Raw genomic sequence first — 113,683 nt, 5'->3', positions numbered from 1 at the left:
ACCAAAATTGGTTATGCGGTGTTTGCCGTGCTGTGGGCAATCTTCTGTGCGGCAACCGCGATGGCGGGCAGCTGGGGCGGCTTTGCGCTGGCACGCGGCGCGGTGGGTGCCGCCGAAGCAGCAATGATTCCCGCAGGCCTGAAAGCCAGTAGCGAATGGTTCCCCGCCAAAGAGCGTTCGGTGGCGGTGGGCTATTTCAACGTGGGCTCGTCAATTGGCGCAATGCTGGCGCCGCCGCTGGTGGTGTGGGCGATCATGGCGCACAGCTGGCAAATGGCGTTCATTATTACTGGCGTGCTGAGCATGGTGTGGGCCATCTGCTGGCTGGTGTTTTATAAGCATCCTAAACAACAAACCAAGCTGAGCGATGAGGAGCGTCACTACATCATTGCCGGCCAGGAGTTGCAGCATCAAACCGGTAATAATAAGAAGATGTCGGCACGCCAGATCCTGCGCAATCGCCAGTTCTGGGGCATTGCGCTGCCGCGTTTTCTCGCCGAACCCGCGTGGGGAACGTTTAACGCGTGGATTCCGTTATTTATGTTTAAGGTGTACGGCTTCAATTTGAAAGAGATCGCCATGTTTGCCTGGATGCCGATGTTGTTCGCCGATCTCGGCTGCATCGTCGGGGGTTACTTGCCGCCGCTGTTTCAGCGCTGGTTTGGCGTCAATCTCATCGTCTCACGCAAACTGGTGGTGACCATGGGCGCGGTGTTAATGATTGCGCCAGGCACCATCGGGTTGTTCACCAGCCCGTATGTGGCGATTGGGTTGTTGTGCGTCGGTGGTTTTGCCCATCAGGCGCTTTCAGGCGCGCTGATCACCCTCTCTTCAGATGTATTTGGCCGGAACGAAGTGGCTACCGCCAACGGCTTAACCGGCATGGCGGCCTGGACGGCGAGCACCCTGTTTGCGTTGGTGGTGGGTGCGCTGGCCGATACGCTGGGCTTCAGCCCGCTGTTCGCGGCGCTGGCGGTGTTTGATCTGCTAGGCGCGGTGGTTATCTGGACGGTGCTGAAAAACCAGCCGGTTTCTGAACTCGACGATCAGCCTGCGGTGCAGTCCGCTGCAGTGCGCACCTAACCTCCTCGGGCTGGCATCGGCCAGCCCATTTCCTCCGTGCGGCTGAAGTGGTATAACAACTCAACTTTCTCCCACAGCGGACCGCGCAATGGACCTGACCGAATCACGACGCCTTTATCAACAGCTCGCCAGCGAACTCAAACGCCGCATTGAAGCTGCCGACTACCGTGTCGGCGACAAACTGCCTGCCGAGCGTCTGATTGCGGAAGAGATGCAGGTGAGCCGTACCGTGGTGCGTGAAGCGATCATCATGCTCGAAGTGGAAGGTTACGTGGAGGTGCGGAAAGGTTCCGGCATTCACGTCATCAGCAGCCAGCAGCAGAACCGCGTGGTAACGTCCAGCCAGCTGGAGTTCGCTAATTTTGGCCCCTTCGAGTTATTGCAGGCGCGCCAGCTAATTGAAAGCAACGTGGCTGAGTTTGCCGCCACGCAGGTGACACGCCAGGATATCGTGGCACTGATGGCAATTCAGGAGAAAGCACGTCAGGAAGATCATTCGCGCGATTCGGCGTGGGATATGGAGTTTCACGTGCGCATTGCGCAATCGACGCAGAACAGCGCCTTAGCAGCGATTGTCGAGAAGATGTGGCTGCACCGTCTGCACAATCCTTACTGGTTAAAGCTGCACGAACATATTGATGCCAAAAATATCACCAGCTGGTGTGACGATCACGACCAGATCCTCAAAGCCCTGATCCGCAAAGATCCCGCCGCCAGTAAGCTGGCAATGTGGCAACATCTGGAAAATACTAAGCAGATGCTGTTTAACGCCACCACCGACGATTTTGAATTTAACGTTGATCGTTACATGTTTGCTGAAAATCCGGTCATCCTGCCTGAAGGTAGCGAAAACTCACGCTGATCCTGCTTATTTTTCAGGCGTTTTGTTGCTGAAAAAGTCAGTTAGTCTGCAATAGTGTCAGCTCATGTAAAGCTCCTTTGGACCACCTGCGTCTAAAGGTAAAACTCCTGTGCGGCGGGCACTTTCCCCTGTCTGGATAACGTTATTTTTGTTACAGTTATCGCCCTTTTATTACCCTTTGCGACAGGGCTTTAAAAAGTCGCTGATTTAACAATCAATTCTGGAAGGATCCGGAAACTCCTGCTCAGGCTGCTTATCTAAAATGTATAACCAACGCCAGTCTGCGCCTAAGCCCCTCACGGGCACGTTTAACAATGATGTTCAGGAATGATTGATGGATATTTTGCAAGCATTGCTGCATGCCTTATGGCAGCAGGATTACGAAATGCTCTCCGACCCGACGTTGGTTTGGGCCATTTATGGCGTGTTGTTCATGATTCTGTTTCTGGAAAATGGACTGCTGCCCGCCGCCTTTCTACCGGGCGATAGTTTACTGATTCTGGTCGGCGTTTTGATTGCTAAAGGCACCATGGGTTTCCCGCTAACGCTGCTGATTCTGACCACCGGCGCCAGCCTCGGCTGCTGGGTGAGCTACATTCAGGGTCGCTGGCTCGGTAATACGCCTACCGTGCAAAAATGGCTTGCGCACTTGCCCGCGCAATATCATCAACGCGCCCACCGATTGTTCCATCGCCATGGCTTGTCTGCACTGCTGGTGGGTCGCTTTATTGCCTTCGTTCGCACCTTGCTCCCTACCATCGCCGGGCTTTCTGGCCTGAGTAATGCACGCTTCCAGTTCTTCAACTGGGTAAGTGGCTTCCTGTGGGTGCTGATCCTTACCGTGCTGGGCTTCGCGCTGGGTAAAACACCGATTTTCCGTCGTTACGAAGATGAGCTGATGTTGTGCCTGATGCTGCTGCCGCTGGTGCTGCTGGTGATTGGCCTGGTCGGTTCTTTAGTGGTGATTTGGCGTAAACGTCAGTCAGCGCGTAGCGGGAATTCACAGTCATGATCACATTCCGTGGATTCCCAAGGCATTTCCTGCCTTGGGCGCTGGGTGGCGCGTTGGCGCTGCTGGCGATCTGTTTCGTTCCGACCTTGATGCAGCATGAAACCGTGGTGCAGATCCGCGTCGCCAACAGCGGCACCAATCTGCCCGATGGTTTTTATCTTTATCAGCAACTTTCTGCGCAGGGCGTGCGTATCAAAAGTATTACGCCCTCCGGCGATGCGCTGGTGATTCATTTTGAGAATGAAGAACAGAGCCTGGCGGCGCAAAAAGTGTTGAAGCGCCTGTTGCCACAAGGCTTTGTCGTCGCCGCTGGCCCGCAGGCTTCGCAGCAATATCCTGACGCCAGTCGCCCAATTTTTAGCTAAATTTCACCGCCTGACGTTAAGCCAGGCGGTGAGCTAATCCTCGCTATCCCCGCGTCTTCTTTGAATTTTTTCGTCTGCTGTCTATCCTTAGAGATAGCGTAAGCCTAAGACATGCTGGGAAGCTTCTCCTGTCTGCTCTCGGGCAGGTCATCAACAATGGAAGGTCACAACCTGATGAAACATCAATTACTGCTAGGTGCTATTCTTTTTTCACTCTCGGGTTCGCTGCTGGCGGCTGAATCGCTCTGCCAACAGAAAGAGCAGGATATTCAACGCGAGATCGATATGGCAAAACAGCACGACAACCAGCGCCGCGTTACCGGGCTGGAGCGCGCGTTGACCGAAGTCCGCGCAGGCTGCACCGATGAGAAGCTGAAATCTGCACATAGCGAACGCATCGCTGAGCAGAAGCACAAAATCGCCGAACGTGAGCGTGAGCTGAAAGAAGAGCGTCAGGATGGCGACAAGGACAAAATTGAGAAGCGCGAACGTAAGCTGCTCGATGCGCAGCACGAACTGAAAAAGCTTGAAGCTGAACCTTATTAATCGGACTTAACTCAATGCTGTAAAAGGAGATTTCCATGGCTAAAGAAACAACATCTGAACATCTGCGCGCTGAATTGAAAAATCTGGCTGATACCCTGGAAGAAGTGCTGAGCAGCTCAGCAGATAAATCCAAAGGTGAGCTGGATAAACTGCGTCATAAAGCGCGCGGCGCTATTGAAAGCTCCCGTGAACGTCTCGGCGATTCCGGCGAACGTATTGCACAAACCACGCGTGAAGCAGCGGAAAAAGCGGACGAATACGTGCGCGACAATCCGTGGCACGGCGTGGGTATCGGTGCAGCGGTAGGTATTCTCATCGGCATTTTAATCTCACGGCGTTAATGATGAGTGATAGTCAGCAAAGCCACGGCCCCGGCAAAGGGGTCTTTAACATCGGTCAACGGGTCGTTACCACGCTGGTTAGCATGGTCGAGACGCGCGTCAGACTGGCAATTGTGGAACTGGAGGAGGAAAAGGCCAACCTGATTCAGATGCTGATGATGGTGGGCCTTACTATGCTGTTTACCGCTTTCGGTCTCATGAGCCTGATGGTGTTGATCATCTGGGCGGTGGACGCACAATATCGCTTGATGGCGATTGCCATCACTACGGCGGTGCTATTTGCTCTGGCGCTCATCTTCGGTTTGTGGACGTTATACAAATCGCGTCAGTCAACGTTGTTGCGCCATACGCGTAAAGAGCTGGATACCGATCGCAAACTGCTGGAGGAGCATCGCTCATGAGCCGCCGCGAACGTGAAGCACGCATTCACGAACTGCTCAATCAGGTGCAGCAGCAGCGGCTTGACCTCAGCGCCGACAGCCGCGACTGGCTGACCAGCACCGCGCAGTACGATCGCGGCTGGTTAACCATCATTGGCATGCGTCGTTATCTGGCGATTGGCAGCAGTGCATTGGCCATTTGGTCGATTCGCAGCCCCAATCGTCTGCTGCGCTGGGCCAAGCGCGGTTTCGGCGTCTGGAGCACCTGGCGCATGATCAAATCGACTTTAAATACCCGCTAGCTTCTCTCTTTAAAACCGGATCGAATTGATTCGGTTTTACTCTCCTCAAATTTACTGAACAACATTGACAGTTTATCTCGCTTACAACTCTTTCAACCTGCGATTATCATCTCCCTCCATCAGCCCAGTGAACTGAAACAACCGGTTCAAGGGGATTCAAAACCCGCAGGCCAACAACCTGCAACAAAAACCTTGTTGGAGTAGATGATGAAAAAATTCGAAGACTCAGGCCTGCTGGTAGCACGCGTACTAATGACCACTCTGTTTATCACCGCAGGCTGGGGCAAAATCACCGGTTACGCCGGTACCGCACAATACATGCAGGCGATGGGCGTCCCAGGCTTCCTGCTGCCGCTGGTTATTCTGCTGGAGTTCGGTGGCGGCCTGGCGATTCTGTTCGGTTTCCTGACGCGCTTTACCGCCCTGTTCACCGCTGGCTTTACTCTGCTGACCGCGTTCCTGTTCCACAGCAACTTCGCGGAAGGTGTTAACCAGCTGATGTTCATGAAAAACCTCTCCATCGCCGGTGGCTTCCTGGTGTTGGGTCTGGTAGGTCCAGGCGCTTACAGCATTGACCGACTGATTCGTCAGCGCGTTCAGCCAGCGACCGCACGCTAAGCAGCACAAGCGTTAGAGAACACATATACTGAATTGCAGGGGCGGGGATTTTCCTCGCCCCTTTTTATTATGGAGGGCTTATGGGACAGCTGATTGACGGTGTCTGGCATGATACCTGGTACGATACGAAGTCAACCGGTGGCCGCTTCAAGCGCACAGAAGCCGTCTGGCGTAACTGGGTTACCGCCGATGGCAGCGCCGGTCCAACCGGCAAAGCGGGCTTCGCCGCTGAGCGTGGTCGCTATCATCTTTACGTCTCGCTTGCCTGTCCGTGGGCGCATCGCACGCTGTTAATGCTTAAACTCAAGGGATTGGAGGAGATGATTTCAGTTTCGGTGGTGCATCCGCTGATGCTGGAGAACGGCTGGACCTTTGACGCCAGCTTCCCTGACGCCACCGGCGATGCGTTGTATCAAAAAGAGTTTCTCTATCAAATCTATCTGCACGCCGATGCGCACTATTCCGGCCGTGTGACCGTGCCAGTGCTGTGGGATAAAACCCAGCAAACCATCGTTAGTAATGAATCCGCCGATATCATGCGCATGCTCAACAGCGCTTTTGATGCGCAAGGTGCCCGCGCGGGTGACTATTATCCGACGGAGCTGCGCGACAAAATTGATGAAGTGAACAGCTGGGTTTACGACACTGTTAACAATGGCGTGTATAAAAGCGGTTTTGCCACTTCGCAGGCGGCGTACGATGAATCGGTAACGGCGCTGTTCCATTCGTTAGCGCGTCTCGAACAGATTCTTGGCCAACACCGCTATCTCACTGGCAACCAACTTACCGAAGCCGATTTGCGCTTGTGGACCACACTGGTGCGCTTCGACCCGGTCTACGTAACCCACTTTAAGTGCGATCGTCACCGCATCAGTGATTACCGTAATCTGAGCGGCTTCCTGCGCGACATCTATCAGATGCCAGGCATCGCTGACACGGTTAATTTGCCGCACATTCGCCATCACTACTACTGCAGCCACAAAACCATCAACCCAAGCGGCGTGATCTCGCTGGGTCCAGCCTTTGACTGGGATGAGCCACACGGCCGGGGTTGATGTTCTTACCCTCTCCCAACGTGGAGAGGGAACTTTAGGCAAACTTAATCAGCACCATACCGATCAACAACAATCCCACGCCCAGCCAGCCAACCCGACTCAGACGCTGGCCAAACAGAATCCAGCCTGCCGCCACGGTGGCGACCAATCCCAGCCCGCCCCATAACGCGTAGGCGACCGTCAAATCGATGCCTTTCACCGCCTGCGCCAGCGCACTGAACGCCGCCAGCACCGCCACCAGCGATAACACGCCAAACAGTGGACGGCGGAAACCGTTGGAGTATTTCAGGAAGATATTGGCGACGATCTCCAGGCCAATGGCCAGCGCCAGCCATGCGATATGTATCCAGTTAAACGTTGCCATGGCGCAGCTCCTTGCGGCTCAGCGTGCCGGATTTGATCAGGACAATGCCGAGGATCAGCGTCAGCAGGCCGGCTACTTTGATGGCGGATAAGGCTTCATCGAACAACAGCACGCTAAACAGCGTAATAAACAGAATGCCAATGCCTTCCCACATGGCATACGCCACGCCAAGGGCAATACGTTTAATGGCGAAGGATAAACAAATATAAGAAAGTGCGATCATCACCAGCATAAAAATATAACCGGCGTTGCCACCGTTTACGCTGGCCCATTTCATTGAGACGGTGCCAATAATTTCCGCGGCGATCGCCAGCGCTAATAAAATCCAATACAGCATGATTTCTCTCCTGAACGAGAAATAAACGCCACCCACGCGAAAATAGGCGTGTTAGCAAAGTTAAATTAAAAAGTCAGAATAGGAGAGAACGGAACTAAAGCGCGAAGCGCCAGTGCTGATCGCAGATTGAGCAGTTTGATTCAGAGAGAGAGGAGGAGAGTGAAGCCTTATTTGACGCAAACATTTTGTCCATAAAATTACAACTTATCCACGTTGTTGCTTCTCGTCAGTGTGGATTAAATTTGTCCTCAGTAGTTAAACACGCGCTTATTCTGGCATAGCGGCAGTAATGTTTTCAGGGATTTTCATTTCTTTACGTGGAGGCGTTTAATTAATGTTATTAGACTGATGCCCTCACCCTAGCCCTCTCCCACAGGAGAGGGAACTGTTTATTGCGGTTTGAAAGATCGCTCGATCGGTCTCTTCTCCAGCCTGCGGGAGAAGGTTAGGCTGAGGACCAGCACGCACAAGCCCCAGAAAACACAAAACCCGCCGAAGCGGGTTTTGTGTTTAAAAAAGTCGAAACTGACCGATAAGCCGGGTTCTGTCGTGGACAGTCATTCATCTAGGCCAGCAATCGCTCACTGGCTCAAGCAGCCTACCCGGGTTCAGTACGGGCCGTACCTTGTGAACCCCTATTTGGCCTTGCTCCGGGTGGAGTTTACCGTGCCACGAACTGTTGCCAGCCGCGCGGTGCGCTCTTACCGCACCCTTTCACCCTTACCTGATCCCATTACTGGGCCATCGGCGGTTTGCTCTCTGTTGCACTGGTCGTAGGCTTGCGCCCCCCAGGCGTTACCTGGCACCCTGCCCTATGGAGCCCGGACTTTCCTCCCCTTTGCCCGTCTCCCCCCGAAAGAGGACGACGACAAAGCGGCGACTGTCTGGTCAGCTTCGGCGCGGGATAATAGGCGATTTGCCAGCGTTTGTCACGCCTCTTGCTGCTCCAGCGCGTACTTATAAAGCGCGTTCTTCTTCACCCCATGAATTTCCGCCGTCAGCGCAGCGGCTTTCTTCAGTGGCAGCTCTTTTTGCAGCAGCGCCAGCGTGCGCAACGCCTCCGCTGGCAGCGCTTCTTCATCCGCTTTATGGCCTTCAACAATCAGCACCATCTCGCCTTTACGACGATTTTCATCTTCCTGCACCCACGCCAGCAACTCGCCGACCGGTGCGCCCTGAATAGATTCCCACGTTTTGGTGATCTCACGCGCCAGCACCACGTAGCGCTCGCCGCCCCACACGCTGACCATATCCCGCAGGCTATCGATCAGGCGATGGGTCGATTCGTAGAAAATCAGCGTACGCGGCTCTTCACCCAGCGCGCGCAGCACATCGCAACGTCCTTTGCTTTTGGCCGGTAGAAACCCTTCGTAACAGAAACGATCGGACGGTAACCCCGCCGCGCTTAATGCTGTAATCGCCGCGCAGGCACCTGGCAACGGCACCACGCGCACACCAGCCTCACGGCAGCGACGTACTAAATGGTAGCCGGGATCGTTGATTAACGGCGTGCCGGCATCGGAGACCAGCGCGATGCTCTGGCCCTCTTGCAGCTTAGCTAACAGCACCTCAGCTTTCTGCTGTTCGTTGTGGTCGTGAAGTGCGAAGAGTCGCGCATTGATGGCGAAATGTTGTAGCAACAGCCCGGTATGACGTGTATCTTCCGCTGCGACTAGATCGACGCTTGAGAGCACCGTCAACGCTCGTTGAGTGATATCACCCAGGTTACCGATCGGGGTAGGAACGATATAGAGCGTGCTGGCAGAAATCTCTGCCCGATCGAGTTGTTTCATTGTTTCATCCGAATTGCCGATTTAATATTGAGCATCTTGAAAAAAACATCACTGGATACAGTATGCTTCCTTCAAAAGTCGTACGTCATAAAGCAGGACGCTTAGTACCTGTTCTTCTCGCTGGGCTGATTTTAGCCGCCTGTAGTGGTCAGGGACCGCAACAAACCTCTAACGTCAATATTCAGGGTCCTGCGACTGGCCGGTCTGACTATTATCTGCAGCAGGTGCAGCAAAGCAGCGATGATAGCAAGACCGACTGGCAATTACTTGCCATCCGTGCCCTGTTGAAGGAAGGAAAGTATCCGCAGGCGGCGAATCAGCTCAATCAATTGCCGCAGCAGTTAAGCGATGTGCAACAGCAAGAACTGCTGCTGCTGCGCGCGCAGATGCAGATTGGGCAGCAGGATTACACCGGTGCGCAACAGCTGCTGGGCCAGGTGAAAAGCGGCGGCCTGTCGCAGGACCAGCAGGTGCGTTACTACGCGCTGCAAATCGCGGCGGCACAGAATCGTCCTTCACTCTCGCTGCTGCGTGCCTATATTGCGCAGGAGCCGCTGCTGAAAGGTGCCGATCACCAAAGCAATATCGATGCAACCTGGCAAGCGCTGACGCAGATGACCCAGGATCAGATCAACAGCCTGGTGATCAATGCTGATGAAAATACCCTGCAGGGCTGGCTCGATCTGCTGAATACCTGGCGCGCAAACAGCCAGGACCCACAAATGTTGAAAGCGGCGATTCAGGACTGGCAGACGCGTTATCCGCAGAACCCAGGCGCGAAGACACTGCCAACCCAGCTCAGCCAGGTGCAGAACTTCACCAAAGCGTCGACCAATACCATCGCCTTGCTGCTGCCGCTTAACGGCCAGGCGCAGGTGTTTGCCAATGCGATTCAGAAAGGCTTCACCGATGCGCGCAATGGCGTGCTCAATGCACCGGCACCGCAAGCCGCTCCTGAGGCTAATACAGCCGATGCCAGCGCACAGCCGGCAGCGGACGCCAATAGCGTGGTCAGCCCCGCCGTTGCAGGTAACACACCGCCGCAAACCGAGCAGTCACAGCCAGCCGCACAACCCTCCGCCGCACAGGGCAACAGCAATGCGCAGGTGAAAGTGTATGACACCAGTAGCCAGCCGATTGCGCAGGTGATGCAGCAGGCGCAGCAAGATGGCGCCACGCTGGTGGTCGGCCCGCTTCTAAAAAATGACGTTGAAACCGTTGCCAATAGCAACACGCCGCTTAACGTGTTGGCCCTGAACGAGCCAGAACAGATCCAGAACCATCCGAATATTTGTTACTTTGCGCTTTCTCCTGAAGACGAAGCACGCGATGCCGCGCACCATATCTACGAGCAAGGCAAACGCCAGCCATTATTACTGGTGCCGCGCAGCAGTTATGGCGACCGTATCAGCAAAGCGTTCGCGCAAGAGTGGCAAACGCTGGGTGGCTCAACCGTACTGCAACAGCGTTTTGGCGGCGTCGGCGAACTCAAGCAAGGGATCAACAGCGGTGCGGGTATCGCGTTAAGCGGCACGCCGCTCAACGTTGAGCCTGCACAATCGCAGAGCGTGGCGATTGCTGGCCTGACGATTCCTGCACCGCAAACCAGCGCACCGGCGCCAACGGCCGATGCCAGCAGCGGTAGCGTGGATGCGGTGTACATCGTCGCCAGCCAGGATGAGCTGCAGCTGATCAAGCCGATGATTGCGATGCGCACCAGCAGCCGCAACAACACCGCACTCTACGCCAGCTCACGCAGTGCGCAGGCGGGTGCAGGCCCGGACTTCCGTCTGGAGATGGATGGCCTGCAGTTCAGCGATATTCCGCTGCTGTCCGGTAGCAATCCGGGCTTAATGCAGCAGGCGGCGAAGTCGTTCAACAACGATTATTCGCTGGTTCGCCTCTACGCGATGGGCATTGATGCCTGGACGCTGGCGAATAACTTTAACCAGATGCGTCAGGTGCCTGGCTTTGCCATTGATGGCAACACCGGCAAGCTGAACGCCGACACGGATTGCGTGATCAACAGGAAGTTGGCATGGAACCAGTATCGTCAGGGACAGATCGTTCCGGTGCAGTAAACCGCCAGCGCATTGGCGCTGAGCAGGAACAACTGGCGCGTCGCTATCTGGAGCGCGCCGGGCTGCAGTGGTTTGCCAGCAATGTACGCTGTCGCAGCGGGGAAATTGACCTGATTATGCGCGACGCCGATTGCTGGGTATTTGTTGAAGTGCGCTATCGACGCGATGCGCGCTACGGCGGTGCCGCCGCCAGCGTAACGCGCCAGAAACAACAAAAGCTGCTGCGTGCCGCCGCGCTCTGGTTGCTGGCGCGTGGCGGCAGTTTTGATACGGTGAATTGCCGTTTTGACATCATTGCCATTACCGGGCGTGAGCTGGAGTGGCTGCCCGATGCCTTTAATGCCGATGGATAGAACCAGGTGGTCTTGTGCAGGACAGAATTAAAGCGTGTTTTACCGAAAGTATTCAGACCCAAATCGCCGCAGCCGAAGCGCTGCCCGATGCGATTTCCCGCGCCGCGATGACGCTGGTGCAGTCGCTGCTGAACGGTAACAAAATCCTTAGCTGCGGTAACGGTGCGTCGTCGGCGAATGCCCAGCATTTTGCCGCCAGCATGATTAACCGTTTCGAGACAGAGCGCCCTAGCCTGCCTGCGCTGGCGCTAAGCGCTGATAATGTGATGCTGACGGCGATTGGTAACGATCGTCTGCACGATGAAATCTACGCCAAGCAGGTTCGAGCGCTTGGTCAGGCTGGTGATGTGCTGCTGGCCATTTCCACCCGTGGCAACACCCGCGATATCGTCAAAGCGGTTGAAGCTGCGGTTACCCGCGATATGACCATCGTTGCGTTAACCGGCCACGACGGCGGTGAGCTGGCGGGCCTGCTCGGTCCGCATGATGTGGAAATTCGCATTCCATCACATCGCAGTGCGCGCATTCAGGAAATGCATATGCTGACGCTGAACTGCCTGTGCGATTTGATTGATAACACTTTATTCCCACACCAGGAATGACTGAAGGAGCTCAAATGAAAGCATTGAACGCTGTCGCCATTCTCTTAACCGCCATGTTGCTGCAAGGTTGTGTTGCCGTGGTTGCCGGCGGCGCTGCCGTCGCCACCAAAACCGCCACTGACCCGCGCACCGTGGGCACGCAGGTCGATGACGGTACGCTGGAGCTGCGCGTCTCGAACGCACTGGCAAAAGATGAACAGATCAAAAACCAGGCGCGCGTGGTTGTCACCGCTTATCAGGGCAAAGTACTGCTAACCGGCCAGTCGCCAACCCCGGATCTGGCAAGCCGTGCCAAACAGATCGCCATGGGCGTTGATGGGGCCACCGAGGTGTATAACGAAATCCGTAATGGACAGAAAGTCAGCCTCGGCACCTCGTCATCGGATACCTGGATCACCACCAAAATCCGCTCGCAGTTGCTGGGCAGCGATCAGGTGAAATCCTCCAACGTGAAAGTGACCACCGAAAACGGTGAAGTGTTCCTGTTGGGACTGGTTACTGCAGAAGAAGCGAAGGCGGCGGCCGATGTTGCCAGCCGGGTGAGCGGCGTGAAGCACGTGACTACGGCCTTCACCATTCTCAAATAAGCGTTACAGCAAAGCATCAGGGCGACTTCGGTCGCCCTTTTTTGTGCGTGAGGGTTAGGCGGGAAGGTCAATCACCAGCGCGCGCAGCGGCGTTCTGGCCTGCAGGCTAATCTGGTTCTCATCGCTGAGAAACGCGCCGTCGCCGCAGCCTAGCGGCTGCTGGTTGGCGCTGCTGGCCTGCACATCCAGCGAACCATGGATCGATTGCAGATAAGCGCGCGGTCCGTGCAATTTCACCGTGTGCTGCTCACCCGGCGCTAGCGTCACCTGATGCACCCAAACCTGCTGGCGCAGCTGCAGGCTGCCCTGCGCGCCATCGGGCGAGGCGATCAGTACGCTGGTTTGTTGCGGCAGGTCGAGCTTCTGCAACAGCGGGTTTTCACGTTCCGGACAGGCCGCCAGCCACAGTTGCATGCGGGTTAACGGGCGATCTTTGCTGATGTTAATTTCACTGTAATTCACGCCCTGACGCGCAGAGAGCAGCATCGCCTCGCCTTCACGCGCCACCAGATGATTGCCTTCGCTGTCGCGATACTCGGCTTCACCCTGCAACACCAGATTCAGCACATCGACCTGCGGATAACTGCGCGGCTGGAATGCGGCGCCCGGTGCCAGAATTTCCTGGTTGAGTACGCGCAGCGACGCGTAGCCCATTAATTTTGGATCGAAATAGTGGCCAAATGAGAAGCTGTAGCGCGCCTGCAACCAACCGAAATCGGCCTGGCCACATGCGGACGCGCAGCGGGTTGTCATCATGATAATCCTCCGACGCGCTGCGGTGAGAACCGACCGCAGGCTTGATAGGATTATGGTAAAAGTCTGGACGCCGGATTGTAAGCCAGTTAATCTGCCTGGCATGTTCAAATTTACTGACAGAGAATCGGCATGGCAAAAGACCGCGCGTTAACCCTTGAAGCTTTACGTGTGATGGATGCTATTGACCGTCGTGGCAGCTTTGCCGCTGCGGCCGATGAACTGGGTCGCGTCCCTTCCGCGCTGAGTTACACCATGCAGAAGCTGGAAGAAGAGCTGGATGTGGTGCTGTTTGACCGTTCCGGCCACCGCACCAAGTTCACCAACGTGGGCCGCATGCTGCTGGAACGGGGCCGCGTGCTGCTGGAAGCCGCCGACAAGCTCACCACCGATGCCGAAGCGCTGGCACGCGGTTGGGAAACGCATCTCACCATTGTTGCCGAGGCGCTGGTGCCTTCCGAGCGTTTATTCCCGCTGGTTGAGAAGCTGTCAGAAAAAGCCAATACGCAAATTTCTCTCATCACGGAAGTATTAGCCGGTGCCTGGGAAAGGCTGGAACAGGGCCGCGCCGATATCGTGATTGCCCCGGATATGCACTTCCGCGCCTCAACCGAAATCAACACCCGCAAGCTGTACAGCACGATGAGCGTCTACGTTGCCAGCCCGGATCATCCAATTCATCAGGAAGCTGAGCCGCTGTCAGAAGTGACGCGCGTGAAGTATCGCGGCATCGCGGTGGCGGACACCGCGCGCGAGCGCCCAGTGCTGACGGTGCAGTTGCTGGATAAGCAGCAGCGTCTGACGGTAAGCAGCATGGATGATAAACGCCGCGCGCTGCTGGCCGGTTTGGGTGTGGCGACCATGCCGTATCCGATGGTGGAGCAGGATATCGCCGAAGGTCGTTTACGCGTGGTGAGCGCCGAGTATACGCGCGAAGTGGACATTATTATGGCGTGGCGCCGCGACAGCATGGGCGAAGCCAAAGCCTGGTGTTTGCGTGAGATTCCGAGGTTACTGGCGAAACGCGGGTAGATTGTGCACGCAGTCCCCCTCCTCGGTCCTCCCCCATAAATGGGGGAGGAAGATGCTGCCACATGTTAGTGATGAAGCTGCATGGGGAGGAAGATGCTGCCACATGTTAGTGATGAAGCTGCATCTCCTTCCCCCGCTTGCGGGGGAAGGCCGGGATGGGGGACAGCACGCACAACCCTTACATCCGACTCAAACAATCGATCGCCACCGCTTTGAAACTGACAAAATCCGCGCAATCACGCAGCCGCGTCATCGCCCTTTCGCGCAGGAAGGTGACGAACAGATCGTAAATCGCCATCGCCTCTTCGTATTCACTCTTGCTGATCGCCAGCAGGAAAATCACCGATGCTGTCTCCTCGCCCCAGCTTACGCCATGGGGCGCAAGCACCGTGTAGACCACGGTTTTCTGCGCCAGCAGTCCGAGTGAATGCGGCAGCGCGATGCCTTCGCCGAGCAGGGTGCTGACAATCGCTTCGCGCTCCTCAACCGACGGATAGAAATCCGCATCGACAAAACCTTCGCTCTCCAACTGATCGCATAGCAGGCGAAACAACTCTGACTGCGCCATCGGCTTATCCAGCACCATAAAGTGCTGCGCGTCGAAGTACTTCTCCAGCATGTACGGGCGCGTGCGATCCACTAGCACCAGCTTGCCGAGCTGCTCCAGCTGGAACTCGGTTGGGAATGGCGACATCACCGCAATGGGCTTGTTCTTCTCGCTGAGCCGCGCGGTGGAGATCACGAAGTCTTCATCGATATGCTCGCGCAGTTCATAGTCGCGCTGTGACAGCCGCGCCGTCACCACCAATTGCGGGTATTTGCGCAGCAGCAGCGCCTCAATCATGCGCAGCGTGGAGTTGCCGCTGTCGCACACCAGCAGCACCTGTGGATGGCGCTGATAGCCGACGTCGTAATGCCTCTCCAGCCCAACACCAATGTGCAGCACCAGAAAACCGATCTCGTTCTCACTGATAGTGTAAGGGGTGTATTTACCCCAGCTGGTCACCGCCGCCAGCGTCACATCGTAGGCCATTGGATAGTGCTGTTTGATGTTGCTCAACAGCGGATTGGGGATATGGATTTGGTAGCGCACCCGCGTGATCATGGTTTTGATATGGGTGAGCAGATCGGCGCGCAGCTGCTCATCATGCTGCAGCCGATAGTTGTAATGGGTGTTGATGTAATTTAGCAGGTAATCGACCAGCGCATCGGCGTCGTCAGCGTTAATGGTGCTCGGTGCCAGCGCCTGAATCTGGCGGGCGGCGATGTTGACCCGCAGCCAGTTCTCTTCCGCCTGTGAAATCGGTTTGCCGACCAGCGGACGCATCAGGTTAATCAGATCGTGCGCCGCCTCGCGCACTTCCTCGCCCACATCTTCCGCACCCGGATCGTTGAGCGGGAAACCTTCGCTGATGCGTCGTACCGCCACCGCGCAGTAGATTTGCAGATAGCGGTCGCCTTCATCGCTGAGGCGAATGGCGTGCTGGGCGAAGCACTGTTGCAGCAAAGGTTGGAGCTGCGCCAGAATGCCGCTGTGCAGCGCTTCCACCGTCAGCAGCGGGCTGTCCGGCGTCTCCTGATCGATCTGCCACAGCAGGTCGGTTAAGCAGGTGCGGATCGCCGCCTCGCTGCCAAACAGCTTCATGCCGTAATGCGGTTTGGTTTCGATATTAAGGTGATAGCGGCCCAACCATTCGCGCACTTCTGCCATATCGCTTTGCAGCGTGGCGCGGCTGACAAACCACTCTTCGGACAGATCTTCCAGCTTGATCGAATACGCCGCAGTCAGAAAGCGCGTCAGCAGATAGCGCACGCGCTCCTGCGAGGTACGCGGCACGCGCAGTGGCGTCGCGCTCTCTTGCTGTAAGCGGCCAAAGCGCGCCGCATCGTCAATTTTGAGTTGATATCCCGCGCCGCGCGCCAGCACAAACTGCGCGCCATGCTGTTCCAGCAGCGCGTTCAGCGCGGTGATATCGGTGCGCACCGTGCGCGTTGAAACGGAAAAGCGACGTGCCAGCTCATCCTGCGGCAGCGTTTCATTTTGCAGCGCAGCGAAAAGCTGAGTCAGACGCTGATTGGGAAATCTCACGGAGCCTCACCTGTTACTCATTTGTTACAGCAGTTTCTTGCACGTTGCCAGAAGCTGACGCACATCGTCAATGCGCGTGTCGCCGCTTGCGCTATCGATAATCGAACTGTAAACGTGCGGGATCACTTTGCTGACGCCCGCATCGAGCGCAATACGCACAATCTCTTCGAAGTTGTTGAGATCGATGCCGCCGGTGGGTTCCAGCCAGAAGTCGTGACGCGCGCAGGCTTCCGCCACCGCGCGATACTCATTCACCGCTTTCAGGCCGCCCATCGGGAAGTATTTCACCGAGCTGCCGCCCATGTCCTGCAACATGGCGATGGCGCTGTCGATCGGTACAATCGCGTCGGCGTTCTTCGAGCTGCGCGGTCCGGTGGAGATTTTCACCAGGCCCGGCGTGCCGGTCGGTGAAATCAAACCGTTTACCACGGTTTGATTCTGGCCGAGCAGCGCACGGCTGGTCGCCACGCCGGTGAAGACCTGATTGACGTGCTGCGGTTGCAGCACCGCCGAGATCTCACTCACCATCGCTGACTGGTTGGGATCGCCCGCGCCCAAACCCACGGATAACGCATTGTCGATCAGCGCCGCATACTCGCGCATATCGGCAATGGCTTCTTCGTTGCTGGCGTAGTTTTTTGACAGCACGCCCACCAGCACATGACCTTCAGCCGCCTGCCAGATCGCTTTTGCGTTCTGCTTCGAACCGGCCAGCACGTTAAGGCACAGGCGATCCTGATAGAAATTCGGGTTCAGACTCATGCGCGTTTTCCTCCGCTGATCAACGCCTGAATAGCGCTAAAGATGATGTGCAGCTGATCGGCGCTAACGCTGCGCACATCGGCTTCGATAATGCCTTCGTTGGCTTTGTAGCCACGGAAATAGATGGCGATGTCGCCGGTTTTCAGCGCCTGCACCAGTTCGCCAGTCGGCCAGCCGGTGACCGCTTCATCAAACTTGATCTCAGCACGCGCAATATCGCGTCCGGCGGCATCCCACACCACGCGGGCGGTGACGCCGTTCAGCGTGTTGAGGTTGTCGATAAACGGCGTCATGTTGGCCACCATCTCGGCGCCGGTGGTTTTTGGCTGCACCAGATAGTTTTCAATCGCCTGCGTCAGCCCGAGAATGCCCTCTTTGCCGACTTTCATCGCGCGACCAATGCCATTGCTCTGGCGTTTCACCCACTCAACGTATGGCGTACGACCAATCACTAAGCCGCTGGTCGGCCCTTCAATCGCCTTAGCGCCGCTGTAAATCACCAGATCCGCGCCCATTTGGTAGTAGCACTGCAAATCTTCTTCCGCTGCCGCATCAACGATCAGTGGAATGCCGTGCTTGCGCGCCACTACCGCTGCCTGCTCCACGCTAAGATGGCTTTTCTGCACGCAGTGGTGCGATTTGATGTACATCAGCGCCGCCGTGGTCGGCGTGATTGCCGCCGCCAACTGCTCTGGCGAACATTCATTGCTGTAACCGGCTTCGATCAAACGCCCGCCGCCCAGCGCCACCATCGTGCCAACCGGCGCGCCGAAGTTCACGTTGTGCCCTTTTGGCACCACGATATCGTGCGGCACGCTGAGCGGTGCGGCGTGCAGGTTCTCCAGCAGCCAGTCGTTATCTTTAACAATCACCGCCGCCACGCTCTGCGCAATGCCCGCGGAGGCGCACGACACCACCACCGCGCCCTCCACATCCAGCAGTTTGGCGATGTAAGCGCCGGTCTTGTTGACCAGATCTTTCATCTCGAAATAGTGATTCAGACCGTAGCTGACGGTATCCACCACATCCGCAGACGGCGTGGAGACGCCGAGAATGGTCATGCGGCCCGAGGCGTTGATGACCTGTTTCAGGTCATATTTTTCATAGATCGAAGACATGATTCGCTTTCCCTTCATCAGTCAGATGCCAGTGACCGGCGATAACCACGGCCAGCGGCAGAATATGTTGTTCACCAAATACCCGTTCGCCTTCAGCATCAACGAACGGGCAGGCTTCCTCTTTGACGGTAAAAATGGTCAGGTCGGCGTCATAACCGGCGGTCAAGCGCCCTTTGCCCGCCAGACGCAGGCCAGCAGCGGCATTAACGGTGACGCACTCGACGATTTGCGGCAGCGTCATGCCAATTCTGAAGAATTTCGACATTACGTGCGCCAGGCTATGCACCGGGCCGTTGATGCGGTTACGACAGTAAATGTCGGAGCTGATGGTGTCGGGCAGAATGCCCTGCGCAATCGCCTGACGCGCCACCTCAAAACTGAAGCTGGCGCCGCCGTGGCCGATATCCAGCTTCACGCCGCGCGCGATGGCATTTTTCACCGCCGCTTTCAGTTCGCCCTGCGGTGACAAGATACGGTTCGGCTTGCCGTTAAAGCAGTGGGTAATGATGTCGCCGGAGGTCAGCAGATCGGCGATCTCTTCCAGCACTGGCGGATTGTTGCCAATGTGCACCATCAGCGGCAAGTTTCCGGCTGCCTGCTGAATCGCCTTGGCCCGCACCAGCGGCTGAATGCCGTTCTCGCCCACCACGCTGCTGCTCATGCGCGCTTTCAGGCCAACGATAAAGTCGGGACGGCGTTTCACCGCCTGCACCACCGCATCGCCATCAATCTGCGCCATATCGGCCAGCTCGTTTTGCGTCACAATGCCGGTGCGTGAAATGTTGATCAGCGCGCGTACTTCGGTGGTAGCCGAACGCGTGAGCTGATAAAAGTCGTCGATGTCGTCAGCGCCGGTGCTGCCGGCATCCACCACCGTGGTGACGCCTTGCGCCATGCCAATGGTGTCGGCGTCGTCGTGATAAATCGGGGATTGGGGATAACAGTGCACGTGGCTATCAATCCAGCCAGCGCTGATATAGTAACGTCCGGCAAGATCGCGCTCCTGCTGTGCCGGACCACTCACCTCGCCGACGGCGGCAATTTTGCCGTGCTGGATAGCAATATCCACCAGCTGTTCGTCGCACAGACGTGCGCGGCGCAGAATCAGATCAAACATGCTTACTCCTCACATACAAACGCTCATTTCGTAGCGGCGTGATTTATCGCGCAATAAATGGCGCCGCTACGGATATGTGCAGCCATATGGCCGCACATCGGTATCAGAGTGAGATTGGGAACATCGCACCCAACACCATCGCGCCCAAAATCGCGCCGCCGGTAATAGGCTTATTCCACAGGTAGAACAGCAGCGCGCCCACCAGCGAACCGAGACCAATGGGAATCGACGCCGCCATGGCAGAAAGGATAATCAGCGGCCCGAGGAAACGGCCCGATGCGTTACCCGCGCCCATCATCACGTCTGCGCCGTAGGTTGAGTCGCTCTGGTTGATGGTGAACTTACGCGCCAGGATGATCAGATAACCTATCGCTAAGCCCACCACCAAACCCGTAGCCAGCGATGCGGCAAAGTTGGCGACCGGGAACACAATGCCGGCACCGAGCAGCAGCGCAGGCACGCCGAGGCCGACGCCGGTCTGGATCGCGCCGCCAATATCGAGAATCCCCACCAGCGAACCTTCGATAATGCGTGCAAACAGGAAGCTGGCACCAAACGCCGCCACCGCGCCATACACGCCGGTTTCCATACCGGAGCGCAGCATCGAGACAAACGCCACTTCGTTAAAAGCACCAATGCCGTACAGGTAATACATGTGCGTACCGGCAAATACGCCGGAGGAGAGCAGGCCAACAAAAATCGGGAAAGACCAGTCGGCGTACCAGAACCCTTTGTTTTCGTTCTCGTTCATGCTGATGGCTCCTTATTTGCCGCTGACGCTGTTGTGGATCATATCCAGCCAGCCCGGAATACCCAGCTGGAAGGATTGCAGCAGTTTCAGATCGAAACCGCGGAAGAAGCCGCTCAAGGCAAACAGCAGCACGATGGCAAACATCATCACCTTGGTGACTTTGTTCCAGCCGCTCTCTTCCACACCCTTACCGATCAGGATGCCCAGCACCAAACCCGGTACGGCGTTACCCATGATCAGCTGCGCCAGACCGCCAAAAATGGTGGCCCAGAAGCCGGATTTTTTACCGGCATCAATCGCTGCCAGCCAGAAGATCACTGGCATCACGGTATTCACCAGCAGGTTAGCCGCCGGCACCAGCACTTTTACTGCGGTAACCTGCAGCGCCGCCGGAACCGCAGACGCCGTGCTGTTAAGGAAGGCCACCACAATCATGCCGATGATGCCGCAGGCAATCGCCATGCGTTTCGGGTTGTGCAGCGTTTCCGCCACGTTGCGGTTTTTCACCATCAGTGCCGCCGCGCCCCAGTTCGGCAAAATGCGGTGATCGACGTCCTGCGTGAATGAACCCGCTGCCACGGATGATGCCCAGGCGTTAAAGAAGAAGCCGAGACCAAAGGAGAAGTGCGATGCCGGATCGCCTTCACAGGAATTGAGTTCTCCCAAGGTACGGAACGCGCCCATACCTTGTGTGGTCGGTGCGTGGAACATGCGCGCTGCGCCCGCTCCCACCCCGACGCCAACCAATCCGCCAATGATTAACGACTTAAACAAAATGATTAAAAACATGTCGTCGTACCCTTGTTGTCGTTTTTATTAAGTCGCTATGAAATCCACCTTGTCGGTGTCGATCACAGTGACGCTAACGGTAATATCCAGCTCAACGCTGTAATTCCGTCGCTCACGCGCGAGGAAGAAGAACAAGAATTTTTCCTTGCGCACGCTCTCCTGCGCGCGCAGCACCCGCACATCTATGGGTTCAATGCGCAACAGAATCTTTTGGCTGGTGCGCAGCACTTGCTGCTGCACCTTGCTGAGCGCATCGGCAAAGGCTTTTGCTTTACTGTCGCCTTTGCCCTGCACCGTTACCTGCGTCTCGTATTGCTGTTTCATACTTAGCTGCCGTGTTTTTTAGTCCAGGCCTGCACCAGACGCTCACCCAGCTCTTCTTTATCCATAAAGCCGAAGCCCAGCACGGTGGCACCTTCATTGATGGCGGTAACGCCTTCGTCAATCGAACGCATCCCGTGTTTGGCTTTGTAGCCATATTTGTTCTGCGCGGTAATCGCACCGGCACCGCCGCTGCCGCAGAAGGAGATACCGAAGTCGGCGTTTTCCGCTTTCATCACGTCGCCCAGCTTCATGTCGGCTGCCACGCCTGGCACCACCACCGCACGACCACCGGCTTTCTCGATGCCCGCTGCTACTTTCTGACCTTTACCCAGACGATCGCCAATCACTACAGTTACCATGTTCAATTCCTCGCAATTTATGCTTCGTTCGATTTCGCCACTTCGATATGGACGGACAACAACCAGGCTTCCTCTTTGGGCAGATTGCCAAACAGATCCACCACCTGCTGCGCCAGCGCCATGGTTTCCGGCGAGATATCTTCAAACAGCTCAGCTTCTACTTCCGGTAGCGCTTCACCCGTTAAAGAGCGCGATGCCATCGCCCGGACATGCGAAGCCAGCATCTGCTGCTGCACGGCGTTGGCTTCGATATGATGTGCGGCGTAGATCGCTGCAATTTGGCTTAACACCTTATCCGCTAGCGCCTGGATCGCTTCCGGCGTGCTCTGTTTCAGCGGGACAGCTTCACTCCTCACCTTGTTACTCCTGTTTACAGCGGACAATTACAGATATTTCTCGTTGATAAGAAAGTACGCTTTCCCCTTGAGGCTGTTGAGTCGCAACTTTTCCACCTCAAAGTGGAAATCCCGCGGGCGAGTGTGCGCCAGATCTCAGGACGCACGAAGTGTGCGAAAGCGGTCACAAAATGCGAGAAGTGATGGATTTAGGCGGATTAAAACGGAGAGAAAGCAAAGAGGAATAAGGCCAGCCGCTGGGCTGGCCGGGTTATCAGCGGAATTTCTTATGGTTGGCGTTGCGAATATCTTCCAGTTTCTTCGCTTCGGCCTTGGCTTCGTCCAGCTTGTTGGCTTGCGCCAGCTGATCGACCACATCGATCTGGGCAATCAGCGAATCCAGACCGGCGTGATAATCCTTGATCTGCGCGCTATCGGCCGCCTGACCTTCCAGTTTTTCCGGCGTGGATTGCTTAGCATCCGTTGCCGCCTGGCGCATCTTACCCAACGCGGTATGCATCTCCTGCGCGTCAGAGGTTTTCTTCACCACGCTCAGACCATCCTTGAGCGTATCCATATCTTTTTCTAAATCGGCTGCAAACACGCTAGCCGAGGAGAACAACAGCGATAACGACAACACTGCAATCACATGCTTATTACGCATTGGTATGTCCTTTTATTATTGTCGGGCCAAAAAAAAGCAGCCTTGCGGGCTGCTTTCAGAAAGCGATGACTCTTATTGTCCGGCGATTTTCATCTCCGGCAGCAGCACCGAACCGCATTGTATATTGCTGCGGGTTTCAATGTCGTTACCGACGGTTACCATATTGAGCCACATCTCCTTGAGGTTACCAGCGATTGTGATCTCGCTCACAGGATATTGAATCTCACCGTTTTCCACCCAGAATCCGGATGCGCCGCGTGAATAGTCGCCGGTCATGCCGTTGATGCTGGAGCCCATCATCTCGGTTACCACTAAACCGGTGCCCATCTGCTTCAGCAGGTCGTCAAAGCTGTGGCCCTGACCGGCAATACGCCAGTTGTGGATGCCGCCTGCGTGGCCGGTGCTCTGCAAGCCGAGCTTGCGCGCCGAGTAGCTGGTCAACAGCCAGTTCTGCAGCACGCCATCTTTAATGATGTCACGCGATTGGGTGCGCACGCCTTCGCTGTCGAACGGCGTGGATGCCAGGCCTTTCAGCAGGTGCGGATGCTCTTCAATGGTCAGCCACTCGGGCAGAATCTGCTTACCGAGCGAATCAAGCAGGAAGGTCGATTTGCGGTACACGCTGCTGCCGCTGATCATGCCCACCAGATGACCAAACAAACCGGTCGCCACTTCTGGCGCGAAGATCACCGGCGCTTTCATGGTCGAAAGCTTGCGCGGTGCCAGACGCGACAGCGTGCGGCGGGCGCACTCGGCGCCAACCCATTCCGGGCTTTTCAGATCGTCAAAAGCGCGGCCAATGGTATACGCGTAATCGCGCTCCATATTGCCGTCCTGCTCGGCAATCACACAGCTGGAGAGCGAATGGCGGCTGGAGCAGTAGCTCTGCAACATGCCATGGCTGTTACCAAAGACTTTGATACCAACGTGGCTGTTGAAGCTGCCGCCTTCGGTGTTGGTGATGCGCTTGTCGGCCTGCAACGACGCTTGTTCCGCCTGAGCGGCCAGTTCGATAGCGCGATCGGCATCGATCTCCCACGGATGGTAGAGATCGAGATCCGGCGCGTCAAACGCCAGCAGATCGGGATCGGCCGGTGCGCCAAATGGATCCACCGAGGTGTAGCGCGCAATGTCGATCGCCGCCTGCACGGTGCGTTTGATCGCGTCCGGGCTGAGATCGGTGGAGGAAGCGCTGCCTTTACGGTTTTGATGGTAGACGGTGATGCCGAGCGCACCATCGCTGTTGAATTCGACGTTTTCCACTTCGCCATAGCGGGTACTGACGCCGATGCCGGTGGTTTTCGTGACCGCCACTTCAGCGCCATCGGTGCTGGCTTTTGCCAGTTCCAACGCCTGCGCGACAGCCTGTTCCAACACTTTACGTTGTTCTGCAACCTGAGTAGATACGTTCATCGACCTGCCGTCTAATCTTAAGTATGAATTGTTTGAGTCTATCAGACTCAGAGAACAATTTCGCAGTCGCCCGATAAACTGGTAGGATTAGCCTCTTTTTTTTGGGAGCCAAGAGATGACCAAGCAGCCCGAAGACTGGCTCGACGATGTGCCGGATAATAATGACGAAGAAGATGAAGAGATTATCTGGGTCAGCAAAAGCGAAATTAAACGCGATGCCGAAGAGCTAAAACGCCTGGGTGCCGAGCTGGTTGAGCTGGGGAAAAATTCCCTCGACAAGATCCCACTCGACGAACAACTGCGCGACGCGATTGAACTGGCGCAGCGCATCAAGAAAGAAGGCCGTCGCCGTCAGCTGCAGCTGATCGGTAAGATGTTGCGTTCACGCGATGAAGATCCGATTCGCCAGGCACTGGATAAGCTGAAGAACCGCCACAACCAGCAGGTTGCGCTGTTCCATAAGCTGGAGATTTTGCGCGATCGTTTGATCGAGCAAGGTGATGACGCGGTCGCTGAAGTGTTTAACCTCTATCCGCACGCCGATCGTCAGCAACTGCGCAGCATGATCCGTAACGCGCAGAAAGAGAAAGCCGCGAATAAGCCGCCAAAATCTGCCCGCCTGATTTTCCAGTATCTACGTGAGTTGGCAGAAGCGTAAGTTTTCTGCGGTTTTCCCCTCATCCCAACCTTCTCCCGCAAGCGGGAGAAGGGGCTGACCGAGCTCCACCTAAATATTCCCTCGCCCGCTTGCGGGAGAGGGCCAGGGTGAGGGGAAAACCCGCACCATCACCGCCCTAACCGCTCCAGCAGTTTCTGGTGAATACCACCAAATCCGCCGTTACTCATCACCAGGATCGAATCGCCTGGCTGGGCTTTCTTCGCCACCATTTCCACCAACGTATCGATATCCGCGCTCCACTGCGCTGGTTGAATGCACGCCTCAGCGACATCGGAAACCTGCCACGGAATATGGTGCGGCTGGAACAGGAACACTTCGTCTGCGCGGCCCAGCGATGGCGCTAACTCGTTCTTGCTCACCCCCATCTTCATGGTATTTGAGCGCGGCTCCAGCACCGCCAGAATGCGTGCGGTGCCGCCCACTTTGCTGCGCAGCGCCGCCAGCGTGGCGAGAATCGCGGTAGGATGGTGAGCGAAATCGTCGTACACCTTGATGGCATTCACTTCACCACGCAGTTCGAGACGACGACGCGCATTGATGAAGCTGCTCAGTGCTTCACCGGCATCCCCCGGTTTCACCCCAACATGACGCGCCGCTGCAATCGCCATCAGGCCATTGTGCATGTTGTGCTCGCCCACCAGCGCCCAGTTCACTTCGCCGACTTTCTCGCCGTCGAGCCAGATCTCCCAATGTGAAGAGTCGGGCGTCAACTTTTTCGCCTGCCAGTGACCGTTATCGCCCACCGTTTCCTGCTCGCTCCAGCAGCCCATCGCCATCACTTGCTTGATGTTGTTGTCGTGCTCCGGCAGCAGGATCTTGCCCTGGCCCGGCACGATACGGATCAAATGATGGAACTGCTTCTGGATGGCGCGCAGATCGTCAAAGATATCCGCGTGATCGAATTCGAGGTTGTTGAGGATCAGCGTGCGCGGGCAGTAATGCACAAACTTGGAACGCTTGTCGAAGAACGCGCTGTCGTACTCATCCGCTTCGATGACGAAGAATGGACTTTTTCCTAATTTTGCCGAAACCTCGAAGTTTCCTGGCACACCACCGATGATAAAGCCCGGTTCCAGGCCGCAGGCCTCGAGAATCCACGCTGCCATGCCGGCTGTGGTGGTTTTGCCGTGGGTTCCCGCCACCGCCAGCACCCAACGATCGCGCAGGACGAAATCGTGCAGCCATTGCGGGCCGGAGAGGTAAGGAATGTTGCGTTCCAGTACCGCTTCGACACAAGGATTGCCGCGCGTCATCGCGTTACCAATGATCACCAGATCCGGTTGCGGATCGAGCTGGCTGGCATCGTAACCTTCAGTCAATTCAATGCCTTGCTGTTCCAGCAACGTGCTCATCGGCGGATAGACATTGGCGTCTGAGCCGGTCACTTCGTGTCCCAGCGAGCGCGCCAGCATCGCCAGTCCGCCCATGAAAGTGCCACAAATCCCGAGGATGTGAATACGCATAAAGAGATCCATTACTCAAAAGTTCGGCGCACAGTGTAACGCCGAGTTGAGAGGGAAGAAACGGATTAGGACTATGGTTTTTAAAGTTCAATCGGCTAAACTGCGCTCATACGTTGGTAGCTTGTTACAGCTGCTGCCACTCCATCGTAGATGCAGGGAATGTGTTATGAAAACGTTAGGCGAATTCATCGTCGAGAAGCAACACGACTTTCCACACGCCACAGGTGAACTGACGGCGCTGATTTCTTCCATTAAGCTTGGCGCTAAAATTATCCACCGCGACATCAACAAAGCGGGTCTGGTGGATATTCTGGGTGCCAGCGGCGTGGAAAACGTGCAGGGTGAGCAGCAGATGAAGCTTGATCTGTTTGCCAACGAAAAGCTGAAAGCCGCCCTGAAAGCACGCGGCGTGGTGGCCGGTATCGCGTCGGAAGAAGAAGACGAGTTCGTCATCTTTGAAGGCTCTGAGAATGGCAAATACGTTGTATTAATGGATCCGCTGGACGGTTCTTCAAACATCGACGTTAACGTTTCCGTCGGCACCATTTTCTCTATCTACCATCGCATCAGCGAGCCGGGCACGCCAATCACCGAAGCCGACTTCATGCAGCCGGGCAACAAGCAGGTTGCCGCGGGTTACGTGGTTTACGGTTCTTCGACCATGATGGTTTACACCACCGGCGTGGGCGTGCATGCGTTTACTTACGATCCGTCGCTCGGCGTATTCTGCCTGAGCCACGAGCGCATGACCTTCCCGGAGAAGGGTTACACCTACTCGATCAACGAAGGTAACTACATTCGCTTCCCGCAGGGTGTGAAGAAATACCTGAAGTTCTGTCAGGAAGAAGATATCGCCACCAAGCGCCCGTATACCTCGCGCTACATTGGTTCACTGGTGGCCGATTTCCACCGTAACCTGCTGAAAGGCGGCATCTATCTCTATCCAAGCACCGCCAGCCACCCGAAAGGCAAGCTGCGTCTGCTGTACGAATGCAACCCAATGGCCTTCCTGGCGGAGCAAGCGGGCGGTAAAGCCAGCGATGGTGCCAATCGCATTCTCGACATCCAGCCAGAAACGCTGCATCAGCGCTGCCCGTTCTTCTGCGGCAACGACGCAATGGTAGGCGACGTTGAACGCTTTATCCGTGAATATCCGGACGACCATTCAGCCTAAGTTTTTTCCCGCTGTGCAAAGCCCGCCTCCGTGCGGGCTTTTTGTTGCTGCCTACGAAAGCAGAGACGCGACTACACGGAATTGCGCCATCGAATCCTGCAACTGCTGCGACTGCGCTTCCAGCGATTGGGTGGCAGCGCTAGCTTCTTCGACTAACGCGGCGTTCTGCTGCGCGGCTTCATCCATCTGCGTCACCGCCTGATTTACCTGCTCGATACCGCGACTCTGCTCTTCCGAAGCAATGGAGATCTCTTTCATCAGCGTAGTCACGCGCATCACTTCGCTTGAAATCTCATCCATGGTTTCGCCAGCGCGCGTGGCCATATCGCTGCCCTCTTGCACCCGCGTCTGCGATTCTGCGATGAGCTCGCGGATCTCTTTGGCGGCGGTGGCGCTGCGACCAGCCAGCGTGCGCACTTCATTAGCGACCACGGCAAAACCGCGCCCTTGTTCACCGGCACGCGCGGCTTCAACCGCAGCGTTCAGTGCCAGGATGTTGGTCTGGAAGGCAATGCCATCAATCACGCTGAGGATGTCGCCAATGCGATTGGCGCTTTGGGTGATCTCCTGCATCTTCTCCATCACGTAGCCGACCACTTCGGCACCGCGATCGGCACTGTGGGAGACATTGCTGGCGAGCTGATTGGCCTCTTTGGCGTTGCTGGCATTGAGACGCACGGTGGCGGTGAGCTGTTCCATGCTGGCTGCGGTTTGCTCCAGCGAAGCGGCGGACTCTTCGGTACGCTGCGAGAGATGCACGGTGCCCGCCGCTAACTCGCGGCTTCCCACGTCAATCTGCAAGCTGGCTTCGCGCACCTGACTGACCGAACTGCTGAGCGCCAGCTGCATATTCGCCAGCGCCTGATTGAGACGGCCTAATTCACTCTTTCCGGCTGCGGGCAGCGGCTGGGATAAATCGCCGGCCGCAATTTGCTCCAGATGCAGAATCGCGCCATCGAGTGGACGCAGCAGCAGACGACGCAGCAGTTGCCAGGCAATGACGATCAGCAGTAGCGTCAACGCCATCGCCACGCCAATCATGATTTTCATCTGCCACTCATTGTGTGCAGCTTGCGCCAGACGTGTAGCTGAGACTTCATCAGCATAAACGGCAAAATCATGCACGGCTTTCGCGTAGTTGCTTGCCAGCGTTGAGAGGTTGCCTTCCAAAACCTGGTAATATTCGTCGGTATACTGCTTTTGCAACGCATCCATCATCGGCACGATGGCGCCCTTATGATAGGCAGCGAACGAAGTAGCTACGGCATCGGCCAGGATTTTACCCTGAGCCGTTACCGTTCCGGCATCAATAAAGGCTTTCAGATGACGCTGGGAACTGGTGACATCCTCCTCAGCTTGTTTGGTGACGCTGGCGCCGTCCTCCAGTAATCCGATTTCGATTTTGCGCACGGCCAATGCGGCGCTGCCACGCGCGCGCATGAGATCGGCGTTGCTTTGGTACAAACTGTTCAGTTCGATTCCCTGAATGCGGTTAATAGCATCCAGTGATTGATTGCCTGCGTTGATGGCAGAGATGCCCATCGCGCTGACTGCCAGCAGCAGCAGCGTCATAAAAGCCAAAAGCGTGAGTAATGCAGTACGAATTAATAGCTGTTTGAACATGATTATCCCCGTTTGCAAGAAAAGGCAGAAATCCGCTGGCCCTAAAACGGAAAGATTATCGGCAGTTGATCGCGGAAACTTTATCCATTGTTGATGGTCAACTGGCTGACGATCATCCAGACTTCACTTTTACTGAACTCTGCCCCCGCAAAATCTAAGGAATGAAACGATGAAAAAATGGCTCCCGATGGCGTGTTTGTTGGTCAGTGGTTTTGCGGCAGCGCAACAAAACCCTATCGATCAGCAGCTCGATCAGTGTCTGAATAAGGAATCCAGCACCGCCGGCATGTCTCAATGCTACGGCACCGCTAATAAAGCCTGGGATAAAGAGATGAACGCGCAGTACACCCAAGCAATGAAAAAATTAACCGGCGCGCCTAAAGACAAATTGCGCAGCGCCCAGCGCGCGTGGCTGACCTATCGCGACAGCTGGCTGGACGCCAGCCGCAGCTATTTTGTTAGCAGCCAGGGCACGATGGCCGCGCTGTCAGTTGGTGCGCAGGGCGTCAGTTTGGTGCGTAATCAGGCGCTGATGTTGCAATCAATTAACAAAGGCAGTTGCGCCAACCCCGACGATTGTTGATTAATGTAAGCGTTTAATACGCATAGCGCTGGCATCGGCCAGCGCGCCCATTGATCTGCAGGGAGAAACCATGGCTGCTTATGCCTCCACCATCATTCTTGTTTGCCTCGCCGTCCTCAGCTATTTCGTTCATAACAGCGCCGTTACCATCTCGATTCTGATCCTGCTGGCGATCAAGCTCACCCCGCTGTCGCAATTCTTTCCCTATGTGGAAAAACAGGGCATTCAGATTGGCATCATCATCCTCACCGTTGCGGTGATGGCGCCGCTGGCCAGCGGTACGCTGCCGGCTTCTTCGCTGTTGAAATCGTTCGCCAACTGGCAATCAATTATCGCGATTGTGGTGGGGGTTTTCGTTGCCTGGCTGGGCGGACGCGGCGTGAACTTTATGAGCGTGCAGCCGTCGGTGATTGGTGGGCTGTTGATTGGTACGGTGATTGGCGTGGCCTTCTTCCGTGGTGTGCCGGTTGGACCACTGATTGCGGCGGGGATCGTCTCGCTGTTTGTCACGGCGAAGTAGCGGGTTGGAGCATTCCGAAACGCCAAAAAGGGGGCATACTTTCAGAGTCAGTTGGCTATAATAGCCGTCACTCAACATATGACTAATGAAGGAAAGCCAGATGAGTTTGAACCAGGTGCCTGCAGGTAAAGAGTTGCCAGAAGATATCTACGTTGTCATTGAGATCCCGGCTAACGCCGATCCGATCAAATATGAAGTCGACAAAGAGTCTGGCGCCCTGTTTGTAGACCGTTTCATGTCTACCGCCATGTTCTATCCGTGCAACTACGGCTACATCAACCACACCCTGTCTCTGGATGGTGACCCGGTTGACGTGCTGGTGCCAACCCCTTATCCGCTGGTACCGGGCTCAGTGATCCGCTGCCGTCCCGTCGGCGTGCTGAAAATGACCGACGAGTCTGGCGAAGATGCCAAACTGGTTGCGGTGCCGCACACCAAGCTGAGCAAAGAGTACGATCACATCAAAGATGTGAACGACCTGCCAGAACTGCTGAAAGCGCAGATCACCCACTTCTTCGAGCACTACAAAGATCTGGAAAAAGGCAAATGGGTGAAGGTTGATGGCTGGGACAACGCAGAAGCGGCCAAAGCTGAAATCATCGCCTCTTACGAGCGCGCGCAGAAGAAGTAAGATTCTTTTCTGCCACGCATAAAAAAACACCGTCCAATGGACGGTGTTTTTATTTATGCCTCTGTTTCGCCATCTCGCCTTAACCAGTCACCGCTCGCGATATGCGTGCGACCCGCGACTGAACGCTGATAGACATACAGCCAGGCACTGCCGTAAGGCGTCTGAATAAGCTGGCGTTTGTATTCGCCATTTTTGGTGCGCAAGGCATCCAGTTCGCCGAGCGTGCTGGCGTCAATGCGATACACCTCGCAATAAACGCTGCCTTCTCCTTCCACCACGCCCGGATAGTGACCCAGATTGTAGAGATCAAACCCCACAATCTGATGGTCGCCGAGCCACTGCGCATTCGTCATCCAATGACTGTTTCCCTGTTTGCGCCGTAAACTGCCATAGACAATTATTCGCATTGCTAAAACTCAAACTGATAGAGCAGATCCAGTGCCTGATCGAGACCCGACACGGCTTCTAAATAGAGTTTGGGCATCAGGCGATAACGCAAGGTTAAGGTCGCCAGTGAATCAAATATGCCAACACCGTATTTTACTTGTAGACCCGGCAACACGTAACCACTCACCTGCACCTGCTGGCTATCGCCTACGCCAGCGGTATCAACCGCGAGATTACTGACACCGAAGGTCTCGCCGATTTTACCCACAACCTGACCACTTTGCGCAACCCCCAATCCCACCAGCGCGGAAGTTAATGCGTTGCTGTCGCCATCGCTGTTGAGTCCCTGACCACGTAACAGGTAAGAAAGCGCTTCCTGCTGTGACATCGCCGGATCGGAGAACACTTCCACTTTCGGCTCATCCGCCAGCCCGGTTACCCGTAATCCGGCGGTGACATCATCTTCAGTGGCCTCAGGATTACGGATCGCCTCGAGATTGACGTAAGGCTGGTCCGGCGGTCCGGCGAATTGCAGCTCACCTTTACGCACCAGCAGATCCTGACCATAAGCGTGGAAGCGGCCGGATGGGATGTTGATCTGGCCATTCAAGCCGAGGCCGTTTTTATCCTGCACCAGTTTGAGATCGCCATTCAGCCTGGCTTTTAGGCCAAACGCCGAGAGCCGCACATCATTACCGACGTGGATCACCAGATTGCTGTTGATCGGGATTGCCGCTGTTTTCGGCTGAATCGGCTTGAGATTTTGATCCAGCATCACTTCATCAGAGGAGACGCCGGTGGCGCTTTCCGGCACTTCCTGCACGGTAATGCGCGCCCACGGAATATCCACTTTGCCGTCAAGGCTGAACGCGGCCGGCGTGGCTTCAAACACCAGATCCGGCGAGACATCCATGCGCACCATTGGCGGCACGGTAACGCGGATGCGGCTACCTTGCGCCGCCACGCGCGCGCGCCAGTTATCCAGCTGGCTCCAGTCGGCGTTACCGCTCAGGTTAAGATTGCCCTGCGCCGTCTGAATCATGCCGTTGAGCGTTGAGCTCATGCCGTTGAACACCATGTTAAGGTTGGCGGCGGTGAGATCGACCGGCATAAAGCTGCCGTCGACATCCACATCGCTCAGCCCCAACTGACCAAACACCTGCGGCTGCTGCAGCGTGCCGCCAAGGCGCAGGTTGCTGTTCAGGTTGCCTTTGATCTTCTCGCCCTGCATCAGCGCCGGATTCAGCATCGCCAGCGAAATATTGCTGATGCCGATGTTGCCCGACAGCTGACGCCGATTCTCAGGATCGGCGATCTGCACATTGCCGCTCAGCTGGCCGTTGTTGACGATATGGATCAGCCAGTCAAGCTGTGCGCGACCGTTACGCAGCGCCGCATTCAGGTTCAGCGTGTCGAAGGCGATAGGCAAACTGTTGCCCTGCACGTCTTGCTCCACTTTCACGCCGCTGCCTTTCAGCGCTAAGGTGCCGGTTGGCAGCGCGCCGTCGGCGGTCCAGTTAACGCGCGCATCACCACTGAACACACCGTTCAGTTTGGTGGCATCGGTGAGGAACGGTTTGATCATCGCCAAATCGAAGCGATTGAGCACCACATGCGCATGTCCGCTGGCACCGGCTTCAATCGGTTCCGGTACGCACAGCTGCGCGTTCGGGTTCTGCCAGCAGTGCGGCCCAATGGTGGCGGTCTGCTTGCTGTTGAGGTAATCAATCGCCATCGCCCGCGTCAGTCGCCATTCGCCTACCGGCGTGTCGAAACGCGTGTTGTTGAGATTGCCCTGCCAGCGCTCGGTTGTGCGATCAAAGCTGCCGTTAAGCGCCAGCTGACCGGAAACCGGTTCGCCCTGTACCTCGAGCTTCAGCTGATGCTGCTTTTCGTTGCCGTCGGCGTTCAGCGTTAACAGGTTCACTTTCAGCGCGTCCTGCTGCAGCTGTTCCACGCGCAGTTGCAGCTTACCGGCGATCTGATCGCTGGATTTCACATCGCCCTGCAACGCCACGCGACGGATCTGCAGCTGCTGCCAGCGCAAACCAGTAGCCGTGAGATCGGCCAGCAGCTGCGGCGCTTGTAAGGTGCCGCGTGCTTTGATGGTGCCTTTGGCGACGCCGCCCAGGCCCGGCAGCGCGTTATCCAGCTTTGGCGCATCAATGCTGGCGTCGAGATTGAGCGTGTCGCCCAGCTCGCCCTTCACGTCCAGATGGTTGCGACCCAGCGCAATGTTAAGGCCGGGCACTTTCCACTGGTTATAGCTGTTGCCAGTCAACGTACCTTTGGCGCTCACCGCGTTCTGCTTAACATTTCCTTTCAGCTCCAGCTGCGGCACGCTGAGCTGCCAGGTTCCGCCGTACAAGCTGCCGCGCGTGGCAATTTTGCCCTCCAGCTTCGCTGGCCAATCCGGATACTGTTTGGCGGTGTTGATGCCGGACAGCGTCAATTCGCTGTGCCAGCTAATGGCTTTGCTCCAGTCCACCAGCGCCGTCAGATCGATATTGCCCTGCAGCGCCGCCACGCGCAGCTTATCAAGATTGAACTGCTGCTCGTTGCCTTTGCCGTCCAGCGCAATGCTGGCAGGCGGCACGCCTTCGCCTTTCACCGCAGTGCGCAGCGACATCACGTAATCGGTGGCTTTGCCTTTGAACTGATAATCGAGATTATCCGCCTGATACTGCACCGCGCCGGTGAGCGGCCAGCGCAGCTGCGGGCTGGTGAGTTTTAGCGCCAGCGGCAAACCAGCGACCGCAGGCTGCGTGGTCGCATCCAGCTGCGCACGCACCGGACCGGAAAGATTGAGCCCGAGCTTCAGCTCGTCACGCATCGCGCCTGCAAGGTTCATTTTGATCTTCTCGCCCTTGATTGGGTCGAGATTGAGCGTGCCGTTCAGCGCAAAATTCACCGGCCAGTTATCGGCCAACGTTGCTTCACCGCTGGCGTTCACCTGCCCTTGCGGCGAATCGACATCAAAGGTTTCCAACTGGAGATGACGATCGGCGGTTTTGGCTTTTAACAGCAGACGCGTGATTGAGATGTCGGTATCGCCGGTGATGCGCAGCTGTTCGCCCAACAGTTCCTGCACGGTGATATCCAGCGGCAGCTGGAAGTCCGGCATCTCTGGTAATAGCGGCTTAGCGAACATCACCTGCAGCGTTTCGCCCAGCGGCTGTTCATCCGGCTGCGGCTGCTGCACTTTTGGCTGCACCACCTGCTCATCCACCACTTTGGCCGCTTTCGGCAGCGCGATCAGCAGGCTTTGGATATGGGTTGGCGTCAGCGTCAGTGCGCGATCCTGCCACTGCAGGCCGCTGGTGAAGTCGAGCAGGGAAATTGCGGTGTCATCCACTTTAACGTTGATGTTATGCAGGCCGACTTTGCTGAGCGTGATGGGATACGGCGTGCTGAGATTGGTGCCGCCGCTCTCCTCTTCCGGCGGCGGTGCGCTGGCCGGTGCCATTTTTTTGCTATCGACCGCCACGCTGACATCCTGCAGCGCGATGTCATTGACACACACTGACGAATGCAGCAGGCAGTTGAGATTCAGCGCCAGATGGAAACGTCCGGCATCCACGCTGACGCCCGGCATCTCATACTTCACGCCGCTTAGCGTTAGATCGCGCCAGCCACCTTCCACCTGTTTGATCGACAAACCTGGCACCCAGCGATCGGCGCCTTTCAGCAGCAGATGCAAACCCGGCGTGGTGCCCACCAGAAACGCGATGCTGCCCAACAGCAGCACCAGAAAAATACCGATGCCAATCAGGACCTTTTTCCACAGCTTCATAGTTCAGGCCCCAATCCTACATAAAATTGCAATCCATGCTCCTTGTCGTCGCCAATCGGCCGCGCGATATCAAACTTGATCGGCCCGACCGGAGAAGACCAGCGCACGCCGAAGCCGGCACCGGTTTTCAGGTTGCTCTGCTTGATGTCGTTGACCGCTTCGCCGGAATCGACGAACACCGCGCCCCACCATTTGCCGGTCACGTTGTATTGATATTCAAGCGAGCCGGTGGCCATTTTCGAGGCGCCGGTCAGCTTGCCGTTATCATCACGTGGCGATACGTCTTTGTATTTGTAACCACGAATACTGCGATCGCCACCGGCGAAGAAGCGCAGATCCGGCGGCACTTTGTCGAAGTCGTTGGTTTCGATCCAGCCCACATTGCCGCGCGCCACAAAGCGATGCTTATCGGCGAGCGTGCGAATCCAGACGTTTTGCGCCTGCATGATGACGAAATCAACGTCCGAACCCCATGTGGTATCCGACACGTCGACCGAGTAGCGCTGCGAATCGCCCCACGTTGGCATCAGACCGCCGCGCGAACGGGTGCGGTTCAGGCTGACGCCCGGATAGAGCAGCATAGTGGTGTTGGTCACGCTGGCCTGGGTAAAGTGATCGAGGCTCCAGCGCAGGTTGATTGCCTTCTGCCAGCCGCTGCTGCTGTCCCAGTTTCGCGACATCGCCAGCGTGGTGGTATCGGCTTTGGTGTCGTTGAGATCGGTACGCTTCACGCCGCCGGAGAAGGTGTAATACTGCTCCAGCGGACTTTTCAGCAGCGGGACTTTGTAGCTGAGATCGAGCTGTTGCTCCGGCGCAGAAACGTAGGCGCTGGCGGCCAGGCTGTGGCCGCTGCTGTTAATCCACGGTTTTTTCCACGTGCCTTTAATGCGCGGCCCGACATCGGTGGAGTAACCGACGCCGGTTTCAATGGTGTTTTCCACGCGTGGCGATACCACCGCATTCAGCGGCAGCACTTTGCTTTGACGACCTTTATCAAACTCAGGCGCGACCACCACTGAGTTGAACCAGCCGGTCGCCGACAAGCGGCGGTTAAGTTCGGCCAGATCGCGCGAGCTGTAGTAATCGCCCTTTTTGAACGGCACCAGATTTTGCAGATAGGCTTCGTCGATTTGCGAGCCCTGGAAACCGACATCACCGAAACGGTAGCGCGGGCCGCTATCGTAATTGATGTCCCAGAAGGCTTCGCGCCGTTCAACCGAAACGCCAAGCTGGCTTTGCTTAAAGTCACCGTCGAAGTAACCATTACGCAATGCCAGGCTGGAGAAGCCGTTTTTAAATTTGTCATAGGCGCCGTGATTCAGCTGTGTACCGACTTTCGGCGTGCCCTGTTTGACCCAGGCTTGGTAATCCTTGTCGGTGCGGGCTTCACCTTCGATCACAATGGTGCTGCCGCCGATCTTGACCGGTTCGCCGGGCTTAACGTGTGCGATCAATACCGGACGACCACCTTGCGGCGGTGCCGGGCGCGATTCAAAATCGATCTCCGGTTCGTAATAACCCAGCGCCCGCAGGCCTTCTTTGATCGCTTCCGCAACGCGCGCGCGGAAACGGCCGTCGTTCGACACCTCGTCACTGCCGATGGTGGACAAGCGTGCCCTGACGTTCTTCTGCAAATCCCCGCTAAGACCGTCCAGCTGCAAGCGCACTTTGGCTGCCTCAACGGCAGGTGCAGCAAGCAACAGGCTGGCCAAACAATAAATATGAAATCGTGGCACACGTACTCCTGTTAATAATGCCGGCCCCTATTCCGCAGGGGCGTTTATTCTCTGGAAGGGTATCACCAGCGCGCGTTTACCCATCAGCATAGCCGCTCTTTTCCCCCCACTGGCGCAAATTCAGCGACTAAGCCAAATTGTGACCTATTGTGGGTAAATGTGCTAAACGATACAACAACCAAGGCGATTCTTAAGCTCGCGAATGACGCTCACTCAGATTAATCCGACCCCCTGATGCGCGCCTATAGCGGCATGATAAGCGCTGCTGCTATAATCAGCGACCAGCAGGCCTCGCCTGCACCCTTTCTGCCCCGACGTTAACCTTATCTTGTCGAAATGGCGCAGACATTTTTGGCACGGATAGCCTGTTTGACTGGCAAGTACCGGACGTACGCCCATTCCCGCGCTGCCCAGGCCAAAAATGACAAGTGATTAACCCAACGGACCTTTTATGCTCGATAGCTTGCTTGTCATTCTTTTACTGATCGTCATCAGTTCATTTTTCTCCCTTTCGGAGATCTCGCTGGCCGCCGCCCGTAAGATCAAACTGAAGCTGCTGGCTGACGAAGGCAATATCAATGCCCAGCGCGTGCTGAAGATGCAGGAACAACCTGGCATGTTCTTCACCGTAGTGCAGATTGGCCTGAATGCCGTGGCGATCCTCGGCGGTATCGTCGGCGATGCGGCGTTTTCGCCCGCCTTTAATAGCTTATTCAGCCGCATCATGGCACCCGAATTGGCTGAACAGCTCAGTTTTATCTGCTCCTTCACCATCGTGACCAGCCTGTTCATTCTGTTTGCTGACCTGACGCCAAAACGCGTCGGCATGATTGCACCGGAAGCCGTAGCGCTGCGCATTATCAACCCGATGCGCTTCTGCCTGGTGGTGCTGCGTCCGCTGGTGTGGCTGTTCAACGGCCTGGCGAACGTCTTCTTCCGTCTGTTCAAACTGCCGATGGTGCGTAAAGACGACATCACCTCCGACGATATCTATGCGGTGGTGGAAGCCGGTGCGCTGGCGGGTGTGCTGCGTAAGCAGGAACATGAGCTGATTGAGAACGTGTTTGAGCTGGAATCGCGTACCGTGCCGTCATCAATGACCTCGCGCGAGAACGTGGTGTGGTTCGATTTGCACGAAGATGAAACCACGCTGAAAACCAAAATCGCCCAGCATCCGCACTCGAAATTCATCGTCTGCGATGGCGATATCGACCACATCGTCGGCTATGTCGATTCCAAAGAGCTGCTGCTGCGTGTACTCGGCAATCAAAGCCTGACGCTGAACAGCGGCGTACAGATTCGTTCAGCGCTGATTGTGCCGGATACGCTGACGCTTTCTGAAGCGTTGGAAAGCTTCAAAACCGCTGGTGAAGACTTCGCGGTGATCATGAACGAATACGCACTGGTGGTGGGCATCATTACGCTGAATGATGTGATGACCACGTTGATGGGCGATTTGGTGGGTCAAGGTCAGGAAGAGCAGATTGTCGCGCGCGATGAGAACTCATGGCTGGTCGAAGGCGGCACGCCAATTGATGACGTGATGCGCGTGCTGGATATCGATGATTTCCCGCAGTCTGGCAATTATGAAACCATCGGCGGCTTCATGATGTACATGCTGCGCAAGATTCCGAAGCGTACCGACTTTGTGAAGTTTTCCGGCTACAAGTTTGAAGTGGTGGATATTGATAGCTACCGTATCGACCAACTGCTGGTTACGCGTATTGATGAACGCCCGCCGGTGCTGAATGTGAACAAAAATACGGTGGATGAATCTGAGTCGTCGCAGGATCGCGATTGATGGCGACAAGCCAACAACCGCACTAAAAACTGAGGGCGCCATCGGCGCCCTTTCTTATGCTTGCTTAGTTGTACTCGGCTTGCAGCCGCAGCACCTGGCGATTGATTTCTGACATCACGCTGAGATGCTGTTTATCTTTGACACGCGGCAACATCACTTTGCCCTTATCAAACTCGAACGCGCCCACGTCCTTGATGTACAACCTTCCTCTAAATAGCGTTTTGACATATTTCGCAATTTGCAGCGGATTATAGCGCTGGAAGATCTTCATGCTGTTTAACTCCTAAAATGTTTAATACGCTCCGTCGTCACCAAATTTGGTACGAACCCGTGAAGCGCAAATGAGGCATAACTATAGAGCATCCTTTCTTAGCCGTGTTCCGAAAAGGTGAATTATTTACTGAATTGACACATCATTACAGAATACTCTGTTATCAGCCTCACTAAACCCAGTATAAACCTTCACTCATTATGGAATTGTGGCATAGGTTGCAAACCTGTTAACTCATTGCGACAGACGCATCATCCACGCCTAATATTGCAGGAACATGAACAACTGGTCGGATCACCAAGGAGAGTAATAAATGCGTTTGAGACACACTGTGATAGCACTGGCACTCTTGCTGCCGGGCCTGGCTGCGGCACATGCCTTCAAACTGGGTGAACGCGTGCCAGCCGTTGGCGTTAACGACAAAGGAGAGCTGGTTTATCAACAAGATGAAGATAAGTTTAGCTACAAATCCTGGAATAGCGCGCAGCTAAGCGGAAAAGTTCGCGTTATCCTGCATATTGCCGGGCGCTCTTCTGCTAAAGAGCAGAATGCGGCGTTAATTGAAGCCATCAAAGCTGCGCATCTGCCGCACGATCGTTATCAAACCACCACTATCGTCAATACCGACGATGCGATTCCGGGCACCGGCATGTTCGTGCGCAGCAGCCTTGAGAGCAACAAGCAGCAGTTTCCATGGTCGCAGTTTATCGTCGATAGCAACGGCAGCGCGCGTCAGGCCTGGCAGTTGGAGAAAGGCGGATCCGCGATTGTGGTGCTGGATAACACCGCACATGTGCGCTACGTCAAAGATGGTCCGCTGACGCAGGACGAAGTGCAGCAGGCGATGAAGTTAATTCATGAGTTGTTGCAGAAGTAAGTGGTGGTCGCCGTCAATGGCGACCCGATAAAATCTTTAAAACAGCGAAACGCGGAAACCGGGATTGAGGAACGATTCGCGTGGGGTGTAATCGAGGGTTTTGCCCTGCCAATCGTGGACATGCGCACCGGCGGCAATCGCCACCGCATGGCCTGCGCCGGTATCCCAGATGTTAGTGGGCCCGAAGCGCGGATAGAGTTGCGCGCTGCCTTCAGCTACCAGACAGAACTTCAGCGATGAACCAATCGCGGTGGTTTGATGCTCGCCGAGCTGGTGCAAATACTCCTGCAACTCGGTATCGCTCTCAAAATGCGAACGGCTAACCACCACTAACGGTGGACGCGCTTCACGCGCATGAATCTGCGTCTGCTGGCCGTTCTCTTCCTTCCAGGCTTTACCTTCAGCCGCCGAGTACATCACGCCTAGCACGGGCGCATACACCACGCCCAATACCGGTTTGCCATTTTCGATCAGCGCAATGTTGACCGTAAACTCGCCGTTGCGCTTGATGAACTCTTTGGTACCATCCAGCGGATCGACCAGCCAGTATTTCTGCCAGTGCTGACGCACGTCCCAGCTCGGGGGATCCTCTTCAGATAGCACCGGCACCCCCGGCGAAAGCGCCGTCAGACCTTGCACAATCACGCGATGCGCCGCGAGATCGGCCGCGGTGACCGGAGAATCATCCGACTTACGGGTCACGTCAACCGGCTCTGCGCCGTTATATACCTGCATAATGGCATCGCCCGCATCACGCGCCAGCTGACAAATTTTATCTAACATTCTTTACCTCTTTTCCGCTGATTCTGCTGTCAGACACCAACTGCCAATCTGTCCTTATTTTAGCAGTTGTCATTCAACAGCCTGCGACTGTGCTGTCTGCTACAGCAATCTATTTGAATATCAATACCATAGTTCATCGTCGGCGGCTATGGCGGGATGCTGAATGCGCTTTTAGCGCGGCCCGGCGGGAGATATTGGATGAAAGTCCGAGCTTCATCACAAATTGAAATGATAATTCGTCATGGTTTTACATTATTTTGAGAGGCCCATTGGACCGAACAAGGAGCAAGCGATGTTCAAAGCGAGCATGTCGTTATTGGCACTCTGTATAACTGCCGCCACGGTACAGGCTGCTACGGTGGATCTGCGCATTCTGGAAACCACCGATCTGCACAGCAATATGATGGATTTCGATTATTACAAAGATACGCCGACGGAGAAATTTGGCCTGGTACGCACCGCCACCTTAATTCAGCAGGCCCGCGCGCAAGCGAAGAACAGCGTGCTGGTCGATAACGGCGATATCATTCAGGGCAGTCCGCTGGGCGATTACATGGCGGCGAGAGGGCTAAAACCGGGCGAAGTTCATCCGGTATATAAGGTGATGAATACGCTGGATTACGCGGTCGGAAATCTCGGTAATCATGAGTTCAATTACGGTTTACCTTATCTGCAAAAAGCGCTGGCCGGCGCGCGTTTCCCTTACGTCAACGCCAACATTATCGATGAAAAGAGCGGAAAACCGCTGTTTACGCCCTACTTAATCAAGGAAACCACCGTTACAGACCGTGACGGTAAGCCGCATACGCTGAAAATTGGTTACATCGGCTTCGTTCCCCCGCAGATTATGGTTTGGGATCGCAACAATCTGCAGGGAAAAGTGCGGGTTGATGACATCACTGAAACAGCGAAGCGCTATGTGCCGGAAATGCGCGCAAAAGGTGCTGAAATAATCATCGCTATTCCGCACTCCGGTTTGAGCAGTGAACCCTATCATGCCATGGCCGAAAATTCGGTCTATTACCTCAGCCAGGTTGCTGGCATCAACGCCATCATGTTCGGTCACGCTCACGCGGTGTTCCCGAGCAAAGAGTTTGCGGCAATTAAAGGCGCTGATATCGCCCAGGGCACACTTAACGGTATTCCGGCGGTGATGCCCGGTATGTGGGGCGATCATCTGGGTGTGGTCGATCTGGTGCTGAATAACGAGGGCGGCAAATGGCAGGTTGCGCAGGGCAAAGCCGAGGCACGTCCAATTTATGACAGCGCGGCGAAAAAATCGCTGGCTGCCGAAGATGCCGATCTGGTGAAAGTGCTGGAGCAGGATCACCGCGCCACGCGCGATTTTGTTGCCAAACCGATCGGTAAATCCGCCGACGTGATGTACAGCTACTTGTCGCTGGTGCAGGACGATCCCACGGTGCAGATCGTTAACAACGCGCAGCGCGCTTACGTCGAGCACTTTATTCAGGGCGATCCTGATCTTGGCCGCTTGCCGGTGCTCTCCGCCGCCGCGCCGTTTAAAGCTGGCGGCCGCAAAAACGATCCCGCCAGCTATGTCGAAGTAGAGAAGGGTAACCTCACTTTCCGTAACGCCGCCGATCTCTATCTCTATCCCAATACGCTGGTGGTGATGAAAGTCAGCGGTGCACAGGTGAAAGAGTGGCTGGAGTGTTCAGCCGCGCAGTTTAATCAAATCGATCCGCACAGCAGCAAACCGCAAGCGCTGATTAACTGGGATTTCCGTACCTATAACTTCGATGTGATCGATGGCGTGCAGTATCAAATCGATGTCACGCAGCCGGCGCGCTATGACGCAGAGTGCTCGCTGATTAACAAGGGGGCTTCGCGCATTAAGGATCTCAGCTGGCAAGGCAAACCTATTGATCCTCAGGCCAGTTTCCTGGTCGCCACCAATAACTATCGCGCTTATGGCGGCAAGTTTGCCGGCACCGGCGATAAGTATGTCGCCTTCGCGTCGCCGGATGAGAATCGCTCGGTGGTTGCCGCTTATATCAGCAGCGAAACCAAAGCGCATGGCGAAGTGAAACCGCAGGCCGATCACAACTGGCGTTTAGCGCCGATTAACAGCAGCACGCCGCTGGATATCCGTTTTGAGACCGCGCCTGGCGCGAAAGCAACGAAGTTTATCGAGCAGCACGCCGATTACCCGATGAAAGCGGTGGGCAGCGATGAGATAGGTTTTGCGTTGTGGCAGGTGGATTTGCAGAAGAAATAGTTGTTATAAGCGGGTTGCCAGATGCGTAGCTGGCACCCTGCTCTGATGTAATACCGCCAAAATAATAATGCCTTTCTGGCCTGGCTGGTAATAAACCATGTGGCTAACATAGGGAAAGCTGAGCACACCTTCTGCAACATCCAGCGCTCTGCTTTTTCCCAATGCCGGCATTTCTGCCAGCGTGCCTAACGTCTCCTGCAAACGCCTTAAATAGATTTTTGATTGCGCATCACCCCAGTTCTGCATAGTGAACCGGCGAATATCGACAAGATCCTGTCGCGCTTCATCCGTAAGCTGATAATTAGCCATTTAATCCAGCAGTTGGTCGAAAAAGGTTTCACCATCGGTCAGTTGTCCGTTGGCAATATCATTTCTGGCTCGGGCAATTTTTTCCTGCAAAAATTGCTGCTTCATGGCCTCTATCGCCTGATACTCCTCAGCGGAGATGACCACTGCTACCGGCTTTCCGTTACGGCTAATCTGGACCGGCTCACGCTGCGCTTTCAGCAGCATATCGCCAAATTGGGTTTTGGCTTCGTTGGCGGAAAGTGAATACATACCGCACCTTTCGTGTGAATCGTTCGATTCGCACATTATATGCGCTGATTAATTTAAAACCAGCTTGTTCTACAGATATAAAAAAACCGGCACGATCGTGTGCCGGTTTTGAGAATCAACTTGGCGACTTACAGAATTTCCAGCAGTTCAACTTCGAAGATCAGGGTGCTGAATGGCGGGATGGAGGCGCCAGCACCGCGCTCGCCGTAAGCGAGGTTGTGTGGAATCGCCAGTTCCCACTTGGAACCGACTGGCATCAGCGTCAGCGCTTCGATCCAGCCGGCGATTACGCCGCTAACCGGGAATTCTGCGGGTTCGCCACGCGCGACTGAGCTGTCGAATACCGTGCCATCGATCAGTTTGCCGGTGTAATGCACGCGCACACGATCCTGACGTGAAGGAATTGGACCTTCGCCCTGCGTGATGACGCTGAACTGCAGACCGGTTTCGGTGCTGCTTACGCCTTCGCGTTGTGCGTTCTGCTCAAGGAAAGTCTGACCTTCAGCCGCCATCGCTTCTACACGCTCACGACGCACGCCTTCAGCGCGCTCGTGCACTTCACGCAGTGCGCGATGTACCACGTCAACCGGGACGGCCGGTGAGTTCCCTTCCAGCGCGTCGCGCAGGCCGGCGAGCAGTGCTTCTGGCTGCAGACCCTGCAGTCCAGACTCTTGCAGCTGCTGGCCTACCTGTAAACCGATACCGTAACTTGCTTGTGATTCGACGCTGTCGAATGAAGGGGTCGTCATCTTGATTCCTTAATCCCGGAGAAAAATAGAACCGGCAGCATACCAGCGCGGGCGGCTGGCGTAAAATCTCACGCGCCGCAGATGACATTTCCCGGCGAAACGGAAACAATACAGCGGTCAAATTTTTCAATGCTGCCAGGCACTTCCTGTCAGCATTGCTCATACTATAGCTGTGGCGAGGTTTTCACCCGCCACCGTCGGAACAAGAGAGAATACATGGGCCAGATCGCCCCACGACGTCGCAGGACGCGCGCACCGCGTACTTTATTACCTTGGTTGCAACGTTGGCTGCCACGCATTCCGCGCCAGGCCGCCAGCGAGGAGGATTCACGAATGGCTTCCGATCACCCTTCCCGCGTTCCCGCCGCACTACAGCGCGTCTGGCATTTGCTGGATGATGTGCGCTGGATGGATCCGCTACCCGCTTTGCATCGTCGCGGCATCGTCATTGCCCTGCTGGTGGTGCTGCTGGCGTTTCTCTGGCCGAGCAGCACGCCGCAATATCCGGTTGAGCGTCCGGCGGACACTGGCGCTAAAGAAGTGCCGATGCAGGCGGAGATTTACGATAATAATCAACAGCAGAACACGCCGGCGAAAACTGATTCGCAGGGCGAGTGGCGCACCTATAATGTGGCATCAGGCCAGACGCTGGCGCAGCTGTTCCGCGACAATAATTTACCGGTGAATGATGTGTTTGCCATGGCGCGAGTCGAAGGTGATGGGCAGCCGCTGAGTGCGTTACAAAATGGTCAGCAGGTGAAGATTCGTCAGAACGCGCAAGGCGTAGTAACCGGTTTAACGGTGGATGGCAGTAACGGTCCGGTGCTGTTTACGCGCCAGCCGGATGGCAGCTTTATCCGCGCTCAGTAAAACGCAGAAACAAAAACGCCGGCACATGGCCGGCGTTTTCGCATTACCGAGTATACTCGTCATAATCCAAGTTACAGATGCGTTGGCTACGCTCATTCACCCCTGTCACTTACCGAAGTAAGCTCAGGGGATTCATTCCCTTGCCGCCTTCCTGCACCTTGAATTATTTAGAGTAACAATTACTCAGCAACTACATTCACAACCAGTTTAGCGAAGACTTCGCTATGGATCTGGAAGTCAACTTCGTGCTCACCGGTGGTGCGCAGTACGCCTTCTGGAAGACGAACTTCGCTTTTAGCCACTTCAACGCCAGCTGCAGTTACTGCATCAGCGATGTCACGGGTACCGATGGAACCGAACAGCTTACCAGCGTCGCCTGATTTAGACGCGATGGTTACGTTGCCCAGTGCGTTGATTTTCTCTGCACGTGCGTTAGCAGCAGCCAGAACGTCAGCCAGTTTGGCTTCCAGTTCAGCGCGACGTGTTTCGAAGAACTCAACGTTTTTCTTGGTAGCAGGAACAGCTTTACCCTGTGGAACCAGGAAGTTACGAGCGTAGCCCGCTTTAACGTTAACCTGATCACCCAGGCTGCCCAGGTTTGCTACTTTATCAAGCAGAATAACTTGCATTACCTTATCCTCTTAAAGTCGTTAATGGACAACTACCGATTACTGATGACGATCAGTGTACGGAAGCAGGGACAGGTAGCGAGCGCGCTTGATGCAACGAGCGAGCTGGCGCTGGTATTTTGCACGAGTACCGGTAATACGGCTCGGGACAATTTTACCGCTTTCGGTAATGTAGTTTTTCAGTGTAGCGATATCTTTGTAATCAATCTCTACAACGCCTTCCGCGGTGAAACGGCAGAACTTGCGACGACGGAAATAACGTGCCATTTGGCTAGTCTCCAGAATCTATCAAATCAATCTGCTCGGCATGTAACACCATTCTGCTCTGACCATTGCGTGCCTGATGGCAGCTAATAAAGCCTTCGAGAGTGAGTTGCGTGCCGACCGTTATATGTTGAGTAATCACCTGATGGGTGCTGCCGCTGATAATCACCGGCATTTGACACCAGGCTTGCCGGTGGAAACCGGCTTCCTCTTGCACAGAACGATGCTCAAGCACGAACTGGCAATGAGGAATCCCTGACGGACTGACTTTTCGAACCGGCGTCTTGCACACAGTGCCAGACAGGCGCAGCCGATTTGCCGTCATGTCGGATTACTCTTCAGAATCCCCAGCATCTGAGTCATCAGCCGATTCGTTAGCAAAGTCTTCGCGGCGATCACGACGCTCGTCTTTAGCTTTAACCATCGGAGATGCTTCAGTTACCGCGTGCTTAACGCGCATAACCATGCTGCGGATAACGGCGTCGTTGAAGCGGAAGTTAGTTTCCAGCTCGTCAATCACTTCCTGCGGCGCTTCTACGTTCATCAGAACATAGTGAGCTTTGTGCAGTTTGTTGATTGGGTAAGCCAGCTGACGGCGGCCCCAGTCTTCCAGACGGTGAATCGTGCCCTGTGCACCGGTGATAGCACCAGTGTAACGCTCGATCATACCTGGAACCTGTTCGCTCTGGTCAGGGTGGACCATAAATACGATTTCGTAATGACGCATCGATAGCTCCTTACGGATTATTCAGCCTCCTGTCAGGGTCAGCTGCGGCCCACGGAAGCAAGGAACGTTATAGGTTGCGAATCATTTAAAAAATGAAACACACCTCTGAATGCAGCTGAAAAAATTGACGCGTAATCATACTGGCGTCCTTGCGGAAACTCAAGCGCACAATTCATCAAATGGCGACTATCGTGCCAGCTGATGCGGCTTTTCGTGCTAAGTGAAATGCATCAGTCAGTTAGAGAAGGTTTTATCAAATTCTCTGAAGAAGGCGTTCAAAGGGACGATCTGGCGGCAAATTGGTTAAGAACTACACTGTTTACAGGCGCAACGAATTCCGCTTTTCGCCGCGTCTGAGAGTGCAATCCCTGGAGTGAGGAGTCGATAATGAAAACGATCATTTTCGCCACTTTACTGGGTCTCTTCCTGTCTACACCCGCTCTTGCCAGCTCCGCTGACTTCGCGCAGCAGATGAGAAGTCACAGCAGCAACGCGGCATCAGGCTATGTCTACGTCAATCGGCTGGATGCGCCTGCAAGCAGTAACCCAGTCAGTGCCAATACCAGCGCCGCCGAACGGTTGTCATCACAACTTTAGTCCGGCAACCTAAACGGGCTGGCGCCAATCACGCCAACCCGCATTTTTTATAAATGATGTTTAAAGAAACTGACCAGCGCCGTCAGGGCCGCAGGCGTGATTTTATGGCCGATGTTCTTTTCAGATAGCGCGGTCATCTGGTGATCGAGTTCTGCCTCGCCTAAGGCTTTCTGCAAACGCGCCGTTTCAGCAAAGGGCACCACTTCATCCGCTTCGCCGTGCCACAACAGTAAAGGTCGATTCGCCAGTTTCTCCAGCTGTTCGCTGGGATCGTAAGGCGCCAGCGGTGCTAAACGCGCGGCAAAAGCCGCTTTCTGCTCTGGCGTGCGCGCCACCAGCGGCGGAAACAGCGTATGACTCAGCTGCATGAAATAGCCGGAACCCATCAAACACGCCACGCTGTGAATCTGCGGATAGCGTGCCATCGCGCCCAGCGCGGTCATGCCGCCCATCGAGGCGCCCGCCACGGCAAAACGCTCATCCGCAATCCAGTCGTTATCGCGCAGCGCCTTTTCCAGCAACGGCACTTCATCGATGTTCTGTTTAAGGATCTCCCAGAAGTGGGTCATCCTCGCGTCGGTATCACCGTTGTAACGTGCGCCGTGCATGTCCGCATCGGGCATAATCACGCGGAAACCGGCCTGCGCCAGCGCCACGGCAAAGTAGCTGTAAACCTCTTTCGATGAGGTAAAACCGTGATAGAACAACACCGTCGGCAAGCGCGCCTGGCGCTGCCCGGCCGGTGATGCATGAATACATTCAATGCCTGCCAGATGCTCCGTTGCCAACTCAATCATACCGCCTCCATTGAGAATGATTATCACTGGACTCAGTGTAAGCGCTGCCTGACAAAATGCGAGCCACTTCACATTAAGTTTGAATAATTTCTGCCCTAAACATTTAGCCCACTTTGCCGTTGATCTTGTACCCCTTCAATAATCTCAAAAGGTACTTTATGAAGCGTCTTTCTCTCAGCGCCATGGGTCTCGGAATCAAGCTGTCTGTATTGACGTCTTTGAGCGTGGCAATTGTGCTATTTACGCTGACCTTGACCCTGAGCCATAACGCGGCACGTCAGCTGGAGCAGCTGGCAACCGATGATATGCAGAATCAGGTGCAAGGCATTAATGAAATGGCCACCATGTTCAACGCCACGCTGTCGGAAGAGGTGGCAAATTACACCAAACTGTTCCAAAGCTTCCTGCCAAAACGTTTTAGTCGTGACGACAGCGAACGTGTGCAGGTAGGTGAATTCAGCACGCCAACGCTGCGAGCGGGATTGAAAACCCTCAACCTCGATCAGATCGCGGTAGATGATTTTCTCGATCGTACTGGTGCGGTATCCACCATCTTCGTGCGTGACGGCGAAGATTACATCCGCATCGCCACCTCGCTGAAAAAAGAGGATGGCAGCCGCGCGGTGGGCACCAAACTGGATCGCAGCAGCGCCGCCTGGCGCAGCGTCAATCAGGGCACGGTCTATCGCGGCCTGGCGACGCTGTTTGGCCATCGTTACATCACGCAGTATCAGCCGGTGCAGGATAGCAGCGGCGCGGTAATCGCTATTCTGTTCGTCGGGGTACAGATCGACGCGCAGTACGCGCTGATGCGTGACAAAGTGCTGGCGCGCCATCTTGGTGACAGCGGCACCTTCTCGGTGTTGAATGGGACGCCGGGCAGCAGCCAGGGCCAATATCTGTTTGATCGTCACGCTGAAGGCAAACTGCCGCGCTGGGATAACGCCACGCAGCAGCAATTGCTTAGCCAGCCGAAGGGATTAGTGGCGGTTGAACTGGATGGCGAAACCAGACTGCTGGCGTGGCAGCAGTTGCCAGGCTGGAACTGGATTATCGCCGGTGAAGTGAGCCGTGCCAGCCTGCTGGCGCCAATCACGCACAGCCGTAACCTGTTTATGGCGATTGGCCTGGCGTTGGTGATCGCGTTTGCCATTGGCTTTATGTGGTACAGCCGCCGCGCCATCACGCGTCCGCTGCAGCAGGTGATCCATCTGGCAGAACAGTACGCCGCTGGTAATCTGCAGGCACATCTCGACTCTTCACGTCGTGATGAGATTGGTCAGCTGGTCAGCGCGATCAACGGCATTGGCGATGGACTGGAGAAAGTCGTTAGTCAGGTACGTTCGGCGGCGCGGGAAATCAGCAGCGGCACCGATACCATCGCCGCCAGCAGCTCCAGCATCAGCGAGCAGATTGGCCGTCAGGCCAGCAGCGTGGAGGAAACCTCGGCCAGCATGGAGCAGTTTGGCGCCACCGTGGCACAAACCGCTGCCAACGTGCGGCAGGCGATGGCGCTGGTCGGTGAAGCGGCTAATACCGTGAATCACGGCGGCAGCACCGTGGCACGTTCGGTGGAAACCATGTCGGAGATTCGCGTGGCGTCGCAGAGCATCGCCGATATCACCCATGTGATTGAGTCGATCGCCTTCCAGACCAACATTCTGGCGCTTAATGCCGCGGTTGAAGCCGCTCGCGCCGGTGAACACGGTAAAGGCTTTGCGGTGGTCGCGGCGGAAGTGCGCGCGCTGGCACAGCGCAGTGCTACGGCAGCCAGAGAGATTGATGGGTTGATTGCCAGCTCCATCGATAAAGTGGCGGCCGGCCATACGTTATCTGAGCAGACGCGCGATGCAATGAGCCATATCGTCAATCACATCGAGCAGGTTAAAACGCTGATGGGTGAGATCAATATTGCCGCGCAGGAACAGGCGGCGGGCATTGGTCAGGTGAACCTGGCGATGAATCACATCAGCCAGGCCACGCATCAAAGCAGCGATATGATTAACCAGTCAGAAACCACCGCCAATCATCTGAGTAAGAAAGGGCATCATCTGACGCAGCTGGTGAGCATTTTTCATCTGAAGGACTAAAAGCCACAGGAAGATGGCTTACACTTGAGCCATCTTCCTGCTTCAGGAGTTGCTATGCGTACTCTCTATTTGGCCTTAACGCTGCTGCTCAGCGGCTGCGCCGCTTTCACCACCACGCCACAAGCTCCGCCGCCGCCCACGCAGCACGCGCAGGAGATTTCACGCGCGCAGAGTATTGGCCTGCCGAAGCTCGGAACTATTACCACCACCACACGCGGCTCTCCTGATGATGCGCAGCGCGCTATTGCCGCGAAAGCCAATGAGGCGGGCGCGGTTTACTATCAAATTTTGATGCTGGATGAGACCACCATCCCCAGCTTCTGGTACGCCACTGCCATTCTGTATGGCGCGCCGTCAACCGGCGCTGCAGCGCAACAGTAAGCGCGTGCAGAGATCGTCGCTTAATGCCCGTGTGCCGCGCAGATCAAGCTGCTGCTGACACCAGCCATCGGCCAGCGGCGGCTCTGCCACTTTCAGCAGAATCGCGGCACTTGCCAGCTGCAGTAACTCGCGCGTGATTTCTCGCGCCTGCCCTTCACGCGGGTTCGCGAGCTGCAAGCGTAATTGCCGCCAGCGGCGATCAAAGTGACGATTACTGCCCTTCACCGCCTCAAACTCATCGTGCAGCATGGTCATCACCTCGGCGTGACGACCGAGCACCCGCATGACATCCAGGCACATCACATTGCCGGCGCCTTCCCAGATACTATTCACTGGCATCTCACGATAAAGACGCGGCAGCTCGCTCTCTTCGCAATAGCCAATGCCGCCCAACACTTCCATCGCTTCTGCCACAAAAGGCATGCCCGCCTGGCAGATCACAAATTTGGCGGCGGGTGTGAACAGACGTGCGTATAAGCGCTCATGTTCGCTGGCCGGTGTTGACCAGGCGCGCGCCAGCCGCAGCAGCAGTGCGGTTTGCCCTTCCAGCTGTAGCGCCTGTTGCGCCAGTACCGCGCGCATCAACGGTTGATCGATAAGGTTCTTGCCCATCACCTGACGCTGCTGCGCATGATGCACGGCAATCGACAGCGCACGGCGCATCTGTCCGTGACTGCCCAGCGCGCAGTCGAAGCGCGTCATGCCGCCCATTTTGAGGATCAGCCGCACCCCTTCGCCCTCTTCACCCATCAGCCAGCCGATAGCATCCTGAAATTCCACTTCAGCGCTGGCGTTGGAGCGATTGCCGAGCTTGTCTTTAAGGCGTTCGATGCGAATAGCGTTGCGCGTGCCGTCCGGCAGCAAGCGTGGCAGGAAGAAGCAACTCAATCCCTGTGACGTTTGCGCCAGAATCAGATGCGCATCGCTTTGCGGGACCGAGAAAAACCATTTATGGCCGGTGATGCGATACGCTTCGCCCGGCCCGCGCACGCCGAGCGGTTCGGCGCGTGTGGTGTTGCTCAACACATCGGTGCCGCCCTGTTTTTCCGTCATGCCCATGCCAATCAACAGACCGCGTTTCTTGTTGCCAGGCAGATGATGCGCATCGTAACGATCGCTGAGCAGCGCTTCGCGCCAGTCAGCGTAGGGTTCAGGCAGATGATTTTGCAGCAGCGGAATGGCGGCGTGCGTCATGGTCACCGGACAGAGCGAGCCGGCTTCCACTTGGGCATGCAGGATAAATCGTGCGGCACGCGCCACCATCGCCTGTGGCTGCACGTCGGGCTGCCAGCTGAGATTGTGTAGCCGGCTGGCGCACAATCCCTGCATCAGCAGATGCCAGGCGGGATGAAAACGCACTTCGTCAAGGCGTTCGCCGCGCGCGTTGTAGCGCAGCAGTTCCGGCGCTTCGACGTTAGCTAAGCGGCCTAACTCAAGGGATTCGGCACTGCCGAGTTGCAGGCCGACGGAAGCCAGCCATTCGCGATCCCAGCTGGCACCTTCGCGTGCAACGGCCTCGCACAGGGCGATATCACGCGTGAACAGGTTGCTGTTGCTGAGTGGATGGGGCTGATTGAATACGGTGTGAGTGGTCCAAATCATATAACGTCCTCCTCATACTCATTTTTCAAGTATGAAGAGGATGTGCAGTTATGCCTGGCCTGGAAAATTTTTTGCGGCGGGGATCACGCCTGACGCTGACGAACGGCTTCGAACAAGCACACGCCGGTGGCAACTGACACGTTGAGTGACGAGACGCTGCCTGCCATTGGGATGCTAATCAGCTCATCGCAATGCTCACGCGTTAAACGACGCATGCCTTCACCTTCTGCGCCCATCACCAGCGCCATTGGGCCGGTCATTTTGCTTTGGTAAACGGTGTGATCGGCTTCGCCTGCGGTGCCAACCACCCAGACGTGGTATTCCTGCAGCAAGCGCAAGGTGCGCGCCAGGTTGGTGACGCGAATCAACGGCACGTTTTCCGCTGCGCCGCTGGCCACCTTCTTCGCGGTGGCATTCAACGGTGCTGCACGGTCTTTTGGCACGATGACCGCATGCACGCCCGCGGCATCCGCGCTGCGCAGGCAAGCACCAAGGTTGTGCGGATCGGTAACGCCATCCAGCACCAGCAGGAACGGCTTCTCGAGGCTCTGCAGCAGATCCGGTAAATCACCTTCCTGATACTGCTTGCCCGGCTTCACGCGCGCCACGATGCCCTGATGCACGCCGCCTTCAACCTGGCTATCGAGCCATTGACGGTTCGCCACCTGCACCGGGATTCCCTGAGCTTCCAGTGCGAGGATCAGCGGCTGCAGGCGACGATCGTCGCGGCCTTTAAGGATAAAGACTTCCTGAAAACGCTGAGGATCACGCTCCAGCAGCGCCTGCACGCTATGAATACCAAAAATTATTTCACTCATTACTTTGCTCAAGGTTGGATTTAGATCGTTGAATTCGGAGATTCAGGTGCGCAGGAACGCGCACCCTACAACGGTTTCGTCAGGTCGCCCTGCAAGGCGACCAAACTATCAGGCTTCGTCAGGCTGCTTCTTCGACGCGCGCTTAGACTTGGTGGCGGCGGCGATTTTACGGGTTTTCTCGGAGACTTTTTTGCCTTTTTTCTCGGTTTTAGCCGGTTTTTCAGCAACCGCAGGCTTTTTCTTTTCGCCGCGGAACGCTGAATCAGGTTCGAAAGTGCCCTTCTTGCCGGCATCACGACGACGCTTGGCTGGCGGTTTGCCACCGCGTTTCTCACGCTCACGTTCGGTTTTGCCTTCGCCGCGCGGTACACGCTTGCTGGAGATCAGCGCGAAGTCGATTTTACGCTCGTCCATATGCACGGCTTCAACCCGCACTTCCACCGCATCGCCCAGACGATAAGTACGGCCGCCGGATTCACCAATCAGACGCTGACCCACCGCATCGAAGCGATAATAGTCGTTATCCAGCGAGGAGACGTGCACCAAACCATCGATAAACAGTTCGTTAAGACGTACGAAGAAACCAAAGCCGGTCACGCTGGAGATCACGCCGTTGAACACGTTGCCAACCTGATCCTGCATGAAGTCACACTTCAGCCAATCGGCAACATCGCGCGTGGCTTCATCAGCACGGCGCTCGGTCAGTGAACAGTGCTGGCCCAGCTGCAGCATCTGCTGCATGTCGTAGTGATAGCCGCCGGTCGGCGTGGTGATGCCATCCACTTCGCCGCGCTCTTTTGCCAGCAGATATTTGATGGCGCGATGCAGCAGCAAATCCGGATAGCGGCGAATCGGCGAGGTGAAGTGCGCGTACGACGCCAGCGCCAGGCCGAAGTGACCCCGGTTTTCAGGATCGTAAACCGCCTGTTTCATCGAACGCAGCAGCATGGTTTGCAGCATTTCTGCGTCTGGCCGATCGGCCACTTGCTTCAGCAAGGCGGCATAATCGGTCGGGTGTGGCTTAGTGCCACCCGGCAGGCTTAAGCCCAGCTCGTTCAATACGGTACGGAAGCTTTTGATGCTGTCTTCGCTTGGACGATCGTGATCGCGGAACAGCGCAGGCTCTTCATTTTTCTCAACAAAACGCGCTGAGGCGATGTTGGCGAGAATCATACACTCTTCAATCAGCTTATGCGCATCATTGCGTGAGGTGCGCTCAACGCGCTCAATGCGACGCTCGGCGTTGAAGATGAACTTGGGTTCATCGGTCTCAAACGAAATGCCGCCACGCTGCTCGCGCGCGGTTTCCAGCACCTGATACATGTTGTGCAACTCGTGCAGATGAGGAACCTGAGCCGCGTATTGTTCACGCAGATCGGCATCACCTTGCAGAATGTTCCACACTTTGTTGTAGGTCAGTCGCGCATGGGAATTCATCACCGCTTCATAGTGTTTGAAACCGGTAAGTTTGCCGCTGGAGGAGATGGTCATCTCACACACCATGCACAAACGATCAACCTGCGGATTCAGCGAGCACAAGCCGTTGGAGAGAATCTCCGGCAGCATCGGGATAACCTGCGACGGGAAATAGACCGAGGTGCCGCGCTGATGCGCTTCATCGTCCAGCGGCGTGCCCGGACGCACGTAATAGCTGACGTCGGCAATGGCCACCCATAAACGCCAGCCGCCGCCGCGCTTCTTCTCGCAGAAAACCGCATCATCAAAGTCACGCGCATCTTCACCATCAATGGTGACCAGCGGCAACTTACGTAAATCAACACGTCCCAGCTTCGCCTCTTCCGGTACTTCTTCTTTCAGCTTAGCGATCTGCTTCTCAACTTCTTCCGGCCATGTGTGCGGGATTTCATGGGTGCGCACCGCCATATCGACCGCAAGGCTGGTGCCCATATCGTCGCCCAGCAGTTCAGTCACTTTGCCGAGCGCTTTGGTGCGACGCGTCGCACGTTGGGTGATTTCAACCACCACCACTGAACCCATACGCGCGTTAAGCGTTTCTTCTTGCGGGATCAGGATGTCGAAACTCAGGCGGCTGTCATCCGGCACCACAAAACCGGTGCCTGCATCGGTAAAGTAGCGGCCGACGATCTGGCTGTTACGTGGCTCAAGCACGCGCACCACGCGCGCTTCACGACGACCTTTACGATCGGCGCTGCCTGGCTGCGCCAGAATCACGTCGCCGTGCAGGCAGAATTTCATCTGCTCAGCAGAGAGATAGAAATCATCTTTCTGACCGTCTACGCGCAGGAAGCCATAGCCATCGCGATGGCCAATCACTTTACCGCGAAGCAGATCAAGACGTTCTGGCAGGGCGTAACATTGACGGCGAGTAAACACCAGCTGGCCATCGCGCTCCATGGCGCGCAGACGACGACGCAGCGCTTCCAGCTGCTCTTCGCTGGTGATATTCAATTCCTGCGCGATGTCATCGCGGCTGGTCGGCTTTTCGCGTTTTTCCAGCAGTGCCAGAATAAATTCGCGGCTTGGAATTGGGTTTTCGTATTTTTCAGCTTCTCTATCCTGATAAGGATCTTTTGACATTACGGTTCCTCCGATGTCATTTAATTTGGATTGCCACCGGCGGTTCGGACAATAAAAGTTGGTACAGCGAATCGTTATCTTTGACCAAATCGGCCAGCGTATACTTGTCCAGTTCCTTGAGGAATAGCTGGACCGCATCGTGCAGTGCTTTACGCAAACGACAGGCTGGCGTGATCACACACTCGTCGCAGTTCACGAGCTGCAATGGCTCCATTCTTCGCACCACATCGCCAATGACGATTTTTTCCGGGTCCATGCCTAAACGAATTCCGCCGTTTTTACCGCGTGTTGCGGCGACAAAGCCAGCCCGGCTAAGTTGATTGATGATTTTAACCATATGGTTACGCGACACCCCGTAGGTATCGGTGACTTCGGTAATGTTGGTCTGCTTACCTTCCGGTAACGTCGCCATGTAAATCAGGGCACGCAGACCATAATCGGTAAAACTTGTTAGCTGCACATATACCTCAGTGAATCATCGAACGTTATGGTTATGCGCCGGTCGGCGTGATGTTTAAATATGATGATAAACCAGAGCGTGGTGGCCGGTGCGTTTTTTTCCGGCAAGTATCGATATTTGCAAGAAAAAATAGAGTGAGTGGAGTCAAAGATTAGAAATACAAAGGCCGGACAGAGTCCGGCCTGAGGAGATTATGCGTCGAACGGGTCGCGCAGAATCATGGTCTCACTGCGGTCTGGGCCGGTAGAAATAATATCAATCGGCACACCGGTCACTTCTTCTACACGTTTGATGTAGTCACGTGCAGCTTGCGGCAGACCTTCCAGCGTCTTGACGCCGAATGTGGTCTCGCTCCAGCCTGGCATGGTTTCGTAAATCGGCTCAATGCCTTCCCAACCTTCAGCTGCCAGCGGCGTGGTGGTCATTTCGCGGCCATCTGGCATGCGATAAGCCACACAGATTTTCACTTCTTTCAGGCCATCCAGCACGTCCAGTTTGGTCATGCAGAAACCTGACAAGGAGTTGATCTGTACGGCACGGCGAACGGCAACCGCATCCAGCCAGCCGGTACGACGACGACGACCGGTGGTCGCGCCGAACTCGTTACCTTGAGCACACAGGAACTCGCCGGTTTCATCGAACAGTTCGGTCGGGAATGGACCGGCACCCACGCGTGTTGAGTAGGCTTTCACGATACCCAGCACGTAATCAACATAGCGTGGACCAATACCTGAACCCGTCGCTACGCCACCTGCGGTGGTGTTTGATGAGGTCACGTATGGATAGGTACCGTGGTCGATATCCAGCAGCGTACCCTGCGCACCTTCAAACATGATCAGGTCGCCACGCTTGCGCGCGCCGTCCAGCAGATCAGACACATCAACCACCATGCTGGTAATGATATCGGCCACCGCCAGCGTATCACTCAGCACTTTTTCGTAGTCAACTGCGTCGGTTTTGTAATAGTTAACCAGCTGGAAGTTGTAGAAATCGACGATCTCTTTCAGCTTCACCGCAAAGGTTTCTTTGTTGAAGAGATCGCTCACGCGCAGACCGCGACGTGCCACTTTATCTTCATAGGCAGGACCGATACCGCGACCGGTGGTGCCGATAGCTTTAGCGCCACGCGCTTTTTCGCGCGCCACATCCATTGCTACGTGGTACTGCAGAATCAATGGGCAAGCTTCAGAGATCAACAGACGTTCACGTACCGGCACACCGCGCTCTTCCAGACCTTTCATCTCTTTCATCAGCGCTTCAGGCGACAGGACAACGCCGTTACCAATGATGCTGGTGACGTTTTCACGCAGGATGCCAGATGGAATTAAGTGGAGGACGGTTTTTTCACCGTTGATGACAAGTGTATGGCCTGCATTATGGCCACCTTGGTAACGCACGACGTAATTCGCGCGCTCTGTCAGAAGGTCTACGATCTTACCTTTACCTTCGTCACCCCATTGGGTGCCCAGTACGACGACGTTCTTACCCATTTTTTCAAAATCACCGATTGCTTAAAAATGGATTCTACCACCTGACTTTTACTCTTTCAGCACTTTTAGCATACGATTGCGCTGTTTTTTGCCTGAGTTTTGCTCAGCTCACAACATGTTGGGGGAACAGCGGCCAACAGACACAATTGAGTCGGGCGGCCTCACATAAATTCAGGCTGATTAACGCGCATGCATGCTGATCATGGCGTAAATCACCACGCCGGCCACCACTAAACCGCCACCAAAACGATGCAAGAGACGATCGGGCAACTGCGTCATCGCCAGAATCATCCGCCGCCACACGCGTGGCATTAACATCGGTCCAAGTCCTTCCAGCACCAAAACCAAAGCCAGCGCCATCCAGATGGTTGAATTCATGATTTTTCCCAAAAAAAAGGCCGACAACATTGTCGGCCTGGACTTTATATCAGTTCTTAACGCGTGGCGTTAGAGGGCGCTTTCATATAGCGGAAGAAATCGCTATCCGGGCTCAGCACCAGCACATCCTGGTTGTCTGAGAAGCTATTCTCATAGGCACGCAGGCTACGGATAAAGGCATAGAAATCCGGATCCTGGCTGAAGGCATCAGCAAACAGTTTTGCCGCTTCACCATCACCTTCACCGCGAGAAATCAGCGCTTCACGCTGTGCTTCTGCCAGCGTACGCGTGACCTGATAATCGGCCTGTGCACGCAGTTTCTCTGCCTCTTCCTGACCTTGTGAACGCTGACTACGCGCTACCGCTTCACGCTCGGCGCGCATACGGTTGTAGATCGCGTCAGAGACTTCAGTCGGCAGGTTGATCTGCTTGATGCGCACGTCGACAACTTCAATACCTAACGCAGCCATGCTGTTCGGGTTTGGTGCCGGCTCACTGCTGTTGGTTTCACGTTCTACACGTGCTGCCGCACTCGCAATCGCATCATCCGCTGCTGGCGTCTGAACGTCATCATCATTGCCAGCGCTGCCGGTGTTCAGGGCATCACGCACGTCGGTGGTTAAACGGCCACGTGAATCAGTCACGATGTCTTTCACATCCAGACGACCCATTTCAGAACGCAGACGGTCACTGAACTTACGTTTCAGCAGCACTTCTGCCTGAGAAACGTCGCCACCACCGGTTGCCAGGTAGTAACGGCTGAAGTCACTGATGCGCCACTTGATGTAAGAATCAACGATCAGGTCTTTCTTCTCTTTGGTAACAAAGCGGTCAGCCTGGTTATCCATGGTCTGAATGCGCGCATCCAGTGATTTCATGGTTTCGATAAACGGAATTTTGAAATGCAGACCCGGTGCGTACACCAGCGGTTTGTTTTCGTCATCACGCAGAACCTTACCAAAGCGCAGCACGATGCCGCGTTGGCCTTCCTGCACCACGAACAGTGACGCGTAAAGCACCACCAGCACTACAATAATTACGGCGATGATTGGCTTACGCATCGATTACTCCCTCCCCTGGCGCTGGGTATCGTTGCGCAGCGCATTGGCGCGACGCTGATCCATGATGCTGTCTGGACTGTAAGATGAAGAATCTCCACGGCTCGCATTACTATCGGACGACGAAGGAGACTTCATTAAATTCGTCATTTTCTGACCGCCCTGGCCAGATGCCTGACCACCGCGCATCAGTTGATCCAATGGCAGGACTGTCAAATTATTACCACGATCGCTGATCAATACCTTGCGGGTATGACTCAGCACACGTTCCATGGTTTCAATATAGAGACGCTCTTTCGTGATTTCTGGTGCAGCTTTATATTCAGGCAGCAAGCGAGCAAAACGCGCCACTTCACCCTGCGCTTCTAACACCGTACGTTCTTTGTAAGCACGACCCTCTTCGAGGATACGTTGCGCCTGACCATTAGCACGCGGCTGAACTTCGTTCGAATAAGCTTCAGCTTCACGAACATACTGTTCACGGTTTTCACGCGCGGCAATCGCATCATCAAACGCGGCTTTTACTTCTTCTGGTGGGCGCGCCGCCTGGAAGTTTACGTCCAGCAGGGTAATACCCATGTTGTACGGACGGATAGTCTCGTCAAGCTCACGCTGAGTTTCGCTACGTACCACGGTACGACCTTCCGTCAGGATGCGGTCCATGGTTGAGCGACCAATCACGCCACGCAAGGCGCTGTCGGTGGCCTGACGCAGGCTGTCGTCGGCACTGGTCACGGCATACAGATAACGCTCAGGATCCGTCACGCGATACTGCACGTTCATCTCAACGCGCACTACGTTCTCATCCGACGTCAACATCACGCCAGACGCAGCCAGTTCACGTACGGCTTCTACGTTTACGGCGCGAACCTGATCGACGAAAGTCGGTTTCCAGTTGAGGCCTGGCTCAACCAGATGGCTAAATTTGCCAAAGCGCGTGACGACGCCACGTTCCGCTTCTTTGATGGTGTAGAAACCGCTAGCCGCCCAGATAACGACTGCCGCTACGGCAACAATGCCAACCACTTTGCCACCGCTACCGCCGCTGCGCTGGCCATTGTCATTCTGTTTGCCACCGCCCAGTCCGCCGAGTTTTTTACTCAACTTTCGGAAGATATCATCCAGATCAGGTGGTCCCTGATCGCGACCTCCTTTATTTCCCCCAGAGTTGCCGCCTTGATTATTGCTGCTTCCCCACGGGTCGCGGTCCTGTCCGTTATTTCCGGGCTGATTCCACGCCATGTTTCTACTCCATTTATTGTATTTACGTTTTTTACCCTTCATCTTTCGGATTGCAGCTTCGTTGGCTGCCTTCGTTCACCCCAGTCACTTACTGATGTAAGCTCCTGGGGATTCACTCAGTTGCCGCCTTGCTGGAATCCGAAATATTCGGGTAAATCCTGCACATACGGCCTGCAACGATAATGACGACAATCTAAAAGATATTGAGTAAAGGCGTTTGGGCAATTTCAAACAATATAACTGGCTAGCGACGGCTCTTGTTTACACAGACGACGCCAATCAACTATCGGCATACGCACGTGCAAACTCACACAGCCATCATCTTCATTCCATTCTTTTTCTATAGCATGCAACTGATAAAAACGACTGCGCAAACGGCCCGCTTCCGGCGGCAGACGTAAATCGTACTGCGCGATTTCACCGGCTAAACGCTCCGAGAGCGCCTGCCACAGCAACGGCAGACCCACGCCGCTCTGTGCAGATAACCACACACGAATCGGCTGGTTCTCTTCGTTGCGATCGATACGCGGCACAAAGTCCTCAAGCATATCGATTTTGTTCATGATCAACAGCGCCGGAATTTCGTCAGCTTCAATCTCTTCCAGAACTTCATTTACTGCATCAATGTTGTCATTCACACGCAAATCGGCGGCGTCAATCACATGCAGCAGCAATGTCGCCTGACGCGTTTCCTGCAGCGTGGCTTTAAACGCCGCGACTAAGTCGTGCGGCAAATGACGGATAAAACCAACGGTGTCTGCTAAAACCACTTCACCCACATCCGCCACATTCAGACGACGCAATGTCGGATCAAGTGTCGCGAACAGTTGATCCGCTACGTACACATCCGCAGAGGTAATCGCGTTGAACAGAGTGGATTTACCGGCGTTGGTGTAACCCACCAGCGAAACGGTTGGCACGTCAGCTTTGGCACGCGCTTGTCTGCCCTGATCGCGCTGTTTTTCGACGCGTTCAAGACGGGAGAGAATCTGACTGATACGGCCACGCAGCAAGCGTCGGTCCGTTTCCAGCTGAGTTTCACCCGGACCACGTAAACCGATACCGCCTTTCTGGCGTTCAAGGTGTGTCCATCCGCGAACCAAACGGGTTGCTAAATGGCGTAGTTGTGCCAGCTCGACCTGCAATTTACCCTCATGGGTGCGGGCGCGCTGGGCGAATATATCGAGAATTAAGCCGGTGCGATCGATTACGCGACATGCGCACAGCCGTTCAAGATTACGTTCCTGAGCAGGAGTTAAGGCATGATCGAATAAAACGACCGATGCTCCACTCGCTTTTACCGCATCGGCAATTTCAACTGCCTTTCCTTCACCGACAAAATATTTGGGATGTGGCGCTTTACGGCTGCCCGTAATGACTTGCAGCGCTTCAACGCCCGCAGAAGAGACAAGAGTTTCAAACTCCTGCAAATCTTCCAGCTCTTTGTCTTGGGAGAACCAGATGTGTACCAGTACGGCCTGCTCACCGGCATCATAACGGTCAAACAAGCTATAACCTCGCTAAAATAAAATAACCAGGACAGGAAAACGTGCTCGTTCTCCAGCCCTGGCTTTACGGCAGCGCAAAATTATTCTGCGTTATCGCCGTCTTGTTGTGGCTGCGACTGAGCGCTTTGATTGCTTCCGCTGTGATGATAGTTGCTGCTACCACCGCTGCCGCCCGCGTTATTGCTATGGTGCGACACTGGACGAGAAGGAACCACTGTAGAGATGGCGTGTTTATACACCATCTGGCTGACCGTGTTTTTTAACAGAATGACGAACTGATCAAAGGATTCAATTTGCCCTTGCAGCTTAATACCATTCACCAAATAGATCGAAACCGGTACACGTTCACGACGCAATGCGTTCAAAAACGGGTCTTGTAAAGATTGCCCCTTAGCCATTCTATCTTTTCCTTATATGCTTGTTGTTTGTTGCTTTAAGAACCGTGGTTCAGAAAAACTGCGTAAAAATTTGCGCACGATAACGGACCAATTGTACACAATCATCCCTGCTACGCACTAACTACCTTAAGCACCGCATTACGCGATAACTCTGGCTCATCACTGTTTAACCAGTGTACTTCAGGCCAGCCACGTAACCAGGTCATCTGGCGTTTAGCGAGCTGCCGAGTGGCGCAAATTCCCCGATAAACCATTTCGTCGTAATCGATTTCACCTGACAAATAAGACCACATCTGGCGATAACCAACACAACGAATGGAAGGCATGTCCGTATGCAAATCACCTCGCGCAAACAGTGCACGAGCCTCCGCTTCAAATCCTGACGCTAGCATCTGGTCGTAACGCAACGCAATGCGTTGATGTATTAGTTCACGACTCGCAGGTGCGATAGCAAACTGGTACACGTCGTAGGGTAACGCTTCGCCGGAGGTTTTTGTCAGTTCCGTTAAAGTTTTACCCGAAATAAAAAAAACTTCCAGTGCTCGCGAAAGTCTCTGCGGATCATTCGGATGAATACGACTACCGGCGACCGGATCGATTTCACACAGCTGACGGTGCAAGGCTTCCCACCCTTTCTCCGCCGCCATTTGCTCTATTCGCTGACGCACCTCGGGATCGGCCGAGGGCAACGGCGACAATCCTTCAAGTAATGCCTTGAAGTAGAGCATGGTTCCACCAACAAGCAACGGAATCTTCCCCTTCCGGGTGATATCCGCCATTTCTGCCAACGCATCGCGACGAAATTCTGCGGCGGAATACGCTTCCGCCGGATCGCGAATGTCCAGCAAACGATGGGGCGCCAGTGCTAACTCTTCTGCCGACGGTTTCGCCGTGCCAATATCCATCCCGCGATAGATTAAGGCAGAGTCAACGCTAATAAGTTCCACCGGAAGTTGCTGGCGCAGCGAAATCGCTAATGCCGTCTTACCGGAGGCAGTAGGCCCCATCAAAAAAATTGCCTTTGGCCGGCTAGCCTGGTTTAGTTCACTCATGCTTCAACGCGTTTAGCGCGCTCTCAATCTCAATGGTCTGTAACAGACCTGAAGGCGGCGACTTCAGCAGTTGCGGACAAAGCCTTTCCAGCTCTGCCAGCAGTGCAATCGCCTGCGAGTGATTCCAGTGAGCGTCTTCTGCATCATCTCGACGCGCCAGCCATGGGGCCAACGTGGATGCAGAAACCTCTTGCTGCCGGGCCAGGTAGCCTAACAGTTCTGGAATCAAGATTTGTAAATTTTGTGTTCGTAACGGTAAAGGCACCGCGCGCAACGTCACGTGTTGCCCTTCTCGTTGTAAATCAATGCCCATCTGGCTCAGTAGCGCGGCATGATCGGCGATGGCGGCCAGCTCGGGCGCAGCAATTTTCAGGCGCACCGGGATCAGGAGCGGCTGCGGTTTTAAACCCTCTTCCCCTGGTTCAAGCTGGGCCTGTTTTAGCCAGCGCGCCGCCACGGCCAGCGATAACAATTGCAATGCGCTACCACGTTCCAGCAGCGCATAACGATCCTTCAAAACGCTTAACACGCGGCCAAAACTTTGCGCATGAGCGGCCAGCGGCGCTTCACGCTTTTCCGGCAAACGCACCGGAGCCGCGGCAGGAACTGGCGCCGCGCGCGGCGTTTCTACCATCGGCGTTTTCATCAACTGCTTATAGGCATTACCTTCACGCGCACTGTAAACCGGCTCTTTGTTCTGCCAGTTCGCACTCGCGGCCGCAGAAGCGCCGCCGCTGCGTGGCGTGTTGCTGGGTTGTGCAAAGTGGTTCGCGCCTGCCGCCTGACGGTTTTCTGGCTGCCACTTTGGCGCTGGTTCTTCGGCATGGGCGATGGGCAATTCCGGCGCGCGGCTGGCTTGCAGCGCACTCATCACGCCTTGCCAGATAAAATCATGTACCAGACGCGACTGATGAAAACGCACCTCGTGCTTAGCCGGATGGACGTTGACATCCACCTGATGCGGGTCGATCTCCAGATATAGCACGTAAGCTGGCTGCTGATCGTCACCAAGCTGCGTTTGATAAGCCTGACGAATCGCGTGATTGATGAGCTTGTCGCGCATCATGCGTCCGTTGACGTAGCAATATTGCAGATCGGTAACCTGGCGCGAACCGTGAGGATCGGCGACCCAACCGCGCAGCGCTAAATCATCGTGCTGCCACTCAATGCGTAAAGCGTGCTGCATAAACGTGGTGCCGCAAATGGCCCCTAAACGCCGCTCCCGCTGCGCATCTTCACTGACCGCGCGATACTGACGCATTAACTTACCGTTGTGGCTAAGCGAAATAGCGACGTCAAAGCGTGCCAGCGCAATACGACGAATCACCTCATCGATATGGGTAAACTCGGTCTTTTCAGTGCGCATGAATTTGCGGCGAGCGGGCGTGTTATAGAACAGGTCGAGCACTTCCAGCGAGGTACCTACTGGATGCGCAGCCGGTTTCACCGTCACATCCATGTCGCGCCCTTCCGCGTAGGCTTGCCAGGCTTCGCTTTGGTCGGCGGTGCGTGAAGTCAGCGTTAAACGAGAAACGGAACTGATACTAGCGAGCGCTTCGCCACGAAAGCCGAGGCTCATGATCGCCTCAAGGTCATCAAGCGAAGCAATTTTGCTGGTCGCATGCCGCGCCAATGCCATTGCAAGCTCGGCTTTGGCGATACCGCAGCCGTTGTCGCGAATGCGGATGAGCTTCGCGCCACCTTTCTCAATATCGACGTCAATGCGCGTTGCGCCGGCATCAAGGCTGTTTTCCACCAGCTCTTTTACGACCGACGCCGGGCGCTCAACCACTTCGCCTGCGGCAATCTGGTTCGCCAGCTGCGGCGGTAAAATCTGTATTGGCATGGTGGTGATCCTTCTGGCTGGTTGGCTCACGGGGAGCCAACAATCAGGATTGCGGAATTTTTAAGTTTTGCCCCAGCATCACATTGCTCGACTTCATATTATTCGCCTGCATGATGGCTTTTGAGCTCACGCCATAGTGCGCGGCAATCGCCGTGAGGGAATCGCCGCGCACCACTTTATGCCGGGTTGGACGACTCGCCGCCACGCTGACGCTGGATTTCGCGGGCACCTTCAGGCGCTGTCCCACCCAAACCACATCGCGTTTCAGGCTATTCATCTCACGTAACGTCGCCATGCTCACGCCATATTTTGCCGCGATGCCCGACAGCGTTTCGCCACGCGTGACGGTATGACGCTGCGTTGCGCCGGTATATTGCACCGTGCCGGTCGCCGGGTTGCTGGCGACGCTAACCGCTGGTGCGCTGTCCAGCGGCCGGTTTTCCTCCTTTGGGATCGATTGCAGCGGATGCGTAAGGAAATAATTGCGCAGGCCTTTATAAATCGACTGAGCAATCTTCTCCTGATACGCGCTGCTGCCAAGCAGCCGCTCCTCCGCGGCATTACTAATAAAGCCGGTTTCGACCAGTAAAGAGGGAATATCCGGGGAACGTAAAACGCCAAGGCTGGCATGTTCCGGCAGACGCTTATGCAGCGGCGTAATACCGCGCAACTGCTGCAGGACTTTGACGGCGACGTCATAACCTACACGCTGTGAATGACCAAACTGCAAATCCAGCACTGCCTGGCTAAGATAGGGATCGGCCTGGCTGTTCGCCAGCAGATCCCCTGCGCCGCCCAGCAGCTCAGATTGTTTTTCTTTCTGTTCCAGCCAGTTCGCCATTTCGTTATTGGCGCGGCGGTTAGACAGCACCCAAACCGATGCGCCAGTGGCTGAGTGATTTGGCGCGGCGTCGGCGTGAATGGATACCAGCAGGTTCGCGTTCTCTTTACGCGCCACTTCTGAGCGGCCCATTACCGAGATGAAATAGTCGCCGTTACGCGTCAGCACCGGTTTGAACATCGGATCCTGATCCATCAGCGCTTTCAACTTACGCGCAATTGAGATGGTGACATTTTTCTCGTGCAAACCGTGCTGGCCGGATGCGCCGGGATCCTGACCGCCGTGCCCGGCATCAATCGCCACAATTACCACATCGTTGCGACTAACCGAGTTGCCGGGACGCACGGTGGTATTGCTGCTGGTCACCGCTGTCACCTGATTGGCGTTGAACGGATTGCCCTGGCTGCTGCTGCTCGGCTGGCTTTCACGCGCGGTGGTAACAGGCGCAGCAGCGGCCGGGCGCTTCGCTGGCTGCGTCCCACGAATGGTGAACACCACGCGATAATTACTGCCATCGCGCTGCGTGCTGGCGCGCGTCTGCGCGGGCTGCGTCAGTTCGAACACCAAACGCAGGCTTTGCTTATCCTTCGGCTGGCTATGGCGAATGCGCTGCACAATATTTTCGCCGCTAAAATTGAGCGGCAAACCTTTAATCGCGCCGCTTTGACGAATATCCAGCACCACACGATTGGGATTGTGCAGCGGAAAAAAGCCATACACGGGCTGACCGTTAAAGCTCAGCGTGACGGTAGCTTGGCTATCGCCATTTTCGACTTTGATATCCGATAACGTGGCAGACAACGCCGAGGCAGAAAACAGGCACAGCAAGCCCAGTACAATGATTTTCATCCGTGACATCATGCCGGATCCCTGCCTTGCTGGAATTGGGTTAACAGCGCTTCGCCCGTGGCGGAAATCGCGCTTATTTCGGCTTCACGCGCCGCATCCACGTAGCGCAACGTCAGCGCTAAATCGGGCTCAGGCAGCACGCCGGTGCCCCTCTGCGGCCACTCCACCAGACAGAGCGCATCGCCGGTGAAATAGTCGCGGATGCCCATGAACTCCAACTCTTCGGGATCGGCAAGACGATAGAGATCGAAATGGTACAGCGTGCGAGAGCCGAGCTCGTAGGGCTCGACCAGCGTATACGTTGGGCTTTTTACATTGCCTTGATGGCCGAGCGCCTGCAGAAAACCACGGCTAAAGGTGGTCTTACCGGCACCCAAATCGCCATAAAGATAGATCACCAGCGCGCTGTTGCAGACGCGCGCCAATTGCGCACCCAGATTCAGGGTTGCCGCCTCATCGGGCAAAGGGATAACACAGGTCTTCATGCTTTATTGTTGGATCATCTCTGGATTAACAAACTGCCACAGCAGCTCGAACAAATCAGTGGCTAACATGCCGCGAGTACCGCGCTGACGCGCGACGGCATCGGCTGTTGCCCCATGCGCGACACAGCCTGCGCAGGCTGCATCAAGTAATGTCAGTTTCTGGCCGAGCAGAGCGGCAATAATCCCGCTCAGCACATCGCCCATGCCGCCAGACGCCATGCCCGCGTTGCCCACATCGGCAATGGCGATGTCACCCGCCGCGCTGGCAATCACCGTGCCCGCGCCTTTCAGAACCACCACGCCGCCGTAGCGTTTCGCCAAGGCGCGCGCAGCGTGTAAGCGGTCACTCTCAATCTCGCTGGTTTTCACCCCCAGCAAGCGCGCAGCTTCGCCGGGATGCGGCGTAATGATGCGATTCTGACGGTTATCCTGCTTGATTGCCAGCAGGTTAAGCGCATCCGCATCCCAAAGCATCGGCTTTTCACTGGCCGCGATCTTTTTCAGTGCCTTCTGAGCCCAATCGCGCTGGCCGAGCCCCGGCCCAACAGCGATCATATCCGCCCACTCCAGCGCCTGATCCAGCCGTTCATCGCTCAGCGCATCAACCATTAGCTCCGGTCGCGCGGTGAGAATCGGGCCAATATTATCTTCATGTGTCAGCACGCGCACAAGTCCGGCGCCGGTTCGCAGGGCGGCTTCACCGGTCATGCGAATCGCGCCCGCCGTGCCGCTGTCACCGCCGACCACCAATAGCCGCCCCTGATCACCTTTATGTGAAGTAGCGCGACGTGGTTTCAGCCAGCGCGTTAAATCCCCGGCGTCATAGCGTGAAATCGGAGCCTGCTCAGCGGCAAGATATGCCGACAAGCCCAACTCATGGTTGTGCAGAACGCCAACGTAATCGCGCGCCTTGCCGGTCAGTTGGCCGGGTTTCAGCGTAATCATGCTCAACGTGTGATCGGCGATGACCGTTTTGCCCGGCGCCGTGCCATTAGCCGCCAGCAAACCAGAGGGAATATCGATCGCCAGCACCGGTGCGGCATGTGCGTTGATGAGTGTGATCAGGCGATCGTAAGGATCGGCGGGCGCGCGATTCAGGCCGGTGCCGAGCAGCGCATCGACAATCACCTCAACCTGCTCCGGCCAGGGCGCATCCGCCGCGTGAATCACACCGCCCGCCGCCAGCCATGCGTCTTGCGCCTGCTGCGCCTCTTCTGGCAGAGCTTTACTGCCCGCACACGCCAGCAGCGTCACGTTCAATCCTGCTGCCTGCGCCAGTCGCGCCACCACATAACCATCGCCGCCATTGTTGCCGTGCCCGCACAGGATCAACCAATGCTGCGCCTGCGGCCACAGCTGGCGGCCTAATTCATAGCTGGCCTGGCCCGCACGTTGCATCAGCTCAAACAGCGTTAAGCCCAGGCTATCGGCGGCATCGCGTTCCAGTTGCGCCATCGCCTGCGCAGGCCAGACAGAGTGTGTTAAACTGCGCGCGTTTGCTTCAATTGCCTGGTTTCTCATGTCATATCCTCTCGATCTTCAACAGCTCGCTGAACAAATTAAACAGTGGGGACGCGACCTCGGCTTCCAACAGGTCGGTATTTGCGATACCGATCTGAGCGCCGAAGAGCCCAAACTGCAGGCGTGGCTGGATAAGCAATATCATGGCGAGATGGATTGGATGGCGCGCCACGGCATGATGCGTGCGCGGCCGCATGAGCTGCTACCTGGCACGCTGCGCGTGATTAGCGTACGCATGAATTACCTTCCAGCTAAAGCCGCCTTTGCCAGCACCTTAAAAAATCCGCAGCTGGGCTATGTAAGCCGCTATGCGCTGGGCCGCGACTATCACAAAGTATTGCGCAATCGACTGAAAAAGCTCGGAGAAATGATCCAGGCGCACTGTGGCGAACGCAATTTTCGTCCGTTCGTCGATTCCGCACCGATTCTGGAACGCCCGATTGCCGCTAAAGCCGGTTTAGGCTGGACCGGCAAACATTCGCTGATCCTCAACCGTGAAGCGGGTTCGTGGTTCTTCCTTGGCGAACTGCTGATTGATCTGCCGTTACCGGTCGATCAGCCCCAGGAAGAGCAGTGTGGACGCTGTGTCGCCTGTATCACTATCTGCCCCACTTCCGCTATCGTCGAACCTTACGTGGTCGATGCGCGTCGCTGCATCTCCTATCTCACCATCGAGTTGGAAGGCGCAATTCCTGAAGAGTTCCGTCCGCTGATTGGTAATCGAATTTATGGCTGCGATGATTGCCAGCTGATCTGCCCGTGGAATCGTTACGGCCAGTTAACCGATGAAGATGATTTCTCGCCGCGCGCGGTGTTGCATGCGCCGCCGCTCACCGATCTGTTCAAATGGGATGAAGCCAAATTTCTGCGTATCACCGAAGGTTCAGCGATTCGGCGTATTGGGCATTTGCGCTGGTTGCGAAATATTGCGGTGGCATTGGGCAATGCGCCTTGGGCAGAAGAAAATATGGCGGCATTAGCATTGCGCAGCGGCGAACATCCCCTGCTTGATGAGCATATTGAATGGGCGATTGCACAGCAGTTGCAGAAACGCGCGGCGCAAGCGGTAGAAGTGCAGCCAGCGAAGAAACAGCGGCTGGTGCGCGCGGTCGAAAAAGGCCTGCAACGTGATGCGTGATTGAGCAGTCGCACAGGATAAAACGCTTTTCCACATGCTGTGAATAAAATTATCCCACTGAATCGTGACGGAGATCGTAATTTCGTCTTAAGGGCAAGATCACAGTCTGAAATAGTTATAACCATTTACAAATCAATCAATTAAGCGATTATTGTAAATATTCACGTCGTATTTAGCGCGCAGGGGTTTGTCCAGAGCTTGTGGATAACTCTGTTCAAAACAGTTTTAAACAACGGGGAAAACGCCGTCAGAAGCTTGCAGGCGCATTGTGGATAACCTGTAAGATAACTGCATCAGACAACAAGCATTATCGCTGCTAGCGAGGCGTGCAAAATTTCCAGAAAAAAACGGTGTCGCATGCGATCAAAAAAGATCTGCAGCAGTTTTAATTCTGATTGCGCCTAAGGGCAAATAACATTAGTGAATATGAAAATCTGGAGCGGGAAACGAGACTCGAACTCGCGACCCCGACCTTGGCAAGGTCGTGCTCTACCAACTGAGCTATTCCCGCATAATCTTCGTATTTTAGTCTGCTACTGCGTTGGCTGCCTTCACTCACCCAGGTCACTTACTCATGTAAGCTCCCAGGGATTCGTTCAGTTGCCGCCTTGTTGCAAACTAAAATACTCGATTCTGACTCTTCGTATTTTTGTCACAACAATCACGCTAACGACTAAATCCGTGATTTGGATGGTTTACTACAAACTCTGGAGCGGGAAACGAGACTCGAACTCGCGACCCCGACCTTGGCAAGGTCGTGCTCTACCAACTGAGCTATTCCCGCATTAGAGGTTTACTACTCAACGAAAGTTTGGAGCGGGAAACGAGACTCGAACTCGCGACCCCGACCTTGGCAAGGTCGTGCTCTACCAACTGAGCTATTCCCGCATAATCTTCGCCTGTTCATTTACTGCTGCGTTGGCTGCCTTCACTCGCACAGGTCACTTACTGATGTAAGCTCGCTGTGACTCGTTCAGTTGCCGCCTTGCATCAAATAAATATGCTCGATTCTGAACTTCGCCGTTACTGCTTTTACTTTCTCGTTCCGAATTCCGAATCAAATTCTTCACCGGTACGGGGTGCGCATTATACGAGAAATCCTTTCAGTCGCAAGAGTCTAAAAGCAAAATTTTGCGCTTTCCGCGCGTTCGCTGCTTTTATCGACAACCTGATGATTTCCTGCGCACCCGCGGCGGTTAAAGCTGCAGGAAGTGCTCGCGATAGTACGCCAACTCGGCGACGGACTCGCGAATATCATCCAGCGCCTGATGGCTACCGGACTTTTTAAAACCTGGCAAGATATCTGGTTTCCAGCGGCGCGCCAGCTCTTTCAGCGTGCTGACATCAAGATAGCGATAGTGGAAATAGGCTTCCAGTTCAGGCATGTACTTAAACAGGAAGCGACGATCCTGACCAATACTGTTGCCGCAAATCGGCGAGGTGTTCGCTGGCACCCACTGTTTCAGGAACTCGATGGTGGCCAGTTCCGCCGCACGGTCATCGTGCTCGCTGGCTTTGACGCGCGCCACCAATCCGCTATTGGTGTGCGTGCGCACGTTCCATTCATCCATCAACGCCAACTGATCGTCAGATTGATGCACCGCGAACACCGGGCCTTCTGCCAGGATGTTAAGGTTGGCATCGGTCACGATGGTAGCGATCTCAATTATGCGATCGCGTTCCGGATCCAATCCGGTCATTTCGAGGTCGATCCAAATCAGGTTGTTTTCATTTCCAGCTGTCATGCGTTTCCCGCCTGTTGCCAAAGTCGTCATTAAACTCATTTCAGGTGTATCATAGACGTTTTGCCCAGCAGGGCGAAACCTGGCGAAAGCCGTGAGAGGATGCGTGAGTAAAAACAAACTGTCGAAAGGTCAACAACGTCGCGTAAGCGCCAACCATCAGCGTCGTCTGCAGCAACGGAGCGATAAGCCGGAGCCGGATGATAGTCTGTTTGGAGAAGCGGCTGATGGCGTGGTGATCAGCCGTTTCGGCATGCACGCAGACGTGGAAGATAGCGAAGGCGTTGTACATCGCTGTAATATCCGCCGCACCATTCGCTCGCTGGTCACTGGCGATCGCGTTTTATGGCGCGCTGCCATTGGCGGCGGCAAAGGGATCGTCGAAGCGGTACACGAACGTAAGACGGTGCTAACGCGCCCAGACTTCTATGACGGCGTGAAACCGATCGCCGCCAACATCGATCAGATCATTATCGTTTCGGCGATCCTGCCAGAGCTGTCACTCAACATCATCGATCGTTACCTGGTCGCCAGCGAAACCCTTGGCGTGGAACCGCTGCTGGTGCTCAACAAAACCGACCTTTTAGATGCCGAAGGCCGCGCGTTTGTTGATGAGCAGATGGAGATCTATCGCAACATTGGTTATCGCGTCTTGATGGTTTCCAGCCACGCCAAAGATGGCCTGGTTGAACTGGAAAGCGCCTTAACCGGCCGTGTCAGCATCTTTGCCGGCCAATCTGGCGTGGGTAAATCGAGCCTGCTGAATAACCTGCTTGGTCTGGAGGTAGCGGCTGAAATTCTGACCAACGATGTGTCGAACGTTTCTGGATTAGGCCAGCACACCACTACCGCGTCACGCCTTTACCACTTCCCGGCGGGCGGCGATGTGATCGATTCACCGGGCGTGCGTGAGTTTGGTTTATGGCATCTGGAGCCAGAACAAGTGACGCGCGGCTTTGTCGAATTCCGTGAATTCCTTGGCGGTTGCCGTTTCCGCGACTGTAAGCACGATACCGATCCTGGCTGTGCCATTCGCGAAGCGGTAGAAGAGGGCAAGATTGATATCTCCCGCTTCGATAACTACCACCGAATTCTGGAAAGTATGGCGCAGGTAAAGACGCGTAAAAACTTTTCCTCCGACGCAGATTAAGCAGTACAACGGCACATTCGCCAACGCGCTGGGGCGCTGCTACAATCCGCCCCCTTTTTTGTTAACGACACGTAATTAAGCCAGGAGGCAACGGTGTTTGATCGTTTTAAACTCGGCCTGAATCATATTTTGCCTAAAAAAGGGCTCACCGAGCTCGCCGGTTGGGGTGCCAGCCGCCGTGGTGGCTGGCTCACTAAAGCGGTCATCGACCTATTTGTCTGGTACTACAAAGTGGATATGGCGGAAGCCAGCAAGCCACATACCGGCAGCTACCGCACCTTCAATGATTTCTTCGTGCGTCCGTTAAAAGAGGGCGCGCGTCCGATCGATACTGATGCCTCTTTACTGGCGCTGCCCGCCGATGGCGCGATCAGCCAGCTGGGCCGCATTGCCGGCGATCAGATCTTCCAGGCCAAAGGCCACACTTACAGCCTGCAGGCGCTGCTGGCCGGTAACGACGATCTGGCGGATCAGTTTCATGACGGCGAGTTTGTTACCACTTATCTCGCCCCGCGCGATTATCACCGCGTGCATATGCCGTGTAACGGCATCCTGCGCGAAATGATCTATGTGCCGGGCGATCTCTACTCCGTCAACCCGCTGACCGCACGTAACATCCCGAATCTGTTTGCGCGTAACGAGCGCGTGATCTGCGTATTCGATACCGATCATGGCCCGATGGTGCAGATCCTTGTCGGTGCCACCATTGTGGGTAGCATCGAAACCGTGTGGGCGGGCACCATTACGCCACCGCGCGAAGGTGTGATTAAACGCTGGCGCTATCCGTCTGCCGATCATGATGGTGCGGTGGTGCTGCTGAAAGGCCAGGAAATGGGTCGCTTCAAGTTGGGTTCAACGGTGATCAACCTGTTCGCGCCGAATCGCGTGAAGCTGGCAGAAAGCCTTGAAGCCGAAAGCAAAACCCGCCTCGGTCAGCCGCTGGCCATCGCCCTGCCTCAGCCTGGCGACAGCGTCTCACTTAGCAAATAACCCGGAATCTCTCCCGTGCGTGTTTTCCTCTCCTTGCTGCTGAGCCTTGTGCTCAGCAGTTCTGTATTTGCAGCCACCGTTCCGCAATCCAGCCAGCTAAAGCAGGAACTGGATGCGGCTAAATCGGCGAAAACCTCACCCGCGCAAACCGAGCAGGTGCAGGCGCTCGAATCGGCGATCAATTTCCTCAACGAGCGCGATGAGTCGCTGGAGCGCGCGAAGCAGTATCAGCAGGTGATTGATGATTTCCCGCGGCTGGCGCGCGAATTACGTCAGCAGATCGCCACGCTGACGGACAGCAGCAAGGCGGTGCGCAGCAATATGAGCAGCGCCGAGCTGGATCAGGAACTGTTGCAGGTCAGCAGCCAGCTGCTGGAGGAAGGCCGCCAGGCGCAGCAGGAGCAGGATCGCGCGCGCGAGATCAGCGATTCACTGTCGCAGCTGCCGCAGCAGCAAACCGATGCACGCCGGGCGATGACCGAAAGCGATCGTCGCGCGCAGAGCGCTTCGACGGCGACTACGCCGCTGGCGCAGGCGCAGATTTACGCGCGTCAGGCGGAAAACGCCGCCAACAAAGCGCGCGTGGACGAGTTAGAGCTGGCGCAGCTTTCGGCGAATAACCGTCAGGAACTGGCGCGTATGCGCGCCGAAGTGCATCAGCGCAAAGCGACTCAACTGGATAACTATCTGCAGGCGCTGCGCAATCAGCTCAACAATCAGCGCCAGCGCGAAGCTGAACTGGCGCTGGAGCGCACCGAGCAGCTGGCGGAAAACAGTGGCGATCTGCCGAGTTCGATCAGCGATCAGTTCCGCGTTAACCGCGAACTCTCCGCCGACCTTAATCAGCAAGCGCAGCGCATGGATTTAGTCGCTTCGCAGCAGCGTCTGGCCACCAATCAGACCTTGCAGGTGCGTCAGGCGCTGAGCACGCTGCGTGAACAGTCGCAGTGGCTGGGCGCGTCCAATCTGTTGGGCGAAGCCTTGCGTGCGCAGGTCGCACGTCTGCCGGAGATGCCGAAATCTCAGCAGATCGACAGCGAAATGGGCCAGCTGCGCGTGCAGCGTCTGCATTATGAGGATCTGCTGGAGCGCCAGCAGGAACTGCGCAAAGCCAAACAGGATGACGGCACGCCGTTCAGCAGCGATCAGGTACGCATCCTCGAAGCGCAACTCAAAACCCAGCGCGAACTGCTGAACTCACTGATTTCCGGTTGCGATACGCTGATTCTGGAAATCACCAAGCTCAAAGTTTCCAATACGCAGCTGCAGGATGCCTTAGCCGAAGTTAAAGATGCGACGCATCGCTATCTGTTCTGGACCGCTGACGTCAATACCATCGGTCTGAATTTCCCGGTGGAGATGGCGCAGGATCTCAAGCGTCTGTTGTCGCTGGATACCGCCGGCCAGCTCGGCAAAGCGCTGGCGATGATGTTTACCAATCGCGAAACCGTGTTACCGATTATTGGTGCGATTCTGCTGGTTGGCTTCAGCATCAGCTCTCGTCGTCACTACAACGCCTTTATGGAGCGCTCCGCCAGCCGCGTCGGTAAAGTGACGCAGGATCGCTTCAGCCTGACGCTGCGCACGGTATTTTGGTCGATTCTGGTGGCGGTGCCGCTACCGGTATTGTGGGCCGCGCTCGGTTACGGTTTACAGCATGCCTGGCCTTATCCGTTCGCCGTGGCGATTGGCGATGGCATCACCGCCACGCTGCCGCTGCTGTGGGCCTTTATGATCAGCGCCGCGTTTGCGCGTCCCGATGGCTTGTTTGTGGTGCATTTCCGCTGGCCGCAAGCGCGCGTGGCGCGTGCCATGCGCTATTACTCGCTATCGGTAGGGCTGATTGTGCCGCTGATCATGCTGCTGATCGCCTTTGCCAATCTCGACGATCCGCAATTCTCCGGCACGCTGGGACGCGTGTGCTTCATCCTGATTTGTGGCGCGCTAAGTATCGTTACCGTTAGCCTGAAACGCGCCGGTATTCCGCTCTATCTGGATAAAGAGGGCAACGGCGATAACTTCGTAAACCGCATTTTGTGGAACCTGATGATTGCCCTGCCGCTGGTGGCTGCCCTCGCCTCCTGCATCGGTTATCTCGCCACCGCGCAGGCGCTGCTGGCGCGTCTGGAAACCTCGGTGGGCATCTGGTTCTTCCTGCTGGTGGTGTATCACATCATCCGCCGCTGGATGCTGATTCAGCGCCGCCGCATCGCCTTTGACCGTGCACGTCAGCGTCGTGCCGATATGCTGGCCAACCGCGCGCGCAGTGAAGAAGAGAAAGAGCAATCAACGCCAGCGAATGCCGACACCATCGAAATCGATGAGCCAAGCATTGATCTCGATGAGATCAGCGCACAGTCGCTGCGTCTGGTGCGTTCCATCCTGACGCTGATTGCGCTGGTTTCGGTGATTGTGCTGTGGTCAGAAATCCACTCGGCGTTTAGCTTCCTTGATAACATTCCGCTGTGGAATGCCAGCACCACCATTCAGGGCGTGGACAGCGTGCAGGCGATTACGCTGGGTGCGGTGTTGATTGCGATTCTGGTGCTGATCATCACCACGCAGCTGGTGCGTAACATGCCGGCGCTGCTGGAGCTGGCGCTGTTGCAGCATCTCAGTTTGGCGCCGGGCACCGGTTACGCCATTACCACTTTGACCAAGTATGCTTTGATGCTGATTGGCGGCTTGATTGGCTTCTCAATGATGGGCATTGAGTGGTCGAAGCTGCAGTGGCTGGTTGCTGCGTTGGGTCTGGGTTTGGGCTTCGGGATGCAGGAGATTTTCGCTAACTTTATCTCCGGCCTGATTATCCTGTTTGAGAAACCGATCCGTATTGGCGATACCGTGACCATTCGCGACCTGACGGGCAGCATCACGCGCATCAACACGCGTGCCACCACCATCACCGATTGGGACCGCAAAGAGATCATCGTGCCGAACAAGGCTTTCATTACTGAGCAGTTCGTGAACTGGTCGCTGTCGGATTCAGTGACGCGTGTGGTGTTGACGATTCCAGCGCCCGCCAGAGTCAACAGTGATGAAGTGACCAACATTCTTAAGCAGGCAGCCGATCGCTGCACCTACGTGCTCGATATGCCGGCGCCGGATGTGTTCCTGGTCGATCTGCAGCAAGGTATTCAGCTGTTTGAACTGCGCGTGCATGCGGCGGAGATGGGGCATCGCATGCCGCTGCGCCATGAACTGCATCAGCTGATTCTGCGCGGCTTTGAGGAGCACGGCATTGAGATGCCGTTCCCACCATTCCAGGTACGCATGGAGACGTTAGGAAAGCAAAACCCCGCGACTAACGGTGCGCCCGCCAATAAAACCTTCAAATCTGGCGGATTATAAAAACAAAACGCCCGGCAGATGCCGGGCGTTTTTTATTGCCGCTTAGAGTTCATCACTTCACAAACTCTTCGCCCTGCGAGATATCTTTCTTCAGCGTTTCCAGCATGCCGTTTAGCGCCTGCTGTTCAAAGGCACTCAGCGTGCCCAGCGGACGGCGTTCAACGATGCCGTTTTTGCCCAGCAGCAGCGGCTGCGAGAAGAAGCGGGCATATTCGCCATCGCCTTCCACATACGCGCACTCCACCACGTTGGCTTCGCCTTGCAGGGCACGAATCAATGACAGGCCAAAACGGGCCGCTGCCTGTCCCATCGACAGCGTCGCCGATCCGCCACCGGCTTTGGCTTCCACCACTTCGGTGCCCGCGTTCTGAATACGTTTGGTGAGATCCGCCACTTCCTGCTCGCTGAAGCTCACGCCTTCCACCTGCGACAGCAGCGGCAGAATCGTTACGCCGGAATGCCCGCCCACCACCGGCACTTCAATCTCGTTAGGCTGCTTGCCTTTTAACGCCGCGACAAAGGTATTGGCACGGATGATATCGAGGGTGGAAACGCCAAACAGGCGATTCTTGTCATACACGCCGGCTTTTTTTAGCACTTCGGCCGCAATCGCCACCGTCGTATTCACCGGATTGGTGATGACGCCAATCAGCGCTTTTGGCGCGGTACTGGCAACCTGTTCGATCAGGTTACGCACGATACCAGCGTTGACGTTAAACAGGTCGGCGCGATCCATGCCCGGCTTACGTGCCACACCCGCGGAGATCAGCACCACATCAGCACCATGCAGCGCAGGCGTAGCATCTTCACCGCTAAACCCTTCCACGGTGACTGCCGTTGGGATATGACTGAGATCGACCGCCACACCGGGCGTTACCGGGGCGATATCGTAAAGTGAGAGAGCTGAGCCTGCGGGTAATTGCGTTTTGAGCAGCAGTGCGAGCGCCTGGCCAATACCACCAGCGGCACCGAGAACGGCAACTTTCATCCTGAACTCCTTATTAAGGTGGGGCAGAGATATGCCGAAAATCCATCAGGTTACGAGTTTAATCAACTTCTCAGGCGATAGCGACTAAACCTGTCGCGCACTAAACACTACGCCGCAATCGGCTCCCGAGACATCTCCACTTCAGAAGTCGCCTGAATGATTCATTCGCAGCCAGAAGACAATGGACGGCAATGATCATCGATATTGTTGTTACCACTTCAATAATATAACAACTTTGCAACCTTCGCTTTGCGCGTCCACCCGCGATTTTGGTGCAACATCATATTCTGTTATGATGCCCGCCCCGTAAGTCATTACCGCGATTCTCTTACCAGACTTATTGCATAAAAATTCATCTAAATGCATAATAATTTATCTGCCGTGGGCCTGTTGCCCTCTGCAACCCCTTTTTAATTGGTAGCTTATGCGAAACCCATCGAAACAAGACGACTTGATTAAGGCGTTTAAAGCCTTATTGAAGGAAGAGAAATTCAGCTCCCAGGGCGAAATCGTGCAGGCGCTGCAGGAAGACGGCTTCGAGAATATTAATCAGTCCAAAGTTTCTCGCATGCTGACCAAGTTTGGCGCGGTGCGCACGCGCAACGCCAAGATGGAGATGGTTTACTGCCTGCCTGCTGAACTCGGCGTGCCCACCACCACCAGCCCGCTGAAGAATCTGGTGCTGGATATCGATTACAACGATGCGTTAGTGGTGATTCACACCAGTCCGGGCGCGGCGCAGCTGATTGCGCGCCTGCTGGATTCGCTGGGCAAAGCGGAAGGCATTCTCGGCACCATTGCCGGTGATGACACCATCTTTATTACTCCCGCGCGCACCTTCTCGGTAAAACAGCTGTACGACGCGATCCTGGTTTTATTCGAACAAGAGCTATAAAACCCTGCTGCATACCGGCAGTTCCTCTGCCGGTAATCTTGCCCTTTGCGCTTCATTCGTAACCATTCTGTTACAAATCCCTTTGTAAATAATAAGTTATCCATATGCCTGTCGGTTCTTTTCAGCCGCTATCATTGGTACGACCTTTGTGCCCGTTTAACCTTATGCGCTATTTTACGCTGCTTTACACATTGTGCTCAGTGTCTTTCCCTTCTCTATCTGTATCAGCCAGCGAGATCAACCACGATCTTTCGCACTAAAAGATAATTTGATGTAGATCATTGTTTTTACGGTGAAATAACCACCTATGGTTAAGATCCAGGCGTTTTTTATAACTTCAGGTTCTAAAAAAGTGCCATAAGGATAAAGAATTACAACCAAACATTATTAGTTCGGTATTAATTTCATGGGTGATTAGATCTATACTTGTTTTCGTGATGCAAATCACACGAAAGAAAAAGATAAAAACAGACGACGAGGAAAATTATCATGAACGTTAAAACTACTATCGCGACTTTAAGTGTTCTCTCTGCCCTGTCATTTGGTGCTTTTGCAGCAGATTCTATTAATGCCGAACAGGCAGCGAATCTGCAACCTGCGGGCACCATTAGCGTCAGCGGCGTGGGCGGTTCTCCAATGGATATCCGTCAGCAGTTAAACGATAAAGCCGACCAGCAAGGTGCTAAAGCCTATCGCGTGGTTGAGGCGAATACCGGTGACAGCTACCACGCAACCGCTGAGCTGTACAAATAAGTTACTGACTTAAAAAGCAATGTGAACGGCAACCCGTTTGAGACGCTCTTGCCTCTCAGGTTGCCGGCCCCCATTTCAGGAGAGTGAATCATGAAAACCAAATTAGCTATCGCAGTACTGGGCCTGGCTTCTGTTCTTTCTTTTGGCGCGAGTGCCGCCAGCCTTGTTTCAAACCAACAAGCTGAACAGCTGCAATCTCTGAACCAAACCATCAGCGTGAGCGGTGTTGACGGCGACCAAACCAACGTGCGTCAGGAACTGTCACAGAAAGCCGATGCGCAGGGTGCCAGCCATTACCGCATCATCGAAAGCAACCGTGGCGATACTTTCCACGTAACTGCTGAACTGTACAAATAATCACTAATTGAACGTCCGGTGCCTTGATGGCGCCAGGCAATAGATCGACGACCCGCCACCCCTTTTCTGCCGCAGGTTGTTGATTAAACGAGGAGAAAATTATGAAAATCAAAACAACCATCGCAACTGCTACCCTGCTTTCCCTGTTCGCCTTTGGTGCTTCTGCAGCACAACTGGTCACCGAACAACAGGCGCAGAATCTGCAACCTACCGGCAGCACCATTTCAATCAGCGGAACCGGCGGTTCGCCAATGGACTATCGTGCCGAGCTTTCTCAGAAAGCGGATGAGCAAGGTGCCAGCGCTTACAAAGTGATTGAAGCGAAAACCGGCGACAGCTACCACGTGACAGCTGAGCTGTATAAGTAATTCCTCGTCAATTAAGACGAACCCTTTGGCCCCGCTCGCCGGGGCCCTTTTTACTTTATATTGAAGCGGAGCTGGCCTTCCAGCTCCTCTTCTGCTTCATCAAATAGCAGGATTAATGCGCCATACCGGCGTTTCTGCCCTTTCCCCAGATTTACAAATTCAATCTCCAGCGGCAACGGCAGTTGCTCACCGACAATCGCACCCCAAAGATCGTCAAGATCGTTGATGGCGAGATCGGCTAACGCAAAACGATCGCTAAACTGTCGATAAAAATGGGCTTGATCGACAATCTCGTCGAAATCGAAACGCTCGGTTCTCATCATGACGCCCTCTTGGTTGTTGCGGCTAGCTGAGTCCGCCGAGGTGCAACGCTTTAACTTCCAGATACTCTTCCATCCCCAACACCGATCCTTCGCGTCCCAGTCCAGACTCTTTCACGCCGCCAAACGGTGCCAGCTCAGTGGATACCGCGCATTCGTTAATGCCGATCATGCCCGCTTCCAGCGCCGCTGAGACGCGGAACACCCGTTGCAGATTCTGCGTGTAGAAGTAAGCCGCCAGGCCAAATTCGGTATTGTTGGCACGCGCAATCACCTCGGCTTCATCGTCAAAGCGGAAGCAAGCCGCAACCGGGCCAAACGTCTCTTCCTGCGCCAGCTTCATCTCTTCATGCGCTTCGCCAATCACCGTTGGTTGCCAGAAGTTGCCGCCAAGAGGATGACGTTCGCCGCCGACCAGCAATTTGCCGCCTTTACTCAATGCATCTTTGACGTGCTCCTCCACTTTCTCCAGCGCGGACGGCTCAATCAGCGGGCCAACGATCACCCCTTCTTCCACGCCATTTCCGACTTTTAGTTTGCCCACCGCATCGGCCAGTTGATTAACGAAGCGATCGTAGATCGCGTTATGCACATAGAAGCGGTTGACGCTGACGCACACCTGTCCGGCGTTGCGGAATTTGTTGGCAATCGCGCCCTGCACCGCCGCATCAATATCGGCATCATCAAACACGATGTAAGGCGCGTTGCCGCCTAACTCCATCGAGACTTTTTTCATGGTTTCAGCCGCATTACGCATCAGCGTTTTGCCCACCGCGGTGGAACCAGTAAAGGAGATTTTGCGCACCGCCTTGCTGGCCATAATCGCGTCGCTAATGGCATGCGTATCGCCCGCCACCGCATTGAGTACGCCATCAGGCACACCGGCTTTCTGCGCCAGCGCCAGCAACGCGAAGGCGCTCAGCGGTGTGTTGTTAGCGGGTTTGATGATGCCGGTACAGCCTGCGGCCAATGCGGGGCCAAGTTTGCGCGTCAGCATCGCCATCGGGAAATTCCACGGCGTGATCGCCGCGACCACACCAATTGGTTCGCGCGTCGCCAGAATGCGCGAGCCCGGTTTAGCCGGCGGGATGATTTCACCGTTGGCGCGTTTCGCCTGCTCGGCAAACCACTGAATAAAGCTGGCGGCGTATTCCACTTCACCTTCGGCTTCTTTAAGCGGTTTACCCTGCTCGGCCGTCATCAATTGGCCGAGCCAGCTTTTGTTCTCGATGATCAGCTGATACCAGCGATAGAGGATTTCGGCACGCGCCTTGGCGGTTTTATCGCGCCAGGCGGGAAACGCACGCTGCGCGGCGGCAATCGCCTGTTCGGTTTCTTGCTGGCCGGCTTTCGCCACGTTAGCGATAACTTCGCCGGTGGCAGGATTGGTCACCTCAAAGGTGGCGCTGGCGTTATGCCACTGACCATCAGCGAAATAGCCGGTCTTGAAAAATTCGTGTTGTTGCAGGGAAGTGGACATCGGTTTTCTCCTGTCAGTTTGCGTCCTGTCAGGAAAGTATAGATGCCAATATCAGAGGTTTTTGTGTCAGCGTGGGATCTAAAAGGCCGCTGCAGGTTGCAGCGGCCAGTTTCAGATTTGTATTAAGGTGTTCTGATACTTATCCAGCATCAGTGCCAGCCGTTTCACCGGCTCGGTGACGTTATCAGGCGCAGCATAGTGCTGCAGCTTCTCCTGATACACATCCAGCTCCTTCAGCAGCCGCTCGAAGTAATAGCGCCGCTTATCATCGCTGGTCGCGGAGATAATGCGGTCGGCGGTGTAGCGCAGCTGGCGGTGATAGGCCGAGAGATCTGCATTCACCGGCACTTCGGCATTGCGCAGGCGTTGATGGCCGATAATCAGCGTCAGCGCGATCCGGTATTTATCGATATCGCCGGGGAACAGGTTGAGCAGCAAAAACAATTGCTGATACAGCGCCGGCAAGTGGTTTTCACGACGACGCGCCTGATTAGTGGTCAGGGCAGCAACTGCCGCATACATAAAGCGATTCAGCAGTTTACGTCCGGTACGCTCTTTGGATTTATCGCGAATCAGCAGAATCACCATCATCGCTACAAAGCAGCCAATCACCTGGCCCAGCACGTTATCGAGGAATACGTTGAACTCGAACTTCATCGGGTTATCCAGCACCAGCACGTTGATGGTACCAATCAACGCACCCAGCGTACCCAACTGACGACGCTGCACGAAGATGCCGCCGATAAAACCCAGCGCGCCGATGGCGATACACAACAGCAGCGCACTTTGCTGGGTCGCGGGCAGAATAAAGATGAAGTAGAGCGCGCCGAGCGGCACCGCAACCGTCATGCCGTAAAGGAAGTCTTTCGCCATCATCAGCGGATTCGGCATACGCATCGCCAGCGCGGTAATCACCGCCAGCATCACCATGCAGCCGCTGCCTGATGTCCAGCCGGTATACAGCCAGAACAGCGATCCCAGCGCGGTGGCGACGAAGGTACGTATACCGTTGATCATCGCGTGATGGGTTTCCGCAGAGCGCGCCTGAATCACTACCTCACGCTGCAGAATGCTCTCTTCCAGCGTGGTGATGCGGCTATTACTTTTAATGCCGTTAATCAGCAGCAGATATTCAGTGGCCGCGCCGACCCAACTCGCCAGCGTCACCGGCACGGTTTTGCTGCTCACGCCAATCAGGCGACGCATCACCTTCATGCGCTTATGCACATCGTTGACGCTGTTGACCTCTTTTTCGATCAGCAAACGATAGTGCGGTGGAATGTATTCCGGACGCGAGTTTTGAATCAGGAAAGTTTCGGCGGCCTGCGTGATCAGCGTCAGCGATAAGGTGTTGAGCATTTGCAGGCGGCGGCTGGAGTTTTTCCAGCGTGAGGATTCCATCATCAGCTGGCCGCGCATGCCGTTGAGTGCCGTGGTGCGACGCACTAACGCGCTCCAGGCTTTATCCACTTCCTCTTTGTCTTCATGCGCGACGCACAGCTGCAGCAATTTGTAGTGCGCCACCAGCAGCGCGTCCACTTCCTGCTCAATCACTTTCTTGATCGAGCGCGGCGAGAACAGCATGTCGGCGAGGATGGCACACAGAATACCGATGACGATTTCACTGCAGCGCTCAACCGCGTACTGCGGAGCCAGCGTTAAGCCGCCGCTGGCATCCGCCGTCACCACGATGATCAGCGCGGTGTAACCGGCAAGACCCAACGCATAGGAGTTTTCGACTTTGATCAGCGAAGAGAGCCACACGCACATGCCGGCCCACATACAGCACAGCAGCAGCATCACCACCGGCGCGCGCACCGTGGCAATCATGATGGTGAGCGCGGCGATACAGCCAATAAAAGTACCGATGATGCGCAGAATGCCGCGATAGCGCAGCGCGCCAGAATAGGGATCGCCCCCCGCAGCAAAGGCGGTACCACCGGCCACGATGCCGGCGGTCATTACCGCCCAACGCGGCGTTTCCAGATTGAAGTGAAAGCCAATCATCAACGCCGCAACCAGCGCGAAGGTGAGCTTCACCGGGAAACGCAAAAACTCAATCATATCGCCCTCGCTTAACCAAACTCACGCAGGCGATTGAACAACTGTGCCAGCGGCGAGACTTTGGTTTCGCGATCCTGCGCACCGGTGATCACCACCGTCGCCGTGGTCCCCGCCGGGAAGCGGTTGCCCGGTTGCTCGTCGAGACGAATACGCACCGGCACACGCTGCGCCAGACGCACCCACTCCAGATTCGAGTCGATGGTCGCCATGCCTTTGCTGTCGCTGGTGCTGCTGCTGTTGGTTACGCCCGCCGCGATGCTGTCAACGGTGCCACGCAGTACCGCGTTGCTCCCCAACGGGGTAATTTGTGCGCGGAAGCCCGGACGCACGCCATCCAGCTTGGTCTCTTCCATATAGGCCAGCACATAGAAGGAGTGCTGTTGCACCAACGCCACGGCTACCGAGCCGCGCGTGATGAATTCGCCCTGATAGACATTGAGGTTGGTGACCCAGCCGTCAGATGGCGCTTTGATAGTGGTGCGATCGAGGTCAATCACCGCCAGGTCGCGCGTGGCCACAGACTTCGCCAGCTGGTGCTCGCTGGTTTGCAGATCGTTATTGGATTGCTCAATCGCTTCACGCGACATGGCGCTGGTACCCAACTGATTGCGGCGACTGGCTTCACGGCGTTTTTCACTCACTAACGCCTGGTAATACTCGACATCCGCCTGGGCTTCGTCCAGCGCTTTTTGGTAGCGCGGACGATCAACCACAAACAGCGTGTCGCCTTTTTTCACCAGCTGGTTGTCGTGCACCGGCACGTCAGTGATGATGCCGGTGACGTCAGGCGAGATCGCCACCACATCGGCAGAGAATTTGGCATCACGCGTCCACGGTGATTCGGTGTAGAACACCCAGGCGCGGAAGATGATCACGATGGCGATGACAACCAGCAGGAGTGTAATCGCGTATCGCGCGATTTTTCTTATTAGCGCTTTCACTTAAAAAACCTCAGACGAATAAACGGGATACAAGGTAAAACACGCAGCAATACAGCGCAGTGTTAAACAGTGCCGGATGCCAAACCAGATCGTAGATCCCGCTAGGCGTTAGCACGCGTTTCACCAGCCAGAACAGCGCCAGTGAAACCAGTAGTTCAATGAAGATGGGCGGAAAACTCAGCCCGAATACGACAAATACCGGAAGCACACTCATTTCGGATCCTTAGTTCGACCTTGCCGGATTGCACCGATACCTGCCCACGTGCCGTATAGCACGTTGGGTTTACGATCAGGGGATGACGGATAAACTGATGGCAACATTCAGGCCGCGTTGAGCTAATCATAGCGTATCATCGGGCTAACACAGCCGTGTTCAGGTGCAGTGAAGAGACCCAGCGCGCGTATAGTAACGCGCTTGACTATACGTTTTCTACATATTGTGAGCTAAATCACTTTTTAGCCAGAGTAAACAATGGATCGACTTAAAAGCATGTCCATTTTCGCCAAAGTGGTTGAATTGGGTTCATTTACCGCCGCGGCGCGCCAGCTACAGCTTAGCGTTTCGTCTATCAGCCAGATTGTCGCCAAACTGGAAGATGAGTTACAGGTTAAATTGCTTAATCGCAGCACGCGCAGCATTGGCCTGACTGAGGCCGGAAAGATCTATTTTCAGGGCTGTCGCCGCATGCTGGCGGAGGCGTCGCAGGTACACGAGCAGCTGTACGCCTTTAACAACACGCCGATCGGTATTCTACGGATCGGCTGCTCATCGACGATGGCGCAGAATGTGTTATCAGCGATGACCAGCGAAATGTTACGCGAATATCCGGGTTTGGGGGTCAATCTGGTGACGGGCATTCCTGCTCCCGATTTGATTGCCAACGGTTTGGATTTGGTGGTGCGCGTGGGCGCGCTGCAGGATTCGAACTTGTTCTCGCGTCGGCTGGGTGCAATGCCGATGGTGGTGTGCGCGGCGAAGAGCTATCTGGCGCAGCATGGCACGCCGGAAAAACCCAGCGAGATCGATAATTTTTCGTGGCTGGAATATAGCGTGCGGCCGGATAACACTTTTGAACTGGTTGCGCCGGAAGGATTGGTTACCCGCCTTACGCCGCAGGGCCGTTTCGTCACCAACGATTCGCAGACGCTGATACGCTGGCTGAAAGCTGGTTGCGGTATTGCCTATGTGCCGTTGATGTGGGTGATTGATGAGATCAATGCGGGGGAGATCGATATTCTGTTCCCGCAATATCACTCGGAGCCGCGCCCGGTCTATGCGCTCTATACCGAGAAAGACAAGCTGCCGCTGAAAGTGCAGGTGTGCATTGATTATCTGACCGAGTATTTCAGGCAGGTAGCGCAGCAGTATCAGCAGCATCGGAAAGGTTGAGGGCAGATGTTCAGGTCGCCATACATGGCGACCTGACAACGTTAGGCGGTACCACCTACGGTGATTTTATCCAGCTTCAGCGTTGGCTGACCCACGCCAACCGGTACGCTTTGTCCCTCTTTACCGCATACGCCGACGCCTTTATCCAGCGCCAGATCGTTGCCGACCATCGAGATCTGCTGCATCGCTTCGATGCCGGAGCCAATCAGCGTGGCGCCTTTCACGGGCGTCGTCACTTTGCCGTTCTCGATCAGATAAGCTTCTGAGGTGGAGAACACGAACTTGCCGGACGTGATATCAACCTGGCCGCCGCCGAAGTTTGGCGCGTAAATGCCGTACTCCACGCTTTCAATGATATCTTGCGGCGTCGATTTGCCTGCCAGCATGTAAGTGTTGGTCATGCGCGGCATTGGCAGGTGCGCGTAAGATTCACGGCGACCATTGCCAGTTGGATTGACGCCCATCAGGCGCGCATTCAGCTTGTCCTGCATGTAGCCTTTCAGCACGCCATTTTCGATCAGCATGTTGTACTGGCCCGGCACGCCTTCATCATCGACCGCCAGCGAACCGCGCAGACCTTCAATGGTGCCATCGTCAACCACGGTACACAGCTCTGAAGCCACCAGTTGGCCCATTTTGCCGCTGAATACCGATGTCGCACGACGGTTGAAATCACCTTCCAGACCATGTCCAACTGCTTCGTGCAGCAGCACACCCGGCCAACCTGCGCCCAGCACCACCGGCAACATGCCAGCGGGTGCCGCCACGGCGGAGAGATTGACCAGCGCCATGCGCACCGCTTCGCGCGCCCAGGCATCGGCACGCACATCACCGCTCTCATCAGCGAGGAAGAATTCATAACCGGTACGCGCGCCGCCGCCGCTTGAGCCACGTTCGCGTTTACCCTGATCTTCCACCTGCACGCTGATGGAAAGACGCACCAGCGGACGAATATCTGCGGCCAGCGTGCCGTCAGTTGCGGCGACCAGCACCTGTTCGTAGACGCCACTCAGGCTGGCATTCACTTCCTGCACACGTGGATCCGAGGCACGCGCCACTTTATCAACACGGTGCAGCAGGGCAATTTTGTCTTCGCGCGTCAGGCTATCCAGCGGATTAACGGGCGCATACAACGAACGGTTCAGCACCGCCGATAAGGTATGCGCTTTACCGTTGCCTTGTTCACGCACGATGCTGCGCGCCGCTTCAGACGACTGACGCAGTGCATTCAGGGAAATCTGGTCAGCGTAGGCGAAACCGGTTTTCTCGCCGCTCACGGCGCGGACGCCCACGCCCTGATCGATATGGTAGGAACCATCTTTAATAATTTTGTCTTCCAGCACCCAGGATTCGTGGAAACTGGACTGGAAATAGAGATCGGCATAATCCAGACGACGTTCTGAAAGCTGCCCTAACAGGGAATAAAGGTCCTGCTGATTAATGCTGTTCGCAGTTAGCAACTGCTCACTTACCAGATTCAGAGTCATCGTTTCTCACTCATTATGTGCTCGGATAGTCATAGCCTGCGGCAATTACCCGACGGCGTCAAATTCACTTCTTCTCGTCTTCGCGCGGTTTGCGCAGTACTTCATTGATTTCCGGCTTATCCAGCGGTCCGCTGATGTGGTAACGCAACAGTGAAATCTTATTCCACAGCGGTCCCAGCACTTTGCTGGCGGCGAAGACCGCAGCACCGACCACCGGATTGATGACGAATGCAGTGGCGACGCCAACCGACGCGGAGATTTCCGGGGCGACCACCGCTTCCATGTCGATCTGACGCTTCACCAAATCGATGTTGCCCTTCATGGCGATATCCGCTTCCAGGCCATCCACCAGCAGGTTATCGGTACGCATCACACCGTTTTCAATCCACGCGGTGCCGTTGATCGAATCGAAATAGAAACCGTCACTAAAGGTGTCGCTGAAATCGAAGCGCATCTTGCGTAGCAAGGCATCAAAGCTAAACAGGCGCAGTAACTGCCCGGCGCGACCGGTATTCACATCGGCGATCTGACCTTTGTCAAAGTGGGTTTTCAGCGTACCGCTTAGCGTCTCTTCCGATGGCTGCCACGGCGCAGAACGCCAGTGCAGATCGTAATCGAGTTTAAACGGTGCATCGCGCAGCGGCGTATTCATGCCAAACCAGTTAGCCGCGTCATTGATGTTGTCGCCGCTCAGGCTGCCCTTCAGCGAAGTGCGCTGATCGCCGGGTTTATTCACCCATTCACCCGCCACATTTAATTTTGAGCTGCCAGAATCAATCGAGGCGTTAGTAAGTGCTAACGTATCGCCTTGCGGCTGTAGCTTCGCCTGCATGTGGCCAAACTTCTGCCCGCGAATCCAGCACTCATCACAGTTGAGCTGCAACGCTGGCCAGCTGCTGAAGTTGATGTTGCTGCTGTTGCCGCCAAACGGCGATGATTTTCCATCGCTTTTCTCAGCCCATTCAGGATTGTAGTAAAGATAGCTCAGGTTGATCTGCCATGGAGAGCGCTGCGCCGTCTGCAAACTGCCACGTGCTTCACGGCTCTCCAGCTGCAAGTGGGTGTTGCCGGCTGGCCCCTGCGTAACAGTAGCGTTAACGTCTTGCCATTGCTGACCACCAAGCGTCAGCGCCGGTGTGCGCAGAATAAAGTCGCCCAGCAGCGCCGCGCCGCCCACTTCCGGCTCGCCCTGAGCGTTACGCGCACTGCCCGCGCCAGCCATCATCCCCATCCAGGCTTCGCCATCCAGCGGCGGGAGATTCAGCTCCATGCCGCGCTTTTCCGGCAGCTTCGGTGTGCTTTTCGCATCATTCAGCCAGATCCCGCGATCAACGCGCAGCTGCGGCTCCAGAATCCAGCGGCTATTGAAACGATGGCGCTCGCGCACGCTGCCGCTCAAGGTAAAGCCTTTCAGATCGCCATCCGCGTTGATGGTAATCGGCATCGCTTCACCGGCCGCTTTATCCAGCGGTGCTGGTAAGTGACTGCTTACTGCTTTGCCCTCGCCTTGCAGTGCCACTTTGTAGGTTGCGCCACCTTTATGCGGCAGCGTGATATCCACGTTGCCCTGCCACGGTAAAGAGCCGTCTAACTGACGCGTGATGGCATCAGGCAGCACCTTGATATTACCTGGCTGCCAATCGCCCAGCAGTTTGACGTTCACGCCAAAATCGTTGGGATTCTCTTTCGTGCTGAAACTCACGCCGGTTGGCTGCCCGAACCAGTTGGCCTGCAGCTCTTCACTCTCCAGATTGCCGTTGTTGTAACGGAAGCGACCGGTGAGATTGTTTAGCGTGGTATTTAACGGCTTGATATGCAGACTGTTGTTGTTCAGCACCACATTGCCGCTGGCGTGCACCTGCTCGCCATCCAATGGAATATCGAGATTCAGCGTGCCGCGCACATTGCCGCCAATCTGTAGCTCCTGCAGCGCCGCGCCGAGCGTCGGTTTCAGCGGTGTTTGCTCGAAATAGTCAGCGATTTTTTTGCCTTCGCCGCTGATATCGCCATCGATGATCAACTTCTCTTTCAGGTAATCCGGGATCACCGCGCTGACATTGCGCGCATCAACCTCGCCGAGCCTGGTTTTATCGGCTTTCATCCACAAACCGTTGTTGAGGAAGTCGAGATTGATGTCGAGGTTTTCCAGCGCAGGCCAGCCGGGCTGGAACTGGAAGGTGGCATTGCGCAGCGGAACCCAAACTTCAAACATGCCGTCATTGTGTTTGAACGGGAACAGCGAGGGATCGCCAGCAAACAGCAGCGTGGCGTTATCCACCTGCCCGCCTTTAATCGCGTCACTGAGATAGTGAGTAAGATCGTGGCCCATCAGCTGCTGCGGGAAATAACGCCATGCATCGCCAGCATCGGTAACGCGAATTCCGGCGAGGATATCGAGGCGCGGCGCGCTACCCAAATTTTGCTGGTAGCGGAAATCGCCGCGTGCCCATAGCGAACGGGCCTGCACATCCAGCTGATGTCCATCCAGCGTTAAGCCGTTAGCATCGCGCAGCCAGTTGAGCTGGCCAGTGATCTGTTTAATCTGCAGCGGAGCCTGGAACATATCGCCGTACGGTACTTCCGCCTGGCCCATCACCACATCCAGCAAGCCGTTGTTTAAGCTGCCGCTGGCGCTCCCGCTGAGATTGCTGATACCCGGCAGTAATTCCCACTGTTGCCAGGCGAGATCGCGCCATTTCACCTGCAAACGCGTTTGCTCAGGCTGCTGCAGCGGGATATCCAGCGCCAGCGCATCAATGTGGCCGCGCGGCTGTAGCGCACGCCAGTTATCCAGCAAGGTTGGGGAAAGCGGTGCAAACAGCGGAACGACGGGCGCCAGACGTTCTAAATCCAGCTGCGTGGCACGCACGCGCATCTCCGGCGCACTGTTGGCGCCGAGCATCTGCTTATCTTCCGGCTTCCACAGCAGGGAAAAATGTCCTGGCGCCCATGCGATGCCATCCGTTCTCAAGCGAGTTTGCGGTACCGAAAGGCTCCAGCCATTCTGGTAGCGCGACAAGTGCGCGGTTAAGCCATCAACCTCTAATTGATGATCGCCCTGCTCGCCGCGCCAGCGCGCGCCACCTTTGCTCAACAGCAAATCACCGGCGTAGAGATCGCCATCGCGCAAATTCGCCCACGCGGCCAGACTGAAGCGCGCGCTCTCAAGGCTGGTGTTATCACGCAGCCACGGACCAATCCACGGTCGCACATCAACATCATCGGCCTGCATCCAGATGCGGCCATCGCTGAGTAAACCGTTGCTGTCGTTGAGATTAAGTCGCACCTGCACCACGCCATGCTGGCCGGTAAAACTGGAGAGGCTCACTTCGCCCTCGGCGCGGTGACGGGTATTTTCGTTCAGCCAGGTAAGGCGCGGAATCGCCAGTTCAGCATGCTGGCCGGACGGCGTCAGAAAACGGATGCTGCTGTCGCGTAGATCGAAGTGATCGAACTGACGCAAAAACAGATCGTTGATTTGCGCCGGTTTGAAGCTGTTCTTCTGTTCGTCACTGGTGAACAGCGGATGATTGGTTTCGAGATGCAGCTGCCAGAAGGTGAGATCGCGGAATTGCCAGCGCCAGTGCAGCAGCGATTGCCACACATTGAGCGCCAGATTGACGCGGCCGATGGTCAGTTGCCCATCTTCCTGCATCGCGACGTTGAGATTGCGCATCTGCAGCGTCGGGCCAAAATTCTCCCATTTGCCCTGCAGTTCGCTGGCCGTCACCGTGACGCCGCTGACGCGTGAGATCGTCTGCAGAATATCGCTGCGATAACTGTTGAGGTGCGGCATCACGAGGCGCAACCCGCTGACCAGCAGCGCCACAATTACGATGATTGCGGCGAGCAGCAGTAACAAAATCCTCGGCAACCGCCTCACACACCTCTCCTTGCTGTCCGTTGGCTTGCGGAACTCAACCTCAAAATCACATCATGACGACATCAAACTGCTCTTGGGTATAGAGCGGTTCAACATGAACTTTGACCTGTTTACCGACGAAGATCTCCACTTCCGCCAGCGCGTGTGACTCTTCGCCCTTCAGCGCGTCGCCCACCGCCGGGGAAACGTACACCAGGAAACGGTCGGAATCGTAGGCGTGATGCACGCGCACAATTTCACGCATGATCTCATAGCAGACGGTTTCCACCGTTTTCAAGGTGCCGCGCCCTTTACACACCGGGCAATCGGCGCACAGCACATGTTCAATACTTTCACGCGTGCGTTTACGCGTCATCTCCACCAAACCGAGCGCCGAGAAACCATTGATGCCGGTTTTCACCCGATCTTTGCTCAGCGCGCTCTCCAGCGAATGCAGCACGCGGCGGCGATGCTCGTCGTTACTCATGTCGATGAAATCGATAATGATGATGCCGCCGAGGTTGCGCAGTCGCAGCTGACGCGCGATCGCTTGCGTCGCTTCAATGTTGGTGTTGAAGATGGTCTCGTCGAGATTGCGGTGTCCGACAAACGCGCCGGTGTTGATATCCACCGTGGTCATGGCTTCGGTTTGATCGATAATCAGATAGCCGCCGGATTTTAGCTCGACCTTACGCTCCAGCGAACGCTGGATTTCGTTCTCAACGTCGAACAGATCAAAAATCGGCTGTTTGCCGCTGTAAAGCTCCAGCTTGCTGGCCATTTCCGGAATATATTCGCTGGTAAATTCCACCAGCAAATCGCAGGTCAAACGTGAGTCCACGCGAATGCGATCCAGCGCGGCACCGGCGAAATCTCGCAGTACGCGCTGCGCTAACGCCAGCTCACCGTAGAGCAGGCAGCGCGTCTGATTACGCTTTTTACGCTCGCTGACTTTGGTCCACAAACGTTTCAGGAAAGCGGCATCCTGCGACAACTCTTCCGAACCAATGCCTTCCGCAGCGGTACGAATAATAAAGCCGCCGAGATCGTCACAGTGCGCTGCAACCACCGTTTTCAGTCGTTCGCGCTCGGCCTCGCTCTCAATACGCTGCGAGACGCCAACGTGTGACGCGCCGGGCATAAATACCAGATAGCGTGAAGGCAACGTAATGTCGGTGGTGAGGCGCGCACCTTTGGTGCCCAGCGGATCTTTCACCACCTGCACCATCAGATCCTGGCCGGGACGCACCAGCTCGCCAATGTCGCGCACCACAAAATTTTTCTTCTCATCACCCGCCACGCATTCGGTGTGCGGCATGATGTCGGAAGCGTGCAGAAAGGCGGCTTTTTCCATGCCGATATCGACAAAGGCTGCCTGCATGCCAGGTAAGACGCGACTGACGCGTCCTTTATAGATGTTGCCCACAATGCCACGTCGTGCTTCACGTTCAATGTGGATTTCCTGCAGAATGCCGCCATCAATGTAGGCAACACGGGTTTCTGAAGGTGTCACATTTACCAGCAGTTCAGCCGTCATCTTGTCCCCTTAACGCCCGCAGTGACTGAAAATGACTCAGCAGCTCACCGGTCTCAACCAGCGGCAATCCCACCACGGCGTGATAACTTCCATTAATCTTGCGGACAAAATTGCCGCCAAGGCCCTGAATTCCGTACGCGCCGGCTTTATCCATCGGCTCGCCACTGGCAATATAGTGCGAAATTTCCTCCGCCGTCATCGTGCGGAAGGTCACGTCCGTGGTCACCAGACAATCCAGCTCACGCTGCGTATCGGCCAGCGCCACCGCGGTCATCACCTGATGAGTTTGTCCCGACAGCTTGCTCAGCATCGCGGCGGCGTGCGCCGCATCCTGCGGTTTTTCCAGTACTTCACCGTTCAGCACCACGATGGTATCAGCACCCAGCACCGGCAGATCCTGCGGTGCCACCGCGACGCCCGCGCGCGCCTTATCTGACGCCAGACGACGCACGTAAGCGTCAGCCGCTTCTTCAGGCTGACGCTGCTCTTCTACGTGGGTAATCAGGCGTTCAAATTGCAGACCAAGCTGCGTTAACAGCTCACGTCGACGCGGTGAACCGGATGCGAGGTACAGGCTTATCATAGTATTCCTTACTGAACAGCGAATTGACGGCGAATCTTTCTCATCAATAAGAATAGCCAGGGCCACAGGACGCCGTCGACCACGCTACTCCAGAAGATTTCCGGACGGAAAGAAACGTTGATCACCAGGAATTCTGCCCAGAAAACAATCACATCCACCGCAAGGGACAGCACCATAACCATTAATGCCTGCTGCCACAACGCTAAGTTTCGGAATAACTGAAATTTAAAGGCCACCAGATACGCGATGATGCTAAAGGCTAATGCGCGCACGCCCAGCGTTGAACCCGCCACCAGATCCATAATGGCACCAAGACAAAAACCGGTACCAACATTCACCCGATGCGGCAGCGCCAGCACCCAATAAATGAGGATCAGCAATAGCCATGATGGCCGGAACATATAGATCTGTTCCGGCCACGGCATGATTTGCAGGATGAGGGCAATCAGAAAGGACAGCCAGATAACCCATCGGCCCTGGCTGCGATATCGACTCAAGGCTGGCCTCCGCGTGTGTTCGCAGAATTCCCTTGCGAACGACTGCTGTTAGCGGGTTGCGGTGGCCCCATTTGCTGCGAAGACTGCAAAGTATCCGGTGCCGGTGGGCCCATTTCGCCTGCTGGCGGCAGCACCTGCGGCATCATCTGCATTAAACGTTCGTTGGCCACGCGATGCACTTCGTCCGGTGCCATCGGTGCGACGCCGTTGCGATCCGCGCCCCACAGCAGCAGCAGATAGCGCAAACGCTGCAAGCCAGCGGCTGGACGCGCTTGAATCACCGTGTAAGCGCGCTGCGTATCGACTTTCACCGAAGAGACCACGCCAACCGGATAACCTTCCGGGAAGCGGCCGCCCAGGCCAGACGTGACTAACACATCGCCCACGCGAATATCGGTGTTGCCCGGTAGATGCTCCAGCTGCAGATCTTCGTTGCAGCCATTACCGGCGGCTATAACACGAATATCATTACGCAGCACCTGAATCGGCAACGCATGCGACGCGTCGCAAATCAGCAGTACGCGACTGGTCACCTGACCGACCGCGACCACCTGACCGACTACCCCTTTATCACTGATCACCGGCTGGCCTTCGTAAACGCCGTTTACGCTGCCTTTGTCGATAACCACCTGATCGGTATAAGGATCGGTGCCGGTGGAGATCACCTGCGTCACCATCTTGTGCTCATCCTGGCGCAGCGGCGAGCCAAGCAGTTCGCGCAGACGCGCGTTTTCCTGCTTATATTGCCCCAGCATCAGCAAGTCACTGTTTTTCAGGAAGAGCTCACGGCGCAGTGCTTTATTTTCCAGTTCCAATTGCTGACGTGACGCCAGGGTTTCGGAAACGCCATCAAGAAGTTGTCTTGGCCCGTTGGCCAAAAAATAAAATGGACTGACCGATGTGTCCAGGTAGTTGCGGATCTGGGAAAAGGAGCTCACGCGGCTATCGGCGATAATAATCGCGATAGCCACAATGACTGCCAGAAAGAGGCGCAACTGCAGGGAAGGTCCCCTGCTAAAAATCGGCTTCATAAATTCTGCGTGTTCCTCGACATCAGGGAAGAAGCGTTAGCCTAAATCACCAACGCCTCAGGGCTGGACGCATTTCGCCGTCGTGCGTTGCAGCAGCAGCGTCAGCATAGGCGCTATTCCCTGCGCAATTTGACCAGGGCCTCAGCCGTTGAGGAATTACTCCTCGCTGAACAAATCGCCGCCATGCATGTCGATCATTTCCAACGCTTTACCACCGCCGCGTGCTACACAGGTCAGCGGATCTTCTGCCACGACCACCGGAATACCGGTCTCTTCCATCAGCAGGCGATCGAGGTTACGCAGCAATGCGCCACCACCGGTCAGCACCATACCGCGCTCGGAGATGTCAGAGGCCAGCTCTGGCGGGCACTGTTCCAGTGCAACCATCACCGCGCTCACTATGCCGGTCAGCGGTTCCTGCAGCGCTTCAAGAATCTCGTTCGAGTTCAGGGTAAAGCCACGTGGCACACCTTCTGCCAGGTTACGGCCGCGAACTTCAATCTCGTGTACTTCATCGCCCGGATAAGCAGAACCGATACCATGCTTGATACGCTCTGCAGTCGCTTCACCAATCAGTGAACCGTAGTTGCGGCGAACATAATTAATGATAGCTTCATCGAAGCGGTCACCACCAATACGCACAGAAGAGGAGTAAACCACGCCGTTCAGCGAGATCACTGCTACTTCAGTGGTACCACCACCGATATCCACCACCATAGAACCGGTTGCTTCAGAAACCGGCAGACCTGCACCAATCGCCGCCGCCATTGGCTCTTCAATCAGGAACACTTCGCGTGCGCCTGCACCCTGTGCAGATTCACGGATGGCGCGACGCTCAACCTGGGTCGCACCCACCGGTACGCAGACCAGCACACGCGGGCTTGGACGCATAAAGCTATTGCTATGCACTTGCTTAATGAAGTGCTGCAGCATTTTTTCGGTAACGAAGAAGTCGGCGATAACGCCATCTTTCATAGGACGGATAGCAGCGATGTTGCCCGGCGTACGGCCCAGCATCTGCTTAGCGTCATGACCGACAGCCGCTACGCTCTTTGGGGAGCCGGCACGATCCTGACGGATGGCAACCACAGAAGGCTCGTTTAACACGATGCCTTGTCCTTTCACGTAAATCAGGGTATTCGCGGTACCCAAGTCAATGGACAAGTCATTGGAAAACATGCCACGAAATTTTTTAAACATACTAAGGGATAATCCTGCAAGCTGGGGGCGGAAAATAAAATCCGCCTACTTTACCAACCACGCGAAGCCGCTACAAGGCGCAAAAACGTTCGGCTTCGGTGAAAAAATACGCTGAATACTTTTTTGGCCTGATCGTAGGGTCTTTTGCCGCAGTTAAATGGCGTTAACACGCCGTTTTAACCTAAATTGCCCCGGCGCTAGCCGGCGAATTTCGACATAAAATCTAACATTTCCAGCCGCCAGCATCGCGCGCTCCGGCACTAATAAGCGATAAAAACAGCCATCAGCCTGCACTTCGCGCGCTGAAGGTCTAAATTCGATAACGTTGCGAGTGTTTCTTTACATTACTGTTGACCGGCAACGAAGGCGCAAAGAAATCGCCCTGCCCGCCCGAAACACCTAATCCCGACAGCGTTTGCCACTCCGCGCGTGTTCGCACACCCGCGGCGAAAACTTGAGTTGGCGATGACTTACACACTTCCAGCAAGCTCTGCACAAACAGCTGGTTCTCGGTGCGTCGTTCAATATTGCGTACCAAACCCGGCGCAAGTTTAATCACTTCTATCGGGAATTGTTTGATATAAGCGCTGCTCACCACCGTCAAACCGGCCTGATCCACCGCAATGCGACAGCCAAATGCGGTTAACATGTGAAAAACCGGCACTAAACGGCTGATGTGTTGACAAACGTCGGCCTCAGCAAGTTCAAATAAAAAACGTTTTCTTTGCGATTTGCTGCACTGTAGCAGCAGTTTTTGCAGCCAGCGCTGAAAAGGCCGCTGCAACAGCGAATCAATATTCACGGGAAGTGCCAGAGTTTCGTCCGGCCACACTTCCGAAAGCGCCGCGATGCGCGTCACCAGTTGACGATCCCAGCTGTCAGTCATACCCAGCTGCAATACCAGCGGCATAAACTCAGCCGACACCACTTCTTTGTCGCCATCAAACACACGCGTCAGTAATTCACGATGATGGACTTTTCCATCCAGCAACACCGCCGGCTTTTGGTACAGTCGCGGACCACCACGATTGAGCGTGTTCTCCAGCAAGGTCCGCCAGCGCACACTGCCGCGCCCCATATCCAGCGTATTGCCTTCGCCAACCGACCAGCTATTACCGCCCTGCAATGCCGCACGCCGCGTAGCCATCTCCACATTTTCCATCACCTGCGACACGCTCTGACCGCTGCGCCACGCGCTGATGCCGATGTGGATCAAATCATCACGATCGACCATGCGCATCGGCGGCAGTGAATCGACGGCATTAATCAGTTGATCGGCAATGCTGTTGGCTTCTTTTAAAGTGCGATGCGGCAGCAAGACGGCGAAATCACTGCGGAAATATCGCGCCAGCAGCGCGCCCGGATAGCGCAGCACAAAGGTCGACAGCATATTAATCAAATCAAACAGATACTCTTCCACCAGCGTTGGGCCGAGGGTTTCGTGCAGCATATCGAGGTCCGGCAGACGCACCATCATCACCACGCCGTGCGTGCCGACATCTTCCTGATCTTCCAGCAATGTCGCCAATTGGTTATCAAAGAACAAACGATTGTTCAGGCCGGTACGCGGATCTTGCGCCGCAAAGGTGCGAATTAAGGTATCGATGCGTAAACGCTGCTCGCCCGCTTCCTGCAAATCGCCCAGCAGCGCATCGATGGCGCGACTGGCTTTCGGCGGCCATTCCGCCGCATGGTCACCCTGCGAATGACGTTCACCGGTCAGAATGCGATCGGCGCGCGCTTCTAATTGCTCCATATCCTGCCAGCGCCGCTTGAGCCAGCGGTTGGTCATGACCAGCAGCACGCACATGATCGCGACGACCGTAAACAGGACCACCAGCGTATAAGTGCCGGTAAAGGAGCGAAACAGCGTTTTGGCCGGATCCAGCACCACCACGCGCAGTTCGAGGCCCGGCGAATGCGTCAGGGGCAAATCGAACTGCACAAAGCGATTAGGCTCATCTTCTAACATCGGATTTTCATGGCGGGCTAAACTGAACACTAACGTATCGCCGTTCAGCAGTTGCATCTGTTCGGCATTGACCACCGGCATCATGCGCGTCAGCCACTGCGTGATTTCCTGCGGCGATTGTGAAGCCAGTGCTTTATCCACTTCAGTCGCCAGCGTTTGCATCCGCGTTTCTACGCGCTGCTGCGATAGCCAGATAAAACTAAAAGCGCAGCCCACCAGCATCAATATCATCGCCAGTAAACTTAATAAGGTAATAAACGCAGAAAATTTAGTTGTTAATCGCATCCCTGTGCCTGCATCACTGCGGTTATGAACGGTGTTAATCCGTCGGCGCCACGCTTACCCCTGGCGCAAACCTGAGCAAAATAGCACAAATCAAGGTGTGATTCAGCGCCAGACTGGCATCAAAATCGCACATAACACAGCATGATAAGCGCTACGGCGCGAGTATAGCGTTAAACCGTGATGGCCTGACTTTGCTATGGGCTTTTTCGTCCTATTCTCAAAGAGGGCGATGCGCCAGGAAATTTCACATTTTTCCCCGCAAGTTCGCGCCTGACACTGAAGTTGAGCATGCTGGTCATAATTTACTATTCACAGGAGAACGTCATGAACCTGAAGCACTTGCTCACAGAAGCCGACGTCACGCCAGAAAGCGTCTTTAATATGCGCCGCCGTCAGGTGCTGAAAGCGTTGGGATTAGGCGCAGCAGCAGCCAGTTTACCCGGCACCGCGCAAGCCGATGTGCTGAGCTGGTTTAAAGGCAATGATCGTCCGCCCGCGCCCGCTGGCCGTGATTTAGATTTTACTAAACCGGCTGAATGGCAAGCCGATTTGCCGCTCACGCCGTTTGATAAGGTGTCAGGTTATAACAACTTCTATGAATTTGGCCTTGATAAAGCCGATCCTGCTGCCAACGCTGGCACGCTGAAAACCGATCCGTGGAAGCTGCGTATCGAAGGCGAAGTTGCCAAACCGATCACGCTGGATATGGATGACATCTTCAAGCGTTTTGCCATGGAGCAGCGCATCTACCGCATGCGCTGTGTCGAAGCCTGGTCGATGGTGATTCCGTGGGTCGGTTTTGAACTCAACAAGCTGCTCAAACTGGCTGAACCCACCAGCAATGCGCGCTTTGTGGCGTTTGAAACGCTGTACGCACCTGACCAAATGCCGGGTCAGAAAGATCGCTTTATCGGCGGCGGGCTGGATTATCCCTATGTGGAAGGCTTGCGGCTTGATGAAGCGATGCATCCGCTGACGCTGCTGAGTACCGGCGTGTATGGCAAAGCGCTGCCGCCGCAGAATGGCGCACCGATTCGCCTGACGGTGCCGTGGAAATATGGTTTCAAAGGGATTAAATCGATTGTGAAGATTACGCTGACGCACGATCGCCCGCCAACGACCTGGAGCCAGATCGCCGCCAATGAGTATGGTTTCTACGCCAATGTGAACCCGCATGTGAATCATCCGCGCTGGTCGCAGGCAACCGAGCGCTTTATCGGTGCGGGCGGCATTCTGAAGGTTGATCGCCAACCTACGCTGCTGTTCAACGGCTACGCGAAAGAGGTGGCGTCGCTGTATCGCGGCCTGGATTTACGGGAGAACTATTGAGTGCGCCTCTCTTTACGTCACATCACTGCGTTGAAAGTCGTGCTGCATCTGGCGGCTTTTCTGCCGTTTGTGTATCTGTTTATGGCAGCGAGTCAGGGCTGGCTGAGCGCTGATCCGGCCAAAGATATCCAGCATTTTACCGGCAGAATGGCGCTTAAGTTGCTGCTCGCCACGCTGCTGGTCAGCCCGCTGACACGCTACCTGAAACAGCCGCTGCTGATTCGCACTCGCCGCCTGCTCGGCGTGTGGTGTTTCGCCTGGGCCAGTTTGCACCTTACAAGCTACTACCTGCTGGAACTTGGCTACGATCATCTGCGTTTACTCGGCAGCGAGCTGGTTTCGCGTCCTTATTTGTTACTGGGGATGATCAGCTGGATTATTCTCTTCGCCCTCGCCATCACCTCATTCCAGCGCATGCAGCGCAAACTGGGTCGTCGCTGGCAAACGCTGCATAACGGCGTCTATCTGGTCGCGATCCTCGTGCCGATACACTATATCTGGTCAGTGAAAGTGCTCTCCCCTCAGCCGGTGATCTACGCCGTGCTGGCCATTGCGCTGTTAGCGTGGCGTTACAATAAGTTGCGTAAACTTCTCCCCAGATAATCCCCGCACGGTTGTGTTCATCCCGCGAGATCTGTTAAAAAGTGTGGCCTTCGGGCCGCATTCGATCAACTTCGCAGATAAGACCAGTATTTTGCTGCGAATGTCGACGAAACGGATATAATGCCCGGCTTTATTGCAAGCGAAGTCTGGTTTTTCATCCGCAAGGGTGACAAACGCAAGATGTCGCGGTATTTTACGCGATGCCTTACTGATTGCAGGAGATAGCAGCAAGATGGCGCACAAATTTCACATACTGCTTTTGAACGGTCCCAACCTGAATCTACTGGGAACGCGCGAGCCTGATAAGTATGGTCACACTACGCTGGCGCAAATCGTCGGCGATCTGACGCAACAGGCCGATCAGCACCATGTGAAATTGAGTCATTTGCAATCGAACGCAGAGTTTCAGTTGATTGACCGTATTCACGAAGCCCGCGGCAACGTGGATTACATCATCATCAATCCTGCTGCGTTCACGCATACCAGCGTTGCACTGCGTGATGCCCTGTTGGCGGTTAGCATTCCTTTTATTGAGGTGCATCTCTCGAACGTGCATGCACGCGAACCGTTCCGACATCACTCCTATCTTTCCGATGTATCTGCCGGCGTCATCTGTGGACTTGGCGCTGATGGATACGCATGGGCTTTAGAAACGGCAGTAAAACGCCTGTCACATTCCAATTAAACAGAGTACGGAACCACACTCATGGATATTCGTAAAATTAAGAAACTGATCGAACTGGTTGAAGAGTCTGGCATCTCCGAGCTGGAAATCTCCGAGGGCGAAGAGTCCGTTCGTATCAGCCGTTCACCTGCAAATGCCGGCTACCCAATGATGCAGCAGGCTTATGCTGCGCCAATGATGCAGCAGCAGCCTGCGTTGTCTACCGCGGTGGCGCCTGCCGCACCGGTTGCAGCAGAAGCCGCTAAACCAGAAATCAGTGGCCACATCGTGCGTTCACCAATGGTCGGCACTTTCTATCGCACGCCAAGCCCAGACGCGAAAGCTTTCGTTGAAGTTGGCCAGAAAGTGAATGCCGGCGACACCCTGTGCATCGTTGAAGCGATGAAAATGATGAACCAGATCGAAGCCGACAAATCCGGCGTTGTGAAGGCGATTCTGGTCGAAAGCGGCCAACCGGTTGAATTTGACGAGCCGCTGGTCATCATCGAATAACGAGGCGAAGCATGCTGGATAAAATTGTCATTGCTAACCGTGGTGAGATCGCGCTGCGCATTCTGCGTGCCTGCAAAGAGCTGGGCATTAAGACTGTTGCCGTGCACTCCACCGCGGACCGTGACCTGAAGCACGTGCTGCTGGCAGACGAAACCGTCTGCATCGGCCCGCCACCTTCAGTCAAAAGCTACCTGAACATCCCGGCACTGATCTCCGCCGCTGAAATTACTGGCGCGGTCGCGATCCACCCGGGTTACGGCTTCCTCTCTGAGAACGCCGATTTCGCCGAGCAGGTTGAGCGTTCAGGCTTTATCTTCATTGGCCCGAAAGCCGACACCATTCGCCTGATGGGCGACAAAGTGTCTGCCATCACCGCCATGAAGAAAGCGGGCGTGCCCACCGTGCCAGGTTCTGATGGCTCGCTGACCGACGACATGGAAAAAAACCGTGCCTTCGCTAAGCGCATCGGTTATCCGGTGATCATCAAAGCCTCCGGCGGCGGCGGCGGTCGCGGTATGCGCGTAGTGCGCAGCGACAAGGATCTTGAGCAATCCATCAACATGACGAAAGCGGAAGCCAAAGCGGCTTTCAACAACGACATGGTGTACATGGAGAAGTACCTCGAGAATCCACGCCACATTGAGATTCAGGTGCTGGCCGATGGCCAGGGTAACGCTATCTATCTGGCGGAACGTGACTGCTCAATGCAGCGTCGTCACCAGAAAGTCGTCGAAGAAGCGCCAGCGCCAGGCATCACGCCGGAACTGCGTCGCTACATCGGTGAGCGCTGCTCTAAAGCCTGTATCGATATCGGCTATCGCGGTGCAGGTACCTTCGAGTTCCTGTACGAAAACGGTGAGTTCTACTTCATCGAGATGAACACCCGTATTCAGGTGGAGCATCCGGTGACTGAGATGATCACCGGCGTCGATCTGATCAAAGAGCAGCTGCGTATTGCTGCTGGTCAGCCGCTGTCGATCAAACAGGAAGACGTGGTGATTCGCGGTCATGCGGTTGAATGCCGTATCAACGCCGAAGATCCCAACACCTTCCTGCCAAGCCCAGGCAAGATCGCCCGTTTCCACGCGCCGGGCGGCTTTGGTGTACGTTGGGAATCGCATATCTATGCCGGTTACAGCGTGCCACCGTACTACGATTCCATGATTGGTAAGCTGATTACCTACGGTGAAAACCGTGACGTGGCAATCTCGCGCATGAAGAATGCGCTGGCGGAACTGATCATCGACGGCATCAAGACCAACATTGAGCTGCAGATGAAAATCATGTCCGACGAAAACTTCCAGCAGGGTGGCACCAACATCCACTATCTGGAGAAAAAACTCGGCCTGCAAGAGAAGTAATTGCAGCGCAGAGCAAAGCAGAGGCCGGTTAACTCCGGCCTTTTTCATTTTTGTCGCCTTTGAGGTTACATAATGGATTGGCGTTTTTTACAAGCAAACAAAGAGGCGCGCTGGTCACTTTATCTGACGCTGGCCTACCTTGCCGTTTGGGGACTTTCTGCCTGGCTGGGCGGCAATGAGATCGGCTTGTTTGGCTTACCAAGGTGGTTCGAGCTTTCGTGTCTGTTCGCTCCGCTGCTGTTTATTGTGTTGTGCTGGCTGATGGTGCGCGTGCTGTTCCGCGACATGTCGCTGGAGGATAACGATGGACTCTGAAATCATTCTTCCGCTGTTGGCCTATCTGGTGCTGATCGCCGCGCTGTCGGTGTTTGCCATGCGCAAGCAGCGTCAGGGCAACTTCCTGAGCGAATACTTCCTCGGCAGCCGTTCGATGGGCGGTTTTGTGCTGGCCATGACCATCACCACCACATATATCAGCGCCAGCTCGTTCATTGGCGGCCCCGGCGCAGCCTATAAATATGGCCTTGGCTGGGTGCTGCTGGCGATGATTCAGGTGCCTGCCGTCTGGCTTTCGCTTGGCGTGTTAGGCAAGAAATTCGCCATTCTGGCGCGTCGCTACAACGCCGTGACGCTCAACGACATGTTGTATGGCCGCTACGGCAGCACGCTGCTGATTTGGCTCTCCAGCATCAGTTTGTTGGTGGCGTTTATCGGCGCGATGACCGTGCAGTTCATCGGCGGTGCGCGCCTGCTGGAAACAGCGGCCGGCATTCCTTATGACACCGGCCTGCTGATCTTCGGCGGCACCATCGCGCTCTACACCGCTTTCGGTGGCTTCCGCGCCAGCGTGCTGAACGATGCGATGCAAGGTTTGGTAATGCTGATCGGCACCTTCCTGCTGCTGTTTGCAGTGATTCACCACGCTGGCGGATTAGCCTCCGCAGTGACCAAACTGCATGATATCGATCCGCAGCTGACCTCACCGGAAGGCGTGGGCAACGTCATCAACCCAACCTTCCTCAGCTCGTTTGCCGTGCTGGTGTGTTTCGGGGTGATTGGCCTGCCCCACACCGCGGTGCGCTGTATTTCGTATAAAGACAGCAAAGCCATGCATCGTGGCATTGTGCTCGGCACCATTGTAGTGGTGATCCTGATGCTTGGTATGCATCTGGCCGGTGCGCTGGGACGCGTGATTTTGCCCGATCTCACCATCCCCGATCGCGTGATTCCCACGCTGATGATTACCGTATTACCGCCCATGGCGGCGGGCGTATTTCTTGCGGCGCCGATGGCGGCCATTATGTCGACCATCAACGCGCAGCTGCTGCAATCCTCCGCTACGCTGATCAAAGATCTCTATTTGCGCATTGCCCCGCAGCACAGTGAAAATGAAGCGCGCCTGCGCATGCTGTCAGGCACCATCACTTTTGTGCTCGGTGTGCTGCTATTGCTGGCAGCGTGGAATCCGCCCGATATGATTATCTGGCTGAATCTGCTGGCATTTGGTGGCCTTGAAGCGGTATTTCTATGGCCGCTGGTGCTGGGTTTGTACTGGGAGCGCGCCAACTCCACCGGTGCGATCAGCGGCATGCTGGTCGGCGCGGGATGCTATACGCTGCTTGCCAGCCTGAATATTGAGTGGTGGGGCTTCCACCCCATCGTTCCGTCATTGACCTTAAGCCTGCTGGCCTTCCTGGTGGGCAATCTGTTTGGCCGCACGCCTGCAACGCATGCCGCGGCACTGGAATAAAGAGAAACGCTATGCCTTGGATTCAAATCAAAATTAACAGCACCGGCGAAAACGCCGAAACCCTGAGCGATGCGCTGATGGAGGTTGGCGCGGTGTCGGTCACTTTCCAGGACACGCACGACAATCCAGTGTACGAGCCGCTGCCGGGCGAAACGCTGCTGTGGGGCGATACCGATGTCATCGGCCTGTTCGACGCTGAAACCGAGATGAGCGATGTGGTGGCCGAGTTAAGCCAGCATCCGCTGCTGGGATCCGCGTTTCGCCATAAGATCGAGCAGATCGAAGACAAGGACTGGGAGCGCGAATGGATGGATAACTTCCACCCGATGCGTTTCGGTGAGCGTCTGTGGATCTGCCCAAGCTGGCGCGATGTGCCGGATCCAAATGCCGTCAATGTGATGCTGGATCCGGGCCTCGCCTTTGGTACCGGCACGCATCCTACCACATCGATGTGTTTGACCTGGCTTGATGGCCTGGATCTGCAGGGCAAAACGGTGATCGACTTTGGCTGTGGTTCCGGCATTCTCGCTATCGCTGCACTAAAATTGGGCGCGGCGCAGGCGATCGGCATTGATATCGATCCGCAGGCGATTCAGGCCAGCCGTGATAACGCCGAGCGTAATGGCGTCTCTGAGCGTCTGGCGCTCTATCTGCCCCACCAGCAGCCGGAAAACTTGCAGGCTGACGTGGTGGTCGCCAACATCCTCGCGGGTCCGCTGCGTGAGCTGGCACCGCTGATTAGCGTGCTGCCGAAAGCCGGCGGTCATCTTGGATTGTCCGGCGTGTTAGCGAGCCAGGCTGAAAGCGTGTGTGAAGCCTACGCCGAGCGTTTTGAGCTCGACGCGGTTGCAGAGAAAGAAGAGTGGTGCCGCATCACCGGCGTACGCCGCTAACCTGCCCGCTTGCCAGTCGGGCTAACTGACTGGCAAGCCGTACTATTTTTCTGAGACCCGTCTCAAAGCGCCAGCCCTTCTCAACCCTTGCCGTTTCTTTACATTTCAGTCATTACAATCCTGCTCCAGGCGATAGCGCTATCCCTGCTGGCAATGCCTTTGATGGCATTTCACTTCGATAAATCGCTGAAAGTAATGGATGATGAAAAAGAAACTTTGTTTATTCGCTCTGCTGACAAGCATGGCATCGTATGCGCACGCACACAGCTCAAACTGGTCTTATGAAGCGCCGGATGAATGGGGCAATCTGCACGCCGATTATTACACCTGTAAAAGCGGTGTGAACCAGTCGCCTGTCGATATCCGCAAGGTGGTGAATGGACAATTGCCGCCGCTAACGTTGAGCTATCAAGCCAAACAAAAATCCATCATCAATAACGGTCACACCATCCAGATCAACGTCAAAGATGGCGATGCGCTCGCGCTGGATGGCGAAGCTTATACGCTGCGTCAGTTCCACTTCCACACGCCGAGCGAAAATCTGATTGATGGCAAACGCTTTCCGCTGGCCGCGCATTTCGTCCATGCCAGCGAAGAGGGACATCTGGCGGTGGTTGGCGTGATGTTTGAAGCCGGGGCAGAAAACCCTGCGCTGGCGGAGATCCTGCGTGAGCTGCCACCTGAAGTTAACAAAGAGGCGGCGCTGCAACAGCCACTCAATCTCAGCGCTTTGATTCCGGGTCAAAAGAACTACTATCGCTTTAGCGGTTCGTTGACGACGCCACCTTGTACTGAAGGTGTGCGCTGGTTAGTGATGAAGCAAACTGTTTCGGCATCAACTGAACAGCTTAAAACGTTCGCCAAACTGTTAGGTGAGCACGGCAACAGTCGCCCAGTACAGCCGCTGAATGGTCGCGTGGTTATTGAATAGTTGCCTGATGTCTGAGGTTATATCTGTCACTCCTCCACGACGTAGGTTTCTGGGGAGTGACGCTAACCCTACGTGACTAAGTAGTTCAATTAATAATCATAATGGCGTCATTTCTTTCGCTAATTACTGGAAGAAGCGGTTTTTATGTTGTGATTTCGGTCATGTTTTGAGAAAAATTTTTGTACACAATTTCAGCATATTTTTTTAATCTCATGAATTATAAAGATTAATAACTCATCCCTTACTGGATAACGCTATTTCCGTGCTCTGTGAGAGCGAATTGTTCAAAGTTTGGCCTTTCATCTTCTTTAAAAAATGCGTAATATACGCCGCCTTGCGAACAGTTAGGGTCACTTCTTTTTTCATGCGCATTGGACAACATCAGCTACGTAATCGACTCATTGCTGCGCCTATGGCCGGAGTATCCGATAAGCCATTTCGCACCCTGTGTTACGAGAACGGCGCCGGTATGACTGTCTCCGAGATGCTGTCGTCGAACCCGGAAGTTTGGGCCAGTGACAAATCCCGTTTGCGCATGGTGCATAGTGACGAGCCTGGTATCCGCGCCGTGCAAATTGCCGGTTGCGATCCTGATGAGATGGCTGCTGCCGCGCGCATTAATGTGGCGTCTGGCGCGCAGATTATCGATATCAACATGGGCTGCCCGGCCAAAAAAGTGAATCGTAAGATGGCAGGTTCAGCGCTGCTACAACATCCGCAACTGGTGGAGTCGATTCTCACCGCGGTGGTTAATGCAGTGGATGTACCGGTTACGCTGAAAATTCGTACCGGCTGGGACAAAGAAAATCGTAATTGTGTAGAGATTGCCCAATTGGCTGAACGCTGTGGCATTCAGGCTCTCACCATTCATGGCCGCACGCGCGCCTGTTTGTTTGAGGGATTTGCTGAATACGACAGCATTCGGACAGTTAAGCAGAGCGTTTCCATTCCGATTATTGCGAATGGCGACATTACTGACCCGCATAAAGCCAGAGCGGTGCTCGACTATACCGGAGCCGATGCTCTTATGGTTGGCCGTGCCGCTCAGGGAAGACCGTGGATCTTCCGGGAAATCCAGCATTATCTGGACACAGGGGAGCTGCTGGCACCGAAGCCGCTGGCTGAAGTGAAGCAAATGCTGATTGGACATATACGGGAGCTGCACGACTTTTACGGTCAGCGCAAAGGATACCGTATTGCCCGAAAACACGTTTCCTGGTATTTGCAGGAAAGTGCTCCTGATGACCAGTTTCGGCGCACATTCAACGCCATAGAGGATGCCAGCGAACAGCTGGAGGCGTTGGAGGCATACTTCGAAAATCTTGCGTAAACGAAATAAAGAGCTGAAAGAACTATGTTCGAACAACGCGTAAATTCTGACGTACTCACCGTTTCTACCGTTAACTCTCAGGATCAGGTGACCCAAAAGCCACTGCGTGATTCGGTTAAACAGTCACTGAAGAACTATTTTGCTCAACTGAACGGTCAGGATGTGAGTGACCTGTATGAGCTGGTATTGGCAGAAGTCGAGCAGCCTCTGTTGGACATGGTGATGCAGTACACCCGTGGCAACCAGACCCGTGCAGCTCTGATGATGGGTATCAACCGCGGTACCCTGCGTAAGAAGCTGAAAAAATACGGCATGAACTAATCTGTTCGTTGCTGCGATAACGCCAGCCTTGCGGCTGGCGTTTTTGTTTCTGCTGCCGGTAATTTCCTGAGTTTAAGAACGCATGAAACAATTGGAGCGATAATGGTAACGATAGTTGCAATCGCAGCAGTGATATCACATCCTTCTTAGCAACGCATTTCCCCTCACTTTATTACGCGCTCACTTATCCTTTCATCACCCTTCAGCCCGCTTTCTCTGTGATCCTCAACCGCTTCGGCCGTAAGCGTGCAAACTCATACATCCACTCCTGAGCGTTAGCTCACACTGCTTCCATATAGTGAAACTTTTTGCACTATTTGTGATCGTGTCGTCTCGTCATGCTGCCTTTTGGTGCGCCATATTAGCCAGAATCTTCTGAGTGCTTCAGTTTATTAAAAGATCTTTCCAGAGAATTCAGGATTCTGCAAACCTGGCATCAGGTTTGCAGAGTTGTGGATGGCTAACCACCACAGACAGAAAACAGCGCACATTAAAGTGCGCGCAAACATAACAACACACGATATCGCCACACAGGATGCTTTATGAAAAAGATGATGCTTTCCACTCTGGTCGCTGCAGCCTCGCTGTTAGCTGTTGCTCAACAAGCGCACGCTGGCACCACGCTGGATGCCATTAAGAAGAAAGGTTTTATACAGTGCGGCATCAGTGACGGCCTGCCAGGCTTCTCTTATGCTGACTCTAACGGCAAATTCACCGGTATTGACGTGGATGTATGCCGTGCAGCCGCTGCCGCAGTATTTGGCGACGCAACTAAAGTGAAATACACCCCGCTGACCGCGAAAGAACGCTTCACCGCGCTGCAGTCTGGCGAAGTAGACATCTTATCTCGTAACACCACATGGACCTCATCACGCGATGGCGGCATGGGCTTCCTGTTTGCAGGCGTGAACTATTACGACGGTATCGGCTTCCTGACGCACCAGAAAGCCGGTCTGAAAAGTGCTAAAGAGTTGGATGGCGCCACCGTGTGTATTCAGGCCGGTACTGATACCGAGCTGAACGTGGCTGACTACTTCAAAACCCATAAAATGCAGTACACCCCCGTGACCTTCGACCGCTCTGACGAATCCGCTAAAGCGCTCGACAGCGGCCGTTGCGACACCCTCGCGTCTGACCAATCTCAGCTGTATGCGCTGCGTATCAAACTTGGCAAGCCAGACGAGTTCATTGTACTGCCAGAAGTGATCTCGAAAGAGCCGCTGGGGCCCGTGGTACGTCGCGGTGATGACGATTGGTTCACCATCGTCAAATGGTCGCTGTATGCCATGCTGAACGCGGAAGAGATGGGTATCAGCTCTAAAAATGTCGATGACATGGTAGCGAAACCGACTACGCCGGATATGGCACATCTGCTGGGCGCGGAAGGTGACTTCGGTAAAGACCTGAAGCTCGATAACAAGTGGGCTTACAACATCATCAAACAAGTGGGTAACTATCAGGAAGTGTTCGACCGTAACGTCGGTAAAGACAGCGCACTGAAAATTAAGCGCGGCCAGAATGCGCTGTGGAATGCGGGCGGCATCCAGTACGCTCCGCCAGTTCGTTAATTCCATTCTGCCAGTCGGGCACCGCATCCTGCGGTGCCCACGCGTAATCTTCACTGAGGTTTTAACATGTCGCAACGCCCAACCGTAAAAAGGGATTTTTCGTTCGGTAATCCTACGGTTCGCGCCTGGCTTTACCAGATCGTCGCGATTGTTGCCGTGCTTGCTGTGGTGGGATATTTAATCCACAACACCGTAATCAATCTGGCCAATCGTGGCATCACTTCCGGATTCGGGTTTCTGGATCGCAGTGCCGGCTTCGGCATTGTCCAGCACCTGATCGATTACACCGAAGGCGACACCTACGCGCGCGTGTTTATGGTGGGGTTGACCAACACCCTGCTGGTTTCCGCGCTCTGTATTGTTTTCGCTTCGATCCTTGGCTTTGCCGTGGGCCTGGCTCGCTTGTCTGAGAACTGGCTGCTGCGCAAGCTTTCAACCATTTATATCGAGACCTTCCGTAATATCCCGCCGCTGCTGCAGATCTTTTTCTGGTACTTCGCGGTACTGCGTAACCTGCCCGGCCCACGTCAGGCACTCAACGCTTTTGATTTGGCATTCGTCAGCAATCGCGGTTTGTATATTCCGTGGCCCGGGTACGCACCTGGCACATGGCCATTCCTGATCGCGCTGGCGTTAGCGGTGCTGGGTTGCGTGGCGCTGTTCCGCTACAACCGTAAGCATCAGTTAAAAACCGGCCAACTGCGTCGCACCTGGCCGGCTGCGGTTGGGTTGCTGATTCTGCTGCCGCTGATTGCTCATACCTTGTTTGGCGTTGCCATGCATTGGGATGTGCCGGAACTGCGTGGATTTAACTTCCGCGGCGGTTTCGTGATGATCCCTGAGCTCGCCGCGTTGACTCTCGCGCTGTCGGTTTATACCTCGTCGTTCATCGCCGAAGTGATTCGCTCCGGTATTCAGTCAGTGCCACATGGTCAAAGCGAAGCTGCACGTTCGCTCGGTTTACCTAATCCAGTGACCATGCGTCAGGTGATCATCCCGCAGGCAATGCGTGTGATTATCCCGCCACTCACCAGCCAGTACCTCAATATTGTGAAAAACTCATCGCTGGCGGCCGCTATCGGCTATCCAGACATGGTTTCGCTGTTTGCCGGTACCGTGCTGAACCAAACCGGTCAGGCGATTGAAACTATCGCGATTACCATGGCGGTTTACCTGATTATCAGCCTGATCATTTCACTGCTGATGAACCTCTACAATCGCAAAATTGCGCTGGTTGAGCGTTAAGAGAACGGGATCATTATGTCTGTTACTACACATGAAACACCGCCGATTCCGACCAATCCACTTAGCAAGGCTTGGCTCTGGGCACGCAAAAATCTGTTCTCCAGCTGGCTGAATACGCTGCTGACGTTGTTCAGCATCTGGCTTATCTGGAACGTGATTCCTCCGGCACTCAACTGGCTGGTATTTCAGGCTAACTGGATTGGTGAGACGCGCGCAGATTGCACTAAAGAAGGCGCATGTTGGGTATTTATTCATGCACGCTTTGGCCAGTTTATGTATGGGCTCTATCCGCATGAACTGCGCTGGCGCATCAACCTGTCGCTGGTCATCGGCTTGCTCTCGATCATTCCGATGTTCATCAAATCGATGCCGCGTCGTGGTCGCTATATCGCCTGCTGGGCGGTGGTCTATCCGATTGTGGTTTGGTTCCTGATGTACGGCGGCTATTTCGGTTTAGAGCGCGTAGAGACTCGCCAGTGGGGCGGCCTGACATTGACGCTGATTATCGCTTCAGTGGGGATTGCCGGCGCGCTGCCGCTGGGGATTTTACTGGCGCTGGGACGCCGCTCAGAAATGCCGGTGGTGCGTACACTTTCGATCATCTTCATTGAGTTCTGGCGTGGTGTACCGCTGATCACCGTGCTGTTTATGTCGTCGGTGATGCTGCCGCTGTTTATGGCGGAAGGCACTACCATCGACAAACTGGTGCGTGCGTTGGTTGGCGTGATTTTGTTCCAGTCTGCGTATGTCGCGGAAGTGGTGCGCGGCGGTTTGCAGGCACTACCAAAAGGCCAATATGAAGCCGCTGAATCTCTGTCGCTGGGCTACTGGAAAACCCAGATGCTGGTGATTTTACCGCAGGCGCTCAAGATGACCATTCCCGGCCTGGTGAATACCATCATTGCGCTGTTTAAAGATACCAGCCTGGTGATCATCATCGGCTTATTCGATCTCTTCAGTAGCGTGCAGCAAGCCACCGTTGACCCAACCTGGTTAGGTATGTCGACGGAAGGCTATGTATTTGCTGCCATGGTTTACTGGATTTTCTGTTTTAGCATGTCGCGCTATAGCCAGTATCTGGAGAAGCGTTTTCACACCGGGCGTGCATCGCACTGAGGTTTAACATGACACAAACTATGACTAATGCGGCTGATGCCATGATGATTACACTCGAAAACGTTAACAAATGGTACGGTCAGTTCCATGTATTGAAAGACATCAATTTAAAAGTAAAACCACGCGAACGTATCGTACTGTGCGGACCGTCCGGTTCGGGTAAATCGACCACTATTCGTTGTATCAATCACCTCGAAGAACATCAGCAAGGACGCATTGTGGTGGATGGCATCCATCTCAATCACGATGTGCGTAATATTGAACGAGTTCGAACCGAAGTCGGCATGGTTTTCCAGCACTTTAATCTTTTCCCGCATCTTACCGTTTTGCAAAACTGTACGCTGGCACCGATTTGGGTACGCAAAATGCCGAAGAAAGAAGCAGAAGAGCTGGCCATGCATTACCTTCAGCGTGTACGCATTGCTGAGCATGCGCATAAATTTCCTGGCCAGCTTTCAGGTGGTCAGCAACAGCGTGTGGCGATCGCCCGTTCACTCTGTATGAAGCCGAAAATTATGCTGTTTGATGAGCCAACCTCCGCGCTCGATCCCGAGATGGTTAAAGAAGTACTTGATACGATGATTGGCCTGGCAGAAGATGGCATGACCATGTTGTGCGTTACCCATGAGATGGGATTTGCGCGTACGGTGGCGGATCGTGTGATCTTCATGGATCGGGGTGAAATTGTCGAAGAAGCCCCGCCTCAGGAGTTCTTTGCCAATCCGAAATCAGAACGTACACGTGCGTTTCTGTCACAGGTTATTCATTGATATCCAGTGAGTAAGATTAAGAAACGCCTCTGCTGAAAAGCAGGGGCTTTTTTTATAACTGCAATTTGAATTGGGTTAGGTTTGTGAGTGACAGCTGAAGGTTTCTGATGCATACAAAAAAGCCCTGAACTTTAGTTCAGGGCTTCTGTGTTTGATGCCTGGCAGTTCCCTACTCTCGCATGGGGAGACCCCACACTACCATCGGCGCTACGGCGTTTCACTTCTGAGTTCGGCATGGGGTCAGGTGGGACCACCGCGCTAAAGCCGCCAGGCAAATTCTGTAATTTACCGAACTCACGCTTTAAAACTGGTGCTGATACCCAGAGTCGAACTGGGGACCTCACCCTTACCAAGGGTGCGCTCTACCAACTGAGCCATATCAGCACACTTTA

111 protein-coding genes, 4 tRNA genes, 1 rRNA gene and 1 other RNA gene (1 of these 117 cut by a window edge) are annotated in these 113,683 nt (G+C 55.2%); 51 read left to right on the top strand and 66 right to left on the bottom strand.

The annotated features are described in order from the left end of the window. From MWH02_RS20905 to MWH02_RS20860, 10 genes are all read left to right on the top strand, one after another. Nucleotides 1-1,083, top strand: partial view of an MFS transporter gene (locus MWH02_RS20905; protein ID WP_271461358.1) — the 3' portion only. It extends 219 nt beyond the left edge of the window; the window shows 1,083 of its 1,302 coding nt (coding positions 220-1,302); its start codon lies beyond the left edge, outside the window; it ends in the stop codon at nt 1,081-1,083. A gap of 88 nt (nt 1,084-1,171) precedes the next feature. Further along, nucleotides 1,172-1,945: a transcriptional regulator ExuR gene (gene exuR, locus MWH02_RS20900; RefSeq protein WP_101762909.1), complete on the top strand. Its 774-nt coding sequence runs from the start codon at nt 1,172-1,174 to the stop codon at nt 1,943-1,945. A gap of 334 nt (nt 1,946-2,279) precedes the next feature. Further along, a complete protein-coding gene (locus MWH02_RS20895) occupies nt 2,280-2,957 on the top strand; it encodes a DedA family protein (RefSeq protein ID WP_271461357.1) in 678 nt (225 codons plus the stop codon). Continuing rightward, complete coding sequence (gene mzrA / locus MWH02_RS20890; protein ID WP_271461356.1) at nt 2,954-3,322, top strand: EnvZ/OmpR regulon moderator MzrA; 369 nt, start codon at nt 2,954-2,956, stop codon at nt 3,320-3,322. The genes MWH02_RS20895 and mzrA overlap by 4 nt, the downstream gene beginning before the upstream one ends. Before the next feature lie 174 nt (nt 3,323-3,496). Beyond that, nucleotides 3,497-3,868 (top strand): DUF1090 domain-containing protein, encoded by a 372-nt coding sequence (locus MWH02_RS20885; RefSeq protein ID WP_146001298.1) that lies wholly within the window; start codon nt 3,497-3,499, stop codon nt 3,866-3,868. A gap of 35 nt (nt 3,869-3,903) precedes the next feature. After that, a complete protein-coding gene (locus MWH02_RS20880) occupies nt 3,904-4,209 on the top strand; it encodes an ElaB/YgaM/YqjD family protein (RefSeq protein ID WP_007890363.1) in 306 nt (101 codons plus the stop codon). 2 nt (nt 4,210-4,211) lie between these two features. Continuing rightward, on the top strand, nt 4,212-4,610 hold the full coding sequence (locus MWH02_RS20875) for a phage holin family protein (protein WP_192236531.1): 399 nt from the start codon (nt 4,212-4,214) through the stop codon (nt 4,608-4,610). Continuing rightward, entirely contained in the window at nt 4,607-4,891 is a 285-nt protein-coding gene (locus MWH02_RS20870; RefSeq protein ID WP_008103516.1) for a YqjK-like family protein, read from the top strand. Before MWH02_RS20875 ends, MWH02_RS20870 begins: the two co-directional genes overlap by 4 nt. 207 nt (nt 4,892-5,098) lie before the next feature. After that, the gene (locus MWH02_RS20865; protein ID WP_271461355.1) at nt 5,099-5,509 is read left to right on the top strand and encodes a DoxX family protein; all 411 of its coding nucleotides are present in this window, start codon (nt 5,099-5,101) and stop codon (nt 5,507-5,509) included. A gap of 80 nt (nt 5,510-5,589) precedes the next feature. Then, nucleotides 5,590-6,564 carry a glutathione S-transferase family protein gene (locus tag MWH02_RS20860; protein WP_217549745.1) on the top strand — a complete coding sequence of 325 codons (975 nt, stop codon included), beginning with the start codon at nt 5,590-5,592 and terminating at the stop codon, nt 6,562-6,564. A 34-nt stretch (nt 6,565-6,598) separates the two neighbouring features. Here the strand turns inward: MWH02_RS20860 and mdtI are convergent, their stop codons facing one another. The 4 genes from mdtI to rsmI form a co-directional block, all read right to left on the bottom strand. Continuing rightward, entirely contained in the window at nt 6,599-6,928 is a 330-nt protein-coding gene (gene mdtI, locus MWH02_RS20855; protein WP_176970535.1) for a multidrug/spermidine efflux SMR transporter subunit MdtI, read from the bottom strand. After that, on the bottom strand, nt 6,915-7,265 hold the full coding sequence (gene mdtJ, locus MWH02_RS20850) for a multidrug/spermidine efflux SMR transporter subunit MdtJ (RefSeq protein WP_101762902.1): 351 nt from the start codon (nt 7,263-7,265) through the stop codon (nt 6,915-6,917). The genes mdtI and mdtJ overlap by 14 nt, the downstream gene beginning before the upstream one ends. A gap of 517 nt (nt 7,266-7,782) precedes the next feature. Then, nucleotides 7,783-8,161, bottom strand: an RNA gene (gene rnpB, locus MWH02_RS20845) — RNase P RNA component class A. 33 nt (nt 8,162-8,194) lie between these two features. Beyond that, a complete protein-coding gene (rsmI, locus tag MWH02_RS20840; protein ID WP_217549747.1) occupies nt 8,195-9,058 on the bottom strand; it encodes a 16S rRNA (cytidine(1402)-2'-O)-methyltransferase in 864 nt (287 codons plus the stop codon). A gap of 62 nt (nt 9,059-9,120) precedes the next feature. On the opposite strand from rsmI, the gene MWH02_RS20835 reads away from it, so the two are divergent. The 4 genes from MWH02_RS20835 to dolP are packed head-to-tail and all read left to right on the top strand — an operon-like array spanning nt 9,121 to nt 12,681. Continuing rightward, nucleotides 9,121-11,139 (top strand): penicillin-binding protein activator, encoded by a 2,019-nt coding sequence (locus MWH02_RS20835; protein WP_271461354.1) that lies wholly within the window; start codon nt 9,121-9,123, stop codon nt 11,137-11,139. Beyond that, nucleotides 11,097-11,492, top strand: a complete 396-nt coding sequence (locus tag MWH02_RS20830; RefSeq protein WP_008103534.1) for a YraN family protein — start codon at nt 11,097-11,099, stop codon at nt 11,490-11,492. The genes MWH02_RS20835 and MWH02_RS20830 overlap by 43 nt, the downstream gene beginning before the upstream one ends. Before the next feature lie 14 nt (nt 11,493-11,506). Next, complete coding sequence (gene diaA, locus MWH02_RS20825) at nt 11,507-12,094, top strand: DnaA initiator-associating protein DiaA (RefSeq protein ID WP_007890352.1); 588 nt, start codon at nt 11,507-11,509, stop codon at nt 12,092-12,094. A 14-nt stretch (nt 12,095-12,108) separates the two neighbouring features. Then, nucleotides 12,109-12,681, top strand: a complete 573-nt coding sequence (gene dolP / locus MWH02_RS20820; protein WP_101762899.1) for a division/outer membrane stress-associated lipid-binding lipoprotein — start codon at nt 12,109-12,111, stop codon at nt 12,679-12,681. A gap of 54 nt (nt 12,682-12,735) precedes the next feature. Here dolP and MWH02_RS20815 read toward each other — a convergent pair whose 3' ends face one another. Next, nucleotides 12,736-13,437 (bottom strand): pirin family protein, encoded by a 702-nt coding sequence (locus MWH02_RS20815; protein WP_271461353.1) that lies wholly within the window; start codon nt 13,435-13,437, stop codon nt 12,736-12,738. A gap of 129 nt (nt 13,438-13,566) precedes the next feature. Between MWH02_RS20815 and MWH02_RS20810 the strand changes: the two genes are divergently transcribed. Then, a complete protein-coding gene (locus MWH02_RS20810; protein ID WP_101762897.1) occupies nt 13,567-14,466 on the top strand; it encodes a LysR family transcriptional regulator in 900 nt (299 codons plus the stop codon). 178 nt (nt 14,467-14,644) lie between these two features. On the opposite strand, the gene MWH02_RS20805 is transcribed toward MWH02_RS20810, so the two are convergent. From MWH02_RS20805 to pmbA, 11 genes are all read right to left on the bottom strand, one after another. Continuing rightward, nucleotides 14,645-16,555, bottom strand: a complete 1,911-nt coding sequence (locus MWH02_RS20805; RefSeq protein ID WP_271461352.1) for a BglG family transcription antiterminator — start codon at nt 16,553-16,555, stop codon at nt 14,645-14,647. 24 nt (nt 16,556-16,579) lie between these two features. Next, entirely contained in the window at nt 16,580-17,317 is a 738-nt protein-coding gene (dagF, locus tag MWH02_RS20800; RefSeq protein WP_101762895.1) for a 2-dehydro-3-deoxy-phosphogluconate aldolase, read from the bottom strand. Next, nucleotides 17,314-18,435: a DgaE family pyridoxal phosphate-dependent ammonia lyase gene (locus MWH02_RS20795; protein ID WP_271461351.1), complete on the bottom strand. Its 1,122-nt coding sequence runs from the start codon at nt 18,433-18,435 to the stop codon at nt 17,314-17,316. The genes dagF and MWH02_RS20795 overlap by 4 nt, the downstream gene beginning before the upstream one ends. Beyond that, entirely contained in the window at nt 18,419-19,552 is a 1,134-nt protein-coding gene (locus MWH02_RS20790; RefSeq protein WP_271461350.1) for an amidohydrolase/deacetylase family metallohydrolase, read from the bottom strand. Before MWH02_RS20790 ends, MWH02_RS20795 begins: the two co-directional genes overlap by 17 nt. A gap of 103 nt (nt 19,553-19,655) precedes the next feature. After that, nucleotides 19,656-20,303 carry a DUF4310 family protein gene (locus MWH02_RS20785; protein ID WP_064738408.1) on the bottom strand — a complete coding sequence of 216 codons (648 nt, stop codon included), beginning with the start codon at nt 20,301-20,303 and terminating at the stop codon, nt 19,656-19,658. 12 nt (nt 20,304-20,315) lie between these two features. Beyond that, the gene (locus MWH02_RS20780) at nt 20,316-21,092 is read right to left on the bottom strand and encodes a DUF4311 domain-containing protein (protein WP_101762892.1); all 777 of its coding nucleotides are present in this window, start codon (nt 21,090-21,092) and stop codon (nt 20,316-20,318) included. 27 nt (nt 21,093-21,119) lie between these two features. Then, a complete protein-coding gene (locus MWH02_RS20775; RefSeq protein WP_137386587.1) occupies nt 21,120-21,416 on the bottom strand; it encodes a DUF4312 family protein in 297 nt (98 codons plus the stop codon). 2 nt (nt 21,417-21,418) lie between these two features. Then, nucleotides 21,419-21,775 (bottom strand): SFCGS family glycine-rich protein, encoded by a 357-nt coding sequence (locus MWH02_RS20770; protein ID WP_008103553.1) that lies wholly within the window; start codon nt 21,773-21,775, stop codon nt 21,419-21,421. A gap of 17 nt (nt 21,776-21,792) precedes the next feature. Further along, nucleotides 21,793-22,131: a glycine dehydrogenase gene (locus tag MWH02_RS20765; RefSeq protein WP_007892186.1), complete on the bottom strand. Its 339-nt coding sequence runs from the start codon at nt 22,129-22,131 to the stop codon at nt 21,793-21,795. Nucleotides 22,132-22,384: 253 nt separating this feature from the next. Further along, on the bottom strand, nt 22,385-22,774 hold the full coding sequence (cybC, locus tag MWH02_RS20760) for a cytochrome b562 (protein ID WP_110867416.1): 390 nt from the start codon (nt 22,772-22,774) through the stop codon (nt 22,385-22,387). Between the two features lie 72 nt (nt 22,775-22,846). After that, entirely contained in the window at nt 22,847-24,187 is a 1,341-nt protein-coding gene (gene pmbA / locus MWH02_RS20755) for a metalloprotease PmbA (protein ID WP_192236155.1), read from the bottom strand. Between the two features lie 115 nt (nt 24,188-24,302). Here pmbA and yjgA point away from each other — a divergent pair, with 115 nt between their 5' ends. Then, on the top strand, nt 24,303-24,845 hold the full coding sequence (gene yjgA, locus MWH02_RS20750) for a ribosome biogenesis factor YjgA (protein WP_101762888.1): 543 nt from the start codon (nt 24,303-24,305) through the stop codon (nt 24,843-24,845). Between the two features lie 128 nt (nt 24,846-24,973). On the opposite strand, the gene mpl is transcribed toward yjgA, so the two are convergent. Continuing rightward, the gene (mpl, locus tag MWH02_RS20745; RefSeq protein ID WP_101762887.1) at nt 24,974-26,329 is read right to left on the bottom strand and encodes a UDP-N-acetylmuramate:L-alanyl-gamma-D-glutamyl-meso-diaminopimelate ligase; all 1,356 of its coding nucleotides are present in this window, start codon (nt 26,327-26,329) and stop codon (nt 24,974-24,976) included. 166 nt (nt 26,330-26,495) lie between these two features. On the opposite strand from mpl, the gene fbp reads away from it, so the two are divergent. Then, nucleotides 26,496-27,503 (top strand): class 1 fructose-bisphosphatase, encoded by a 1,008-nt coding sequence (gene fbp / locus MWH02_RS20740; protein ID WP_008103565.1) that lies wholly within the window; start codon nt 26,496-26,498, stop codon nt 27,501-27,503. A 51-nt stretch (nt 27,504-27,554) separates the two neighbouring features. On the opposite strand, the gene MWH02_RS20735 is transcribed toward fbp, so the two are convergent. After that, a complete protein-coding gene (locus tag MWH02_RS20735) occupies nt 27,555-29,126 on the bottom strand; it encodes a methyl-accepting chemotaxis protein (protein ID WP_271461349.1) in 1,572 nt (523 codons plus the stop codon). Between the two features lie 169 nt (nt 29,127-29,295). Between MWH02_RS20735 and MWH02_RS20730 the strand changes: the two genes are divergently transcribed. The 3 genes from MWH02_RS20730 (at nt 29,296) to ppa (ending at nt 30,860) form a co-directional block, all read left to right on the top strand. After that, on the top strand, nt 29,296-29,709 hold the full coding sequence (locus tag MWH02_RS20730; RefSeq protein ID WP_101762885.1) for a lysozyme inhibitor LprI family protein: 414 nt from the start codon (nt 29,296-29,298) through the stop codon (nt 29,707-29,709). Nucleotides 29,710-29,779: 70 nt separating this feature from the next. Then, entirely contained in the window at nt 29,780-30,229 is a 450-nt protein-coding gene (locus tag MWH02_RS20725; protein ID WP_008103576.1) for a DUF441 domain-containing protein, read from the top strand. 100 nt (nt 30,230-30,329) lie between these two features. Then, nucleotides 30,330-30,860: an inorganic diphosphatase gene (gene ppa, locus MWH02_RS20720; protein ID WP_007892166.1), complete on the top strand. Its 531-nt coding sequence runs from the start codon at nt 30,330-30,332 to the stop codon at nt 30,858-30,860. A 53-nt stretch (nt 30,861-30,913) separates the two neighbouring features. On the opposite strand, the gene MWH02_RS20715 is transcribed toward ppa, so the two are convergent. From MWH02_RS20715 to tamA, 3 genes are read right to left on the bottom strand one after another with little or no spacing between them, the layout of a single operon-like run. Continuing rightward, entirely contained in the window at nt 30,914-31,267 is a 354-nt protein-coding gene (locus MWH02_RS20715; RefSeq protein WP_101762883.1) for a gamma-glutamylcyclotransferase family protein, read from the bottom strand. A gap of 2 nt (nt 31,268-31,269) precedes the next feature. Continuing rightward, nucleotides 31,270-35,040 carry an autotransporter assembly complex protein TamB gene (gene tamB, locus MWH02_RS20710; RefSeq protein WP_271461348.1) on the bottom strand — a complete coding sequence of 1,257 codons (3,771 nt, stop codon included), beginning with the start codon at nt 35,038-35,040 and terminating at the stop codon, nt 31,270-31,272. Beyond that, nucleotides 35,037-36,776 carry an autotransporter assembly complex protein TamA gene (gene tamA / locus MWH02_RS20705; protein ID WP_192236143.1) on the bottom strand — a complete coding sequence of 580 codons (1,740 nt, stop codon included), beginning with the start codon at nt 36,774-36,776 and terminating at the stop codon, nt 35,037-35,039. Before tamA ends, tamB begins: the two co-directional genes overlap by 4 nt. A 451-nt stretch (nt 36,777-37,227) precedes the next feature. Between tamA and paeA the strand changes: the two genes are divergently transcribed. Continuing rightward, the gene (gene paeA / locus MWH02_RS20700) at nt 37,228-38,577 is read left to right on the top strand and encodes a polyamine export protein PaeA (protein ID WP_110867426.1); all 1,350 of its coding nucleotides are present in this window, start codon (nt 37,228-37,230) and stop codon (nt 38,575-38,577) included. A 64-nt stretch (nt 38,578-38,641) separates the two neighbouring features. Here the strand turns inward: paeA and MWH02_RS20695 are convergent, their stop codons facing one another. Next, a complete protein-coding gene (locus MWH02_RS20695; RefSeq protein ID WP_007892150.1) occupies nt 38,642-38,848 on the bottom strand; it encodes a DUF1107 domain-containing protein in 207 nt (68 codons plus the stop codon). A gap of 313 nt (nt 38,849-39,161) precedes the next feature. Between MWH02_RS20695 and MWH02_RS20690 the strand changes: the two genes are divergently transcribed. After that, nucleotides 39,162-39,725, top strand: coding sequence for a YtfJ family protein (locus MWH02_RS20690; protein WP_101762879.1), 564 nt, complete (start codon nt 39,162-39,164; stop codon nt 39,723-39,725). A gap of 36 nt (nt 39,726-39,761) precedes the next feature. Here the strand turns inward: MWH02_RS20690 and cysQ are convergent, their stop codons facing one another. Further along, nucleotides 39,762-40,508: a 3'(2'),5'-bisphosphate nucleotidase CysQ gene (gene cysQ / locus MWH02_RS20685; RefSeq protein ID WP_101762878.1), complete on the bottom strand. Its 747-nt coding sequence runs from the start codon at nt 40,506-40,508 to the stop codon at nt 39,762-39,764. A gap of 292 nt (nt 40,509-40,800) precedes the next feature. Between cysQ and MWH02_RS20680 the strand changes: the two genes are divergently transcribed. Then, nucleotides 40,801-42,747: a bifunctional 2',3'-cyclic-nucleotide 2'-phosphodiesterase/3'-nucleotidase gene (locus tag MWH02_RS20680; protein WP_271461347.1), complete on the top strand. Its 1,947-nt coding sequence runs from the start codon at nt 40,801-40,803 to the stop codon at nt 42,745-42,747. Nucleotides 42,748-42,750: 3 nt separating this feature from the next. On the opposite strand, the gene MWH02_RS20675 is transcribed toward MWH02_RS20680, so the two are convergent. The 3 genes from MWH02_RS20675 to bamJ all read right to left on the bottom strand — a co-directional run bounded on the left by MWH02_RS20675 (nt 42,751) and on the right by bamJ (nt 44,054). Beyond that, the gene (locus tag MWH02_RS20675) at nt 42,751-43,056 is read right to left on the bottom strand and encodes a type II toxin-antitoxin system RelE/ParE family toxin (protein ID WP_271461346.1); all 306 of its coding nucleotides are present in this window, start codon (nt 43,054-43,056) and stop codon (nt 42,751-42,753) included. Continuing rightward, nucleotides 43,057-43,305 carry a type II toxin-antitoxin system Phd/YefM family antitoxin gene (locus tag MWH02_RS20670; protein ID WP_271461345.1) on the bottom strand — a complete coding sequence of 83 codons (249 nt, stop codon included), beginning with the start codon at nt 43,303-43,305 and terminating at the stop codon, nt 43,057-43,059. A gap of 128 nt (nt 43,306-43,433) precedes the next feature. Next, complete coding sequence (gene bamJ, locus MWH02_RS20665; RefSeq protein WP_008103590.1) at nt 43,434-44,054, bottom strand: BamJ family beta-barrel-assembly machinery protein; 621 nt, start codon at nt 44,052-44,054, stop codon at nt 43,434-43,436. A gap of 216 nt (nt 44,055-44,270) precedes the next feature. Between bamJ and MWH02_RS20660 the strand changes: the two genes are divergently transcribed. Further along, on the top strand, nt 44,271-44,924 hold the full coding sequence (locus MWH02_RS20660) for a LysM-like peptidoglycan-binding domain-containing protein (protein ID WP_271461344.1): 654 nt from the start codon (nt 44,271-44,273) through the stop codon (nt 44,922-44,924). A 179-nt stretch (nt 44,925-45,103) separates the two neighbouring features. On the opposite strand, the gene rplI is transcribed toward MWH02_RS20660, so the two are convergent. The 4 genes from rplI to rpsF are packed head-to-tail and all read right to left on the bottom strand — an operon-like array spanning nt 45,104 to nt 46,544. Further along, complete coding sequence (gene rplI / locus MWH02_RS20655; RefSeq protein WP_008103594.1) at nt 45,104-45,553, bottom strand: 50S ribosomal protein L9; 450 nt, start codon at nt 45,551-45,553, stop codon at nt 45,104-45,106. A 39-nt stretch (nt 45,554-45,592) separates the two neighbouring features. Beyond that, a complete protein-coding gene (gene rpsR / locus MWH02_RS20650) occupies nt 45,593-45,820 on the bottom strand; it encodes a 30S ribosomal protein S18 (RefSeq protein WP_002210155.1) in 228 nt (75 codons plus the stop codon). A gap of 4 nt (nt 45,821-45,824) precedes the next feature. Beyond that, a complete protein-coding gene (gene priB, locus MWH02_RS20645; protein ID WP_007892027.1) occupies nt 45,825-46,142 on the bottom strand; it encodes a primosomal replication protein N in 318 nt (105 codons plus the stop codon). 6 nt (nt 46,143-46,148) lie between these two features. After that, on the bottom strand, nt 46,149-46,544 hold the full coding sequence (gene rpsF, locus MWH02_RS20640) for a 30S ribosomal protein S6 (protein WP_101762874.1): 396 nt from the start codon (nt 46,542-46,544) through the stop codon (nt 46,149-46,151). A gap of 387 nt (nt 46,545-46,931) precedes the next feature. Here rpsF and MWH02_RS20635 point away from each other — a divergent pair, with 387 nt between their 5' ends. Continuing rightward, nucleotides 46,932-47,141, top strand: coding sequence for a hypothetical protein (locus MWH02_RS20635; RefSeq protein ID WP_101762873.1), 210 nt, complete (start codon nt 46,932-46,934; stop codon nt 47,139-47,141). 47 nt (nt 47,142-47,188) lie between these two features. Here MWH02_RS20635 and yjfP read toward each other — a convergent pair whose 3' ends face one another. After that, on the bottom strand, nt 47,189-47,938 hold the full coding sequence (yjfP, locus tag MWH02_RS20630; RefSeq protein WP_271461343.1) for an esterase: 750 nt from the start codon (nt 47,936-47,938) through the stop codon (nt 47,189-47,191). Between the two features lie 158 nt (nt 47,939-48,096). Between yjfP and MWH02_RS20625 the strand changes: the two genes are divergently transcribed. Together MWH02_RS20625 and bsmA are read left to right on the top strand one after the other, a co-directional pair. Beyond that, nucleotides 48,097-50,028 carry a methyl-accepting chemotaxis protein gene (locus MWH02_RS20625; RefSeq protein ID WP_271461342.1) on the top strand — a complete coding sequence of 644 codons (1,932 nt, stop codon included), beginning with the start codon at nt 48,097-48,099 and terminating at the stop codon, nt 50,026-50,028. Nucleotides 50,029-50,082: 54 nt separating this feature from the next. Beyond that, nucleotides 50,083-50,409: a biofilm peroxide resistance protein BsmA gene (gene bsmA / locus MWH02_RS20620; protein WP_271461341.1), complete on the top strand. Its 327-nt coding sequence runs from the start codon at nt 50,083-50,085 to the stop codon at nt 50,407-50,409. On the opposite strand, the gene MWH02_RS20615 is transcribed toward bsmA, so the two are convergent. From MWH02_RS20615 to nnr, 15 genes are all read right to left on the bottom strand, one after another. Continuing rightward, nucleotides 50,383-52,011, bottom strand: a complete 1,629-nt coding sequence (locus MWH02_RS20615; RefSeq protein WP_271461340.1) for an isovaleryl-CoA dehydrogenase — start codon at nt 52,009-52,011, stop codon at nt 50,383-50,385. The two genes, bsmA and MWH02_RS20615, sit on opposite strands and share 27 nt — an antisense overlap. A gap of 83 nt (nt 52,012-52,094) precedes the next feature. Then, nucleotides 52,095-52,829: a 23S rRNA (guanosine(2251)-2'-O)-methyltransferase RlmB gene (gene rlmB, locus MWH02_RS20610; protein ID WP_101762868.1), complete on the bottom strand. Its 735-nt coding sequence runs from the start codon at nt 52,827-52,829 to the stop codon at nt 52,095-52,097. A gap of 108 nt (nt 52,830-52,937) precedes the next feature. Continuing rightward, entirely contained in the window at nt 52,938-55,388 is a 2,451-nt protein-coding gene (gene rnr, locus MWH02_RS20605) for a ribonuclease R (RefSeq protein ID WP_271461339.1), read from the bottom strand. Nucleotides 55,389-55,404: 16 nt separating this feature from the next. Then, complete coding sequence (gene nsrR / locus MWH02_RS20600) at nt 55,405-55,848, bottom strand: nitric oxide-sensing transcriptional repressor NsrR (RefSeq protein ID WP_008103609.1); 444 nt, start codon at nt 55,846-55,848, stop codon at nt 55,405-55,407. 191 nt (nt 55,849-56,039) lie between these two features. Beyond that, complete coding sequence (locus MWH02_RS20595; protein ID WP_008103611.1) at nt 56,040-57,338, bottom strand: adenylosuccinate synthase; 1,299 nt, start codon at nt 57,336-57,338, stop codon at nt 56,040-56,042. Nucleotides 57,339-57,518: 180 nt separating this feature from the next. Then, complete coding sequence (locus MWH02_RS20590; protein ID WP_101762866.1) at nt 57,519-57,716, bottom strand: DUF2065 domain-containing protein; 198 nt, start codon at nt 57,714-57,716, stop codon at nt 57,519-57,521. Between the two features lie 56 nt (nt 57,717-57,772). Next, entirely contained in the window at nt 57,773-58,777 is a 1,005-nt protein-coding gene (gene hflC, locus MWH02_RS20585; RefSeq protein WP_101762865.1) for a protease modulator HflC, read from the bottom strand. Nucleotides 58,778-58,780: 3 nt separating this feature from the next. Then, the gene (gene hflK / locus MWH02_RS20580; protein WP_101762864.1) at nt 58,781-60,016 is read right to left on the bottom strand and encodes an FtsH protease activity modulator HflK; all 1,236 of its coding nucleotides are present in this window, start codon (nt 60,014-60,016) and stop codon (nt 58,781-58,783) included. 227 nt (nt 60,017-60,243) lie between these two features. Next, on the bottom strand, nt 60,244-61,524 hold the full coding sequence (gene hflX, locus MWH02_RS20575) for a ribosome rescue GTPase HflX (RefSeq protein ID WP_271461338.1): 1,281 nt from the start codon (nt 61,522-61,524) through the stop codon (nt 60,244-60,246). Nucleotides 61,525-61,604: 80 nt separating this feature from the next. After that, complete coding sequence (gene hfq / locus MWH02_RS20570; protein WP_101762863.1) at nt 61,605-61,922, bottom strand: RNA chaperone Hfq; 318 nt, start codon at nt 61,920-61,922, stop codon at nt 61,605-61,607. A 110-nt stretch (nt 61,923-62,032) separates the two neighbouring features. Beyond that, nucleotides 62,033-62,974 carry a tRNA (adenosine(37)-N6)-dimethylallyltransferase MiaA gene (gene miaA / locus MWH02_RS20565; RefSeq protein ID WP_271461337.1) on the bottom strand — a complete coding sequence of 314 codons (942 nt, stop codon included), beginning with the start codon at nt 62,972-62,974 and terminating at the stop codon, nt 62,033-62,035. After that, nucleotides 62,967-64,820 carry a DNA mismatch repair endonuclease MutL gene (mutL, locus tag MWH02_RS20560; protein WP_271461336.1) on the bottom strand — a complete coding sequence of 618 codons (1,854 nt, stop codon included), beginning with the start codon at nt 64,818-64,820 and terminating at the stop codon, nt 62,967-62,969. The genes miaA and mutL overlap by 8 nt, the downstream gene beginning before the upstream one ends. Nucleotides 64,821-64,863: 43 nt before the next feature. Beyond that, nucleotides 64,864-66,522 (bottom strand): N-acetylmuramoyl-L-alanine amidase AmiB, encoded by a 1,659-nt coding sequence (gene amiB / locus MWH02_RS20555; RefSeq protein WP_137386609.1) that lies wholly within the window; start codon nt 66,520-66,522, stop codon nt 64,864-64,866. Further along, the gene (tsaE, locus tag MWH02_RS20550; protein WP_137386610.1) at nt 66,519-66,995 is read right to left on the bottom strand and encodes a tRNA (adenosine(37)-N6)-threonylcarbamoyltransferase complex ATPase subunit type 1 TsaE; all 477 of its coding nucleotides are present in this window, start codon (nt 66,993-66,995) and stop codon (nt 66,519-66,521) included. The genes amiB and tsaE overlap by 4 nt, the downstream gene beginning before the upstream one ends. A 3-nt stretch (nt 66,996-66,998) precedes the next feature. After that, on the bottom strand, nt 66,999-68,516 hold the full coding sequence (nnr, locus tag MWH02_RS20545; protein WP_271461335.1) for a bifunctional ADP-dependent NAD(P)H-hydrate dehydratase/NAD(P)H-hydrate epimerase: 1,518 nt from the start codon (nt 68,514-68,516) through the stop codon (nt 66,999-67,001). Between nnr and queG the strand changes: the two genes are divergently transcribed. Continuing rightward, entirely contained in the window at nt 68,515-69,654 is a 1,140-nt protein-coding gene (queG, locus tag MWH02_RS20540) for a tRNA epoxyqueuosine(34) reductase QueG (RefSeq protein WP_137386612.1), read from the top strand. The two genes, nnr and queG, sit on opposite strands and share 2 nt — an antisense overlap. Nucleotides 69,655-70,089: 435 nt before the next feature. On the opposite strand, the gene MWH02_RS20535 is transcribed toward queG, so the two are convergent. From MWH02_RS20535 to orn, 4 genes are all read right to left on the bottom strand, one after another. Then, nucleotides 70,090-70,165 (bottom strand) — tRNA-Gly (locus tag MWH02_RS20535). Nucleotides 70,166-70,362: 197 nt separating this feature from the next. Next, nucleotides 70,363-70,438 (bottom strand) — tRNA-Gly (locus tag MWH02_RS20530). A 28-nt stretch (nt 70,439-70,466) separates the two neighbouring features. Then, a tRNA-Gly gene (locus tag MWH02_RS20525) sits at nt 70,467-70,542 on the bottom strand. A 308-nt stretch (nt 70,543-70,850) separates the two neighbouring features. Beyond that, nucleotides 70,851-71,399, bottom strand: coding sequence for an oligoribonuclease (gene orn / locus MWH02_RS20520; RefSeq protein WP_192236111.1), 549 nt, complete (start codon nt 71,397-71,399; stop codon nt 70,851-70,853). Between the two features lie 103 nt (nt 71,400-71,502). Here orn and rsgA point away from each other — a divergent pair, with 103 nt between their 5' ends. The 3 genes from rsgA to mscM all read left to right on the top strand — a co-directional run bounded on the left by rsgA (nt 71,503) and on the right by mscM (nt 76,887). Then, nucleotides 71,503-72,546 carry a small ribosomal subunit biogenesis GTPase RsgA gene (gene rsgA / locus MWH02_RS20515; protein WP_101762855.1) on the top strand — a complete coding sequence of 348 codons (1,044 nt, stop codon included), beginning with the start codon at nt 71,503-71,505 and terminating at the stop codon, nt 72,544-72,546. 93 nt (nt 72,547-72,639) lie between these two features. Beyond that, nucleotides 72,640-73,536, top strand: coding sequence for an archaetidylserine decarboxylase (asd, locus tag MWH02_RS20510; RefSeq protein WP_101762854.1), 897 nt, complete (start codon nt 72,640-72,642; stop codon nt 73,534-73,536). Nucleotides 73,537-73,551: 15 nt separating this feature from the next. Beyond that, nucleotides 73,552-76,887 (top strand): miniconductance mechanosensitive channel MscM, encoded by a 3,336-nt coding sequence (gene mscM / locus MWH02_RS20505; RefSeq protein ID WP_101762853.1) that lies wholly within the window; start codon nt 73,552-73,554, stop codon nt 76,885-76,887. A gap of 52 nt (nt 76,888-76,939) precedes the next feature. Here mscM and mdh read toward each other — a convergent pair whose 3' ends face one another. Further along, nucleotides 76,940-77,875, bottom strand: a complete 936-nt coding sequence (gene mdh, locus MWH02_RS20500) for a malate dehydrogenase (protein ID WP_217549775.1) — start codon at nt 77,873-77,875, stop codon at nt 76,940-76,942. Between the two features lie 424 nt (nt 77,876-78,299). Here mdh and argR point away from each other — a divergent pair, with 424 nt between their 5' ends. The 4 genes from argR (at nt 78,300) to yhcN (MWH02_RS20480) (ending at nt 80,248) form a co-directional block, all read left to right on the top strand. Then, nucleotides 78,300-78,770, top strand: coding sequence for a transcriptional regulator ArgR (argR, locus tag MWH02_RS20495; RefSeq protein WP_008101964.1), 471 nt, complete (start codon nt 78,300-78,302; stop codon nt 78,768-78,770). Nucleotides 78,771-79,259: 489 nt separating this feature from the next. Further along, on the top strand, nt 79,260-79,523 hold the full coding sequence (gene yhcN, locus MWH02_RS20490) for a peroxide/acid stress response protein YhcN (RefSeq protein ID WP_101762851.1): 264 nt from the start codon (nt 79,260-79,262) through the stop codon (nt 79,521-79,523). A gap of 90 nt (nt 79,524-79,613) precedes the next feature. Further along, the gene (locus MWH02_RS20485) at nt 79,614-79,880 is read left to right on the top strand and encodes a YdgH/BhsA/McbA-like domain containing protein (RefSeq protein ID WP_007891990.1); all 267 of its coding nucleotides are present in this window, start codon (nt 79,614-79,616) and stop codon (nt 79,878-79,880) included. 101 nt (nt 79,881-79,981) lie between these two features. Then, nucleotides 79,982-80,248: a peroxide/acid stress response protein YhcN gene (gene yhcN, locus MWH02_RS20480; protein ID WP_008101968.1), complete on the top strand. Its 267-nt coding sequence runs from the start codon at nt 79,982-79,984 to the stop codon at nt 80,246-80,248. 50 nt (nt 80,249-80,298) lie between these two features. Here the strand turns inward: yhcN (MWH02_RS20480) and MWH02_RS20475 are convergent, their stop codons facing one another. From MWH02_RS20475 to aaeX, 5 genes are all read right to left on the bottom strand, one after another. Next, the gene (locus MWH02_RS20475; RefSeq protein WP_271461398.1) at nt 80,299-80,568 is read right to left on the bottom strand and encodes a barstar family protein; all 270 of its coding nucleotides are present in this window, start codon (nt 80,566-80,568) and stop codon (nt 80,299-80,301) included. Between the two features lie 25 nt (nt 80,569-80,593). Further along, nucleotides 80,594-82,048, bottom strand: coding sequence for an NAD-dependent succinate-semialdehyde dehydrogenase (locus MWH02_RS20470; RefSeq protein ID WP_271461334.1), 1,455 nt, complete (start codon nt 82,046-82,048; stop codon nt 80,594-80,596). Between the two features lie 111 nt (nt 82,049-82,159). After that, nucleotides 82,160-84,112 carry a p-hydroxybenzoic acid efflux pump subunit AaeB gene (aaeB, locus tag MWH02_RS20465; protein WP_222234931.1) on the bottom strand — a complete coding sequence of 651 codons (1,953 nt, stop codon included), beginning with the start codon at nt 84,110-84,112 and terminating at the stop codon, nt 82,160-82,162. An 11-nt stretch (nt 84,113-84,123) separates the two neighbouring features. Further along, nucleotides 84,124-85,053 (bottom strand): p-hydroxybenzoic acid efflux pump subunit AaeA, encoded by a 930-nt coding sequence (aaeA, locus tag MWH02_RS20460; protein ID WP_101762847.1) that lies wholly within the window; start codon nt 85,051-85,053, stop codon nt 84,124-84,126. A gap of 10 nt (nt 85,054-85,063) precedes the next feature. Beyond that, complete coding sequence (gene aaeX, locus MWH02_RS20455; protein ID WP_021508145.1) at nt 85,064-85,267, bottom strand: p-hydroxybenzoic acid efflux pump operon protein AaeX; 204 nt, start codon at nt 85,265-85,267, stop codon at nt 85,064-85,066. A 258-nt stretch (nt 85,268-85,525) separates the two neighbouring features. Here aaeX and aaeR point away from each other — a divergent pair, with 258 nt between their 5' ends. Next, nucleotides 85,526-86,443 (top strand): HTH-type transcriptional activator AaeR, encoded by a 918-nt coding sequence (gene aaeR, locus MWH02_RS20450; RefSeq protein ID WP_101762846.1) that lies wholly within the window; start codon nt 85,526-85,528, stop codon nt 86,441-86,443. Between the two features lie 41 nt (nt 86,444-86,484). Here aaeR and tldD read toward each other — a convergent pair whose 3' ends face one another. The 8 genes from tldD to csrD all read right to left on the bottom strand — a co-directional run bounded on the left by tldD (nt 86,485) and on the right by csrD (nt 98,897). Beyond that, nucleotides 86,485-87,930: a metalloprotease TldD gene (tldD, locus tag MWH02_RS20445; RefSeq protein WP_271461333.1), complete on the bottom strand. Its 1,446-nt coding sequence runs from the start codon at nt 87,928-87,930 to the stop codon at nt 86,485-86,487. A 64-nt stretch (nt 87,931-87,994) separates the two neighbouring features. After that, the gene (gene yhdP, locus MWH02_RS20440) at nt 87,995-91,813 is read right to left on the bottom strand and encodes an AsmA2 domain-containing protein YhdP (RefSeq protein ID WP_271461332.1); all 3,819 of its coding nucleotides are present in this window, start codon (nt 91,811-91,813) and stop codon (nt 87,995-87,997) included. Nucleotides 91,814-91,859: 46 nt separating this feature from the next. Beyond that, the gene (gene rng, locus MWH02_RS20435; RefSeq protein ID WP_101762841.1) at nt 91,860-93,329 is read right to left on the bottom strand and encodes a ribonuclease G; all 1,470 of its coding nucleotides are present in this window, start codon (nt 93,327-93,329) and stop codon (nt 91,860-91,862) included. Beyond that, nucleotides 93,319-93,912, bottom strand: coding sequence for a Maf family protein (locus MWH02_RS20430; RefSeq protein ID WP_101762840.1), 594 nt, complete (start codon nt 93,910-93,912; stop codon nt 93,319-93,321). The genes rng and MWH02_RS20430 overlap by 11 nt, the downstream gene beginning before the upstream one ends. An 8-nt stretch (nt 93,913-93,920) precedes the next feature. Further along, nucleotides 93,921-94,409 carry a rod shape-determining protein MreD gene (gene mreD / locus MWH02_RS20425; RefSeq protein ID WP_101762839.1) on the bottom strand — a complete coding sequence of 163 codons (489 nt, stop codon included), beginning with the start codon at nt 94,407-94,409 and terminating at the stop codon, nt 93,921-93,923. Continuing rightward, on the bottom strand, nt 94,406-95,440 hold the full coding sequence (gene mreC, locus MWH02_RS20420; RefSeq protein ID WP_271461331.1) for a rod shape-determining protein MreC: 1,035 nt from the start codon (nt 95,438-95,440) through the stop codon (nt 94,406-94,408). Before mreC ends, mreD begins: the two co-directional genes overlap by 4 nt. 156 nt (nt 95,441-95,596) lie before the next feature. Continuing rightward, nucleotides 95,597-96,640 carry a rod shape-determining protein MreB gene (gene mreB, locus MWH02_RS20415; protein WP_007891976.1) on the bottom strand — a complete coding sequence of 348 codons (1,044 nt, stop codon included), beginning with the start codon at nt 96,638-96,640 and terminating at the stop codon, nt 95,597-95,599. A 310-nt stretch (nt 96,641-96,950) separates the two neighbouring features. Then, nucleotides 96,951-98,897: an RNase E specificity factor CsrD gene (csrD, locus tag MWH02_RS20410; RefSeq protein ID WP_101762838.1), complete on the bottom strand. Its 1,947-nt coding sequence runs from the start codon at nt 98,895-98,897 to the stop codon at nt 96,951-96,953. 324 nt (nt 98,898-99,221) lie between these two features. On the opposite strand from csrD, the gene msrP reads away from it, so the two are divergent. From msrP to MWH02_RS20335, 15 genes are all read left to right on the top strand, one after another. Further along, entirely contained in the window at nt 99,222-100,226 is a 1,005-nt protein-coding gene (msrP, locus tag MWH02_RS20405; RefSeq protein ID WP_101762837.1) for a protein-methionine-sulfoxide reductase catalytic subunit MsrP, read from the top strand. Next, nucleotides 100,227-100,829 (top strand): protein-methionine-sulfoxide reductase heme-binding subunit MsrQ, encoded by a 603-nt coding sequence (gene msrQ, locus MWH02_RS20400; protein WP_101762836.1) that lies wholly within the window; start codon nt 100,227-100,229, stop codon nt 100,827-100,829. A gap of 232 nt (nt 100,830-101,061) precedes the next feature. Then, a complete protein-coding gene (gene aroQ, locus MWH02_RS20395; RefSeq protein ID WP_271461330.1) occupies nt 101,062-101,514 on the top strand; it encodes a type II 3-dehydroquinate dehydratase in 453 nt (150 codons plus the stop codon). 21 nt (nt 101,515-101,535) lie between these two features. Then, nucleotides 101,536-102,006, top strand: coding sequence for an acetyl-CoA carboxylase biotin carboxyl carrier protein (gene accB / locus MWH02_RS20390; RefSeq protein ID WP_101762834.1), 471 nt, complete (start codon nt 101,536-101,538; stop codon nt 102,004-102,006). Nucleotides 102,007-102,017: 11 nt separating this feature from the next. Further along, on the top strand, nt 102,018-103,367 hold the full coding sequence (gene accC / locus MWH02_RS20385) for an acetyl-CoA carboxylase biotin carboxylase subunit (protein ID WP_271461329.1): 1,350 nt from the start codon (nt 102,018-102,020) through the stop codon (nt 103,365-103,367). 72 nt (nt 103,368-103,439) lie between these two features. Beyond that, nucleotides 103,440-103,682 carry a YhdT family protein gene (locus tag MWH02_RS20380; RefSeq protein ID WP_101762833.1) on the top strand — a complete coding sequence of 81 codons (243 nt, stop codon included), beginning with the start codon at nt 103,440-103,442 and terminating at the stop codon, nt 103,680-103,682. Continuing rightward, complete coding sequence (panF, locus tag MWH02_RS20375) at nt 103,672-105,117, top strand: sodium/pantothenate symporter (RefSeq protein ID WP_101762832.1); 1,446 nt, start codon at nt 103,672-103,674, stop codon at nt 105,115-105,117. Before MWH02_RS20380 ends, panF begins: the two co-directional genes overlap by 11 nt. 11 nt (nt 105,118-105,128) lie before the next feature. Then, nucleotides 105,129-106,010 carry a 50S ribosomal protein L11 methyltransferase gene (gene prmA, locus MWH02_RS20370; RefSeq protein WP_110867451.1) on the top strand — a complete coding sequence of 294 codons (882 nt, stop codon included), beginning with the start codon at nt 105,129-105,131 and terminating at the stop codon, nt 106,008-106,010. 241 nt (nt 106,011-106,251) lie between these two features. Further along, on the top strand, nt 106,252-106,941 hold the full coding sequence (locus tag MWH02_RS20365; RefSeq protein WP_271461328.1) for a carbonic anhydrase: 690 nt from the start codon (nt 106,252-106,254) through the stop codon (nt 106,939-106,941). A 364-nt stretch (nt 106,942-107,305) separates the two neighbouring features. Further along, complete coding sequence (gene dusB, locus MWH02_RS20360; RefSeq protein WP_101762829.1) at nt 107,306-108,271, top strand: tRNA dihydrouridine synthase DusB; 966 nt, start codon at nt 107,306-107,308, stop codon at nt 108,269-108,271. Nucleotides 108,272-108,295: 24 nt separating this feature from the next. Next, entirely contained in the window at nt 108,296-108,592 is a 297-nt protein-coding gene (gene fis / locus MWH02_RS20355) for a DNA-binding transcriptional regulator Fis (protein ID WP_007891954.1), read from the top strand. Between the two features lie 542 nt (nt 108,593-109,134). Beyond that, a complete protein-coding gene (locus MWH02_RS20350) occupies nt 109,135-110,160 on the top strand; it encodes an amino acid ABC transporter substrate-binding protein (RefSeq protein WP_101762828.1) in 1,026 nt (341 codons plus the stop codon). Nucleotides 110,161-110,226: 66 nt separating this feature from the next. Beyond that, nucleotides 110,227-111,405 (top strand): amino acid ABC transporter permease, encoded by a 1,179-nt coding sequence (locus tag MWH02_RS20345; protein WP_271461327.1) that lies wholly within the window; start codon nt 110,227-110,229, stop codon nt 111,403-111,405. 15 nt (nt 111,406-111,420) lie between these two features. Next, entirely contained in the window at nt 111,421-112,521 is a 1,101-nt protein-coding gene (locus MWH02_RS20340; protein WP_061720212.1) for an amino acid ABC transporter permease, read from the top strand. Nucleotides 112,522-112,529: 8 nt separating this feature from the next. Next, on the top strand, nt 112,530-113,291 hold the full coding sequence (locus MWH02_RS20335) for an amino acid ABC transporter ATP-binding protein (RefSeq protein WP_061720213.1): 762 nt from the start codon (nt 112,530-112,532) through the stop codon (nt 113,289-113,291). A gap of 156 nt (nt 113,292-113,447) precedes the next feature. On the opposite strand, the gene rrf is transcribed toward MWH02_RS20335, so the two are convergent. Both rrf and MWH02_RS20325 read right to left on the bottom strand, forming a co-directional pair. Then, nucleotides 113,448-113,563 (bottom strand): 5S ribosomal RNA (gene rrf / locus MWH02_RS20330). A 36-nt stretch (nt 113,564-113,599) separates the two neighbouring features. Further along, nucleotides 113,600-113,675, bottom strand: a tRNA-Thr gene (locus MWH02_RS20325). Between the last annotated feature and the right edge of the window lie 8 nt (nt 113,676-113,683).

This window comes from Pantoea leporis (assembly GCF_028048155.1).
Taxonomy (GTDB): domain Bacteria; phylum Pseudomonadota; class Gammaproteobacteria; order Enterobacterales; family Enterobacteriaceae; genus Pantoea; species Pantoea leporis.
Note: the sequence above shows the minus strand (reverse complement) of the source record. Positions and strands in the feature narration are given on the sequence as shown.

What these genes read in the sequence shown, in the direction of transcription:
- tsaE (WP_137386610.1), bottom strand. Translation starts at nt 66,995, where the DNA reads ATGAAGACCTGTGTTATCCCTTTGCCCGATGAGGCGGCAACCCTGAAT.
- dagF (WP_101762895.1), bottom strand. Translation starts at nt 17,317, where the DNA reads ATGAGTCTGAACCCGAATTTCTATCAGGATCGCCTGTGCCTTAACGTG.
- hflC (WP_101762865.1), bottom strand. Translation starts at nt 58,777, where the DNA reads ATGCGTAAGCCAATCATCGCCGTAATTATTGTAGTGCTGGTGGTGCTT.
- orn (WP_192236111.1), bottom strand. Translation starts at nt 71,399, where the DNA reads ATGACAGCTGGAAATGAAAACAACCTGATTTGGATCGACCTCGAAATG.
- MWH02_RS20340 (WP_061720212.1), top strand. Translation starts at nt 111,421, where the DNA reads ATGTCTGTTACTACACATGAAACACCGCCGATTCCGACCAATCCACTT.
- aaeB (WP_222234931.1), bottom strand. Translation starts at nt 84,112, where the DNA reads ATGATTGAGTTTTTGCGTTTCCCGGTGAAGCTCACCTTCGCGCTGGTT.
- prmA (WP_110867451.1), top strand. Translation starts at nt 105,129, where the DNA reads ATGCCTTGGATTCAAATCAAAATTAACAGCACCGGCGAAAACGCCGAA.
- accC (WP_271461329.1), top strand. Translation starts at nt 102,018, where the DNA reads ATGCTGGATAAAATTGTCATTGCTAACCGTGGTGAGATCGCGCTGCGC.
- MWH02_RS20365 (WP_271461328.1), top strand. Translation starts at nt 106,252, where the DNA reads ATGGCATCGTATGCGCACGCACACAGCTCAAACTGGTCTTATGAAGCG.
- MWH02_RS20860 (WP_217549745.1), top strand. Translation starts at nt 5,590, where the DNA reads ATGGGACAGCTGATTGACGGTGTCTGGCATGATACCTGGTACGATACG.
- MWH02_RS20875 (WP_192236531.1), top strand. Translation starts at nt 4,212, where the DNA reads ATGAGTGATAGTCAGCAAAGCCACGGCCCCGGCAAAGGGGTCTTTAAC.
- MWH02_RS20335 (WP_061720213.1), top strand. Translation starts at nt 112,530, where the DNA reads ATGACACAAACTATGACTAATGCGGCTGATGCCATGATGATTACACTC.
- MWH02_RS20885 (WP_146001298.1), top strand. Translation starts at nt 3,497, where the DNA reads ATGAAACATCAATTACTGCTAGGTGCTATTCTTTTTTCACTCTCGGGT.
- csrD (WP_101762838.1), bottom strand. Translation starts at nt 98,897, where the DNA reads ATGCGATTAACAACTAAATTTTCTGCGTTTATTACCTTATTAAGTTTA.
- MWH02_RS20880 (WP_007890363.1), top strand. Translation starts at nt 3,904, where the DNA reads ATGGCTAAAGAAACAACATCTGAACATCTGCGCGCTGAATTGAAAAAT.
- MWH02_RS20470 (WP_271461334.1), bottom strand. Translation starts at nt 82,048, where the DNA reads ATGTCCACTTCCCTGCAACAACACGAATTTTTCAAGACCGGCTATTTC.
- miaA (WP_271461337.1), bottom strand. Translation starts at nt 62,974, where the DNA reads ATGAGTGAACTAAACCAGGCTAGCCGGCCAAAGGCAATTTTTTTGATG.
- MWH02_RS20350 (WP_101762828.1), top strand. Translation starts at nt 109,135, where the DNA reads ATGAAAAAGATGATGCTTTCCACTCTGGTCGCTGCAGCCTCGCTGTTA.
- dolP (WP_101762899.1), top strand. Translation starts at nt 12,109, where the DNA reads ATGAAAGCATTGAACGCTGTCGCCATTCTCTTAACCGCCATGTTGCTG.
- rnr (WP_271461339.1), bottom strand. Translation starts at nt 55,388, where the DNA reads ATGTCAAAAGATCCTTATCAGGATAGAGAAGCTGAAAAATACGAAAAC.
- aaeX (WP_021508145.1), bottom strand. Translation starts at nt 85,267, where the DNA reads ATGAGTGTGCTTCCGGTATTTGTCGTATTCGGGCTGAGTTTTCCGCCC.
- MWH02_RS20670 (WP_271461345.1), bottom strand. Translation starts at nt 43,305, where the DNA reads ATGTATTCACTTTCCGCCAACGAAGCCAAAACCCAATTTGGCGATATG.
- paeA (WP_110867426.1), top strand. Translation starts at nt 37,228, where the DNA reads ATGCTCGATAGCTTGCTTGTCATTCTTTTACTGATCGTCATCAGTTCA.
- tamB (WP_271461348.1), bottom strand. Translation starts at nt 35,040, where the DNA reads ATGAAGCTGTGGAAAAAGGTCCTGATTGGCATCGGTATTTTTCTGGTG.
- nnr (WP_271461335.1), bottom strand. Translation starts at nt 68,516, where the DNA reads ATGAGAAACCAGGCAATTGAAGCAAACGCGCGCAGTTTAACACACTCT.
- priB (WP_007892027.1), bottom strand. Translation starts at nt 46,142, where the DNA reads ATGACGGCAAATCGGCTGCGCCTGTCTGGCACTGTGTGCAAGACGCCG.
- MWH02_RS20590 (WP_101762866.1), bottom strand. Translation starts at nt 57,716, where the DNA reads ATGAATTCAACCATCTGGATGGCGCTGGCTTTGGTTTTGGTGCTGGAA.
- MWH02_RS20635 (WP_101762873.1), top strand. Translation starts at nt 46,932, where the DNA reads ATGAAAACGATCATTTTCGCCACTTTACTGGGTCTCTTCCTGTCTACA.
- MWH02_RS20815 (WP_271461353.1), bottom strand. Translation starts at nt 13,437, where the DNA reads ATGATGACAACCCGCTGCGCGTCCGCATGTGGCCAGGCCGATTTCGGT.
- mpl (WP_101762887.1), bottom strand. Translation starts at nt 26,329, where the DNA reads ATGCGTATTCACATCCTCGGGATTTGTGGCACTTTCATGGGCGGACTG.
- MWH02_RS20895 (WP_271461357.1), top strand. Translation starts at nt 2,280, where the DNA reads ATGGATATTTTGCAAGCATTGCTGCATGCCTTATGGCAGCAGGATTAC.
- exuR (WP_101762909.1), top strand. Translation starts at nt 1,172, where the DNA reads ATGGACCTGACCGAATCACGACGCCTTTATCAACAGCTCGCCAGCGAA.
- hflK (WP_101762864.1), bottom strand. Translation starts at nt 60,016, where the DNA reads ATGGCGTGGAATCAGCCCGGAAATAACGGACAGGACCGCGACCCGTGG.
- MWH02_RS20625 (WP_271461342.1), top strand. Translation starts at nt 48,097, where the DNA reads ATGAAGCGTCTTTCTCTCAGCGCCATGGGTCTCGGAATCAAGCTGTCT.
- mdtJ (WP_101762902.1), bottom strand. Translation starts at nt 7,265, where the DNA reads ATGCTGTATTGGATTTTATTAGCGCTGGCGATCGCCGCGGAAATTATT.
- mreB (WP_007891976.1), bottom strand. Translation starts at nt 96,640, where the DNA reads ATGTTTAAAAAATTTCGTGGCATGTTTTCCAATGACTTGTCCATTGAC.
- MWH02_RS20695 (WP_007892150.1), bottom strand. Translation starts at nt 38,848, where the DNA reads ATGAAGATCTTCCAGCGCTATAATCCGCTGCAAATTGCGAAATATGTC.
- cybC (WP_110867416.1), bottom strand. Translation starts at nt 22,774, where the DNA reads ATGCGTAATAAGCATGTGATTGCAGTGTTGTCGTTATCGCTGTTGTTC.
- yjfP (WP_271461343.1), bottom strand. Translation starts at nt 47,938, where the DNA reads ATGATTGAGTTGGCAACGGAGCATCTGGCAGGCATTGAATGTATTCAT.
- mdtI (WP_176970535.1), bottom strand. Translation starts at nt 6,928, where the DNA reads ATGGCAACGTTTAACTGGATACATATCGCATGGCTGGCGCTGGCCATT.
- mutL (WP_271461336.1), bottom strand. Translation starts at nt 64,820, where the DNA reads ATGCCAATACAGATTTTACCGCCGCAGCTGGCGAACCAGATTGCCGCA.
- argR (WP_008101964.1), top strand. Translation starts at nt 78,300, where the DNA reads ATGCGAAACCCATCGAAACAAGACGACTTGATTAAGGCGTTTAAAGCC.
- MWH02_RS20475 (WP_271461398.1), bottom strand. Translation starts at nt 80,568, where the DNA reads ATGAGAACCGAGCGTTTCGATTTCGACGAGATTGTCGATCAAGCCCAT.
- MWH02_RS20690 (WP_101762879.1), top strand. Translation starts at nt 39,162, where the DNA reads ATGCGTTTGAGACACACTGTGATAGCACTGGCACTCTTGCTGCCGGGC.
- MWH02_RS20725 (WP_008103576.1), top strand. Translation starts at nt 29,780, where the DNA reads ATGGCTGCTTATGCCTCCACCATCATTCTTGTTTGCCTCGCCGTCCTC.
- aaeR (WP_101762846.1), top strand. Translation starts at nt 85,526, where the DNA reads ATGGATCGACTTAAAAGCATGTCCATTTTCGCCAAAGTGGTTGAATTG.
- rng (WP_101762841.1), bottom strand. Translation starts at nt 93,329, where the DNA reads ATGACGGCTGAACTGCTGGTAAATGTGACACCTTCAGAAACCCGTGTT.
- MWH02_RS20775 (WP_137386587.1), bottom strand. Translation starts at nt 21,416, where the DNA reads ATGAAACAGCAATACGAGACGCAGGTAACGGTGCAGGGCAAAGGCGAC.
- dusB (WP_101762829.1), top strand. Translation starts at nt 107,306, where the DNA reads ATGCGCATTGGACAACATCAGCTACGTAATCGACTCATTGCTGCGCCT.
- MWH02_RS20770 (WP_008103553.1), bottom strand. Translation starts at nt 21,775, where the DNA reads ATGGTAACTGTAGTGATTGGCGATCGTCTGGGTAAAGGTCAGAAAGTA.
- queG (WP_137386612.1), top strand. Translation starts at nt 68,515, where the DNA reads ATGTCATATCCTCTCGATCTTCAACAGCTCGCTGAACAAATTAAACAG.
- panF (WP_101762832.1), top strand. Translation starts at nt 103,672, where the DNA reads ATGGACTCTGAAATCATTCTTCCGCTGTTGGCCTATCTGGTGCTGATC.
- rlmB (WP_101762868.1), bottom strand. Translation starts at nt 52,829, where the DNA reads ATGAGTGAAATAATTTTTGGTATTCATAGCGTGCAGGCGCTGCTGGAG.
- MWH02_RS20810 (WP_101762897.1), top strand. Translation starts at nt 13,567, where the DNA reads ATGGCAAAAGACCGCGCGTTAACCCTTGAAGCTTTACGTGTGATGGAT.
- amiB (WP_137386609.1), bottom strand. Translation starts at nt 66,522, where the DNA reads ATGATGTCACGGATGAAAATCATTGTACTGGGCTTGCTGTGCCTGTTT.
- MWH02_RS20785 (WP_064738408.1), bottom strand. Translation starts at nt 20,303, where the DNA reads ATGAACGAGAACGAAAACAAAGGGTTCTGGTACGCCGACTGGTCTTTC.
- fis (WP_007891954.1), top strand. Translation starts at nt 108,296, where the DNA reads ATGTTCGAACAACGCGTAAATTCTGACGTACTCACCGTTTCTACCGTT.
- tldD (WP_271461333.1), bottom strand. Translation starts at nt 87,930, where the DNA reads ATGACTCTGAATCTGGTAAGTGAGCAGTTGCTAACTGCGAACAGCATT.
- MWH02_RS20615 (WP_271461340.1), bottom strand. Translation starts at nt 52,011, where the DNA reads ATGATTTGGACCACTCACACCGTATTCAATCAGCCCCATCCACTCAGC.
- cysQ (WP_101762878.1), bottom strand. Translation starts at nt 40,508, where the DNA reads ATGTTAGATAAAATTTGTCAGCTGGCGCGTGATGCGGGCGATGCCATT.
- mdh (WP_217549775.1), bottom strand. Translation starts at nt 77,875, where the DNA reads ATGAAAGTTGCCGTTCTCGGTGCCGCTGGTGGTATTGGCCAGGCGCTC.
- pmbA (WP_192236155.1), bottom strand. Translation starts at nt 24,187, where the DNA reads ATGAACGTATCTACTCAGGTTGCAGAACAACGTAAAGTGTTGGAACAG.
- MWH02_RS20865 (WP_271461355.1), top strand. Translation starts at nt 5,099, where the DNA reads ATGAAAAAATTCGAAGACTCAGGCCTGCTGGTAGCACGCGTACTAATG.
- bamJ (WP_008103590.1), bottom strand. Translation starts at nt 44,054, where the DNA reads ATGACGACCCCTTCATTCGACAGCGTCGAATCACAAGCAAGTTACGGT.
- accB (WP_101762834.1), top strand. Translation starts at nt 101,536, where the DNA reads ATGGATATTCGTAAAATTAAGAAACTGATCGAACTGGTTGAAGAGTCT.
- MWH02_RS20790 (WP_271461350.1), bottom strand. Translation starts at nt 19,552, where the DNA reads ATGTTTGATCTGATTCTGCGCCGCGCACGTCTGTGCGACGAACAGCTG.
- MWH02_RS20715 (WP_101762883.1), bottom strand. Translation starts at nt 31,267, where the DNA reads ATGCGAATAATTGTCTATGGCAGTTTACGGCGCAAACAGGGAAACAGT.
- rplI (WP_008103594.1), bottom strand. Translation starts at nt 45,553, where the DNA reads ATGCAAGTTATTCTGCTTGATAAAGTAGCAAACCTGGGCAGCCTGGGT.
- MWH02_RS20345 (WP_271461327.1), top strand. Translation starts at nt 110,227, where the DNA reads ATGTCGCAACGCCCAACCGTAAAAAGGGATTTTTCGTTCGGTAATCCT.
- MWH02_RS20780 (WP_101762892.1), bottom strand. Translation starts at nt 21,092, where the DNA reads ATGTTTTTAATCATTTTGTTTAAGTCGTTAATCATTGGCGGATTGGTT.
- MWH02_RS20830 (WP_008103534.1), top strand. Translation starts at nt 11,097, where the DNA reads ATGGAACCAGTATCGTCAGGGACAGATCGTTCCGGTGCAGTAAACCGC.
- rsmI (WP_217549747.1), bottom strand. Translation starts at nt 9,058, where the DNA reads ATGAAACAACTCGATCGGGCAGAGATTTCTGCCAGCACGCTCTATATC.
- MWH02_RS20680 (WP_271461347.1), top strand. Translation starts at nt 40,801, where the DNA reads ATGTTCAAAGCGAGCATGTCGTTATTGGCACTCTGTATAACTGCCGCC.
- yhcN (WP_101762851.1), top strand. Translation starts at nt 79,260, where the DNA reads ATGAACGTTAAAACTACTATCGCGACTTTAAGTGTTCTCTCTGCCCTG.
- ppa (WP_007892166.1), top strand. Translation starts at nt 30,330, where the DNA reads ATGAGTTTGAACCAGGTGCCTGCAGGTAAAGAGTTGCCAGAAGATATC.
- rpsF (WP_101762874.1), bottom strand. Translation starts at nt 46,544, where the DNA reads ATGCGTCATTACGAAATCGTATTTATGGTCCACCCTGACCAGAGCGAA.
- fbp (WP_008103565.1), top strand. Translation starts at nt 26,496, where the DNA reads ATGAAAACGTTAGGCGAATTCATCGTCGAGAAGCAACACGACTTTCCA.
- rpsR (WP_002210155.1), bottom strand. Translation starts at nt 45,820, where the DNA reads ATGGCACGTTATTTCCGTCGTCGCAAGTTCTGCCGTTTCACCGCGGAA.
- MWH02_RS20430 (WP_101762840.1), bottom strand. Translation starts at nt 93,912, where the DNA reads ATGATAAGCCTGTACCTCGCATCCGGTTCACCGCGTCGACGTGAGCTG.
- MWH02_RS20870 (WP_008103516.1), top strand. Translation starts at nt 4,607, where the DNA reads ATGAGCCGCCGCGAACGTGAAGCACGCATTCACGAACTGCTCAATCAG.
- mreC (WP_271461331.1), bottom strand. Translation starts at nt 95,440, where the DNA reads ATGAAGCCGATTTTTAGCAGGGGACCTTCCCTGCAGTTGCGCCTCTTT.
- mzrA (WP_271461356.1), top strand. Translation starts at nt 2,954, where the DNA reads ATGATCACATTCCGTGGATTCCCAAGGCATTTCCTGCCTTGGGCGCTG.
- bsmA (WP_271461341.1), top strand. Translation starts at nt 50,083, where the DNA reads ATGCGTACTCTCTATTTGGCCTTAACGCTGCTGCTCAGCGGCTGCGCC.
- MWH02_RS20795 (WP_271461351.1), bottom strand. Translation starts at nt 18,435, where the DNA reads ATGTCTTCGATCTATGAAAAATATGACCTGAAACAGGTCATCAACGCC.
- MWH02_RS20735 (WP_271461349.1), bottom strand. Translation starts at nt 29,126, where the DNA reads ATGTTCAAACAGCTATTAATTCGTACTGCATTACTCACGCTTTTGGCT.
- MWH02_RS20675 (WP_271461346.1), bottom strand. Translation starts at nt 43,056, where the DNA reads ATGGCTAATTATCAGCTTACGGATGAAGCGCGACAGGATCTTGTCGAT.
- yjgA (WP_101762888.1), top strand. Translation starts at nt 24,303, where the DNA reads ATGACCAAGCAGCCCGAAGACTGGCTCGACGATGTGCCGGATAATAAT.
- yhcN (WP_008101968.1), top strand. Translation starts at nt 79,982, where the DNA reads ATGAAAATCAAAACAACCATCGCAACTGCTACCCTGCTTTCCCTGTTC.
- msrP (WP_101762837.1), top strand. Translation starts at nt 99,222, where the DNA reads ATGAACCTGAAGCACTTGCTCACAGAAGCCGACGTCACGCCAGAAAGC.
- MWH02_RS20660 (WP_271461344.1), top strand. Translation starts at nt 44,271, where the DNA reads ATGGGCCAGATCGCCCCACGACGTCGCAGGACGCGCGCACCGCGTACT.
- MWH02_RS20730 (WP_101762885.1), top strand. Translation starts at nt 29,296, where the DNA reads ATGAAAAAATGGCTCCCGATGGCGTGTTTGTTGGTCAGTGGTTTTGCG.
- MWH02_RS20595 (WP_008103611.1), bottom strand. Translation starts at nt 57,338, where the DNA reads ATGGGTAAGAACGTCGTCGTACTGGGCACCCAATGGGGTGACGAAGGT.
- MWH02_RS20380 (WP_101762833.1), top strand. Translation starts at nt 103,440, where the DNA reads ATGGATTGGCGTTTTTTACAAGCAAACAAAGAGGCGCGCTGGTCACTT.
- aroQ (WP_271461330.1), top strand. Translation starts at nt 101,062, where the DNA reads ATGGCGCACAAATTTCACATACTGCTTTTGAACGGTCCCAACCTGAAT.
- hfq (WP_101762863.1), bottom strand. Translation starts at nt 61,922, where the DNA reads ATGGCTAAGGGGCAATCTTTACAAGACCCGTTTTTGAACGCATTGCGT.
- MWH02_RS20835 (WP_271461354.1), top strand. Translation starts at nt 9,121, where the DNA reads ATGCTTCCTTCAAAAGTCGTACGTCATAAAGCAGGACGCTTAGTACCT.
- MWH02_RS20485 (WP_007891990.1), top strand. Translation starts at nt 79,614, where the DNA reads ATGAAAACCAAATTAGCTATCGCAGTACTGGGCCTGGCTTCTGTTCTT.